This window comes from Gardnerella sp. Marseille-Q9691 (assembly GCF_046507715.1).
Taxonomy (GTDB): domain Bacteria; phylum Actinomycetota; class Actinomycetes; order Actinomycetales; family Bifidobacteriaceae; genus Bifidobacterium; species Bifidobacterium greenwoodii.
The window spans coordinates 57,672-173,014 of sequence record NZ_JBKFXI010000002.1 but is presented as its reverse complement, the minus strand read 5'-3'; the positions used below and the strand labels follow the sequence as shown (position 1 = coordinate 173,014).

Here is a 115,343-nt window from a genome sequence, read left to right as displayed (position 1 = left end):
GCGCGTTGAAACAAGCACGACTCACGGAACTGGGTGCGCGCTTTCTTCTGCGTTGGCCACGAAAATTGGGCTGGCTTTGCGCCAGGGTAAGAGTTTAAGCGATCACGATACTGTGATGCGCGCGCTTGAATGGTCGACTGCGTGGCTTCGAGAGGCGATTGCGGCCGGGGAAGAGCTGCACGTTGGGCGCGGAAGTGAGTGTGGCTATGTGCATGGGCATGTGTGCGGCCACGGGCCTGTAAATCACTCCGTGCGAATTATGCAGCAAACTGCGTGAGTGCAGAGAATATGTGAATGCAGCAAACTGCGTGAATACAGACAATGCGTGAGTGTGGGCAGTCTGCATTAAAAGCGCGCGATTCTTTCGCAATAAAGCAAACCTTAAAGAAACCTGAGAAAAGTATTAAAAAATTCTGGTTACGGCGTGTCTTGTAACTTTTACACAAAATCCATATCAAAGTCGTAAATATTTCGCCTATTTAACACAAAAACAGAAAATTTATCAAAAATTCGCAGCATTTGTGGGTATAAAACTTGAACACAGGTGTTGAGTTTTCTGAGAGTATGCTGTAAGTTATAACTCAGCTACCGGTGAAATCCCTAGTTCCACCGGTGCGCGCGGGAAACCGCAAATGGCAAATTTTTCTTCGTGTACCTAGCACGAAGGAGAAGAAGAAAGGAAAATATTATGTTGAATAAGAAGGCTATCGCCGCATTCGCTGCTGGCGCCACACTTCTTTCCGGTATGGCATTCGCCGTCCCAGCTTTCGCTGCTGAGACTCCTAAGTGCACTCCAGTTGCTGCTGACAAGCTCGCTGAGCTCAAGCAGGCTGTTACTGAAGCTAAGCGTAATGTTGCTAAGGCTGAGCGTCACCTCGCTGATGTAAAAGATAAGTACGAAGAAGACACCGAAGCTTACAACACTGCTAAGGGTCTTGTAGATGCTTTCAAGCAGGCTGTTAAGAACTACAAGGATGCAAAGGAAGCTGCTGATAAGGCTGATGCTAATGCTGACAACAAGGGTTCTTTGAATGACGCTGCTAAGAAAGCTGCTAAGAAGGTAAACGAGGCTGTTGCTGCGGCTAAGAAGAACGATAAGTTCAAGAATGTCGCATTTACCGATTTGGATACCTCTGCTGCTCTTCCAGCTGTTCCTGCTGACAACACATTCGATGCAACTCTTGGTGCAACTCCTACTAAGCACGATATTAGTGAAGCTAAGGTAGCTTTGGATGAAGCTAATGATGCTTTGCAGGATGCCAAGGCTGATCTTGCTAAGGGTGAATGCAAGGATGTTCCTGCTGATCCAGAGCATAAGGATCCAGAGCATAAGGATCCAACCCCAACTCCACAGGGCAAGGGTGTTCAGCACACTCTCATCGACCAGGTTCGTTTTGCTAAGATGATGCTTGACGACGCTGATGATGCTTTGGCTCACGCAAAGGCAACTCTTAAGGATAAGACTGCTGCTCTTGCTGCTGCTACTGCAGAACTTAAGGCTCGTGTCAACGATCTTGACAACGCTAAGTTGCGTCTTAACGCATTCTTGGCTTCTGGTGTAAACGATTCTGCTACCGAGACTCGTTTGCGTGACGCTGTGGCTCGCGCCGAAGCTCACGTAACTCGCGCAACCGCTGCTTTTGCTAAGGCTACTGCTGAGTATAATGATGCTTTGACCAAGGCTTTGGCTGCAGTTGACGCTTACAACAAGGCTTTGGCTGACTACAAGGCTGTTTACAACGAGGCTGTTGCCAACGGTGTAAACCCAGCTTTGCTTCCACCAGTTGTAACTTCTGACCCATTGTCCAAGAACTTCCCACAGGTTCCAGGTGCTAAGGCTCTCTACGACTCCGCTTTGAGCGGCAAGTTCGGCCAGGAAGTCAAGAAGATTCTTGAGGAAGCTTCTTCTAAGAAGAACGATGCTAAGAAGGCTGATGCTAAGAAGTCTGCTGCTCCATTGGCTAAGACCGGTGCTGCTGTAGCTTTGGCTGCTGTTGCTGCTTCCGTGCTTGCTGGTATGGGTGCTGCTCTTCGCAAGATCCGCCACTAAGCTGAGGCTAGTTCGGCACTGAATTAGTTGATTCGGCGTTGAACTAACTTAAGTAAACTTGCTGGAGGATAACTTCCTTCGGCAAGTATGCTAAGCTTTCGGGGACTGATTCGTCAGTCCCCGATTTTTTTGCTCCAAACGCGCGCAACTTATCTCGCGTTGGCGCGACGACTGCTTGAGCGCAGCACAGCGCGCGCGAAAGCAACTCGGAGCGGAAACTCGCTTAGGTTGGAAGTCCAGTGGACTTCCAACGCGAGTTTCGTAAGCGAGCGCTTATAGTGCGAGCTTTGGTGTGGTGTATTGCTCCAAATGTGGGGAATCTATCTCGCATTTGGAGGGTTTGGTTTGGCGTATCGCTCCAAACGTGCGCAACTTTTCCGGCGTTTGTTGTCGTTTCTGCATTGGTTGACCACATTTGCCGTGTATTTTTACTGGCGTTTGTGGTCGTTTCTGCATTGGTTGACCACATTTGCCGTGTATTTTATTTGTATAACCTATATAAATAATGCCGGGAGAAGTACTCTCGGCATTCTTTGTATAACAGTTATTGTATGTATTCCCAATTTATGAAGTTTTAATCCAAAAAAAGACGTGTGGCGTAAAACCAACGATTTCACACCACACGTCAAAGTATGTTATTAAACGGCGCAAATTAAAACAACTTACACCTTTTAACTTTTCAATTATTCATTAGTTACGCATTAATGGCGGAACTTGCGAAGAGCAACACCCAAGCCTGCAATAGCAGAAGCAGCAACGGCAAGCAAAGCTACGGCAGCACCGGTCTTAGGAAGCCTCTTGGTCTTAGTGCACTTAGGAGCTGGCTTGGCTGGAGTATCGAACTTGCCAGACAAAGCTTCGTCGTAAAGTGGGGTGGTTGCTGGCTCGTAAACTACAGTACCCAAATGATTCGTGTATGTGCGAGTCTTTGGATTTGCGACCAAAGCAGCTGGAGCATCAGGAAGCTGAGCTGGAGCTGGTGCAGGAGCTGGGGCTGGAGCTGGCTCTGCAAAAGCTTCAGAACTTGTAGCAGAATCGTAGCTCAATGGATCAGCAGTATTCAATGGCGAAGTAGCATCAGCCATTGCTGGGGTTGCAAGAGCAAAACCAGAAACTAAAGTGACGCCAGCAGCGAATGCGGCAATGGTCTTTTTAGTCAACATTTGTAGACCTTCAATCTCTTTTATCTGATTCCCACGCAAAAGTTAGGGCTAACGCGTAGAAGACAGATACCAATATTTAGAACCCAAAACTGGAATAGAACGGCCAAAAGCTCAGCCGAAGTAAACCTATTTCAGGCTACAAAAACTTAGCCTACACCAATTCTTTGCAAATCAAAAGTTTTTATAGAAAAAAATCACTAAATAAAAGATGTTTTGTAGCAATAAGACACTACTGACAGTGTAGGTAGGACCTGACGAAGAAAGGCATAAACTGCGCGCGGCTGACCACATTCTCCGTGTAATTCTCCGGCGTTTGTTGTCAATTTTGCCGAAGCTGACCACATTTGCCGGTAAATTCTACGGCGTTTGTTGTCGTTTTGGTCGCGGCTGTCTATTTGCTGCTCTTTCTGTAGTGTTTTGTAGAATAGTTGCATATGCGCTGATGAGTTCAAAAACTTGATGTCGAAAAATTCTACATCAAGTCGGGGTGGTCGCAGAAAGCTTCCATATGCTTTTACTGAGCAAGGCATCTATATGCTCATGACGGTGCAAAATTTCGACTATTACGCGGATAGAGTCTTTGAATTTGCGCTTGTATCATGCGATGTTTGATGAGTTGTTAAAGAATCCTTAGTTGGAGTTTTAGCATTTTTTGTGCGCGCGGATTAGCTGCGATTTTTGCGCGCTTGTGTATTCGCGTTATTTATCGTCGTAGTGGCCTCTGCAGGCGTAGATTATAATCGCTTCATCTGTAAATGAGTAAACGATTCTATCCTTATCGTTTACTCGTCTACTCCAATAACCGGAATAGTTTCCTTTAAGTGGCTCAGGCTTACCTTTTCCATCTATTGGATTTCGCATAATCTCTTTAATAATATTGTTAAGCTTTTTACGAGTTTTATTATCGCTTTCCCAATAGAGATAGTCGTTCCAGGCGTCTGGAGTCCAAGCAATTTTTCTCATTGTTTGAATCCTCAGGCTTAATCCATTATTAGATTGTGCTCTTCGAGCTTGATTGTGCCATTTTTCACGCCGTCAATCTGCGATTTCAAATATGCTTGATTTGACGGTTCATAAAACGGGTCTAGCGAAAAATCTAACGGTATCCTCTTTTCGCGACCGATTGTTTTAATAAACACGTTCAGCGCGGCGCTCATAGAGATTCCGAGCTCCTTGCAAACTCGTTCTGCGTTGAGTTTGTCTTCTTTCTTTGCTCGAAAGTTCACGTTTACTATATCTGTTGTTGCTGTAGCCATGCGTTATTCCTACTCTTATTCAAATTCTTATGGCGAATTCTGTACTTTTTGATTATCTGATTACATAATAATTATATACAATGTAACGTAAATGTAATTAATTATGCAAGCAATTGTTGATGATTTTATTGCGCGACGACCTGCTTGAGCGCTGCGATTTAGCGCGCGATGACTTGCTTTCTGCGCGAGTGTCTCATTCTGCCCATTTTGGGACACTGGTGCAGATGAGTTAATGCGTTATTGTCTCTGTTTGGTTGTTTTCGGACATTAGTGCAGATTGCGTACTGCGTTAGGGTCTCATTTTGCTTGTTTTGAGACACTGGTGCAGATGGCGCTCGTGCTGATTACGCTCGCGCGCGAAACTCGCGTTGGAAGTCCACTGGACTTCCAACTTAAGCGAGTTTCCGCTCCGAATTGCCTTCGCGCGCTAAATCGCAGCGCGAAAGCAGGTCGTCGCGCTGCACGCGTGTCTGAAGACCGGCGTAGCGAAACATTTGCCGTGTTTTTTATCCGGCGTTTGTTGTCGGTTTGGCTGATTTTGGAAACATTTGCCGTGTTTTTTCTACGGCGTTTGTGGTCGGTTTTGCGGATTTGGGAAACATTTGCCGTGTATTTTTCCGGCGTTTGTGGTCGTTTTGGCCTCGGCTTATGCCAGCGCACCCAAGTCCACAATCCACGTGCCGCACGCGCCAGCCGCGCGCAAAGCCGCGCTTACTCGCTCGGCCGCAGCCTCAGTATCCGCCAGCGCAATCACGCATCCGCCGCCACCGCCGCCAGTAAGCTTCGCGCCCAACGCACCGTGATCGCACGCAGTCTGCACCAACTCATCAAGCTGAGGCGTGCTCACGCCCAAATCAGCCAAAATCCTGTGCGCGCGCGTCATCCTCGCACCCATATCCGCAGCGCGCCCCAACGCCAAATCTTCCGCCGCCTGATTCGCAATCGCCCCCAACTCATCCAGCTGATTTTTAACCGCATCCGGCTTAGCATCCATTCGCGCACGCAAAGCATCAACCGTTACGCGCGTCATGCCTTTGCACCCAGAATCCGCCAAAATAAGCCACGCTCGCATGTTTATTTCCATGCGCGAAAACTCACCGCTGCTAAAATGCACAGGCCACGAAGCCGAAGTTGCAGTGGCATCCAAGCCCGAAGAGCGCCCGTGAGCCACGCGCTCAGCCGATTGCGTGAGCGCAAAAATCTCATCTTCACTTGCGCGAATTTTGTAGTAGTCAAGAATTGCGCGGATTACAGCTCCAGCTGAAGCGGCAGACGAGCCAAGGCCGCGCTCAGGCGGAAAATCAGACTCTGTTGCAACATGCAGCGAATCGCCGACGCGCCCAGAAAACTCGAGTGCCGCGTGAATTGCGGTGCGAACGCTGTTAAAACGCTGCGGAACTTCGGAAAGTTTGCCAGTAAAGTCTAGGCAGGAAAGCGTGATGAGCGAATCGAAATTTTGGGGGATAGTGGACTCGGCAGATTCGGGAATTTCTGAGCACGTTTCGCACGTTTCGCAAGTTGCAGTTTCGCCAGTTTCGCAGCCAGCATTTTCCTCACCCGCTAAATCGCAGCCAGTCACCGTGGCTCGCATGCGCAAGTTTTTCAGCGGCAGAGCAATCGCAGAATACCCATAAACCACGGAATGCTCGCCGAAAAGAATCACCTTTGCGCAAGTTTCGCCGTAACCCGTGCGCGCACAATTTCCCGACGCTTTAGCATAACTTGACGTCGTCTTAGCGTTGATATTAAGCGCTTTTGACGGTTCGCGTTGCGTTTGCGGCACGACTTCACATCTCCTTTGTGTTCTTGCGATTTAATTTGCGATTCTTGCGATTTAACAATTTTTCTAATTTAGTCGCGTCGACTGCAAAAAACTACGGTATGCGCCTTACGCTTACAACACATTCACATTTGCGGCAGATTTCTAGAGTTTTTTATAGTTTGCGCGTGTTTTAGTGTGTTTGCGTTCGCGCGCGTTTTCTTGCGCGTATGAGCTTTTGCGCCGGCAATTGCTAAAATAGATACTTAGTGCGCTGTGCACGCACCAACGCACCAGCCTCGCAAGCCGCGCCCACCAATTCGCAGCAAAGGAATCGCATGCAAAACGTTGAAATTCAGCCAAAAGTAACGTTTGACTCAAGCCTTGCTCCTAACTCAGCTGTAGCCAAAGCGAATGTGAATATTGCGCTGATTAAGTATTGGGGCAAGCGCGACGAACGGCTGATTTTGCCTTATACTTCCTCGCTTTCGCTCACTCTTTCGGATTTGTACGCAACTACTAGCGTGCATTTTGACGAAAGTCTTTCTGCCGATTTCGTTACTTTGGACGGATTTGCTCTGCCGACGGATGATTCCACGCGTCTTCGCGTAGTTGCAATGCTCGATTTGGTGCGCGAAAAGGCCGGAATTTCAACGAAAGCGAAAGTTGTTTCGCATAATCACGTACCGATTGCGGCCGGTCTTGCTTCTAGCGCGTCCGGATCTGCTGCTCTTGCAGCTGCCGCATCTTATGCCGCCGGATTGAATTTGACTCCGCGCGAACTTTCTAGACTTGCTCGCCGAGGTTCTGGTTCGGCGTGTCGCTCGATTTTTGGCGGATTCGTGCTTTGGAATAAGGGCGAGGATGACGAAACGTCTTATGCGGAGCCGATTGCGGATTTGCTCGCTGAGACTGCTGATAAGCCGCTTTCCGCTTCTATTTCCACTTCTCTTTCCGCTTCTCTTTCTTCTTCTCTTCCCGCCATAAAAAATTTGAATCCCGCAATGATTGTCGTCACGCTAGACCGCAGTAAAAAGCCGATTTCGAGCCGAACTGCCATGCGTCGAACTGTTGAAACTTCGCCCGCGTACATGCCTTGGGTTGAGCAGTCGAAGAATGATCTTGCGCGCGCTCTTGATGCGATTCGCGTTGGCAGCATTGAGCAGCTGGGCGAGGTTATGGAGCAAAATTCGTTGGGAATGCACGAAACTATGCGCAAAGCCGATCCGCCTGTAAATTATTTGACGGATAAAACTTACGCTGTGCTAGATGCTGTGCGCTCTATGCGTGAGTGCGGTTGGCCGGTTTGGGCCACGATGGATGCGGGGCCGAATGTGAAGGTGCTGACGGATGCGGGTTGTGCGGCGCGTGCGGCTGAGGAGTTGCGCGGGCGAGTGGCGGAATCCGCCAAATTTACGATTGCTTTGCCAGGCGACGGCGTAAGCGTAAGTGCGAGTTTGAAACAGGCGGCGAAATTATGACTCAGGTGCAGGCGAGTGCTCCCGGAAAGCTTTATATTGCGGGCGAGTATGCGGTTGTTGATGGTTCGGCGGCGATTGTGGCGGCGGTGAATCGTTATGTAACCGTTAAGGTTGATGATGAAAATTTGCCTACATTATCGCCGGAAAGCCGAAAATATTACGGCGTAATCGTATCTGAAAAAGAAAATTATAAGCCGATTTTCTGGACGCGCTCCTCTGACGGAAGTATCGAAATACTAGGCGACGAAAAATATGCTTATGTGCTCGCCGCAATGCGCGTAATTGACTCTTATGCAAGCGAGTGCTTCTCGCCAAATATGGACCGCAAAAGCTACAATTTGCACATTTCCAGCGAACTCGACGACGCAAAATCCGGGCGAAAATACGGTCTTGGATCTTCGGCTGCAATAACTGTTGCAACCGTGCGCGCGCTGTGCAAATGGTACGGATTGAAGCCGGATGTTCCAACGATTTGCAAACTTTCGCTGATTGCCTCTTCGATGGTAAAGAGGTCCGGCAGCGGCGGCGATGTGGCCGCGAGTTCCTGCGGCGGATGGATTTTGTACCGCGCGTACAATCGAGAGTGGCTTGAGTCGGAGCTTGGTTTGATAAAATCCGGCGAATCTGATTTTAGTAAATTATTGCGTAAAAAGTGGCCGCGACTGGAATTTAAACGAATAAATGTGTCGAAAACGCTAAAACTTTTGGTAGGCTGGACCGGTTCGCCAGCTTCTAGCGCGCAGTTGGTAAGTAGCGTAGAAAGCAGCGTTTCTTCCGAAATTGCGCACTCATTTACATACCAAGATTTTTGCGATCAAAGCGAAATTTGCGTGCAGAAATTGGCACAATCGCTAGAAAACTTCTCGCTGGAAGAATCTTCGTTGGAAGAATCTTCAATGCGAAAATCTTCGCTAGAAAAATCTTCTCTAAAAGAATCAGAATTAAATAATATTTCCGCTTGTTTTGCACAAAATCGCGAATTATTACAAAAATTAAGCGCGCTTACCGGAACGCTAATCGAAACTCCAAAGCTTACGAGTCTTATTGAAGACGCCATTTTTGCTGGGATTCCAGCGAAAACTAGCGGCGCTGGTGGGGGAGATTGCGCAATTGCGCTTACAACAATTTACGAAAAGAATCGGATTGAAAGTATGAAGTCAGCTTGGGAAAATCACGGAATTATGCCTTTAAATATTGAAGTTGCGCAAATTATTGATGACGGCGAAGATTCGGAAACTTGCGTCGCTAAAGTGACCGAAAATTCGGAAACTTGCGTCGCTAAAGCGTTGGAAAATCAGCCTTCTAAATCAATTCAGAATCGCAAGGACGCACATCTTGCCCTTGCGGACGCTCAGTATAATCCTCGCGCAAATTCCGGTTTTGACTCCGTGCGTTTTATGCCGAATGCTTTGCCGCAGGTGGCGTTGGACGAAGTTGACTCTAGCGTGCGCGTGTTTGTGCAAAAGGAAAGTGATGCCGACGGTACATCCGCCAGCGCCTGCAGTGCCTCTGCCAACCCAGCCTTCCTTTGGCGCTCGCCGCTGTATATTAACGCAATGACCGGCGGAAGCGCCAATGCGCAAAAAATAAACGCACAACTCGCGCGCGTTGCGGCAAAAACCGGCGTGGCAATCGCAAGTGGATCGCTAAGCGCCGCCCTTCAAAATGACGCGCTAACAGCCACTTTTAGCGTGATTCGAAGCGAAAATCCGCGCGGTTTTGTAATGGCGAACGTAAGTGCTGGCACGAGTCAAAGCGATGCTATGCGCGCCGTTGATATGCTGCAGGCAAACGCGCTGCAGGTGCATTTGAACGCGGCTCAGGAGCTTGTGATGCCGGAAGGCGACCGCGATTTTCGAAATTGGCTTAAAAATATTGAGCAGATTGTGCGCTCGTGTGAAAGGGTGAGCGTGCCGGTTGTTGTGAAGGAAACTGGCTGCGGTATGACGGCTCGAGATGTTTTGCGTCTGCGAGATGTTGGCGTGCGCGCGGTTGATGTTTCTGGGCGCGGCGGCACGAATTTTGTGACGATTGAAAACGCTCGTCGCTCGCACAGTGGATACGATTATTTGGCGGATTGGGGGCTTACAACCGTTGAGTCGCTGATTGATATTCGAAAGTGCGAGGCGCTTAAAGCTAATCCTGTGGAAATTTTTGCTAGCGGCGGAGTTAGAACACCGCTTGATGTTGTGCGCGCTCTTGCGTTAGGGGCTTCTGCTGTGGGGGTTGCCGGCGAGTTTTTGCACACGCTTATGCACGAGGGTGAGGACGCACTTGCTCAACAAATTTCAGATTGGCAGGAGCAAATTCGCGTTATTATGGCTCTTCTTGGGTGCAAGAGTGTTGCGGACTTGCGAGATAAGACGGAGTTTGTGCATTCGGATTGTCTTGGTAAGTGATATACTTGTGTAGTTGTGCGTTCGGCATGCTTATTTGTTTGGGCTGTTTGCGTAGGCTATTTGAATACGTAATTTGCGCGGGCAGTGGCATGGTTGAATGACGCAAGACTTGCAAGTCAAAGAAAATAGGGAGTCCATTATGGCAGCTCGTTGCGCAGTATGTGGCAAGGGACCGCAGACCGGTTTCATTGTTTCACATTCGCATATCCGCAATAAGCGCACCTTCCGCCCGAATCTTCAGCCGGTTCGCACCACTATTGATGGCGAAAATGTTCGTCTTCGCGTGTGCGTGAAATGCATTAAGGCTGGCAAGGTTCAGCGCGTTGAGGCGTGAATCGCGTATTGATTGCGTTTAAATTGTAAGGCCCTGAGCAGTGCTCGGGGCTTTTTTGTATTTGCAGATTTTTCGTCGCGCTCGCGTTGTGGCGCTCCAAACGTGCGCGACTTTCCTCGCGTTTGGAGTGTTATATGGCTTTAGACCCTCCAAATGTGAGTTAAGTTTCTCGTGTTTGGAGGGTTTGGTGTGGTGTGGCGCTCCAAATGTGAGTTCAGTTTCTCGTGTTTGGAGGGTTTGGTGTGGTGTGGCGCTCCAAATGCGAGTTAAGTTTCTCGCGTTTGGAGCGCGCTTAAGTAAATGCTTTGCGGATGATTTATAATCGAAATATGCTAAATATGCCCACGAACTCAGCCAAAACGCACGCTGCACTTTCCTCAATAATCAGCAACAAGCGCCGCGTTTCTGCTCTGAAGTCACTTGGCATCATCACAATCGAAGACGCTCTAACTTACTACCCGTTCAGGGTTACAAATCCGCTAAAAATTGCGCGTTTGCGTGATGTTCAAATTGGCGAAGAGATTGCGTTTTATGCTCAGATTCAGTCGATTAACCTTGTGCCAATGAACGCGCGCCGTGGGTTTAGGCTCGAAGTCAACGTTTTGCAAGATCAGCAATCAGCTGCGCAACTTATTTATTTTTCTAAAAATCGCGCTTACGCTAATTGGCTTTCGGCTAAGTTTCGTGTGGGTGAAAACGTTGTGATTGGCGGCGTGTCGAGCGCTTTTAATGGTCGACTTCAGTTTGCGCATCCGCAGATTTTAATAGTAGATTCTTCACAAAATCGCGATAGTTTTAATAAGTCTGCCGATACTGTTGGAAGTGTTGAGGAAGGTTTGGCTAGGCTTTGTGCCCCGCAGCCGGTTTATCACGCAAATTCTAGGATTTCCAGCGAGCATATTCACGAAACTGTGCTTTCTGTGATTTCTGCACTTTCCGCATCTAATCAACCTGCACTTGCGCAATCCTCATCCGCGCAATCCGAGCTTTCTGCATCTAATCAACCTGCTCAGCCCGCGCAACCGGCTCAACCCACACTTTCCGCCCAAATCCCCAATATTCTTCCGGAATCCGTGCTAAAAAAGCGCAATCTTTTGCCTCGCGCGGAAGCAATTTGCGCTATTCACAATCCTCAATCAACCGACGAATTTTACAAAGCTCTTGCCACGTTGCGTTACGAAGAAGCTTTTGTTTCGCAAGTGGCTGTGCTGCAATCTCGCGAAAATTCTAAAAATAATCAGGCAAAATCCTGTAATAATTCTCGTCTTCGCTGCAAATTTACGGAAAGTTTACCGTTTTTGCTTACGAGCGGCCAGCAAGAGGTTATTGACGAAATTATTGGCGATATGCATGAGCGCCGCCCAATGCGTCGACTTTTGCAAGGCGAGGTTGGTTCCGGAAAAACGGTTGTGGCTGTGAGCGCAATGTTGGAAGCAGTTGGATCTGGGTATCAGGCGGTTTTGGTTGCTCCAACTCAGGTTCTTGCGTCGCAACACGCCGAAAATTTGCGGCAGATGATTAAGCGGGCGAACCTAAATGTTCCTGTTATTTTGGTTACTGGCGGCATGAAGCTTGCCGAGCGTCGCCGTGCGCTCGCGAATGTTGCAAGCGGTGAGCCGGCGCTGATTGTGGCCACTCACGCAGCTTTTTCTGCGACTTTTAAGCCGACTAATTTGGCGCTGGTTATAATTGACGAGCAGCATCGTTTTGGGGTTGCGCAGCGAGATGTGCTAATGCGCAAAATGAGCGAAGATTCGCGTGCTGAAGTTTCTTCAATCACCCCGCATCTTTTGGTAATGACGGCAACTCCTATTCCGCGCTCTGCCGCAATGACATGGTTTGGCGATTTGGATGCTTCGTATTTGACGGAACTTCCGGGCGGCAGAAAACCGATTCGCACTTTTGTTGTGCAGGAAGCAGATGCTGGTACTATGGCGCGCATGTTTGCCCATATTCGCTCGCGAATTGACGCGGGGGAGCGTGCTTACGTGGTTTGCGCGCACATTGAGGACGATGATTTAGAAAGCGACGATGATTTAGCGCAGGGCAATTACGATTTATCGCGTAGAAATTCCGACTTATCTCGCGCCGCTTCCGACGATTCAGCAAACTTAACTCCTGCCCGTAAATTGCACACGGTTACCGGCATTTTAAGGCGACTTTCCGCACTTCCGCAGTTCAAAGGTATTAAGTTTGCTCAGCTTACCGGCCGCGACGATGACGCAACAAAGCGCGAAACTATGGAGCGTTTTGCGCGCGGAGACGTGCAAGTTTTGGTTGCAACTACTGTGATTGAGGTGGGCGTTGACGTGCCTCAGGCAAGCTGCATTGTGATTTTTGATGCGGATCGATTTGGTCTTGCGCAATTGCACCAGTTGCGTGGCCGAGTTGGGCGCGGTGGCACGAATTCCTGGGCGTTTTTGGTTGCGCAAACCGATGGTGACACGGTTGCTCAGGAGCGTTTGCAGGTTGTTGAAAATTCCCTTGATGGAGCGGTTATTGCGCAAAAAGATTTGGAATTGCGCAATGTTGGCGACGTTTTGGGCGATTCACAGTCTGGTGGAAGCTCGAGTTTGAAGCTTTTGCGCGTTGTTCAAGATGCGAAGATTATTGCGCAGGCGCGAGATGACGCTGCTGAAATTTTGCGCGACGACGTGCATCTTACGACTTTTACGAATCTTGCTGGCGCTGTTTTAGACTTTACTAGAGGTGGACGCGCGCAAATCGTAAGCAACTAAACTTGCGTAGTCAAGTCTGTCAAGTCTAATCAAATCTAGTCAAGTCTAGACAAATCTAATTAAATCTAATCAAATCTAATCAAATTTAATCAAATTTAATAAATAAAACTCCTAAAATTGTAGTTCCTAGCACAAAAATAAACAAAAATACATAAAATTTTATAAATTTACGTGCATATTATGAGATTTGTGAATATCCTAGAAAGTAAGCAAAGGTAAGGATCATTTGTAATAGCAATAGAGATGAGGCCTACAATGACAGAACGTGAACAGCAAATCTTGGCTTGGATTCAACAAAATCCAATGATTAGTCAACAGGAACTTGCAAATCTTGCAGGCATTACTCGTTCTGGTATTGCGGCTCACATCTCTAATCTCATTCGCAAAGGCTACTTGCGCGGCAAGGGCTATATTGTTACGCCTCCAAGCTACGTAACCGTTGTTGGCGGCATTAGCATGGACGTGCTGGGAATTGCTTGCGGCGATTTGATGGATTACACGTCTAACGCTTCGCGCGTTCGTTACATGCTCGGTGGAGTTGGGCGAAATATTGCAGTTGCTTTGGAGCGACTTAATGTGCGCACAAGCATGGTTTCTGTGTATGGCGGCGACCACAATGGCGAATTGTTCCGCATTGATGCTGCTGCAAACGGATTAGATATTGGTTACGCAAAGCAGCTTCCGGATTCTATGACCGCTTCTTACATGTATGTTGGCGACGCTTCCGGCCAGCGTTTGCTCGCTTTGGATGACATGAGTATTTACGACCACATGACTCCTGATTTTCTGCGCGAACGCATGTCGATTATTGAAAACGCAGATATTTTGGTGCTTGATACTAATATTCCACAGAAGTCGTTTGAGTGGTTGTGTGATAGGTATCGTCGTCCGATTATTGTGCGCGCGATTACGGATGCGAAGGCTCCGCGCGTGCTGTCTAGATTGTCTAGAATTGATACTCTTGTGCTAGATACTGCCGAGTCGCAGGCGCTTACTGGCATTAATGCGATTGACGAGCGTTCCGCGACGCGTTGCGCGGGTGCGTTGCTTAAGCGCGGCGTGAAGAATCTGTTTGTGAATGCTGGTCGCGCGGGTGTGGCTTATGGTGTGGCAGATGAGGGAGTGGCGTTTTACCCTGTGCCTGTAAAGCGTGTGCAGCGAATGATGCTTGCGCACGGTAATGGGAACATTGGCGTTGAAGCTGTTGGGAACGATAACGGTTCTAGCGATGCTGCGACGGCGGCGTTGATTTATGCGCGATATAACGAGTTTGATTCAGCTAAGACTGGTCGTTTTGCGGTTGCTGCGGCGGCTCTTAATACTGAGTCGATGCAGCCTGTGCACGAGTCGCTCAATCCGGAGCTGATTGCTAATCGCATGGTTGATATTCACGAGCGCGCGTAATCGCGACGACCTAAACTGCTCGTGTTGGCGCGACGACATGCTTGAGCGCTGCGATTTAGCGCGCGAAAGTAACTCGGAGCGGAAACTCGCTTAGGTTGGAAGTCCAGTGGACTTCCAACGCGAGTTTCGTAAGCGAGCGCTTATAGTGCGAGCGTTTTGGCTGTCTTGGCGCTCCAAACGTGGGGAACTTATCTCGCATTTGGAGAGTTTAGGAGGGCTTGGCGCTCCAAACGCGCGCAACTTTTCTCGCATTTGGAGAGTTTAGGAGGGCTTGGCGCTCCAAACGTGCGCAACTTTTCCGGCGTTTGTTGTCGTTTTGGCCGGATTCTCCGCTTCCGTCTTTCACTTTTATCTCTTAACTATGTCGTCGCGAGCGCGGGGTAGAATAGCTAAGTTATGTGCGGTTTTAACGCTGCAAGCTGCCTAATTAGCGACTTCTCAGTTAAAGACTAGCGAAATCAGCAAAATGCCGCGCATATTTGCAAACACACTCCTGCTGTGGAAAGTCCATAGCCGATAGTCCGAAGGAGGTGGGTGATGTCTGCACATAAGTATGAACTGATGTTCATTGCAAATCCTGAGCTGGATGAGCACGGTCTTAAGAAGTTGACCGAGCAGTATCTTGAGCTCGTCACCAACGAGGGCGGTTCTGTTGACGGTACCGATTACTGGGGTCGTCGCAAGTTCGCTTACGAAATTGAAGGCAAGACCGAAGGTAACTACGTTGTGGTTAACTACACTGCTGAGCCAGCCGTAAGCGACGAACTTGACCGTGTTTTGAACCTTAACGAGTCTGTAATCCGCACGAAGATTCTTCGCAAGGACGCTAAGTAAATAAGGTAATAAAGTAAATAATTGCAAGATTTAGTAAGATTTAGCTATATTTAGCAAGAATTTAGCAAGAATTTAGTTAGATTTAGCAAGAATTTAGTTAGATCTCAAAATCAAGCAAAAGCGAGAAAGAAAAGGCAAACTATGGCAGGCGAAACAATTATCACTGTTGTGGGAAATCTCACGGCAGATCCTGAATTAAGGTCGCTTTCTAATGGTGCTTCTGTTGCAAGCTTTACCATTGCGTCTACGCCTCGTACGTTCAATCGTAATACGAATCAGTTCGAGGATGGTCCTGCATTGTTTATGCGCTGCTCAGCTTGGCGAGACCTGGCAGAGCATTGCGCTAATAGTCTTTCTAAAGGTATGCGCGTTATTGCGCAGGGCCGATTGTCGCAGCGCTCGTATCAGGCGCAAGATGGTTCAAATCGCACGGTAGTAGAGCTTACTATCGATGAGATTGGTCCGTCTTTGCGTTACGCAACTGCTCAGGTTAATCGACAGACTTCCGCAGCTGGTTTTGCTGGCGGATCTCGTGCAGCTGGAGCTGGTAACGGTGCGAACGGTGCAAGTAATCCTAACTTCGCTCAGGGCGGTTATGCTGGCGGCGCGAATTACGCTGCAAGTCAAGCTGCTTCCAATGCGAATGCTGGAGCAGATCCGTGGAGTTCTGCACCAACGAACGACGGATTTACTACTTTCGGTGCCGGAGCTGATTTCGGCGGCGACGAGCAAGAGCCGGAATTTTAGGCTGTTTACTTAATATTGCTTAATATTATTTGCTTAATACTAATAATTTCATCATCAGTTAAATGTTATGCGAATAAATAGCATAACGGATTTGAGAGAGGACATCTTATGTCACGCAAGAGGCCGCAACCACCGGTCAAGCCTTTCAAGAAGAAGCCAAATCCTCTGAAGGCTGCCAAAATTACTGAAATTGATTATAAAGACGTTGCTTTGCTGCGCAAGTTCGTTTCTGACCGCGGCAAGATTCGTTCCCGTCGTATTACCGGCGTAACCGTGCAGGAACAGCGCAAGATCGCGAAGGCCGTGAAGAACGCTCGCGAAATGGCTTTGCTCCCATACGCCACTACCGGTCGCTGATTGAGAGGTTGTAACAATGGCTGAAACTAAGGTTATTCTTACCAAGACTGTTGCCAACCTCGGTCACTCTGGTGACGTTGTTGAAGTTAAGGCTGGCTATGCTCGTAACTACCTTATTCCACAAGGTTTAGCTTTTGCTTGGAATAAGGGTGCTGCTTCCCAGATTGAGGCAATGCGTCGCGCTCGTTTGGCTAAGGCTGTTGCTACTCGTGAAGAGGCTGTTGCAGCTAAGGCTCAGATTGAAGGCACCGTTGTTGAGCTCGCTGCTAAGGTTTCCGAGTCCGGCAAGCTCTTCGGTGGCATTTCTGCCGAGAAGATTGCTGCTGCTTTGGCTCCAAAGGCCGCTGTGGAAGCTCGCGCAATCAAGGTTGCTGCTATTAAGACCACTGGTGAGTTCCCAGCAACCGTAGCGTTGCATCCAGAAATCACCGCTTCCTTCACCGTGAAGGTTGTGGCTGAGTAGTAGATAGCTCTCGGTAGCAGTTTTGTAAATTTTACGAAATTGCTAGATTGTGAAATTTTACGAGATTTTACGAAACGCGTGTGGCAGGCAGATTGTTGTTTAGCTGTTTGCTTGTTTACTTGCGTTGATTGAACTTAAGCATTGGCTCTGCGCTGTGTTACTTGGGTTTTAAGACTCGCGTAACACCGGCGCAGAGCTTTTTATTATTTGTTTTATCGTTTATCTATTAGAATTGATGCAGGTTATGCGATTTAGCTTATGATTTGCTGCATGATAGAAGGTTTCGTATGTTTTGCATTAATTGTGGTAATCCTATCAATGGTACAGTCAAGTTTTGCACAAAATGCGGTGCAAGAGTAGAAGATGCAGCTTCTCAGCAGCCGCAGGATCAGCAATCACAACAATCGCAGCAGTCGCAGCAGCCGCAACAGACTTACGCGCCTCAGCAGACTCAGCAATACCAGCAATATCAGTCGTCTAATCAATATCAGTCGTCTAATCAATACCAGCCGTCTCAGCAATACCAGCAATCGCAACCGTCGGCTTATACACAGCAGCTTAATCCAGTCAAACCGAAGTTTTCCAAGTTCTTTGCAGCACTAAGTCAACCTAAGAATCTTATTATTGCCGTAATTTCCGCTGTTGTTGTAATTGTGCTAGTTGTATGCACTTGCGTATGGTATTTCCGCTCAAATAATAATTCTTCATCAACTCGCAGCGCAAATTCTAATCTGAATTCTGCAGGTAACAGTTTTAATAACGCAAGCGCATCTAAAGCTTTAACTCAAGACGATATTATCTCAAATGCCGGTAAAGCATACAAAAATTTGATTGATAGCGGATCTTATACTTCTACTAATTTCCCTCAGCATTACAGCTATTACTACGCATTGTGGGATATTGATAGCGACAATATTCCGGAAATGGTTGTTACTGCGTCTGAAAATTTCAATATTGGTGAAGATCAATATATTCACGTATTCTCGTACAAAAATGGGAAGATTGTTTCGTACCCGGACATTATAGATAAGCATGATATTTATGAAGAGCGTGGCACTATCTTCTTCGGTGGTAATCATGACGGTATTGTTGTTGCAAGATCGTATCAAACTCCTGAAAATGATGGTGTTGATGGTCTTCCTTGGCATGTGTATACATACAAAATTAATGGTAAGAGTTTTGATAAATCTACGGTTGACGTTGCTAAGCCTATAGAATTTAAGACCAAATTTACTACAGGCTCGTTGGCTGGTTTGCAAAATTTTGTGTATACAAAATTTGTGTCTGTTAACGACTTAACTGATATAAACAATCTGATTGATACCCCGAATTTAACTCCTGAGCAGAAGAAGATGAATAAAACTATTAATGAGTGGCTCGAAAAAGGGTATCAAGTTTTTTCTGGAACTGTTAAGAGGTTGAGCGCTGAAGAAGCGTACGATTATCCTGGTACTACTCCAAATGATCCAAATGCTAAGGATGAAGTTATGAAATCTCTTAACGAAGGAAACGGTACTTTTGACATTATTGCATTAGATCAGAAGCGTTCAGGTAACGGTTTTCGCACTGGAATGTATGGTGGTTTTATGCCAAGTCACATGATATTTGATCTTGTTTCTGTTCGATTTGATAATTCGGATAAAGATCAGGCTGCGTTTGTTGAAAAGTATGCGGGCAAAAAGATTATGGTTGCGGCTCACCCAGGTGGCTATGATGGTGGAAATTGGATGGAATTGCCGGCTCGTCAGCCTACTGTGGGTGAGATTCATTTGATAAAGGAGTATAGCGAGTAGGGCGGTGGTTAGGCTGAAACTGCGAGGGTGGAATTGCGCGCGGCATAAACTGCGCGCGGCTGAGTAGTTTTGGTCGCGTAATTTGTGGCTCGCTTTAGTTCGAGCGATAGTGACGCTCTTGCGATGATATGCCGTCTAGGAAGAAGTGCGTGCGCTCGCGGTGAGACGTATCGCTTACGAAATCTTCCGGAGCGTAAGGCGCAACGCTAGAAAACATCGCTTCGTAATCTGCAACGCTTAATCGCACTCTAGAATCGAGCATATCCGCGTGCTCTCGAGCAAACAGCGCGTCTTTAAATCCTGGAACAAGAGTTGCGCTAAAGAACTCGCCAACAGCGCCGGAACCGTAAGAAAATAGGCCGATTTTATCGCCGCTTTTAAGTGGAGGAAGCTCGCTATTTTCGCGAGAGCATCCGTCTAACTCAAGTCCGTCTAACTCAAGCAAAGACAACAATCCCAAATACAGGGAACCCGTATAAATATTGCCTACGCGACGACTGTACTTTGTGCTTGTTTCGTAGCGTGAAAGTAATCGATTGCACGACAACTCGCTTAGGTTGCTATTATCGCAAGAATCAGCGCAAGAATCCATCGCCGCTTTAAGCGCTTTCAAACCCATTTTCGTATACGGCAAATGGAAGCAAAGTCCTGCAAAATCGTTGAAATTACAATAGTTTTGCGCACAATACTTTTGCCACACGTCGCAGAAAAATTCTATATACTGCTCGGTCGAAAACTTGCCGCGAGCAAGCGCAGTGTCCTGGTAAACCGGTCTCCAAAAGTCCTGAATATCCGCGGATTTCACAACGCTATCGTCGTTAATTTTAAGCACGTGCGGATTCGCGCTCACAAGCATTGCCACAGCACCAGCACCTTGCGTTACTTCGCCAGGTGTAGCAAGACCGTAACGCGCAATATCGGACGCAATTACAAGCACTTGCGGATCTTTTTCGGCGTGCGCGCGCACGTAGTCGCATGCCATCATCAAAGCTGCAGTGCCGCCGTAACAAGCTTCTTTTACTTCAACGACACGCACCCACGGAGTGAGTTTTAGCAGATTTTGAACGTATAGCGCGCTTGATTTACTTGCGTCGACGCCGCTTTCTGTGCCGACGATTAGCATTTTGAGGCGATTGCTGTCGATGTGAGGTAGGAGCGGGAGGGCAGCTTGGGCGGCGAGGGTGACGATGTCTTGGTGATTTGGTGGCACGGATTGCTCGCTTTGACCGATTCCGATTGTGAATTTATTAGGGTCGATTCCGCGCGCGTTTGCAAGATCTGTGAGATTTAAGTAGTAGTGCGGGGTGGCGAAGGAGATGCGGTCGATGCCGACGGCAAGTGGGGTTGTGGTATTCATTTTTTCCTCAATTTTTACTTGGTTCGCGAAATGTTTTAAGTAATTGCGCAACTTTTTCCGTAGTTCTTTCTGCAGGGCTAAGTTGCAGAAGATTTTTCGCAATCGCCTCGATTTCTTCGCCTTTAGCACCGGCTGCGATTGCAAGATTTGAGGCCTGCAATGACATGTGACCGGCCTGAATGCCGGGGCCGGCCAACGCGCGCAGTGCCGCAAGATTTTGCACTAAGCCGAGGGCTGCAAGCGTGTTTCTAAAGTCGTTTGCGTTTTTGTATTTGCCGATTTTAAGAGCGAGTTTTGCCATTGGAAGAGATGAGATTGAGCCGCCAACAATGCCGATCTGTAGCGGAATTTCAATACGGCCATGGAGTATGGTTTGCTTGTTTAAGCTTTCGGTGTTCCACGTTGACAGTGGTAGGTAGCGACCGGAGCGCGCCGCCCACGCGTGTGCTGCCGCTTCTAGCGCTCGCGTATCATTTCCGGACGCGAGCGCGGCTCCTGCAATGCCGTTTAGGATTCCTTTGTTGTGCGTGGCGGCGCGCTCAGGGTCGCTGGCGGCTAGCGCGCTTAATGCCGCGATTCGGCGTGCGAGGCGCTTTCCTTCATCTTCGCGTTTAGCTTCTTCAAGCCGCCTGGAAGCGAGCGCTTCAACCGGTATTCGCACTTCTGCCGTGGTGGCAACGCGGCTTGTGTTGGTAAGAATCGCCACAAGCGCCTCAACGCCGAGCCAGCTTTCCAGCTGGGCTTTGACGGCTTCGCCCATAGTGTTCACTGTGTTTGCGCCCATTGCGTCGCATGTGTCTACGTCAACCTCGAGTTTGGCGAAGCCGTGCAAAGCTGAAACGCGGCATTTTCGCGCGCCGCCACCCCTTTTACTCATTGATGGGTGTGACTCGTTTGCAACGCGCAGCAGATCCTCAACCTTTGCACAATCCTCAACAATCTCGCTCAAACGCGCCGCCGCGCTCCCGTCCGCGTCTTCAAAAGCGATTTGTGCTGTAGTCACGTATTTCGGCGAGTGCGCAATAATTCCGTATTGTGGCGAGTTTGCAACAATTCCGCCTTCGATACCAGACTCCGCCGCAATCCTAGCCCCATTGCACGCGGCCGCAATTACGGACGGCTCCTCGGTTGCAACCAGCACGTCCCGATCCTCGCCGTTCACAATCAGCCCGCGCACAACTCCAACCGGCAGCGTGTACTTTCCAATCTGATGCTCAATCATATGATTTGCAACATCCGCGGGAATCGTAGTATCAGAACTTTCCGAAAGCTGCTTAAGCAAAAAAGTTGCTTCAGACTCGTTTATCGCGCCATCATTTTTTAAGGTTTTGATGCGATTTTCCACGCTTAATTCACGAAAAGCAGTCATCGAAATCACCTCATGATTTTACCGACTACGAATGCTACTGATTGCTTCGCATTCTAATTTAATTGCTTCGCATTCTAATCTGCATCGCAACGCCAATTCCGCCGCCAACGCAAAGAGCTGCCACTCCGTTTTTCTTATTGCTGTCTCGCAAAGCGTACATAAGCGTCGTCAAAATTCTCGCTCCGCTAGCACCCAGCGGATGACCGAGCGCAATCGCGCCGCCCCTCACATTTAGCTTCGACTCGTCAATATGAAGTTGCTCCGAAACTGCAATGCTCTGAGCAGCAAAAGCCTCATTAATCTCAAACAAATCAATGCTTTCAACGCTGCTTCCGGTTGCGCGTAGCATGCGTTCCATCACGTGTTTTGGAGCGTATCCCATTAAATCTGGGTCGATTCCGCCTTCTGCAAATCCCACAATTTGCGCAAGATATTCAATTCCGTGCTCTTGCGCGTAATCTTTGCTCATAAGTACGAGGGCTGCGGCTCCGTCGTTGATTCCGCTTGCGTTTCCGGCAGTTACGGTAGATTCGCGCTCGCTAACTTCGCGCTCCGCGCCTGAATTTTCGTCCGACGCCTTAAACAGCGTGCGCAATTTCGACAATTGCTCTAAAGACGTATCTTCGCGAGGATGTTCGTCGCGTGTTACAACAGTTCCGTCTGCAAGAGTTACTGGCACAATCTCAGAGTCAAAATCGCCTCGTTTAATAGCGGCAACAGCTTTTTGGTGAGATTTAAGCGCAAAAATATCTTGTGCTTCGCGAGTAATACCAAATTTTGCGGCAACATTTTCTGCAGTAACGCCCATTGCGTCGCCTGTAAAAGCGTCGTTTAAGCCGTCGCGCTGCAGGCCGTCAATAAGCAAAAAGTTTCCGTATTTGTGTCCGCTAAATCGCGAGTTAGTTGCATAAAATGGCACGTTGCTCATACTTTCGGTACCGCCTGCAACAACGACTTGCGCGTCTCCCATTACGATTGCAGATTGTGCTAATCGCACTGCTTTTAAGCCGGATCCGCACACTTCGTTAATAGTCATTGCGCAGCTGGAAGTGTCGAGTCCTGCGCGCAATGCGATTTGGCGAGCTACGTTCTGACCGCTGCCGGCTTGCAAAACGTTGCCAAAAATGGCCTGATCTACGTCGTGAGCGTTAAGACCTGCGCGTTCGATTGCGGCTTTTGCGGCAATCGTTCCTAAATCAACTGAGGAAAGCGAAGATAAGCTGCCGCCGAATTTGCCAATAGGCGTGCGTACAGCGCTCGCAATCACCACTTCAGTCATATGTTTAGCCACCTAATCAATTGTTTGTTGCATTTGAATTGCAACATACCAACCGGACTACTTTATCGTATTCCTGAGCAAAATCGAGAGTCTCAAAAAATTCTTCTCGGTTTTTTCACAATTAGACTTACTCCAGTGAGTTTGTGCGTCTAAATCCGCACACTATTTACTTACGGAACGAAATTGAGCCATCAACAGGATCCATTGCATCCACAATCGCCAGCGAATCCAAGTCGTATCCGGCTTCACGAAGCGCGTCACCACCGCCTTGGAATCCTTTTTCAATCGCAATACCAATTCCGGCAACTGTAGCTCCAGCGTGATCGCAAATATCAATTAAACCTTGCAAAGCCTTGCCGTTAGCCAAAAAATCATCCAAAATAAGCACGCGATCTTCCGCACTCAAGTACTTACGCGACACAATTACCGGAAATTCGCGCTGCTTTGTAAAAGAGAATACGGTGGATACGTATTGGTCGCCATCGAGATTAATTGACTGCGCTTTTTTCGCAAAAACCACTGGAATATTGCCAAAATGACGTGCAGCAACGCAAGCGATTCCAATTCCGGAAGCTTCAATCGTAAGAATCTTATTGATGCCAGCATTGCGGAAATGTTCAGCCCAAGCGGCTCCCATGTGGTCAAACAGCTCAACATCGCACTGATGGTTCAAAAAAGCGTCTACTTTCAAAACGTTTCCAGGTTTTACAATACCGTCTTTTAGGATGCGTTCTTCCAGTTCTTGCACGATGAGCCCCTTCTTGCGTAACTTACATTGCAATTACATTGCAGATTATATTGCAGATTGCATTTGCTTATTAAATTGCAGTACGCTCAAGCATACCCAAACGTGTGACACAAATCACGCAAAAACGACTGCAGTATGTGGTAAACATGTTTAAATGTGTGCGTAATTAAAAAATCTTTACTCGACGGATTAAATCCGCAGCAATCTAAAGCCGTTCAATACGACGGTCCGGCTCTTCTTATTGGAGCAGGCGCAGGCAGCGGTAAAACGCGAGTTCTTACGCGCAGAATCGCCTGGATTTTAAGCCAAAAAGGTGCGTGGCCTAGCCAAATTCTTGCCATCACTTTTACCAACAAAGCCGCTGCTGAAATGCGTGAACGTTTGAGCAATCTTATTGGCAGCGAAGCAAATACCATGTGGGTTTCGACTTTCCACTCCGCATGTGTGAAAATACTTCGCAAATCGGGTCAAAGTATTGGCTTAAAACCGGGATTTTCTATTTACGATACTGCTGATTGCGAGCGTTTAGTAAAAATTATTGCAACCGAGCTTAATGTTGATATTAAGCGTTTTACTCCGCGAAATATTTTGGCGAAGATTTCTGATTGTAAGAATAGTTTGATTGGTTGGCGAGAACAGCTAGACATGTATGCCAACGATTACAAGCCGGGCGTTTTGGGTCAGCAGATTGCGCACGCTGGAAATGCTGAAGCCGTGTATGCTTCGATTTATGCGGAATATCAGCATCGCTTGGCTCAGGCTAATGCTGTTGATTTTGACGATTTGATTATGCGAACCGTGCAGCTTATGCGAGAAGATCCGGAGGTTGCTAAATACTACCGTCACAAGTTCCGCTATATTTTGGTTGATGAGTATCAGGACACTAATCACGCGCAGTATGAGCTTGTTCGAGAGCTTGCGGGAGTGGATGTAAAGCAATCTCGTGCAAACGCAACACAATCTAACGCAAATGCGGTACAGCAGCAGCAAGCACAATCCGTTGATCCTCCTGCATCAATCACCGTCGTCGGCGACTCCGACCAGTCAATTTACGCTTTCCGCGGCGCAGATATTCGCAATATTCAAGACTTTGAAAAAGATTTCCCGAACGCAACGACTATTATGCTGGAGCAAAACTATCGCTCTACGCAAACAATTTTGGACGCTGCAAACGCTGTTATTTCGCATAATCAGGGCCGTAAGCCTAAAAAATTGTGGACAGCTTTAGGCCAGGGCGCTCCAATTTGCGGATATGCTGCAGACAACGCTCAGCAGGAAGCGGCTTGGATTGCTGGGGAAATAGCGCGATTAGCCGGTGAAGAGGGCGTTGCTTATTCGGATATGGCAATTATGTACCGTGCTAATGCGCAGTCGCGTTCGCTGGAAGATGCGCTTGTTAAGGCGGGTTTGCCGTATCAGCTGGTTGGCGGAACGAAGTTTTATGAGCGTCGCGAAGTAAAGGATGCTCTTGCATACTTGCAGTCTATGGCGAATCCGGACGACGACGTGAATATGCGCCGAATTTTGAACGTTCCAAAGCGCGGACTGGGGCCTCGCGCAGAATCTTTGCTAACTCTTTACGCTCAAACACAAGGAGTAAGCTTCTGGCAAGCTTTGGAGCATTTGGAATCAATCGAAGGCATGCCAACTCGCACTGCAGCGAAGCTTAAAGAGTTTCGAGATCTTATGCACAATTTAATGACGTGCATGCAAGATAACGATTCGAAGCCTTCAAAAGTTATTGACAGCATTTTGAAAGACAGCGGTTTGCTGGAAGATTTGCAGCGTTCGGAAGATCCGCAGGATGCTTCGCGCGTGGATAATTTGTCGCAATTGCAGTCGGTTGCGGCCGAGTATGAGCAGAATACGCCGGATGCTAGCGTGGCTGGTTTCCTTGAGACGACGGCTCTTGTGGCAGATTCGGATCAGTTGCCGGATGAAAACGAAGACACTGGCAAAGTTACGTTGATGACGCTTCACACGGCTAAGGGCTTGGAGTATCCGGTTGTGTTCTTAACTGGCATGGAGCAGGGTACTTTTCCGCATGCGCGCGCTTTGGAAGACGATGGCGAGCTTTGCGAGGAGCGCCGTCTTGCTTACGTTGGAATTACGCGTGCTAAGCAGCGTTTGTATGTTACGCGCGCTGCTGTGCGTGCGCAGTGGGGTCAGGCTCAAGATATGCTTCCAAGCCAGTTTTTGGATGAGATTCCAGATGATTTAATTGATTGGAAGCGCAAAGAGGCTGATGTTAATCGTTGGGGTGCATCGCGTGAGCGCAGAGGCAATTTTGGCGGCGATTTCAATAGTGATTTCGACAGCGATTTCGGTGGCTGGGATGACGATTACAGCGATGCTTTTAGCGAAAAAACAACTTACGGCGGAAGCGCTTACGGATCTAAATCTTATGGATCTAAATCTTATGGATCTAGGTCGTACGGATCTAGGTCGTATGGATCTAAATCTTACGGCTCCGGCAAATCTTACGGATCTTCTTACGGATCTTCTTACGGATCCAGCTCGTCTTATTCTAAATCGAATTGGTCTAAGTCAAGCTCTGTAAAAACGCGCAAAATCACAGCAAAATCCGCGTCGTCAACAAGCTCAACAAAACTTGGCTCATCTTCTTCAGTTGTAGACAAAGACAACAATCTCAATATTCAAGATTTCCAAGTTGGAGACAAAATTACGCACGACACTTACGGTTTGGGAACTGTTCTTGCAACTCAAGATAAGGGCAGAAACTCAATTATTACAGTTGATTTTGGTTCTGACGGCGTAAAGCGCTTAATGCTTCGAGTTGCACCAATCGAAAAATTGTAAAATTTCGTTTTATGCGGTTCAAGGTAAGATATTTTTTAGCAGGGACGTGGCGCTTGAAGGTGTGGGCGCCGAGAAGCGTGTTGCATTAAGGAAAATGCAGCACTAAAAGATAAATAATATACATTTAATGAGGTATCAATTATGAAAAACAAATTATTCGCATCAATTCCATCTATTATTTTGGGCATATTGATTGCTATTGCTCCGTTAACTTTCGCAAAAGTTTGCCAAACTGAAGGCGGAATGCATATGGCATGCTACTACACTGGTCGCGCTGCCCTTGGAATTGGCTTAGTTATTGCAGTTCTTGGAATTGTTGCGCTTTTTGTTAAAGAAAATGTTCGCATCGGTTTGAGCATTGCTGTAATCGTGAATTCTTTGCTTATGATTGCTGTTCCAACATTCCTTATTGGCGTTTGCAAGAGCCCAATGATGCATTGCGCATCGGTTACGCGCCCAACGCTGATTGTTCTTTCTGTGCTCTCATTGGTGTTCGCAGCTATTTCCGTGTATTTGGATAGCAAAGAAGACTAATAGCTAATAGCATAGCTTGTAAAACGGCTTAATAAAGCAAAAATTATGCGCACTATTACGCTAAAGCGTTTGCCGCTGGAAAATCTTAAACGAAAGCCGCTTAGAACTGCCGCATTGCTGGTAGCTGCAGCGTGCTTATCTGCCATATTTTTCGGCGGCTCGCTTATTTCTATGAATCTTGCGCAAGGCTTGAACAGTATGCGCGCACGCATGGGAGCCGACATTATGGTTATTCCAAACGGCACGCATACTAAAGCTGAGGCGCTACTTACTAACGGCGGATCAAGTACTTTTTACTTCACCAATAATATTGAGGATTTAGTTAGACGTTCGCCTGGCGTTCAAAAGGCGAGCGCTCAAACGTACATTTCCTCACTTTCTGCAGGATGCTGCGCGGAAAAGCTGCAGATTATTGGTTTTGATCCGGATTCCGATTTTGTTATAGGCCCTTGGATTTATTCGCAGCATAAAAAGACTTTGCACAAAGGCGAAATGATTGCTGGAGCAAACGTACTAGTTTCCTACAAGAATACTGTTCGGCTTTTTGGTCACCAATGGCCGGTTGTAGCTCAGCTCGCAAAGACTGGCACAAGCATTGATAATTCTGTGTTTGTGCGACGAGAAAGCGTGCCGCAAGTAGTTGAGTATTCTACAAAAGTGCATCATACCGCCATTCCAAAAGAGTACGCAAAAAAAGCAATTTCTGCAGTTTTAGTGAAGGTACGCAAAGGTTATAGTGCTAAACAAGTTGCGCAAAATATTAAAAAAACAACTGGGCTTTCTAGCATTGGCATAGTTTTCCCTGGAGGAATTACAGCAACAACTCAGGCTAATCTTGGCGTTTTTACGCGCTCGCTTACTTTTATAATTGCCGCATGTTGGATTGTTGGATTGCTTGTGCTGATTGTTGTTTTTGCAACTTCGCTAAATGAGCGCAAAAAAGAGTTTGCTTCTCTTCGCATACTTGGGTTTACGCGAAAAATGCTTTTGGGTGTTGCTACGCGCGAATCTGAAATACTTGGTTTTGCGGGTGGAGTTATTGGAGTTGCGTCTGCAAGTCTTATAATCTTCCCTTATAGTTCGCTTATTTCTTCACAATTGCAGCTTCCGTATTTGGAAGTTACGGCACTTCCTGTAATAGCTTTGATGGCTGTTAGCATAGTTCTTTCACTGCTTTCGGTTGTTGCGGCTTCGGCGCTTACAACATGGCGTATTGCAATGCGTGAAACGTATTTGACTCTTCGAGCAGGGGAGTGATTAGATGTGCGAAAAAACGGTATTAAATAGCGAAAAATCGCCTGTTTCAGTGCTGAATCTTACTCGCGTAACTAGAGAGTTTATGCGACGAAAGCACAGATTCTCTGCGGTAAATAACGTAAGTTTTTCGCTAAATAGTGGCGATTTTGTTGCAATTGTTGGAAAATCAGGCAACGGAAAATCTACTTTATTGAATTTGATTGCCGGATTGCTTAAGCCAACTCACGGAAGTGTAACGGTTTTAGGCAAGGAGATTTCCGCGCCTGAATTTAGCGATGGGGAAGTATCTAGATTGCGCGCGCAAAATATAGGTTTTGTTACGCAATCGCAAACGCTTTTGCCGAATCTTACTGTGTATGACAATATTCTTTTGCCTGTGCAGATTGCTAAAAGCGGCGGTCAAAAAAGTAGTGATCAAAAAAGTAGTGATCAAAAAAGCAAAAGTACAGACGTTGAAGATTACTACTCAAATCGCGCTCTTGATTTTTGCAAACGCTTGCATATTGAAGATTTGCTGTGGTGCTATCCAAAGGAGCTTTCCGGCGGCGAGATGCGTCGCGTAATGATTGTGCGCGCGCTAATAAACAATCCAAAGCTTCTGCTTTTGGACGAGCCTACTGGAGATTTAGACCCAGAGCACACTCTAATAGTGGTGGAAATGTTGCGCGAGGCTGCAAATCTTGGTGCGGCGGTTCTTATGGTAACGCACGATTCTGAAGCTGCTCGAAGCGCAGATTGCACCTACACAATGGATGCTGGCTCCCTTCACTAAAATTAGTTCTCGCGTTTGGATGGTTTGGTCTGGCGTATCGCTCCAAATGCGCGCAATTTTTCCCGCGTTTGGAGTGTTTTCGGGCTTTGAATGCTCCAAACGTGGGTAGTTTTTCTCGCGTTTGGAGGGTTTAGTGTGGGTTTGCGCTCCAAACGTGAGGAATTAAAATATCAACAATTATTCTTACTGGTGTGTAGAATTAGAAACGATGCCTATTTTGTGTAAGCATCATCTGGAGCCTTAGCCCATCAGTGGGTCGGCGCGCGGTAGTTATGGCGTTATTTCAACGTTTTAATACTTACGCGTTCGTGTGTTAGCACGAAGAAGCACTGGAGAGGCCGGCTCAGCGTGAGTAATTTTTAGGAGATTTTACGATTGACTAAAAGTTTGGCTCGCGTTCCGTTCAGATAACGACAGAATTAAAGGATTAGTTATGACTAATATTCAGCGTTCTCGCCGTCAGGTGCGTCTTTCTCGCGCCCTCGGCATCGCTTTGACCCCAAAGGCTCAGCGTATCTTCGAGAAGCGCCCATATGCTCCAGGTGAGCACGGCCGCACTCGTCGTCGCACCGAGTCCGATTACGCAGTACGTCTTCGCGAGAAGCAGCGTCTTCGCGCTCAGTACGGCATCTCCGAAAAGCAGCTTCGCGCTGCTTACGAGAAGGGTACGCACACTGCAGGCCAGACCGGTGACGCAATGCTCACCGATTTGGAAACTCGTCTTGATGCTTTGGTTTTGCGCGCAGGCTTTGCTCGCACCACTGCCCAGGCTCGTCAGTTTGTTGTACATCGTCATATTTTGGTTGATGGCAATCTTGTTGATCGCCCATCTTACCGTGTCAAGCCAGGCCAGACCATTCAGGTTCGTGCCAAGAGCCAGACCATGGTTCCATTCCAGATGGCTGCAGAAGGCGTTCATCGCGACGTTTTGCCAGCAGTTCCTGGTTATCTCGATGTGAATCTTGCCTCTTTGAAGGCTACTTTGACTCGTAAGCCGGAAGTCGATCAGATTCCAGTTGAAGTCAACATTCAGTACGTCGTCGAATACTACGCTCGTTAATTCGCCGATTTAATTCTTAAGGACATACCGCTTGACCCCTGTTGCGCATTCGCGTGGCAGGGGTCAATGCGTTTCGCTCTGTGGACGCTGATTTCTGTTGTTTAGAGAACACTAACATCCGTGCTGCTGACACACCGCGCCAAGCACTCTTCCTACCACACCAAAAAACACTAGCGGTTTTACTAATAGTGGGAGATAGGAATTGCTTGGTCGAGCAATATAAAAGCGGAGCGATAGTAATATCTTTTTGATAAATAAATATTTTTGAAAGAAAGTAAGTAAAAAACTAAACTTAACTATGCAACTTTTAAGTCTAAATAAGGTATAAGAGCGTAGCGCTGTCCTCACGGCTAATCGCCGTTCGGCTGAGCTTGCACGGAAAGTCCACTGGACTTTCCGTCTGAGCAAGCTCACGCTCCGAGTTGTTTTCGCGCGCGCAATGCTTCGCTCAAGCAGGTCGTCGCGCTAGTAATTCCTATCTCACACAGCCGCACAAGAAACCTGCCAGCCAAACACCAGCCAAAACTCGCGCCACAATAAACAAAATCGCAACTAAAACATATGTACCGCGTAGTGCAATAATGGAGCTATGTTGCTGCATCTTTATTTAGTGCGTCACGGTCAGACGCTATTTAATCGTTACAATCGTCTGCAAGGCTGGTCAAATTCTCCGCTTACCGAAAAAGGTTTGAAGGATGCGGACAAGGCTGCAAAAAAGCTAGAAAATATTACTTTTGCTGCAGCTTACTGTTCGGATACTACGCGTGCGCAAATCACGGCTCAGCGTATTCTCGACGCAAACGAGGCTGCCGGTAACGCGCGTCCAAAGCTTGTAAGCGATATGCATTTTCGCGAGCAATGCTACGGCTATTTTGAAGGCCAAGATATGCAAATGGCTTGGTGGGCTGCGGGTGCTCCTAACGGAGCTAAGACTTATAACGAAATCGTTGAAAAGTTTGGGCTTGCAGCCACGCGCGACATGCTTAAAGAGGCTGATCCTTTCCACGATGCAGAGTCGGATATTGAGTATTGGACTCGCGTAGAAGACGGTTTTAAGCTTATCGCCTCAAATTCTTCGCTTAAAGATGGCGATAACGTGTTGCAGATTTCGCACGGAAATACGCTTTTAAGTCTTATGCACCGTTTTGCACCTGCTGGTTACGATTTAAGCGAGCGTCCGGAAAATGGAAGCGTAACCAGGCTCGATTTTGACACTACTAAACCTATTGATAACGCTATTACTATTCAAGGCTACAACGAGTAGATTTTTGCTGCAGCTTTCTTAACGTATGCGTCGTTACCGTTCGTTAGTCTTAAGTCATTGCGAATGGTTTTAACTGTAGTCTGATTTGCTGTTGTATTAGCTTTCAGCGCTGTGAAGTCTTAAGCAAAAATGGTACAGAAAGAGGTTACGATGAGCGTTGGAGACATAGCTGCTCTTATTGCCGCGATTGCGTTTACTGTGCTTTCGGTTTTTTTGATTTATCCGCTAATTAGATTGGGCAAGCTGTTCGATCAGATTGCGAAAACTGTCAAAGAGTCTGGTGAGCATGCGATGCCCGCAATTGATGAGTCTGTGACGACGATTAAGCAAGTTAATAAGACTCTTGACGATGTGAACGCTGTTTCAGGTGCTACGCGCACGACTGTTACAAATATTGGTGCTCTTACTGATTTGTATGGTGCTTTCCTTGGAAAACCTATTGTTAAGGTTGCGGCTGCCGGCTACGCGCTAAAAGACACGGTTGCTTCTTTCTTTAATAAGCCTACTGTTCCGACCGATTCTCATTCTACTGGCCGTCATGCTGCAAAAGAATCTTCTAATAGCTCTGCAAGCAATAGCTCTGCAAGCAATAGCTCTGCAAGCAAGGGGGAGTAATGTTCAAGCGCCTATTTTGGATGTGTGTTGGCATTGTAATTGGTGTGCTTGCTGTAACAAAAGCGCGTGCCTACTTAAAAGCCAAAATGCCTGATTCTGCTCGCAAATTTGTGTTTAGTAAAGAGCCGGAAAATATTACTTTAAGCACAATATTGGGATTGTTTAAAGATTTTAATGAAAGTCGTAAAAAGCATGAGGATGAGCTTAATTCTCGTTATGCTCACAGTCGTCATGAGGATTTTTAACTAATCTTTTGCTGCTTAGACTTGCGTTTTTACTAAAATGCTAGTTGAAAAAGTTTGTTTAAGTTAAGTGTTGAAGTACTATATTGAATGTTTGCATGACAAGATCTTGCTAAAAATTACACAAGGAGTTCGTACGTATGCGCACAGCAGAAATTGCAAAGCGTTATCTTGACTATTTTGCTAAAAATGGTCATATGGTCGTTCCTTCGGCATCCCTAATTTCGCCGAACCCAACGACGCTTTTTACTATTGCCGGCATGGTGCCGTTTATTCCTTATTTGCTTGGTGAGCAGACGCCTCCTTCTCGACGTATGGCTTCGAACCAAAAGTGCGTGCGCACTCTTGATATTGACGAAGTTGGTAAGACTACTCGTCACGGAACCTTCTTCCAAATGGTTGGTAACTTCTCCTTCGGTGATTATTTTAAGGAAGAAGCAATCCACTACGCTTGGGAGCTTTTAACTAGTCCGCAAGATAAGGGCGGCTACGGTTTCGATCCTGAAAAGCTTTGGGTTACTACTTACACTGATGACGACGAGGCTCGCGCAATTTGGAAGAACGAGGGCTTTGATCCAGAACACATGCAAGTTTTCGGCATGGAAGATAACTTCTGGACTACCGGCGGCCCTGGTCCTGGCGGCCCATGCTCCGAAATTTACGTTGATCGTGGCCCTAAGTATGGTCGCGACGGCGGTCCTGCTGCCGACGAATCTCGTTTTATTGAGATTTGGGATTTGGTTTTTGAAAACTACCAGGTAGATAACGTCAAGTCTAAGACTGATTTGCATATTGCTGGCGAGCTCGATCAGAAGAATATTGATACCGGCGCTGGTTTGGAGCGCTTGGCTTACCTTATGCAAGGTAAGGAAAATATTTACGAAACTGACGAAGTTTACCCAGTTATTGAAGCTGCAGAAAAGCTTAGTGGCGTAAAGTACGGCGATAATAACGATGCTGACGTGCGTTTCCGCGTTGTAGCAGATCACGTGCGTTCCGCTTTGATGATTATGAGCGATGGCGTGCGCCCAAGTAATGTTGGCCGCGGCTACGTGCTTCGTCGTCTTCTTCGTAGAACTGTTCGCGCAATGCGTATGCTTGGCGTGCATGATCCAGTTTTGCCAACGCTTTTCCCAGTTTCTAAGGGAGCTATGGAGCCAAGCTATCCAGAGCTTAACGATACTTTCCACGAGGTTAGTGAAGCTGCCTACGGTGAGGAAGATGCTTTCCGTCGCACTCTTGAAAAGGGCACAACTATTCTCGACTTGGCTGTTGAAAAAGCTAAGAAAGAGAAAAAGGACGACCCTATGGTTGGCGGCTCAGACGCGTTTACTTTGCACGATACTTACGGCTTCCCAATTGAGCTTACTCTTGAGATGGCAGCCGAGCAGGGTGTTAAGGTTGACGAGGCTAAGTTCCGCGAGCTTATGAGCGAGCAGAAAGGTCGCGCTCGCGCTGACGCTTTGAAGAAGCGTCACAACGTGGACGTTAGCGTTTACGACGATATTAAGAAGGCTCTTGAAAAGCCAATCGACTTCCTCGGTTACACAGACTTCTCAAGCCGTTCTAACGTTTTGGCAATTGTTGAAGCAGGCAAGGGCTCTGTTAAAAGCGTTACCGCTCCTGCAAACGTTGAGATTATTCTCGACCGCACGCCATTCTATGCTGAGCGCGGCGGCCAGATTGCTGATCAGGGCGAGATTATTTCCGACGACGGCGCAATTTTGGAAGTTGACGACGTTCAGCGTCCAATCAAGGATTTGATTGTTCACAGCTGCCGTTTGACTGAAGGAACGCTTAGCGTTGGCGCTCCTGTAAACACGAATATTGACCAGGTTCGCAGGGCTGCTTTGGCACGTTCTCACACTGCTACCCACACTCTTCACAAGGCTTTGCGTGAAGAGCTTGGTCCGCAGGCAACTCAGCGCGGTTCTGTGGTTGATCCAGATCGTTTGCGCTTCGACTTCCAGTGGCCAAAGGCTGTTGAAAAGGATGCGCTTTCCCGCGTTGAAGCTCGCGTAAACGAGCGTATTCGCGACGATTTGCAGGTTGTTCCTAAGGAAATGCCAATCGACGACGCTTTTAAGCTTGGAGCAATGCACTTGTTCGGCGAAAAGTACGGTGACGTTGTGCGCGTGGTTGAAATAGGCGACGGTTGGAGCCGCGAGCTTTGCGGCGGTACTCACGCTAAGAGCACCGGAAAGATTGGTATGGTAACTATTCTTTCCGAGTCTTCTATTGGCTCTGGCGTTCGCCGTATTGACGCTCTTTGCGGCGAGGCAGCATACGAGTATGGCGCTCGCGAGCACACTTTGGTGGCTCAACTTGCAGACATGGTTAATGCTCGCCCAGATGAGTTGGCTGAACGTTTGGAATCTTTGCTTAGCAAGATGAAGGATTCTGATCGTAAGCTTGCAGCCGTTTACGAGTCTCAGCTTGCAGATTCTGTTCCAGCTTTGATTGAGTCCGCTAAAGCTAGTGCCGGAAGCGTTAAGTTGGCTGTTAAGAACGTTGGAAACTTCGGATCGTTTGAAACTCTTCGTAAGACTGTTCTTGACGTTCGCTCTCGCCTAGGTGAGGACCTTCCTGCAGTAGTAGTTTTGAGCGGCGTAAACGAGGATGATAAGCCAATGGTTGCAGTTGCAACTAACGAGGCTGCTCGTGGCCTTGGTGCTAAGGCTGGTGACTTGGTTCGCACTGCTTCCAAGGTTCTTGGCGGCGGTGGCGGCGGCAAGCCAGACTTCGCTCAGGGCGGCGGCACAGACGCTTCTAAGATCGACGAAGCGTTGGAAGCTGTAAAAGCGCAAGTTGCTGAGCTCGCCTGAGTCTCGTAACTTCCTGCTTAAAATTTAAAATCTTTACCGAAAGCAACACGAATCATGGTGTGGTTAGGTATTGATTTAGGTGATGCCAGGGTCGGGCTTGCACTTTCCGACCCTGAGCTTACTTTTGCGCATCCAATCGGAAACGTGCAAGTTTTTGGAGATTCTTTTAGAGCTATTGACGAAGTCATGAATCTAATAGAAGAAAATCAAGTTAAACGTGTTGTAATTGGCTTGCCTCTTCAATTAGACGGTTCTGAAGGAAAATCTGCGAAAAAAGCGCGTCGGTGGGGCAAAAATTTAGCTAAACGCATTGAATTAGCGAAAAATGTTGGAGATTGGACGCTTTCTTACATACCTGATATTGTTTGGAAGGATGAGCGTTTAACAACAGTTAGTGCTCACCGGCAGTTGCTACAAGCTGATTTTTCTACTCGCAAGCATCGCCCTATGGTAGATCAGCAGTCGGCAGTATTAATTTTGCAGTCTGCGCTTGACGCAAATAATGCAGAGTAGTTTTGAAAATCGTGTAAAAAGTAGAAATAGCGAAGAGGAGCATAGCGTGTCTGACAATTTTGACGAATTTTTTGACAAACATGCAAAGTGGACTGAGCATGATGGCGAGCCGTCGTCAAAATCATCTAATTCTAAAGACGAATCTTCGACTGTTAGCTCCAGAAAACGTGCTAAAGCTCGTCTTGCAGCGAAAAAACGTAGGCGTAGAGCAAAAGTAGTTTTAGCTATTCTGCTCGTATTCGTATTAGCTGTTGTTGGATATTTTGGATACAGCGCGGTTCGCGCGTGGAAATTATCTCAAAATAGCGAGTCGGTTGCAGACTGGCCAGGCCCAGGCTTTGGAACGGTTGAGTTTACTATTGACGCCGGCGAGGGTGCTATTAGCGTTGCCAACAAATTAGTTAAAGCAAATGTTGTTAAATCTCAATCAGCTTTTACTTCCGCAGTTGCTGCAAATAATAAAATCTTGTACCCGGGAGTTTACTCGCTTAAAAAGCATATGGCTGCTATTGACGTGGTTAATATTCTTTCCGATCAAACAAAAGCCGGCGGATTCCTTGACGTTCGTGCAGGAGACCACGCTACTGAAGTTTTGCAGCGCGCTTCAAGCTTATCTGGAATAAGCATGGATAAGTTTAAAGCAGCTTTAGCAGATGGGGGAGCTGGAATTTTGCCTCCAGAAGCTAAAGGAAGCATCGAAGGCTGGCTAGAGCCTGGAGTTTATAACGTAAAATCTATGAAAAGTGCGGAAGATATTCTTTCCGCAATGGTAAAAAAGCGTATTGCTAAGCTCGACTCTCTTGGTATTCCTAAAGGCGAAGATCGCGAAAAAGCTTTAATTATGGCCTCAATTGCCGAAGCTGAAGTGAATAATCGCGAATATTACGGCAAAGTTGTGCGCGTAATACTAAACCGTTTGGCAAAAGATATGCCTCTTGGAATGGACTCTACAATTGGTTACGGAGCGGGAGTAAAGCCTATAAAGCTTACGCAATCAATGCTAGATAATCCAAATAATCCTTACAATACTCGCATTCACAAGGGCTTGACTCCTACGCCTATTGGTATTGCTGGAGACAACGCTCTTCTTGCCACTATTAAGCCTCAAGATGGTCCGTGGATTTACTTCGTTACCACGAATTTGAAGACTGGTGAGACGAAGTTTGCGGATAACAAAGACGACTTTTTGAAATTCCGCGACGAGTACAAGCGCAACAATCCTGAAGGCAACTAAAAATTTAGCTTTTAACCACATATATGTGTTTAGGTTGCAAAAGTTTTATAAGTTTTCGTAATCTGCTTTAATGAAGCAACTAATTATTACGATAATATCGGCGCTGCCAACGCTTGCGTGCTTAATTTCAGTTTGCGCAACTGACATAAAAAGTCGCGTAGTGCCAAGACTTTGGGTTGTTATTGCGCTAATTTTTCAATCTTTTGCGAATCTTATATATTCGATTATTTTGTTTGAGAATATTAGCGTTCTGATTTTCGGCTTGCTTTCTTGCGTAATTATTTTTGCAATTTACTGGATTATGCGAAAAATTTCCGCAAAAAATGCTATCGGATTCGGAGATATTACAAGCGCGGCAATGATTGCACAAGCCTTAGTATTATTCGGATTCGACTCTTTAATTTACTGGTTTGCTTTAGTTGGAGTAGTTGGCTTACTTTGGCTTTTAGCATGGAAAATTTACTGCAAAATTCGCGTGCCAAATAACGCATCAATACCATTCGTGCCAGTAGAAGCAATATCTGCAATACTTGCAGCATTGCTGTCAATAACAACCCACTCAATACTTGGTGGTTAGTAGAGTAAGTATTTAGACGCGTAAATTAGTTAAGAATGGAGAATGGCATGCTTAGATGGCAAACGGCAGGGGAGTCGCATGGTGAAGCGTTAGTTGCCATGATTGAAGGTTTGCCGGCGGGCGTGCGCATTACTAGCGGAGATGTGGTTTCGGCACTTGCTCGCCGTCGTCTTGGGTACGGCCGCGGCGCTCGCATGAAGTTCGAACAAGACAAAGTGCGTCTTTTAACCGGCGTTCGTCACGGAGTAACTCTTGGCTCTCCGATTGCTGTAGAAATCGCGAATACAGAGTGGCCAAAGTGGACGGAAGTAATGAGCGCGGATCCTTTGGATCATGAGATTGAGAAAGTTGGTCGAAACGCGCCGCTTTCTAGGCCGCGCCCGGGTCATGCGGATTTAACTGGCATGCGCAAGTATGGTTTTAATGATGCTCGCGAAGTTTTGGAGCGTTCGAGCGCTAGGGAAACAGCTTCTCGCGTTGCTTTGGGCGCTATTGCTGATGCGTTTTTACAGCAGGCTTTGGGTGTGCGCACTGTTGCGCATGTTGTTGGAATCGGAGGCGTTTATGCTAACAAAAGTTTAGCTTTACCAACACCTGACGATGTTGCGGCTTTGGATGCTTCTCCAGTACGCACTCTCGACAAAGACGCTGAATCTCGCATGATGGCTCGCATTGACGAAGCAAAAGCGAATGCAGATACTTTAGGCGGAGTAGTAGAAGTACTCGCATACGGTATGCCTGCTGGAGTTGGCACATACGTGGAGTCAGATCGCCGCTTAGATGCGGCTTTAGCGGCTGCGCTTATGGGAATTCAGGCGATTAAAGGCGTGGAAATTGGCGACGGTTTTGCAGAGGCGGATCGCCCAGGCTCGGCCGCGCACGACGAAATCGTAACAGACGAAAATGGCAAAATCACCCGCCTAACTAATCGTGCGGGGGGTATTGAAGGCGGTATGTCAAACGGCGAAATTATTTGCGTGCGTGCTGCAATGAAGCCAATTCCTTCTATTCCGCGCGCTTTGCGCACTGTAGACGTGCTAACTGGAGAGCCGGCTCAAGCTATTAACCAGCGCTCCGATTTTACTGCTGTTCCAGCGGCTTCCGTAGTTGCAGAAGCAATGGTAAGGCTTACTTTGGCAAAGTACGCTTTGGAAAAATTTGGTGGAGATTCTTTGCAAGAAACGCGCCGGAATATAGAGTCTTACCTAACTTCCTGGCCGGAGAATATGAAATGAGCAATACTAAAATTCCGCTAGTCGTCATAATCGGCATGCCTGCCGCCGGAAAAACGCGCGTTGGTCGCGAAGTTGCGCATCTTATGAATCTGCCTTTTTGCGATACAGACGACATGATTGAGCGCGAAATTAATATGCCAATTACTCAATATTTTGAGCAGTTTGGTCAGGAATCCTTCCGAGATATAGAAGCAAGAATAGTTAGAAACGTAATTTTAGAAAATCAGACTGATTCCGGCATTATTTCTCTTGGCGGCGGCGCTCCTGTTCGCAAAGAAACGCAGGAAGTGCTAAAAGAATACGTGAATCTTGGCGGTCGCGTAGTGTATTTGCAAACCAGCGCAGACGATGCTATTGAGCGCGCAGGCTGGAGCAATAATCGCCCTATGCTAATCGGCCAAGACGCTAAAAAGCGTTGGATGGAATTATTTGAGCAGCGAGACCCAATTTTTAGGGCAGTATCAAATATTCACATGCCAACAAAAGGTTCAAATCCGTATATGGCTGCAGAAAAGTTAAGGAGCATGATTATGCAACGCATAGTGCATGTTACAGGCGAAGCGATTGAGCCGTACGATGTGCGAATTGGCGACGGAGCCATGCAACTTTTGCCGCAAATGCTTGGAACTAAGCCGGTTAAAGTGGCGTTAGTTCACACGCAGCCGGTTCAGCGCCACAGTGACAGAGCTCGCGCAATTTTGCGCCAAGCAGGCTACGAAGTTTTAGACATACTTGTGCCGGATGCTGAAGCTGGAAAAACTATTCAAGTTGCGAGCGGAATTTGGGCGCGCTTAGGTGAAGCTGGTTTTACGCGTTCCGACGCGATTGTTGGCTTAGGAGGCGGCGCTGCTACGGATGTTGCCGGCTTTGTTGCTGCAACTTGGATGCGTGGAATTCGTTACGTAAACTGCCCAACTTCGCTTCTTGCAATGGTTGACGCTTCAACAGGCGGAAAAACTGGTATCAATACGGATGCTGGCAAGAATCTGGTTGGAAGTTTTTACACTCCAGCTGGCGTTTTGGCAGATACTTCTACGCTTTCAACTCTTCCAAACGATATTCTTATTGAAGGCTTGGGTGAGGTTGCAAAATCTGGTTTTATTCTAGACGGCGAAATTTTGAAGATTCTTAGCGACTCGAATAATGCTAAGCTTTTGCGTGAATTTAATGGGGATCAGATTGAAAATAATAGCGAACTTCACGAGCTTATTGTGAATCTTATTGAACGCACTGTTAGAGTAAAAGCGTATCACGTTTCGAGTGACTTAAAAGAGCAGGGTTTGCGCGAGTTTTTGAACTACGGGCATACTTTAGGTCATGCGATTGAGCAGATTGAACACTTCCGTTGGCGTCACGGAAACGCTGTTGCTGTTGGCATGGTTTTTGCGGCCGAGCTTGCGCAAATTTTAGGATATTTGGATGCTGGAGACGTTTCATACCATCGTTCGCTTTTAGATTCGCTTGGATTACCAACTTCGTGGCAGAGTAGAGAAGATGCTGATTCTGCTTTTGAGTGCGTGCTTAATCTTATGCATCGTGACAAAAAAGCGCGCGGCAACATGCTACGTTTCGTAATTTTGGATGGTATTTCTAATCCTATTCATTTAGACAATCCGCCTATTGAAGCAGTTAAAGAAGCTTTTAAGCGCGTGTATAAAAAATAATTAATCTTGCGAGGCAATAATGGAAAATCAGCAACCGAAAAAAGTTCTTGTTGTAAACGGCCCGAACTTAGGTCGTCTCGGCGTTCGTCAGCCAGACGTTTATGGCAGCCAAGATTTTGAAACTCTGTGCGCGCTTTGCGAAAAGTGGGGAGCGGAGCTTGGTCTAAAAGTAGAAGTTCGCCAAAGTGATGATGAAGAGCAAATGGTTCATTGGATGCACGAAGCTGCCGACACGCATACTCCTGTTGTTATGAATCCTGCCGCTTTTACGCACTACAGTTATGCGCTGGCGGATGCGGCTCACATGGTTTTAGACGCTGGAGTGCCGCTGATGGAAGTGCATATTTCTAATCCTTCCGCACGCGATTCTTTCCGCAAAATAAGCGTGATTAGTCCTGTTGCAACCGGCACTATTACTGGCATGGGATTGTACGGTTACAAGCTTGCGATTGAGGCTGTTGCGCACTTAATATAACTTTTTAAGTCGCTTTTAATACAACACCCGAGTCGAGGCTCGAAGATACTATGGAGTTCCATGGTTAGAAGAAAACATGGTAACTCTCAGGAGCATATTACAAAGCATATTTTTGTCACTGGTGGCGTTGTTTCGTCCCTCGGAAAAGGTCTTACTGCATCGTCTTTGGGACGACTTTTGCGAAGCCGCGGCCTTCACGTTTTGCAACAAAAACTCGATCCTTATATCAATGTTGACCCGGGTACAATGAACCCATTCCAACATGGTGAGGTTTATGTTACAGAAGATGGCGCAGAAACAGATCTTGATATTGGCCACTACGAGCGATTCCTTGATGTTTTCTTAAGTCAAAAAGCGAATGTAACTACAGGCCAGATTTATCAGTCTGTGCTTCGTAAGGAGCGCGCTGGCGAATATTTGGGTCAGTGCGTGCAGGTTATTCCGCATATTACCGGCGAAATTAAGTCGCGTATGCGTGCGCAAGCTTCCGACGATGTAGACGTTATTATTACGGAAATCGGCGGCACAGTTGGCGATATTGAATCCCAGCCATTCTTGGAAGCTGCTCGCGAAGTTCGTCGCGATTTAGGTCCAGAAAACTGCATGTTTGTGCACGTTTCTTTGGTGCCTTATATTGCAGCCGCGCACGAGTTGAAAACTAAGCCAACTCAGCATTCTGTAATGATGCTGCGTCAGCTTGGTATTTCTCCAGACGCGCTTGTTTTGCGCTCCGATCGTCCGCTTAATCAGGCTATTAAAGACAAGATTTCGCTTATGTGCGACGTTGATGCCGAAGGCGTTGTAAACTGCGTGGATGCTCCAAGCATTTACGACGTTCCTAAGATTTTGTTCAACGAAGGCTTGGACGCTTACGTTGTGCGCGAACTTGAGCTTCCATTCCACGATGTTGATTGGAACGAGTGGGAAGATTTGCTTGAGCGCGTGCACCATCCAAAGCATGAGCTAAACATTGCAATCGTTGGCAAGTATATTGATTTGCCAGATGCATATCTTTCCGTTACCGAAGCTATTAAGGCCGGCGGTTTTGCAAACTGGGCTAAGGTGAACGTGCGTTGGGTTGCTGCCGACAAGTGCGAAACTCAAGAAGGCGCTGCTGCAGCTCTTGACCAAATGGACGGCATGGTTATTCCAGGCGGCTTCGGCATTCGCGGTATTGAAGGTAAGATTGGCGCTTTGCGTTACGCTCGCGAGCACGGTCTGCCAACGCTTGGTCTTTGCCTTGGCTTGCAATCTATGGTTATTGAGTACGCTCGTCACGTTCTCGGTCTTGAGGATGCTAATTCCACTGAGTTCGAAAAGGATTGTGGCGATCCAGTAATCGCAACTATGGAAGAGCAGAAAGATATTGTGGAAGGTAAGGGAGATATGGGTCACACAATGCGACTTGGTTCTTACCCTGCAACTCTTGAAGAAGGCTCTATTGTTGCTGAGCTTTACGGCTCTACGCATGTTACTGAGCGTCACCGCCACCGTTACGAAGTGAACGTGGCTTATAAAGATCGCCTGCGCGAAGCCGGTTTGCGCATTAGCGGCCAAAGCCCAGACGGTAATCTGACTGAGTTTGTGGAGCTTCCAAAGGAAGTTCACCCATTCTACGTGGCAACGCAGGCTCATCCAGAGTTTAAGTCTCGCCCAACTAAGCCTCATCCTCTGTTTGCTGGATTAGTTGCAGCGGCGCTGGAACATCAGTCTGCTGCACAAAATAGCAAGGCAGATAAGTAGTCTTAAGCTAAGTAAAAAAGGCGGTAAAACTTAGGATTCTTAAGTTTTACCGCTTTTGTTTTATTAGATTGTGATAAACATTACGTTTTGTTTATAACACGGCTATACCAAGAAATCGCATTACGCGGTAACCTTGAATAGGTAGGAAATAGACTAGACAGAATGCAAAAGTAGCGTTGGGGAATAGCTTTTGCGATTGCGCTCGAAGGTAAGAGCGTAGCAATGCGTTATGCATGGAGGTGCTATAAGCGTATGAGCGATACTAGCAATATTAGTCATACAAGCGTTGCAGCAAGTGATGGCAATAATTCAGCAAAAAATAAAGCTGCAGACGTTGAAATGAGCCAGTATGTGGCAGATCGCGCTCGCGTAAACGAAGAGAAAATCCGTAAAGACGAGCAGATTGTCGCTGAATTTGGCGATTACAATTACGGTTGGCATGATTCGGATGCTGCAGGCGAGGCTGCGAAGAAGGGTATTGACGAGTCGGTTGTTCGTGCAATTTCCGCTGATAAGCACGAGCCGGAATGGATGCTAAATCTTCGTTTGCAAGGTTACCGCGCATTTTTGCAAAAGCCGATGCCGGATTGGGGCGTGGATTTAAGCGGTTTTGACGCGGATGATTTTAAATACTACGTGCGTCCGGTTCACGATCAAGCGAAAACTTGGGACGATTTGCCAGAAGATATTCGCAAAACTTACGACAGGCTCGGCATTCCGGAAGCTGAGAAAAAGCGCTTAGTTTCAGGCGTTGCAGCACAGTATGAGTCGGAAGTTATTTACAATTCGATTCGCGAAGACTTGGCTGCGCAAGGGGTAATTTTTGTTGATACGGATACAGCAGTGCAAAAGTATCCGGAGCTTGTAAAAAAGTATTTTGCAACTGTGATTCCAGTTGACGACAACAAGTTTGCGGCTCTTAACACAGCGGCTTGGAGTGGTGGCTCGTTCGTGTACGTTCCAAAAGGCGTGCACGTGGATATTCCGCTTCAGGCTTACTTCCGCATTAATACGCCGAACATGGGTCAGTTTGAGCGCACGTTGATTATTGCAGACGAAGGCTCTTACGTGCATTATGTTGAGGGTTGCACGGCTCCAATTTATTCCACGGATTCTCTTCACGCTGCAAACGTTGAAATTGTTGTGGAAAAGCATGCGCGCGTGCGATACACAACCGTTCAAAACTGGTCAAATAACGTGTATAACTTGGTAACTCAGCGAGCTTACGTGCGCGAAGGCGGCACAATGGAGTGGGTTGACGGCAACATCGGCTCCAAAGCTACTATGAAGTATCCTGCTTGCATTCTTGCTGAGCCGTACGCAAAAGCAGAAACTATGTCTTTGAGCTTTGCTGGACGCGGTCAGTATCAAGATACGGGTGCAAAAATGATTCATTTGGCTCCGCACACGAGTTCAACGATTGTTGCTAAGTCGATTTCGCGCGGCGGCGGACGTTCAGCTTACCGCGGTCTTGTGAAGATTATTAAGGGCGCGAAGGGCTCTAGTTCGTCTGTTGTGTGCGATGCTTTGCTTGTTGACGATTTTTCGAGGTCGGATACTTATCCGCATGTTGACGTGCGTGAAGACGACGTTTCAATGGCTCACGAGGCCACTGTTTCCAAGGTTTCGGAGGATCAGCTTTTCTACTTGATGAGTCGAGGGCTTGAAGAAAAAGAGGCTATGGGCATGATTGTTCGCGGCTTCGTAGAGCCGATTAGCCGCGAACTTCCAATGGAGTACGCGCTTGAGTTGAATCGCTTAGTTGAGTTGCAAATGGAAGGATCCGTGGGCTGATGAGCGAAGATTTAAAAGAGAATTTAGGCAATAAAATGACGGAAAAAGAAATTACTATTCCTGTAGCAGATCCTAATGATCCGTATGCGGTTCCTGCGGCAATGCCTTCTAGCGCAGACAAATCCGTGCGCTCGTTCAACGTGGAAGATTTTGCGATTCCAACGCGTAAGCAGGAAGATTGGCGATACACTCCAGTTGAGCGAATTTCCGAGTTTTTCGAGCGTTTTGAACCATCTAATAGCATTCAAGTAACGCTTGAAGGCGTTGGTGGAGCTGCTTTGGATGATTCTTATGTTGGAAGCGACGGTTCCGTAAGTTTGCAAGTAAAGCCGCAAAACGAGGCTCCTCACACCGAAATGAAGCCTTCTGATCGCGCGGCTGCAGTTGCGTGGAATGCAACGAAACAAGCGCGCGTGCTTCACGTATCTGGCGAAATTAAAAAGCCAATCGTGCTGAAAATTCAGGGTAATAATGTTAATGCGCTTGACGCACTGCACTTAGTAATCGAAGCGGATTCTCGCTCGAATGCTGACATTATTATCGAACATACCGGCTGCGCGAAACTTGCAGAAGGTGTGGAAATTATCCTCGGAAAACACGCGCACGTTTCTACTACATTTATTCAAGAGTGGGATTCGGGCAGCAAGCACGTTGGAAACCAGCGTATTCACGTTGGGGAGGGAGCTTCGCTTCGCCACACGATGGTCACTCTTGGCGGAGATGTTGTGCGCATTCGCATGGATCAGGATTTTGGCGGCGAGCAGGGCGATTTGAACATGCTCGGCATGTATTTTGTGGATCCGGGCGAGCATGTTGAGCATCGCACGATGGTTGTGCACAATTATCCGGAATGCAAGTCGCGAGTAGTGTACAAGGGTGCTTTGGAAGGAAAGGGCGCGCATTCAACTTGGGTTGGAAACGCGCTTATTAAGCCGGAAGCTCCTGGCACAGATTCGTATGAGTTGAATCGTAATTTGGTGCTCACTCCTGGAGCAATCGCTGATTCTGAGCCGAATTTGGAAATTGAAAACGGAAATATTATTGGTGCCGGTCACGCAAGTTCAGTCGGTAGATTTGACGACGAAGAGCTTTTCTACTTGCAATCGCGCGGAGTTAGTGAGATTGAAGCCAGAAAGCTTGTTGTGCGTGGATTCTTTAACGAGCTGATTGAAGAAATTGGCGTTCCGGAAATTGTTGATCACTTAATGAAGGCAATTGAGCGCCGTCTTGCAAGAACGGAAGAGCCTGCGAAAAAAGAGCCTGCACAAGACTCACCTGCACAAAACTAACTTGCAAGAACGGAAGAATAGGAGAAAAACATGTCAACTTTGGAAATTAAGGATTTGTACGCTTCTGTAGAAACAAAAGAAGGTCGCAAGCAAATCTTAAAAGGCGTGAATCTTACAGTTAATTCTGGCGAAACGCACGCAATTATGGGTCCTAACGGATCTGGAAAGTCTACTCTTGCATACACTTTGGCAGGGCACCCAAAGTATGAAGTTGATTCGGGTCAAGTTCTTCTCGACGGCGAAGATATTTTGAAAATGACTCCTGACGAGCGCGCAAAAGCCGGACTGTTCCTTGCAATGCAGTACCCGGTAGAGGTACCGGGCGTATCTATGACAAACTTCCTTCGCACTGCAAAAACTGAAGTCGAAGGCAAAGCTCCATCTTTAAGAAGCTGGGTGAAAGAACTTAGCGAGGCTATGAAAAAGCTTCGAATGGATCCAAAATTTGCGTCGCGTTCTGTAAACGAAGGCTTTTCCGGCGGTGAAAAGAAGCGTGCGGAAGTTTTGCAACTAGAGCTTTTGAAGCCAAAGTTTGCGATTTTGGATGAAACTGATTCTGGTTTGGACGTTGACGCGCTTCGAATTGTGTCTGAAGGCGTGAATCGCGCCAAAGAAAACACCGGTTTGGGCATTATGATGGTCACGCATTACACGCGAATCCTCAAGTATATTAAGCCGGATATTGTGCACGTTTTTGCGCAAGGTCACTTTGTAAAGACTGCAGGACCGGAGCTTGCGGACGAGCTGGAAGAAGAAGGCTACGACAAGTATTTGCCGGAAGGTACAACTGAGTCGGCACTGGCTTAAGCGCGGTTCAAGTACAGTTTAATCTATCTGTATATTCGTAAGAATAGCGTCAAAATAGCGGTTTAATATGACTACAGTGACTACAGAAAATATTATGCGAGAATTTAGCGATTTGCGCTCGCAGTTTCCGATTTTAAGTCGCACAGTTCACGGCACTTCGCTTCACGATACTGTGCACGGAAAACCTTTGATTTACTTGGATTCTGCAGCTACTTCGCAAAAGCCGCAAGTTGTAATCGACGCCGAAAAAGAGTTTTACGAAACAATTAACGCTGGTGTGCACAGGGGAGCGCACGAGTTGGCTGCACTTTCGACGGTTGCGTTTGAACAAGCGCGCGCGAAAGTTGCGTTGCTTGTTGGAGCGTGCGCAGATGCTGGCAGCGAGGAAATTGTTGTTACTTCGGGAGCTACAGGCGCGCTTAATCTTCTCGCAACTGCTATTAGTAACGCTAGTGCGAAGGCAAAAATCTGCAAAAAAGACAGTAGTGATCTGGCTGATTCTAAAAGTGATTTCCGCAAAAATTTTGCGCTTCAAGAAGGCGACGTAATAGTCGTATCTCGCGCGGATCACCATTCTGTTTTGCTTCCATTCCAAGAGCTGGCTCTTCGCACGGGGGCTGAGCTTCGCTGGATTGATGTAACAGAAGACGGTCGCGTGCGCACGGATGCAGATTATTTGCGAACAATTATTGACGAGCGCACGAAAATCGTTGCAGTTACGCATATTAGCAACGTTACTGGCGCTATTACGGACGTTTCGTCGATTTGCAAGCGCGCTCACGAAGTCGGCGCGATTTTTGTGCTTGACGCATGCCAGTCAGTTCCGCATATTCCAGTTGATTTTCACGCATTAGACGTTGATTTTGCGGCATTTAGTGCGCATAAAATGTATGGTCCTACGGGAGTTGGATTCTTGTATGGTCGTCGCGAGCTTTTGAACGCGCTTCCGCCTGCGAATTTTGGCGGCTCAATGGTGGAGCTTGCTTGGCTTAACAAGCCGGCGCAATACATGGATGTGCCTTACCGCTTTGAGGCTGGAACTCAGCCTGTTGCGCAAATGGTTGCGGCAGGAGTTGCAGCGGATTGGCTGCGCTCGTTGGACATGAACCGAGTTGCAGAGCATGAGCAGGAAATTGCTGCAGAATTGCTAAAATTACGGGATGTTCCAGGAGTTCGCGTTTTGGGTCCGACTGATTTAGAGAATCGAATTGGCACAGTTGCTTTTGAAGTTGAAGGCGTGCATCCGCACGATGTTGGACAGTTTTTGGACGCGCAGGGCATTGCGATTCGCGTCGGGCATCATTGTGCTCAGCCGATTCACCGTCATTTTGGCGTGTACGCTTCGAATCGTGCTTCTGTTGGCGTTTACAATACGATTGATGAGGCTCGTGCGCTTGTTGAAGCAGTCTCACACGTTCGCGCCTACTTTGGCGCATAATATTGTTAGCGAGCGAATCGGCGAGTCAGCGAGTTAGTCAAGCGAATTGGCGAGTCAACGAGTTAGCGAGTAGGTAAGGAGAGCGTATGTTTGATATGGGTTTTGGTGCTGGTTTTGATGCAGATGCTGGTTTTGCAGATGCGGCTGGTGACGGCTTAGAAAGCATGTACCAAGAAGTAATTTTGGATGCTGCGCGAAATCCGCATGGCAAAACTCATTTCGAAACTACGGACGCGCTCGCACAAGCGGAATTGCAGGAAGAATCTCAAGAATCTGCAGGAAATACAAAATCTGCCGAAATTACCTTAAATAATGCTCACGAAAGTTGCGCTGTTGCATCTGGAGAAAACTCTGCTTTAGGTCAATCGCACCAATTCAATCCAACTTGCGGCGACGAAGTTACAATGCGCGTGGAGCTTTCGCGCAGCGCAAATAATGATGAAACCCCAATAGTATCAAGTATTAAGTGGGATGGTCATGGCTGCTCGATTTCGCAGGCAAGTCTTTCAATGATGGTTGATCTAGTCGAAGGAAAATCGGTTGACGAAGCCTTGCGATTAGACGCGCTTTTCCACAAACTTATGGAATCTCGCGGCGCAGGTTTTGAAAATGAAGAGGACGAAGATGCGCTGGAAGATGCAATGGTTTTGCAAGGCGTATCGCGCTACCCAATGCGAATTAAGTGCGCGCTTTTGGCGTGGGAAGGCTTAAAAGACAGCATTGCAAAAGCCTCGCAAAACTTAAATCCGCAAATTCTTGGCAACTTGTAAAATCGAACTTTGGTACAAGCAAAGCAAGGAATATTATGGCAGAAAATCAATTGGCATCTGAGGTGACGCATGAAACGCATCCTGCGAATTTAAGCGCAAATGACATTGGCCGAGTTACAGAAGATGATATTTTAGACGCTTTACACGATGTTGTGGATCCTGAGCTTGGCATTGATGTGGTTGATTTAGGCTTGGTTTATGGCATTGAAATTGACGAGCTTGGGCGCGCAATTATTACTATGACGCTTACTACTCCTGCATGTCCGTTAACTGAATTGATTGAGGATGAGTGTGCGAATGCGCTCGCAGGCTTGGTCGAAGAGTTCCGCATTGACTGGACGTGGAAGCCGCGTTGGAGCGTTGAAAACATTAATGAGGACGGTCGCGCGCAGCTTGAGGCGCTTGGCTACAATCTCAACAGTTTGCAAGCGAGTTTTGCTGCAGGAATGTACGGTTCTGGCGTAGTTGGCGATGCGTCGATGAGTGCCGGTATTCCGCCAACTGTGTGAGTATTTGGTTGGTGTGCTGTTTTGTTTTGTTGTTTCTGTTTTGAAAGCAACGTATTGCACAAGTGGGAATTATGGGCGCTGAAATAAAAGCAGTTAGTGCAAGCGGTATCTGTGATATTCGCGAAATAAGTGATGTGCGCAAAAATAGTATCAGCGAGTATGCTTCGCGCGGAATGACTGACGTTGTTTTCGACTTGCAATTGCTTGTAGATTGGGATGTGCGCCGCACTCTGGATGCAGATTATCCGGATTTTATTGGGGAAGTGCTCTTTAGTTTCGAGCCGGAATGGGGTTTTGAGTTTCACGAGTCATTGCGCGAGGCTGGGTGGAGCAGAAAGCAAGCGATGGATTCGTTTGATGAGCATCACGGACCGGCAGTTACGTGGCTATATCGCTTGTATTTTGAGCGTTTCGAGCGTGGTTTTGCTGGCGAGCGCGCGGATGCTTCGGCTGTGGCACGCGAGTTGATTGCGAGCGGCGTGCGCGTGTGGGCACTTGGTAACGCTTCTTGCGATTGGTTAAACTGCGCGCGCAAAACTTGCCCAATACTCGGTGAGTTAAACGGTGTTTGTGCATCTTACGAATCGCATTCGCGCAAACCTGACGTAATGCTTTACCGCGCGTTTTTGCAACACGCCGGTCTTTCTGCTGCTTCCACGCTTTTTCTCGAAAGTGATTCTCGCGCCGCTTCTGCAGCGTCGTTGCTTTATTCTTAAGCTGCGCGCGTGCGCGACGACCTGCTTGAGCGCTGCGATTTAGCGCACGAAAGCAATTCGGAGCGCCGAGCTTGCTCAGGGTTGAAAGCACAGTCTGCTTTCAACGCAAGCGAGGTCTGCCTTCGTCTCGATTGACGAAGGCAGGGCAGGTTCGCGTGGCGGTGCTTTAGAAACTAGGTTGTGATTGGCGTGCGTAACGAATGAATCCGGCGCTCAAGCACTTTATTGCGCGCGCTCGGCCGCTTCGAGCGAATCGTAGCCATACATGCGCACAGTATTCGCAATTATCATTTGCGTAAGATTTAGATTTTCCGTGCGCAAATTATTTACAAAACGCTGGTATTTTGCGAAAGTTGCGTCAGAATATGTGCTTAATTCGCCTCGCAAATACGTTTCAAAAGACGTATTTTCTGCCGTATCCTCGCTAGTTTTAAGCACGCGCATCGCAAGACCTAAATGCGGGTAGCGATTGCGAAAATCCGCAGCCCACTCGACTTGCGTTAAAATAATCTGCTCCTGCGCGCTTTTTCTAGGCTCCAAAATCGGCTTAATATAAGGCTTAATCGTGCGCTCAAAAATTTCCGGCGCAGTCGACTCCATCATTCGCGCATACTTTTCCGTAATCAAATTGCGTCCATCGCTATTCGCGCGCTCAAGATCCTGTTTATAAGACTCCTGCAAATCAAGCGGCCACGCCAAAAATTGACTCATGCGCATAATGCGAAAAGTTGGCCAGTTTCCTTGGCAATTCGCGCGTCCGCCTTCGTTTTCTGTAAGCTGGAACTGATCCCACTCGAGTTTAGTGATTTCTTCCGCAAGATTTTCTGTTTTCGGATTTTGCGCTTTCAGCTTTTCTTCTTTCGTATTCTGCGCTTTCGTATTTACTGATAAATCGCACATCATAAGCTCCTCAAACACGCCGCACGCGAATTAATATGCGCTTCAACATACGGCCGTTGCCATTCCAAAAAAGTTTCGTCGCAATCGCTTAAGCCCTCGTATTGCAGTTCGCGCACAATATCCTCGCAAATGCTGTCAATTATTTGCGAAACTTGCTTTTGCGCAATTCCGGCTCCCTTGCCGCCTTCGCCAAAACCGTCTCCGCCGGAGCCGTCTCCGCCAAAGCAAGAAGCGGAAGAAAGTCGCATTATTGACTCAAGTTTGCTGCACACTTCCGGAAGCCTAGAAGCCATGCGATTGCTGAGCTTGCGCAATGCTGCAAACTGCCACTTGTAGTACGGCAAGTAGCCTGCAGTTACGGGATTGTTGAGCAAAAACACGAGTGAAGCGGTTGCGCGCACGAATTCGTTGATAGAAAGCCACGCTGCGGAAGCGTCTTTGCGTGCTAGCATTCGTGGAACATTGTATTGACCTGCTTGAGCCATCATGCCAAGTCTGCGCGAGATTAGTGAGATTCGCACGTCGTCCGGCATGAGCTTGAAGTTTTGGCGCGCCTTTGAGAACTCTCCAAGAGGATCCGCGAAAATTTTGCCATTCGTTGCTGCTGCAAGCGTTGACTCGCTTAGCGATAGCCATAAGTGTGGCTCGTTTTGGCTTGGAGCGGTGGGGAAGCCGGTTAGATTTTCGAAAAATTCGCTTATGCTGAACACTCCGACGCGCTTGCTGCTTTCGCATGATTTAGCGCGCGGTGTTTCGTTGCGAGAGCCAAAACCGGCGTATTTTCGCGGAAGTGCGTCGTAAGCAGTCTGCAAATCCGCGCCGATTTCCGCGTAATCTTCGTCGGTAAGCCATAAGCAGAATCCTGGTCCAAAATCGTGATCGCGCGAAATCTCGTCGTCAAAACCGTAACATTCCGATCCATGACCAACTAATCCTGCAGCTATGCGGTTTTTGTATTTCGCAAATTTTGGCTGATCAAGTAACGGTTTTCCGTAAGTTTGCCAATATGATTGCGCTAATTGCATGCCAGTTTTTATATTATGGTTTGCTGCGTTCTGGTTTGCTGCGTGTGAGTTCGTTGAGTGTTGTTCTGTTATATCTTGGTTTGCTGATTCTTGAATTTCTGTAGATTCTTTCGTAACTTTTTCTGCCAACTCGCGCGCCTGCCGCAAATTTTCTGCCGTAATCGCGTAAGATTCGCTATCTTTTCCGTAGCATCTCGCAATCAAATCAAGTGCCTTACTGTAACTTTCCTCAGCCTGAGCGTACTCGCCGCGCGCGCACTGTACTTGCGCAAAACCTGCCAATGCAGAAGCGTAGTGCGGCTGATTTTCGTTATTCCCCGCGACGTACATGCGAACGCTGGTCGAAGCGTGTTCAAAAGCGGAGTCAAGAGTTGCGGATTTGCTGTTTGTGCTGGTGTTAGGGTGCGAGCACTCCTGTGAGCACTCCTGCAACATTGCAAGCGCAAGATTCGTGTGCGTGGCGGCAATATCGATGTCGCGCTCAGGATCCGTGCTCGTATTTTGCAAAATTTCAAGCGCATGATTGAGCTCCTCAATTGCATCATGAGTGCGACCGGTTTCGCTGTAAAGCATCGAAAGATTGTTGTGAAGCGCGGCAAGCTTGCGGTTTTTAGCGCCGAGCGTTTCGGTGGATTCGTTAAGAGCTTGAGTGTAAATTTTTTCGGCGCGATCGTAGCTGCCTGCCGCGCGAAGGCTTGTGGCGGCGTTAATTAGCGTAGTTGTGCCGGCTTCGGTGCCTGCTAAATCCATCTTTTTTGCCAAATCTAGCGCCTTATCAATGATTGGCTTGTTTTTTGCGTGCTCTCCGCGCGATCTATAAAATCCCATGAGTTCGTTGAGAACTGAAAGCTGCAGGGGATTGGCTTCGGCAAGTTTTCGCAAAAGATACGTCTCGATCGCGTCAGCGCCCGCGTGATTCGCAAACATTTCGTCAAGCTCGTTATAAAATTGCGCAGCGTTCTCCATCAAAGCCCCCTTGCTATTGCGCTTGTTCACAATCAATCGACTTCAACTTTACAGTCATGTAAAGAAACTGCCGCTTTACAGCCGAGACCCGACCAAAACTGCTCGTCTGTTAGTGGTTTATGTCGCGCTCGCTTCTGCGCTAGTGTCCGAAAACTAATGAAATGAGACACTGGTGCAGTATGCAATCTGCGCGCGCTAACTTATTTTTGCGCTGCTCTTCCGTTTTTTTTTTACTGGCTAGCATAGATATTAGGAGTATGCATTTTCGCTGATTGAACAGGAAGATAAATGAGCAAGAAGAGCGTGAAGAATAAAAGCGGGATTTATAAAATTGTGGCCATCTGCGCGTCTGTGATTGCGTCAGTAACAATGACGTTGCCAACAATCACAAGCGCAGTCGGTATGATTGGCACATCGCGCACTTCTTCCGCGATTTCCGGCGCGTCTGCTACCAAAGCCTCAAAAAGTGCCGCTCGTTCGGCTGGTGCGGGTTCGGGTAGGGCTTCGGCTTCAAGTACTTCTAGTAGTTCAACTCGGTCTGCTGATGATGCAGATGACAAAGAATGGATTAAACTACCTGGTCGTAATCTTAAGTGGCTTATTATTGCTGGTACGTGGGATACGATACATCTGAAACCTATTGATCCAAAGAAGCCTGTTTATGGTGGGAATACTGGATATGGTACGGGTTCGGGTAAGTTCGATAGTATTTTCGGAACTTCGGATGGAAATTATAGTGGACCTGGCTTTGATGCTCTTAAGGATCAAATAAAGACTATTATCATAGATGAAGATATGACATTAGATTGCGCAGAAAGTATGTTCCAAGGATACGCTGGTCTCCAAAAAGTAGTTGGTTTGGATCATATAAAATTTGCGGATGATATCAAAGACAACTCATTACAATCAATGTTCGCAGAATGCACAAACCTTGAAACTGTTGATGGAATTACGAATTGGGATATGAGCAGCATTACTAATACCAGTTTTATGTTTGCGAATGATAAAAAACTTAAAAACATTGATTTAAGTGGTTGGAAAAACGTTAAGATTAAAAATGCTTGGGCGATGTTCTATGAGTGCAATAGTTTAACTAGTGCCAAGTTGTTTAAAGCAAATTCTGGTACTTTAGCAGATATCAGTCAATTATTCCAAAACGATATTAACCTCACTAGTGTAACAGGTTTAGATAACTGGGATACTAAAAGCGTTAGAGATATGTCTTTAGTGTTTGCAAACAATCAAAGTTTGGAAGCTGTTGCGGGTGTTGAAAAATGGAATACTAGCAGCGTTAAGACTATGTACGGCATGTTTTACAATACTCAAAGTTTGAAAACTATTGCGGGCATTGACAACTGGAACACAAGTAGCGTTATAGATATGTCTGCAATGTTTTTGAGAAGCGGAGTTAAGTCTTTAGATTTAAGTAAGTGGAAGTTCCCACAAGGGTCAGTTAAACATGGAAAGGAAGATCCTTGTTCTGCAACTTCCGACATGTTTAAAAATTCTGGACTAAGAGATCTTACGTTGCCTACGGATGCTAATAATAAAAATACTTCCATTTTTCCTGATGGCATATGGCGTAAATCCAAGGGTAAATCTGCTGTTAAACCTGGGGAAAATATTGATTTGGTAGCTAATGATTATGAGTCGAAGACTGGCTACATTCGTTGGGTTCGCGATTATATTAAAGTTACGTTTAACAGCAAAGTTGGGGATTCTAAAGATGCTAATAATACGATTACTTGCATAGCTGACGCATTGCAAGGTGAAAGTCATACGTTAGGTGAAAGTCATACGTTAGATAAGAATCATACGTTAAGTAAGAATACAGAGTTTGTGAATTGCACGCATAAATACACTCCTAGTAAAGATCTTCAACTAAGCGGTAAACCTGCTGACAAAGATGCTGATAAAGAAAAACTAGCCTTGCAGGCGGAAGATCTTGGTTTAACTTACACTGCTAAACTTATTCGCGAATCTAAGAATAGTAAGATTGATGCGTTGAAAAATCTTCTTAAAGAAGCTGATAATTCTCGCTATAAATCAGTCATGACTTTTGATGAGATTAAGAAATCTCTTGGCATTGTTGATGGGGACACTGTTAAGTGGCAACAACTCTTAACGCCAATATTTGACGATGTTAATTTTGTAAATAAAAAACGAATTTTCATTAAGAATGCAGGATTTAATGGAAATGTAAAGGTAAACGTAAGTAATGATGTGCTTAAAGGTCGTGCAAATCCTTCGAGTATCCAAGATAAAGATATTAAAGATGCGGTTATACATTCGCTTTTTGACATCACTTTTACGGCTGATGTGAAGCACAAGCCAAAGCCAAAGCCGCCTGTTCCGCCAACTCCGCCAACTCCGCCAACGCCGGAGCCGCAGCCGCAGCCGGAGCCGCAGCCACAGCCTCAGCCGCAGCCGCAACCGGGTCCGCAGCCTGGCCCGCAGCCTTCTCCGACCCCGACGCCGAATCCAGATTTGAATATTAACCCGGATTTGACTCCGGATTCGAACCCGGATTCAAATCCATTTAATCCGCTTGATAACGCGCCTCAAAACGCGCCACAGAATCCGCTTCAATCAATTCAAAACGATGATGCAGAAAATAACGCGCTTCGTCGTGGGGTGGCCAATCGTAATCGTAATAATCTCACTAATCGCACTAATAACGCCAATTCCGGCGCGCAAAAGCAGTTAAATGGCAGCGACGGAACTTGCAAATGCGTGTGCCCAACTTCGCCATCTGACGCAAATTCGCGCAAATCCAATAAATCGACAAGAAAATCAGAAAATAAAGCTACGCCTTGTAAAAGTGGTAACTATTCCTGGTTGTGGAATGGTGGCTTAATTGCTGGATTGATTATTTCGTGGCTGATTATGCTGCTTATCGGCTTTATTGTTGGATATAAGATGAGGAAGAAGCGCGACGAGAAGCAGCTTGTTGAAGAGTAGCAGATTGTCGGCGAGAAGCAGATGAGCAGCTCGCTTAGAGTGCGTCTACGCGCGCGATTACTACCAAAATGACTCAGTCGCGAGTAGTTTATGTCGCCTATGCGCGCTCCTGCGTGCTAGCTTTACGTATTTTTCACACGTTGTAAACAGTCTTCCATGTCTTATGACTAATTGCGTTAATGCTTGCAGATTAATCAGTATGCAAAATTTGCATACTGTCTGATACGATAAGAAATGAAGGGTAATAAGAAAAAAGAGGATGATTACAATGACTAGAGCGATAGATGTAGCCAAGTATATACTTGAGCACCGCGAAGCACGTAATCATATGACGACGACTTTCGCGCTGCAAAAGCTTTTATATTATGTTCAAGCATGGATGCTTGTAGCTCAAGATAGACCACTTTTTGATGACCCAATTATAGCTTGGAAGCATGGGCCAGTAGTAAAAGATATTTTTACAACATATTGCAAGGGACGCCGCTATATTTTCCCTAGGGAAATACCTGATGGCGAAAGTAGAAAAGTGTCTCGAGAAGATCGTTCTGTTATTGATCGCGTTCTCAGCTTGTATGACAATAAAGATGATGAGCATTTAGGTGACATGCTTGAGCAGATGAGCCATGAAGAAGAACCATGGTCAAAAGCTAACTTGAACGATACTATTACCACTGATAGTATGCTTGAGTTTTACTCGATGGTTCAAGCAAATGAAATTAAGTCTGCAGCGCCTGTGCCTAATCTTGCAGATGTGTCAAAGCGAACATTTATCAGTAGCGAAGATGCAAAATTCCTCGAGAATCTGATTGCAGGAAAATAATGCCAGTGAAACTGTGGACTCATATAATCAATCTTGACTATTCGATAGATTTAGATTCGTTTCATTGTGACGAACCTGAACTCGACATGTGGGTGCATCGTGACGCGCTTGAACAGCAAGAAGAAAGTAGCTGCGCTGTGCATGTTGCATTAGACGATAATGATACAATAATCGGCATTTTTACTTTATCGTCGTACTATTTACAGCATTGTGTAATACCTCAGCAAACAAAGAATGATACTAACTTATCTGGCAATATCCCATGCGTGCTTTTGGGAAGATTAGCAGTAAATAAGGAATATCAAGGACAAGCACAAGGAAGTTTGCTTGTTAAAGAGGCAATACAAAGAGCGCGCGAGCATTCTGTTAACATTGGTTGCAGGTTTTTGTATACGCAAGCGCTAAATGATGATCTTATAGAATGGTATAAAAAACTTGGTTTTGTATCTTTGCCTAAAAATCCAAGAAATATGCTTTTTGATTTGAAATATCAGAAGTAATTTACTCATAAGTAGAATAGAATTTTTGAATTGAACTATAGACTAAATATTCGCATTCTTTCGGAATATTGGTCATAGGCCCCTATATTTGCCTGCAAATTTCCGGCTAATTTCCGGCAGATGTTTCAAAAATCAAAAGTCGGGCTGGCGGGATTTGAACCCGCGGCCTCTTCGTCCCGAACGAAGCGCGCTACCAAACTGCGCTACAGCCCGATGTCGATTGTGCTGATTAAGAAACAGCTTTGCGATTACTTGCGCCGCACACGTCTCGTATTTTCGTACGTCACGCACTTCGCGCTTCACGCACGTTTCGCAACACTTCGACAACTTGGTTATACTAGCGTAAACTTTCTACAAATCGGCAATGTGTGTCGCTTCAAAGCATCTCTCTCGGTTTTTCGAAAAATTTTATAAAAAATTTTTATAAAAATTCGCTTGTGTCATTTTGCGGCTGCATTCACTATGCATTCGCCCTGCGCACGCAACGAGCACACCGCAATATTTGCAAAATTATCCTACTTTTCGTAAATAATTTTGTATATCTTAATAAAATAATAAAAATTTTTACTAAAAAAGCATTTTTCTTTCGAAAACAGAAAAATATAAATATTTCTACAAAAACGCGCGTTTTCTGCAAAAATGGTCGGTCGAATCAAGATAATAGCACAATAAAACCTACTCAAAACGCTTACATCTGTATTACCTACTGGCTACAATAAGCGTTTATGACTGACACCAATACTGCAATGTCTGCCGCGCAAAACGCCGCAGAAAACGAAGCAACAGATACCACCACAGATATCGCCAACGAAATCGACACCGTTGAGCACGCCGAAATGCTGCTCGCGCAAGACGAGGCAATCGCCAAGCGCGTAAACGAAGGCGCAACTCTGGACGAAGCAATCGACCCAAGCAATAAAGAGTTTGGCCCGCTTGCGCACCCGGAGCAGGTGCAGATGCGCGTTGCTAAGCGTGCGATGCTTCTTAAGGAAGGCGTGCAGCCTTACCCGGTGCATCTTAACGTTACGGATACTATCGAGCAGGTTCGTAAGCAGTTCGACGGCAAACTTGAAGCCGGCGAAGAAACCGATACCGAGGTTGGTATTGCAGGTCGCGTGCTTTTCTTGCGTAACGCTGGCGGCTTGTGCTTCGTTAAGCTTTCTGCCGGTGACGGCACTACGATTCAGGCCATGGTTTCCAAGAAGGAAATTGGTGAGGAGTCCATTAAAAGCTTTAAGCAGATGGTTGATTTGGGCGACCACCTTTACGTTCGCGGTCGCGTGATTTCGTCTAAGACCGGTGAGCTTTCTGTATTTGCAACCGAGTGGGCGATTGCAGCTAAGGCTTTGCAGCCGCTTCCGGCTTTGCACAAGGAATTAAGCGACGATACTCGCACGCGCAAGCCTTATATTGGCATGATTGCGGACGAGAAGATTCGCGATATGGTTCGCAGGCGTTCTCACGCTGTGGCTTCTCTTCGCCGCACTTTTGACGCTCACGACTTCTTGGAAGTTGAAACCCCAATGTTGCAGACGGTTCACGGCGGCGCTGCTGCTCGTCCGTTCACAACTCATATGAACGCTTTTGACATTGATCTTTATTTGCGTATTGCTCCAGAACTTTTCTTGAAGCGCTGCTTGGTTGGTGGCATTGACCGCGTGTTTGAAATCAACCGCGACTTTAGAAACGAAGGCGTGGACGCAACTCACGCCCCAGAGTTTACAATGCTCGAAGCCTACCAGGCTTACGGCACTTATGATACGATTGGCGCTCTTACTAAGGAGCTGATTCAGAAGGCTGCTATCGACGCTTTCGGCTCTACCAAGGTGACTTTGCTTAACGGCGAAGAGTACGATTTTGGCGGAGAGTGGAAGCAGATTACAATGTACGGCTCGCTTTCCGAAGCTTTGGGCGAGGAGATTACGCCGGAAACTTCCGTTGAGCATTTGGGTGCGATTGCAGACAAGCTTGGCGTTGAGCGCGACGACGTGGAGAATCACGGCAAGTTGGTTGAGCACTTGTGGGAGCACTTCTACGAGGATAAGCTTTACGAGCCAACCTTTGTGCGCGACTTCCCGGTTGAGACCAGCCCGCTTGTTAAGGGTCACCGCACGAAGCCTGGCATGGTTGAAAAGTGGGATTTGTACGTGCGCGGCTTTGAGCTTGCAACCGGCTATTCCGAGCTTAACGATCCTGTTGTGCAGCGCGAGCGTTTTGTGGCTCAGGCTAAGGATGCTTTGGCTGGCGATGTTGAGGCTATGGATATTGACGAGGACTTCATTGAGGCTCTAGGCGTTGGTATGCCTCCTGCTGGCGGCATGGGCATGGGTATTGATCGCTTGCTGATTGCTCTTACGGGCGCTACTATTCGCGAGACGATTACATTCCCACTTGTGAAGCCTCTTCGCTAGTTGGTAAATTTTAAGGGATATAAAGCCGTTGGATGTTGTTTAGCATTCGGCGGCTTTTTTGTATGCGATGAGGTTGCTGCGTAGTGCTCCAAACATGAGAGCATCGTCTCGCGTTTGGAGGGTTTGGTGTGGTGTATCGCTCCAAACGCGCGCGACTTTTCTCACATTTGGAGCGTTTAGGTCTGTCGTCGTAAGGCGTGAATAAACTAGGCAATTATGACATACAAATTAGTATTGCTCCGACATGGTCAGAGCGCATGGAATAAGACCAATCAGTTCACTGGTTGGGTTGATGTACCGCTGACTGAGCAGGGTGTTGAGGAAGCTAAGCATGGTGGCGAGCTTCTTAAGGAGAAGAACGTTCTTCCAGACATCGTGTTCACTTCTTTGCTTCGTCGCGCTATCAACACCGCGAATTACGCGCTTGATGCCGCCGACCGCCTTTGGATTCCAGTTCGCCGCAGCTGGCGTTTGAACGAGCGTCACTATGGCGCTTTGCAAGGCAAGAACAAGTCTGAGATTCGTCAGGAATATGGCGATGAAAAGTTCATGATTTGGCGTCGTTCTTACGCAACTCCACCTCCTGAGATCGATCCAAACGACGAGTATTCTCAGACTAACGATCCTCGTTACGCAGGCGATCCAGTTCCAGAAACTGAGGCTTTGGCAAACGTTGTAACTCGCGTAACTCCTTACTGGGAGTCGGATATTATTCCTGAGCTTAAGTCTGGCAAGACTGTAATGATTGCAGCTCACGGCAACAGCTTGCGCGCAATCGTTAAGATGCTCGACGGTTTGAGCGAGGAAGAGATTTCCAAGGTGAATATTCCAACCGCTATTCCGCTGCTTTACGAATTGGATGAAAACTTCAAGCCAATCAAGCCTCGCGGTGAGTATTTGGATCCAGAAGCTGCTGCTGCCGGCGCTGCCGCTGTGGCTGCTCAGGGCCAGAAGTGAGCTTAAGTCGAGCTTAAGTCGAGCTTAGTTAAGACTTAGGAAGGCTTAGTTAATACTTAGCGAAAAATTAAAAAGAAAATTTAAGAAAATATTATAAAAGTACTTGCGTAATATTAAATGGCATCGTATACTTATAAATATCTTCTTTCTAATTTCTCTATCGGGTGAATTTGTTGCGTATTGCAAATTCACCCGTTTCTTTTTTATTTACGATTGAGCGTATCCGCAATATTCTAGGAATTTTTATACGCCCCCCCCCCCTAATAAGTATTGAATGAATAATAATTTAGTTTTTAGATATAGGGGATTGGGGCTGCTACTAAATATAGTGGTATTGCATTGTATAAATATTAATCTTGCATAGTTAATATACGCTGCTTATATTCACAGCTTAATCCGCGCCACTCAACGCACGCTCAACTCGTCACTTAACGCACAACTTAACGCACGCTCAACGCGCCAAAATCAGCACTACGCAATCACAGTGTCTTTATCTGGCTCAGGCTTCTTTGTTGGATCAAATCCCGAAACAATAAACACAATCTGCCTTGCAACAGCAACGCTGTGGTCGCCAATGCGCTCAATAAAGCGGCTCAGCAGCACAACGTCAATCAGCTGCCTGCGCGTGCCGTGCCAATTTTCACCTTCAACAAGCGCAAAAATCTCCTCATGCAGCTTGTCTAACGCGTCATCTCCAGCAATAATGGTTTCCGCCATTTTTACGTCGCGATTAGCAACCATGGTAGTTAATCGCCCTGAAAGCTCGTGCAAAAAGTCAATCATCGCAATAATTGTTTCGCGCGCTTCTTGCGGAATAGCGGACTCTGGCCAAGTTCGCCTAGTGATTTGCGCAATATGACTAGTTAAATCGCCCATGCGCTCGAAAGTTGCCGCCAAACGCATAGTAGCCACAACTTCGCGCAAGTCCGTTGCAACAGGGTTTTGGCGCGCGAGCAAAGTTAAGCACTGATCAATAGTGCTGGCTTCCAAAGCGTCCAAATCCGCGTCTTTGTCAATAACTGTTTGCGCAGATTCCAAATCCGCATTCACAAGCGCGCTTCCCGCGTCGTTCATAGCTTTCGACACAAGTTCCGCCATGCGTTCGAGGTTTGCAGATACGGCCTTCATTTCTTCGTTGAAAATCACTCGCATGGTGCATCCTTTCGTTGTTGCAATAAGCTTTATGTGTGCATCCTTTCTAATTATAGACGACGCTAGTAACGAAGCGACCAAAACTCTACAGCGCTGTAAAGTTTATGCTGCTTTTTATTTGCGGAAGTTACCAAAGTGCGCAAAATATGAGATTATAATAGTATGCCTGATTCTTCAGCCGTAGTGTTTATTGCGTTTGGCGTGCTCTCGCTTTGCGTTGTGCTTGCGTTATGCGTTTTTGCGCTGGATTGGTTCTCGCCGTTGTGGCGTTTTTTGGTGCGCGCGTTTAAAAGATTTAATATTGCGCGCGGCTTAACTTCTGCTCCTGCTTACGATTCTTTCGATTCAGATTTCGATTCCGATTTAGATTCAAATCTCAACTCAAATCTCAACTCAGGCCGCGAATCCGAAAATCTTGCCGATTTAGACGACTTAAGTTCGGACGCGTCTCAAGTTTTAGCAATGCTGAACATGCCGACTGTTGTAATCGACTCCGAAAATGACGTTATTCGCGCAAGTTCCGAAGCTTATTTGCTGGGCGTTGTTATTGACGATTCACTCTGCCAGCCGCGCGTGCTTCAAGCGGTTAATTCCGTTCGCGCTTCCGGTGGATTTGAGCGTCTTTCTTTGGTTACTTCAACTCCGGAGCGTTATAAAATTGCGGATAATTCCGAAGAATCTACTACGATTTCGCGCCCAAACTGGCTAAATATTACGGTAGGTAGCGTTGGCGGCGGTATGGTTGTGTTGATTATTGAGGACACGAGTGCGGCTCATCGTTTTGCGCAAACTCGAGACGACTTTATTGCAAACGTTTCTGATCAGCTAATAAATTCCACGCGCAGCTTAACTCAACTTACTAAAGTTTTGCAGGAAGATAACGTTTCTACGCAAAAAGTTAAGGAAATAGCGAAAATCGCAAATAAATCTTCCACAAAACTAGAGCACATGCTTGAAGATTTACTGTGGCTTGTTCGTGCGCAAAATCCTATTGACGTAAATGCGTCTAAATTGCTGTCGGTTGCAGATTTGCTTGAGTCGGTTAAAAATCAGACTGACTCTTTTGCTCAGAATTGCGGCGTTTTGCTTAAGATAAAGGCCGATTCTTCTTTGCGCGTGCGCGGTGACGGAGATCAGATTAAAGCCGCGATTTGTAAGTTGATTGAAAACGCGATTACGTATTCGCCGGAAAATGCTACGGTTTCAATATCTGCCGCGCCTTCTTCGGATGGTCGTTACGCTGTAATTCGCGTGGTTGATAGGGGCGTTGGCATTGATTTAGAAGATCAGTCGCGCATTTTTGAGCGTTTTTACCGCGCGCAAAATCAGAATAATAAAAGTCAGGATGGCGTTGGCTTGGGGCTTGCAATTGCTAAGCATGTGGCACTTACGCATCACGGAAATATTACATTGTGGAGCAGGCCGGGGCAGGGGACTACAGTTAGTTTTGCTGTGCCGATTGCGAATAATTAAGTTTCGTTGATAATTAAATTTGCGAATAATTAAGTCCAGCGAATAATTAAGTCCAGTGAATATAAGCTATTTTCCGAGCCGGCGATAATCCCAGCGGTCAAAATGCTCCCAAATTAAAAGCAGAATGCCAATAATCATTCCGCTTGCGCAAACTAGCGCAGGAAACCAAGTAGTGATATGCAAAAGCGCAATAATAAACGTAACTACTGTTGCAATAATCCACGCTATCGTGCCTATAGAAAAAACCTTGCGTAAATCGACGCGAAGTGGCTTTGGCGCGGGCTTTCTGGCGTCTGGATTAACTATAGGTGCTAATTTCATACTCTAACCATACAACTGAGTCGAGTCTAAAAAATTATGCAGCGCGATTGCGCTTGTGATTACGCACGCGATTGCGCACGCGATTCCAATAAGTGTTTCTTACATCCGCGCCACGTTGTAACCTTAAATAGATGTGTCGGTGGAAGGCGTGCGTTGGGTGTCGCTAAATCCACAATGTTCACATCATTTACAGGCAAAGTTTACGTAAGAAAGTGATTCGTATGAAGCGTGCTGCACATGGTGCTCCGAAAGCAAAGGGGCGTAGCTATTCGCCGCTTTCGCTTTTTGTAGCACAGCATGGTGAGCATGGTGCGCATGGTTCGCACAGTGAGCATACTTCTTCGCATGATTCTTCGTATACTTCTTCGAATAGCCCTCGCACTTCGCGCGGCGCTCACGGCCTTCATGGCGCGCGTTCTTACCAAACTAATCGCAATAGTGAGCGTTTGACTGCGCTCGCAGCAAGCAATGGTGCTGTTGTTGAGGTTTCGGATGCTGTTGCCGAGCGTTTGCAAGAGATTATGCCGCAAAGCCGTCGCGAAATCAGGTTGTCTAGGCTTGCTAATGAGCGTCGTCGTCGCTTGCTTATTTCAACTTCTATGCTTGCTATGATTGGCGCTGTTGCGGCAACAATGTCGCTTACAAAAATTAATACTTTTGATTCTCGCGCAGCCGAGCTTGAGCATGGCATAACTAGCGTGGACGATTCTTCGGCTTTGAACGTGTCTCGCTCTAGCCAGCGCACTTCGCTTGATTCGCCAGATTCTATGGATGCAATCAATAACGCTGTTGACGCTATTGAAAACGCTAGTGGCTCAGACTCCGGCGATGCTTCACATGCAGCTCATGCTGCACACGCTGCACACGCTGATTATTCTGCAAATACTAATAATTCCGGCGCTTATGCTTCTTCGGGAATTTCCGGCGTTTTGGGTATTTCAACTGCAAGAAACGCAGCAAATTCGCATCCTGGAACCGCTTCTGTAACGTCTTCTAAGTCGGATTCTTGGAAGCTGGGCGCGGATTCGGGCTTTAATATTGCGGAAATGTCTCGTTCTGCTGCAGATAATCCGCAAGTCGCTTTGCTTATGGATAAAGACTTTGACGTATTGCCAAAGGGCTTTAATCCAAATCATGCAACTGGAGATACCGGTAACGCGTATGAGTTCAGCCAGTGCACTTGGTGGGTGTATGTGCGTCGTCATCAGCTTGGTTTGCCTGTTGGCTCGCATTTTGGCAACGGAAATATGTGGGCTGATTCCGCGCGCGGACTCGGTTATTGGGTTGATCGCACACCTCGCCACGTTGGAGATGTTATGGTTTTCCGCGCTGGTCAGGCTGGTTCGGATCCGTTCTACGGGCATGTTGCAATTGTTGAGAAGATTAATCCAGACGGTTCGATTGAAACCTCGGAATCTGGCGCTTCTTTGCACGGAAAAACATTCTCTCGTAAGTTTGATGCAAAGCAGCTTTCTCAGTATCAATTCATTCACTACTAAAGTATTGATTGCCAATCTTTGCTGCCAATCTTTATTATTTATCTATTGCTAATCGCTTATAAAAAGCGCGGAATTATGCGCCAAACTCGCATGTAACAGCGTAGTGTTAGACTTCTAAAAGTATGTTAAATCACAGTAAGATTTTTTCAGTTATTGCATCAGCAGTCACTGCAGCTTCAATGCTTGCTGTTATGGCTCCAATGGCCATGGCAGAGTCTTCGCATGTGTCAGAGCAGGCGGCTGTTACTTCAACGCGCTCATTCCCAAAGATGTCGAGCGTGCGCCGAGATCTTTTGACTGAATCTACCTCTACTGATGTAGATTCCAACTCCCATTGGGGTGGAATTGAAAGCTTAAACGTTCCTCAAACTAAAACTCCTAGCGAACTTGCCGCCGCTGCCGCGCGAAACGCTTATGAAGCTGCAGCAAGCCGTTCTGAGTACCGTGGTGGCGTTCAGCCTGTTCAGCAGGCTAATATTGTGCCGCCAAATGGTAAGTCTGTTGAGGCTTTGCTTAATTTCGCTACGCAATTCTTAGGTAAGGTTCCGTATCGCAGTGGCGGTACAACTCCTGCTGGTTGGGATTGCTCCGGCTTTGTGCAGTACGTTTTTGCGGCTGTTGGCGTTTCTTTGCCTCGTACTTCTGGTGCGCAGGCAACTGTTGGAACTCCAATCCCAAGCCTTGATCAAGCTCAGCCGGGCGATATTATTGCCAACGGTCAGCATGCTTCTATTTATGTTGGTAACGGAATGGTAATTAATTCCCAGCTTGCCGGCACTAAGTACGACCCAATCCGCTACGTTTTCCCTGCTGGATACTCTATTCGTCGCGTCTTGTAGTTATATATCTCGTTTTGTAGTTATATATCTCGTCTTGTAATTGTATTGCGTTTTGCGAGTATATAGCGTTTTGTGAGTGTATATCGCAAAACTTGCGAGCAATCAATCTAAAATTACGCTACAATAGTAAATACGTTTGCGCACGAGTGACGCTGCTGCCACAAGTGCCCGTATGAGGAGGTTGGTGATGATTCCCGAAAAAGCTGTTCTGGTTGGAGTTGATGGCTCTCACGCGAGTTATAAGGCAGTTTGGTGGGCGGCAAACTACGCAAAACATGCAGGCTTGCAGTTGCAAATTGTTTGCGCGTATTCTTTGCCGAGCTATGCGGCGGTTTCGTTTGATGCTACTTATACTGCGATTGGTGACGATAACGCGGCTCATCACGATGCGCAAGAAATTCTTTCAAAAGCCAAGGCTGTGGCGCTCGAGCAGGGCGTTGACGCAACTACTCTGATTGTTACTGGAGACCCTTCGTCGGTTTTCGTGGAGCTTTCGCGAAATTATCAGCTTATTGTGATTGGTAACCGCGGTAAAGGCGGCTTGGCGGAGCGTCTGCTTGGAACGACTAGCTCTTCGCTGCCGGCGTACGCGTACTGCCCGATTGTGGTTGTGCCTTACACGGACGACGATGGTCAGCGAATCCACTTAAATAACACGATTTCGCGCGTGGCTGTTGGTTCGGACGAATCGAAGTGGGGTCTTAAAGCGCTGGAAATTGCCGCTAATTTGGCAGATAGCTGGAATGCTGAGCTGGATGTTATTTCCGCGGTTCCAAGCGTGCAGGGCGCTGAGGGAGACACTGCAGTTATGGGATCTTATATGGAAGATCTTGAGGAGCGCGTGAAGCCTATTTTGCAAGGTTTGCCTGATTTGAAGATTCACCGCACTGTTGTGCCTGGTTCTGCTGTTGATGCGCTAACTCAGGCGAGCTTGAATCATGATCTTGTGGTTGTTGGTTCGCGCGGACGCGGCGGTTTTACTGGACTTTTGCTTGGTTCGATTAGCCAGGGCTTGCTGCAGCATTCTTCGAGGCCTGTGTACGTTGTGCCTAGAAAGTATGTGGAATTTAGCGCGGCTCAGGTTGCCGAGGCTCAAAAGCAGAGCGAGAATGCGTCTATTGACGATATTTCTGGCGTGCATGAGGTTGATGTTCCAAAGGCTGGGGCAGAAGCGGCCAAGGAGATTGAGCAGACGATCGATCCGCTGCGTTAATACAACGACCTGCTTGAGCGATGAATTACTAGCGTTGACTTGCTTTCTGCGCGAGTGTCTCATTTTGCCCATTTTGTGACACTGGTGCAGATGAGTTACTGCGTTATTGTCTCTGTTTGGTTGTTTTCGGACATTCGTGCAGATTGCGTACTGCGTTAGGGTCTCATTTTGCTTATTTTGGGACATTCGTGCAGTACTATTACTGCGCGCGTGTCTGAAGACCGGCGTAGTGAAACATTTGCCGTGTATTTTTACTGGCGTTTGTTGTCGGTTTTGCTGAAGCTGACCACATTTGCCGGGGATTTTACCCCACATTTGGAGGGTTTGGGGCTGTGTGACGCTCCAAACGCGGGGAATCCATCTCGCATTTGGAGGGTGCGAGTTGTCTAGTCTTGCGGCTCTTGCGGCTCTTTAGACTCCGCCTCAGTATTTTCGCGCTTTTTTAGCATAAAACGTGCGCGCCTTGCGTCTCGCTTCGCCTTCTTTTCGGCGAGCTCCTTTTTATTCATCTCAATTGCGCGCTCGTAAATCTTAAGCAGCTCAAGCGCTTGGCTCTTAAAATCGTTATTCTTCGAATACTCGAGCACGTTTGCCTTAAGCTGAGCCTGCTCAGCCTCGCTCATATTCAAAACCTTGCTAAAAACTGCCTTAAAATCTTCGCGAGTATCCCACTGATACCCGTTTTGGCCGCTAATAATCTGATTTTCGTTCGGCACATCGTGCTTCACAAGCGCAAACAGTCCGGAAGCCATTGCTTCGAGCATAGAAAGCGAGTGCATTTCGGAAAGCGAGGCGGTTGTGTAGTAGTCCATCGCGTGCAAATACTTAGGAATTTCCGTGTGCGAAATAGGTCCGAGAAGGCAGATTCTATCGTCAAAACCGTTAGAAGCTACGCGCTCGCGCAACGATTCCAAATCCGGGCCGCCGCCAATCACAAATAATCGCGCTTTTTCGCGAGGAAAATCGCAATACATAAAGTTGTCAATAAGCTCGGAAATATTTTTCTCAGCACCAATTCTGCCGACGAAAACGAAAAGCTTAGTCGAGTCCGAAACGCCGTATTTTTCGCGGAAAGATTTGCGGAAGGCGAGTCGTTCAGGAGTCGGCAAAAACTGCTTGTATTCCACGGCATTGTTTAGCACAACAACTTTTTTATCTACCTTCTGTCGGTCAATATAAGCCTGCGCTTTAGCCGACATACTCGTAATAATTGTGGCATTTTTCGAGAATCGCATAAAATATTTCGCCGAAAGGTTGCGCGAAAACTCAGTAAAATGCTTCAAACCAATATAAAACAGGAATTTATCGTATTCCGTGTGAAGCGTGTAAATAACAGGAATATGCTCTTTTTTCGCAACTTCCAAGCCTATTTCGCCAATTCCGAACTCGTTTTGAATATGAATAACGTCCGGCTTAAATTTAAGCGGCAACTGCTTTCGCATGTGACCAATCGGAAGCGCCACGCGGTATTTGTAAAGCTTTTTTAGCAAGATTCCAGGAACATAGACGACGCCGTCTTCAAGCTTGGTTTTGCGCTGTTTTTCGGAGCCGACCGTGACCACAAGCACCTCGTGACCAAGCTCTTCGTACATTTTTTTGAGCATGTAGGACTGTGTTGCAACGCCATTTATGTACGGTGGATACGTTTCGGTAAAAATAGCGATTTTCAAAGTTTCCTCCGGTTGCATACATGCATGCGTAGCGTCAATATTGCGCAAGTATCTTGTGTACTCAATTCGCGTACTCAATTGGTGTATTCAATTGTGCCACATGTGGTGAATTTTAGGGTGATTTTAGGGTGATTTTAGCGCGATTTTAGCGTGATGTTAGCGTGATTTTTCGCGATTTTTGGCTTATTTTATCGGCGAACTGTAACGTTTACGCTTACTTTAGCCCCATTTTCGAGCGTATGTTTAACCGTGCAACCCCTAGTAATATGACGTTCCATGCGCTCTTTAAGTGCGGCCGCGTCTTCCTCGCTTAGCGCAGGTTTTGCCGAAGTTGTATCGAGCGTAACGTCTTCTTGAAAACGCAAGTACGCTCCTTCTTCCGCATCATACGTGCCGTTTACCACGACTCGCGCTCCAGCACCCTCGCCAACCGCCTGCTCAGCCGCATACTGGCTGCTAAGAGCGGTGCAACCGGCCAAAGCAATCTGCATCAGCTCAACAGGGTTGAACATGCCTTCGCCGCGACCAAACTTAAGGCTTGTGCCGTCCTCGCTTTTTGCTTCCCAAGTGCCGTCTTCGTTGCGCTCTACCCATAATCTTCTAGACATTTTTGCTCCTTTGCTACTGTTTGTTCTAACTATTTTACGCTAGATTGTTACCGCCACGACAGCACGATTCTTACCGTGCAATTGTTACCATTGAATCATGGCTTTAACAGAAGAAGAACTCGCCGCAATTCGCGCGCGCATCCCACAAAAACCGATTTCCAGCATCCCAACTCCTTACGAGGATTTAGTGCGAAAAATCCTTACGGAAGGCACTCTAAAATCAGATCGCACCGGCACTGGCACAATCTCACTTTTTGGCCAGCAAATCCGCTTTGATATTAGTAAATACTTCCCGCTTATCACCACAAAAACCGTGTTTTTCAAAGGACTTGCGTACGAGTTGCTTTGGTTCCTTAAAGGTTCGAGTAACGTGCGCTGGTTGCAAGAAAATGGCGTTCATATTTGGGACGAGTGGGCGGATGAAAACGGCGATTTAGGCCCGGTTTACGGCGTTCAGTGGAGGAGTTGGCCGGCTCCTACTGCGGAAAATCCAAATCGCACGATTGACCAAATCGCGAATGTGCTGGATCTTATGAAAAATCACCCGGATTCTCGCCGAATGATTGTTAGCGCTTGGAATCCTGCGGAAGTTGAGCATATGGCGTTGCCACCTTGCCACTCGCTTTTCCAATTCTATGTTGCCGACGGCAAGCTTTCGTGCCAGCTTTACCAGCGCTCGTGCGACATGTTCCTCGGCGTGCCGTTTAACATTGCGTCTTACTCGCTTTTGACGATGATGATGGCTCAGCAGGCAGGTTTGGAGCCTGGCGAGTTTGTGTGGACGGGCGGCGATTGCCATATTTACGACAATCACGTTGAGCAGGTGCTTGAGCAGCTTTCGCGTGAGCCATACCCGTATCCGCAGCTTGAAATTCGTAAAGCGGATTCGATTTTTGACTACGATTACAGCGATTTTAAGGTTGTTGATTACCAGCATCATCCGACGATTAAAGCGCCGGTTGCGGTGTGATAATTGCGAATTATTTTGCTTGATTGAGCTTGATTCGGCTTGATTTAGTTTTTAGGGGGCGAAAATGAAAAATAGCGTAAGTGCGCTGAATAATTTTCCGGTGCGACTTATTTGGGGCGAGGCTTTCGGTTTGGACGGCAGGCCAGGAGCTATGGGCGTGAACGGCGGTATGCCGTGGCGACTTTCCCCGGATTTGCGCTATTTTAAGGCGATGACAATCGGCTGCCCTGTGATTATGGGCCGCGGTACGTGGGATGCAATGCCTCCGAAATTCCGTCCGTTGCCGGGCCGCGAAAATATTGTGGTTACGCATAATCCGGATTTTGTGGCAGATGGAGCGTGTAGTTTTACTAGCATTGATGCGGCTTTGGATTATGCGCGAGAATGGCTGGAAAATAAGGAAGCGCTTGAAAATAAGGAAAGCGAATCTCAAGACGTATCTCAGGACTCGCCTCAAGATTCCCCTCAAGACGGCCCCGCAATCTGGGTTATTGGCGGCGCTGCGATTTTGCGCGAAATGCTTGCGAATTATCACGCGGACGCAGCTTACGTTACGCAAATCGAAGCGAAAGTTGCGGCAGACACCTTTGCTCCGAATATCCATGAGCTAGTTGATGCAGGAAAATGGCGTGTTGCGCGCGAAGGCGAGTTTGAGGAAGCGCCGCTTAAAGTTGGTAGCGAAAGCAATCCTGCACGATACCGGTTTATGGTATATGCGCCTTTGCAGTAAACGAAATTGCAAAATAAAAAATCGCAAAATAAACGAAAAACCCAAAAATAAACGAGACAGCAAAATAAACGAGGAAGCATGACTGAAGAATCAAGCAAAATCAAGGTCGACGCGCGTCACCCATACACTGTTATGACGGTTTGCACTGGCAATATTTGCCGCTCGCCAATGGCAGAAATCGTATTGCGCAACGAGTTTCAGTTGAGGGGATTGGGCGACGTTGTTGCAGTGCGTTCCAGCGGAGTTAGCGACGAAGAGTACGGAAATCCGATTGACCGTCGCGCACAGCGTGAGCTTACGAAACGTGGGTATAGGATTCCGGCGTCGCATTTTGCGCATCGAATTGATGCGGATGAGATTGCGGAAACGAACCTGTTTTTGCCGATGACGGCTTCGCATATGCACTCACTTTTGCGGCTGATTCCTGCGCAAAAGCGCGAGTTGGTGCATATGTATCGCACGTTTGATCCGTCGCTTCCGAAGCCGCAGCCTGGTCGCGAGATGCTGCTTGATTTGGCAGATCCGTGGTACGGCGGTCCGCACGAGTTTGAGGTTGCGATGGATCAGGTTGAACAGTGCGCGCCTTACATAGTCGATTGGGTTGAAAGTAGAATCGCGCGCGCTTAGCATATGATTTGCGAATATAGTTTATAAGTATAATTTAGATATAGTTTTGTAAGTATAAATTACTGCTCTGCTACTTTTATTTGGGAGGATTTATGGCAGGTTTGGCTGTTGAAGACGTGCGCGCTCGCGTGCAAGACGTTTGGAATGACGTAGTTTCCGTGTTGAATAAGAAGATTTCGCTTGCGGCTGTGTCTGCTAAGGGCATTGCCGGCGAGCATATGCAAAAGTCCGCGCAATACGTGGCTGGGGTATTGCGTGAGGTTGGTATTGACGCGCGCGTCGAGCAGTCCACGAATCCGGACGGCACTCCTGGAGCTTTCGAAGTTGTGGGCTCTCGCATCGTAAACCCAAGCGCGCCAACGGTTTTGCTGTACGCTCATCACGATGTGCAGCCTGTTCCAGACCCATCCGAGTGGGAAACCAACCCATTTGAAGGCACAGAGCGCGACGGTCGTCTCTACGGCCGTGGATCTGCCGACGACGGCGGCGGAATCGCAATCCACTACGGAGCTTTGTGCGCACTAAGCGACGATTTGCGCGTAAATATTAAAGTTTTCATCGAAGGCGAAGAAGAAATGGGCTCGCCAAGCTTCATTCCTTTCATCGAGTCGCATAAAGCCGAATTTGAATCCGACGTAATCATCGTGGCCGACTCCGGCAACTGGTCAGCCGAAATCCCAAGTCTTACAACGAGTTTGCGCGGAAATACCGACGTAGACGTAAAAGTTAAAGTGCTTGGCCATCAAGTGCATTCCGGCCAGTTCGGCGGCCCAATTTTGGACGCTTACACGCTCGCTTCCATGCTTGTTGCTTCGCTTTATAACAAGGATGGCGACTTGGCAGTTCCTGGAATTGAAGCCCAGGAGCCGGTTGGCGGTTTGCAGCGCGATTTGGACGAAGCGCAGGTGCGTGCCGACGCTTCCGTGGTCGATTCTTACAAGCTTGCCGGCACCGGTTCTTTGGCAGCGCGCATGTGGACTAAGCCAAGCCTTACGGTAATCGGCATGGACGCGCACCCAGTTGAGGGCAGTTTTAATGTGATCGCGCACGAAACTAAGCTGCGTCTTTCGCTTCGTACCGCGCCTTCGCAGCGTCCGGAAGAAGCGCAAAAAGCTTTGTGTGACTTTTTGGTATCTCACGCGCCTTTTGGTGCGGAAGTTACTGTAGAGCCGATTGATAACGGCATGGGCTGGGCAATGGATCCGGATGCTGTTGCAACGAAGGATGCGCTCGCTTCCATGCGCGACGCTTTCGGCGTGGAGCCGGTAAATAAGGGCGAGGGCGGCTCGATTCCGTTTATTCCGGAACTTCAGCGCATCTTCCCGAAGGCGCAAGTGCTTGTGACTGGTCCGGAAGACCCTAAGTCTAATGCGCACAGCCCGAACGAGTCGATTTCGCTTTCTGGATTGCGCGGCAATATTGTGACCGAAGCTCTGCTTTTGGATCGATTGGCCGAGTAATTTCGTTTCTTCGCATCGTTCATGCGTCTAGTCTGTTGAGTAATCTGCAAACATGACATGGAATCCATTTGCAAAGAAAACCGCTGCTAACGAAGCTAAAGTCGGTGAGTCGGCTCAGCAAAAATCAGCCGAGAAATCAGCCGAGAAATCAGCCGAGAAAGCAGCTGTGAAATCCCGCGAAAAAAACGCGCCAACTCCTAAGCGCAACGCGGCTCAAGCGCAAAATCTTCGTCCGCTTGTTCCAGCTGATCGCAAGGCCAGCGCAAAGCAGGCTCGCGCTCGAATTAGGCAGCGCGAAAATATTCAGTACGAGGCAATGCGCACGGGTGATTTGGCGCATATGCCAAAGGTTGAGCAGCTTCCGTGGCGCGTGTATATTCGCGATTACGTGGACGCGCGCTTTAGCCTCGGCGAGTTTTTCGTGCCGTTTGCAATTGTGATTATGGTATGCCTGTTTGTGCTTTCGCGGTTTGTGATTGTGTACATTGCGCTCGCTGTGCTGCTGTACACGTATCTTTTTGCTTCCGTGATTGACATGTTTATTATGTGGCGCAAGTTGCGTAAGGAGCTTGTGCGTCGCTACGGCGATGTTGCGGTGTCGAAGCAGTCGCGTTCCGGCATGTATGCTTTCAGCCGCGCGATGCAGATGCGTCGCTGGCGTTTGCCGAAACCAAGTTCGCCAAAGCGCGGAAATTGGCCGAAGTAAGCTGAAGTTTAAGCAATATTGTTAGCGAAAGTAAGCGAAAGCAAGCAATATAGTAATCGCAAATTTATTAATATTTGCACAACCTACTATTATTATTTTGAATACTCAAAATAACGCGAATATCATGGGGTAAACGCATGGCACAAGGTAAATCACAAGACAAATCGCATAGCACGAATCAGTCGGGAAATAAATCCGCAAATAAGTCCGGAAATAAGATGGGCATGCAGGGCATGTTTTCGCAGATTATCCGCATTTATAAGTACACGCATCCTGACGATAAGCAGCTTCCACTGTGGCTGTCTGTGGCTTTTGCAGCGCCAATAGTTGTGGCTATTGTGCTTGGTTTGCTGCTGCGCTGGTCGATTTTTGCGTGGATTATGATGATTGTTACAGCGGTGATGGTTGGTTTGCTGCTGTTTACGGTTGTGCTTACGAAGCGCGCAGATAAGGTTGGTTACGCGAAGTTGGAAGGTCGCCCTGGGGCGGCGGCTGGAATTGTTTCGGCTATTAACAAGGGCGGATTTACCTTCCCGCAGCAGCCGGTGTGGGTGGATCCTCGTACGAAGGACGCGATTTGGCGCGGCACCGGTTTTAACGGAATCTTCCTTATTGGCGAGGGCAATTACGAGCGCTTGATGCACGCGATGGATCGCCAGGAGCACGCTATTAGAAGCGTTACGGCGGGATCTAATATACCTGTATACCGTATGGCTGTTGGTAATGGCGAAAACCAGGTGAAGCTTAAGGAGTTGCGCGGAAAAGTGTTGCGCGCCAAGACTTTGCAGCCGTCGAATCACAAGTTTGCGCTGCTTAATAAGATTCATCCAAACCGCCGATTCTTCCTTACTAAGACGGAGCTGGCGATTTTGAACGAGCGTTTGCGCACGTTGCAAAGCAAGAGCGGATTTGGAATTCCGAAGGGGATTGATCCGACGCGTCCGCAGCGCATAAGCCGTCGTGCGATGCGCGGTAAGTAAATTAAGTAAGTTAAGTAAGTTAAGTAAGTTAAGTAAGTTTTGGTGTTTTAGCCTTATTGTTGCGTGCGTCGACGCGGTGCCGTACAATCGTCAATCGACACGGGTGCTTTGCGCCGACGCGTTACTCGCGCCGCCAAAGCTGAGAGAAAACCGCTTGAACGTGAATCCGGGTAATACCGGCGCACGGAGGTCTGTTTTTCCCGTGCCTGAGAGCTGTTGCAAGGTTTCGTTGTAACGCAAAATATTGCATTGCGCACAATGTAACGCATTGCAACACAAAATAAGAAAGGCACATTTTTATGTCAGAAGAAAATTATCAGATTAACATGCAGTGGCGTGTTGCAGACATCGCAGTTGCTTCCGTAATTGGCGTTGTTTCTGCTTTTATTTACTGGATTGTTGCCATTTTTAGTGAGGTTCCATGGACTGCACTAAACAGCATTCTTCCAGGTTTTGCAGGTATTATTAACGGTCTTTGGCTCTTCGCTGCTCCTTTGGCAGCAGTAATCGTTCGCAAGCCAGGCGCTGCTATTTACGCTGAAGTCGTCGCTGGTGTGCTCGAAGCTTTGATGGGCAATCAGTGGGGTGGCGCTGCAACCTTCGGTATTGCAGTCTTCCAGGGCTTGTTCGCTGAAATTGCTTTCATTATTTTCGCTTACAAGAAGTGGAATTTGAGCACCATGGTTCTTTCCGGCGCTTTGACCGGCATCGGCTGCTGGGCTTACACCTTCCTCGATAAGTTGCAGGCTGTTAGCGTATTCGGCAAGTACGGTCTTCCATACTTCGTTAGCACCGTGGTTTCCGGCATTGTAATCGCAGGTGTTTTGATGTGGTTCTTGTATGTGGGAATCGCTAAGACCGGCGCGTTGGATCAGTTTGCGTCCGGTCGCGAAATCCGCGAAAAGTAACGAATAAAGTATTCGCAAAAATTAAAAATCTATCATTGCCATAAAGGATTTACTATGCCTGATGCTGTTAAATCGCAAGAATCTGAAACTTTCCTTCCATCAGCTTCAAGCGATTGCAATAGTGACAGCAGCGCTAATAGCGCTATCAGTAATGCAAGTGATAGCGCTAATAAAGCTAATAACGCTGAACTTCGTTTTGAGCATTGGGGTTATCGTCATGCTTCTCGTCGCGCTTTTGCTGTGCGCGGGTTGGACCTCACGATTAAGGCCGGAGAGCGCGTGTTGCTGCTGGGTGCGTCAGGCATTGGTAAATCCACGATTTTAAGCGGTGCGGCTGGTCTTATTGGCAATGATTTTGTGACGAAAAATAGCGCGAAAAATAGCGCAGATAGCGCAAAAAATAGCGCGAAATCTCAGCAAACCACTCTCGTCGAAGATGCCGATGGTGGTGTGAGCGAGGGTCGTGTTTTGGTTGACGGCGTGCCTGTTCGCCGCGCGCGAGGCAAGGTTGGGCTTGTTTTGCAGGATCCTGATGCGCAGGCGATTTTCCAGCGTTTGGGCGATAACGTTGCTTTTGGTCCGGAAAATATGAACGTTCCGCGCGAAGAGATTTGGGATCGTGTGCGCGAAAGTCTTAAAAAAGTTGGGTTGGATGGCTTGCAGTTGCATCGTTCAACTTCGCATCTAAGCGGCGGTCAGATGCAGCGTTTGGCGCTTGCTGGCGCGCTTGCTATGCAGCCGAGCGTTCTGCTTTTGGACGAGCCGACCGCGAATTTGGATCCGGACGGCACGCAGCAGATTGTGGGCGCTGTTCGCGCGGTTTTGGATTCTACGCGCGCCACGATGGTGCTTGTGGAGCATCACGCTGAGCCGTGGATTGAAATGATTGATCGCGTGGTGGTGCTTGGGCTTGAGAATGATGAGGATGCGAACGGAAATGCGAACGGAAAAGATGCGAACAGCGAAACCGTTCACAGCGAAACCGTTCACGACGACGATATTGCGCGCGCGGCTTCATCTCGCACGGTAATTGTGGCGGATGGCACGCCGGACGAGGTGTTTAATCGCACCGATTTGGACTTTGAAGATCTGGGTATTTGGCTTCCTGAGCGCTACAAGAAAAACGTAAAATCTTCCGAAAGTAAATCTTCCGAAACCTGCAATCCGTCAGAAGGCTACGGAGAAGTCCTGCTTTCTACGAAGGATCTCGCAATCAGCCACAGCAGCGAGCCGATTGCGCGTCACATCAATCTTGAGTTTAGAGCCGGGCAGATTACGGCTTTGGTCGGCGCGAACGGCACTGGAAAATCAACGCTTTCGCTAACTTTGGCGGGTCTTTTGCCGGCTGTAAGCGGCGAGGTTGTGGCGAGCGAGGCTCTTGCTAAAGGCGCGAACGGCGCGAATCCAATGAAGTGGAAGTCGCCGGATTTGGCGAAGCGAATTTCGTATGTTTTCCAAAATCCGGAGCATCAGTTTGCGTGCGGTTCGGTGCTGGACGAGGTTATGCTGGGTCCGCTTCGCACGGGAGTTCCGGCGGATGAGGCGCGCGCGAAGGCTCAGGAGCTGCTGAAGCGATTCCGTTTGGCGCGCTATGCGAACGCGAATCCGTACACGCTTTCGGGCGGCGAAAAGCGGCGATTGACTGTGGCGGCGTCGCTTGCTGCGGCTCCGCGCGTGCTGATTTTGGACGAGCCGACTTTCGGGCAGGATCGCAAAACTTGGCTGCAAATTATTCGCTTGATTGCAAGTTTGCGCGGCGAGGGCGTGAGCATTATTGTGGTGACTCACGACCGCGAGCTGGTTGAGGCGTTGGATGCGCGCTTAGTTGAGCTTGTGCCGGATGCGAAAACTGAAGGTGCTGAAGGTGCTGAATCTGAAGTGAGTACTGAAGGTGAAGTGAGTGCTGGAGCTGAAGTGAGTACTGAAGGTGAAGTGAGTGCTGGAGCTGCAGAATCTTCTGAATCTAGCGAATCTCCTGAGTCTTCCGAAGCTCTTTCCGCAACCACCGGCGCAACCGACATTTCGCAAATCAAAGTGAGCGCCGTCAATAATCGCAGCGAAAAGCCGAAACTTTCCAGCAGATCGCCGCTGATTGCGTCGATGAATCCGGTATTTCGTATTTTTGGAGCGTTCGCGGCTTCGATTCCGCTGATTTTTACGCTTGATTGCGTGTCGGCTTCGGTGGCGCTGGTGCTGGAATTTGCGATTTTCGCGTGCATCAAACTTACTCCGTGGCGCGTGATTTATCTTTCCTGGCCTGTGTGGGTGGGTGCGCCGACTTCCGCGCTAACCGTGCTGCTATACGGCAAAAGTGGCGGAAATACTTGGTTCCAGTGGTGGCTTATGCATGCCACGGACCGATCGGCGATGCTGGCCGTTGCTACCGCGCTTAGGATTTTGGCGATTGGTATTCCGTCGATTGTGATGGTGATTGGCATGGACGCCACAGATTTGGCGGATGCTTTTAGCCAGGTGTTGCATTTGCCGGATCGCTTCGTGTACGGCGGTTTGGCGGGAATTAGGCTTTTTGGAGTGCTGCAGGATGATTGGGCGGCACTGACGGCGTCGAGGCGTTCGCGCGGTTTGGGCGATGAGCATCGCGTGAGGGCGTTCTTCCCACAGTCGTTTGCGCTGCTTGTGCTTTCGATTCGACGTTCGACGACGCTTGCCACGGCTATGGAAGCGCGCGGTTTTGGGGGAGTTGGGGCGCGTTCGCACGCTCGCGTGAGCAGTGTGCATGCGCACGATTGGTGGATTTTTGCGGTTTGCCTGATTGTGCCGCTAATTGCGGTTGCGTCGGCGCTTTACTTCGGAACTTTCGCATTCCTCGGCGGCGCGTGATACCAGCGCTCCAAATGCGCGCGACTTTTCCCGCGTTGCATCCCCACTGGCGTGTATACTTTCTCGAGTCGCGGGCCTGTAGCTCAGTGGATAGAGCGTCTGCCTCCGGAGCAGAAGGTCGTGGGTTCGAATCCCATTAGGCCCACTTTTGATTTTCTACTTATCGTCGTAGTGGCCTCTGGGATTGTGTTCTTCGAGCTTGATGGTGCCATTTCTCACGCCGTCAATCTGCGATTTCAAATATGCTTGATTTGACGGTTCATAAAACGGGTCTAGCGAAAAATCTAGCGGTATCCTCTTTTCGCGACCGATCGTTTTAATAAACACGTTCAGAGCGGCGCTCATAGAGATTCCGAGCTCCTTGCAAACTCGTTCTGCGTTGAGTTTGTCTTCTTTCTTTGCTCGAAAGTTCACGTTTACTATATCTGTTGTTGCTGTAGTCATGCGTTATTCCTACTCTTATTCAAATTCTTATGGCGAATTCTGTACTTTTTGATTATCTGATTACATAATAATTATATACAATGTAACGTAAATGTAATTAATTATGCAAGCAATTGTTTATGATTTTCTTGCGCGACGACTGCTTGAGCGCTGCGATTTAGCGCGCGATGACTTGCTTTCTGCGCGAGTGTCTCATTTTGCTTGTTTTGAGACACTAGTGCAGATGAGTTACTGCGTTATTGTCTCTGTTTGGTTGTTTTCGGACATTCGTGCAGATTGCGTACTGCGTTAGGGTCTCATTTTGCTTGTTTTGAGACATTCGTGCAGTACTATTACTGCGCGAATGTCTGAAGACCGGCGTAGTGAAACATTTGCCGTGTTTTTTCTTTGGCATTTGTTGCTGGTTTTGGTCGGATTTGTGCGCGTAGGCGGCATAAACTGCTCACGCGCTTGCTGTTTTGGTCGCGCCTGTCTATTCCATGCTCTTTCTGTAGTGTTTTGTAGAATAGTTGCATATGCGCTGGTGCATTTAAGACGATGCGTTTATATGTGATTTGCGTGATTTAGTAATCGTGATTTGTTTCTGTGATTTGTTTCTGTAATTTTGGGGATTGTTAGAAGTTACGTTTTTGTTGCGCGGCGCTAGGTTCTACTTACATTTTTAGGAGGGGTTTTATGGTAGAGCAGAATAAAAATTTAATTATCGCGGATGCTAGAAGCGTGCCAGCTAAAGTGAGCGGATTCGCTAAAGCAAGCGTGCCATCTAAAGCGCTTATAGACGCTAAAACGATAAAAGAAAAGATATATAACATTCGCAATCAAAAAGTCATGCTTGATTTTGAGCTTGCTGAAATCTATGGGTATGAAACGAAAAATTTCAATAGACAGATTAAGAATAATATTGAGAAGTTTGAGGGCGAAGATTTTATGTTTCGGCTAACTGCTGACGAGTTCAAAAACTTGAGGTGCAAAAATTTCACCTCAAGTTGGGGTGGTTCTCGATATTTGCCTTATGCTTTTACGGAGCAGGGTATTTATATGCTCATGACTGTGTTAAGAGGTGATCTTGCTGTTAAACAGAGTAGGGCATTAGTTAGAACCTTTAAGCAAATGAAGGATTATATTGTTGAAAATAAGGATTTTATTGGCGCGAACGAGTTAGCTAAGCTGGCGATTCAAACAAACCAGAATACTAAAGATATAGCGGAAATAAAATCTCAAATGGCAACGAAGGAAGATTTTAATAAGGTAATGGATAATTTTATTAATCCAGATTCGTATAAGCATTTTCTTCTTATGGACGGCAATAAAATAGAAGCGGATCTTGCGTATTGCAAAATATATAAGTCAGCTAAGAAAAGCATTTACGTTGTTGATAATTATATTGGTCTTAAAACTTTGGAACTATTGCGATTTGCTGGTGAAGGGGTGGGAATCGTAGTTTTTAGTGATAATGCTAGGAATAAGAATATGCTTACGGAAAGTATGTTGAGTGATTTTGTAAGTGATTATCCTGGTGTTGATTTGAAGTTTAAGACTGCTGGTAGGAAGTATCACGATAGGTATGTGGTTATAGATTATGGGATGGATGATGAGGCTGTTTACGTTTGTGGTGCTTCGTCGAAAGATGCTGGCGGCAAAATTTCGACTATTACGCGGATAGAGTCTTTGAGTTTGGGCTTGTATCATGCGATGTTTGATGAGTTGTTAAAGAATCCTGAGTTGGAGTTTTAGCATTTTTGTGCGCGCGTAGGCGGCATAAACTACTCACGTTGGCGCGACGACTGCTTGAGCGCAGCACAGCGCGCGATGACTTGCTTTCTGCGTGAGTGTCTCATTTTGCCCATTTTGGGACACTGGTGCAGATGAGTTATTGCGCGCGTGTCTGACGACCAGTGTAGTGAAACATTTGCCGTGTATTTTTACTGGCGTTTGTGGTCGGTTTTGCGGATTTGGGAAACATTTGCCAGAGTATTCTACGGCGTTTGTTGTCGTTTTTGCCGAAGTTGACCACATTTGCCGTGTTTTTTCTACGGCGTTTGGAGGGTTGTGGCTGGTCTGGCGCTCCAAATGCGGGGAACTCTTCTCGCGTTTGGAGTGTTTGGAGGGTTTTGGGTGGCGTATTGCTCCAAACGCGCGCAACTTTTCTCGCATTTGTTGTCGGTTTAGGTTGGAATCTCGCCCGCCCGCTCTACCACAGCATATAGCACCACGCCGCGCGCAGCATACCTACATGTAGTATTTTGGCCCGGGGAAGCGGCCGGCTTTAGACACGCCGAAGACGCAATTTCCTCGTTTTGGCGTCGGAAATTATTCATTCTAAATGCATTTTTCAGTAGATTTTTTAGCGATACTAGTAGATTGTAGGAATTTTTTCATATGTGCGATTATATGCCATATTATATGCCCTTTTTGCTTGAAATCCTTCATGGGGGGGGGGTATAACTACTAGAGGCTTTTCAATAAAAATGCTCGCATATAGGGTATACGTGTATGATATACTCTCTACCTGTGGTTGGCTCTGTTGGGTGGCATTTGCAGTAGTGAGTGCACAAGGTTTTTGTGTGCCGAGCACTGGCATTGTATGCAGGCTGAGTGTTTGAAGTTTAACACTTAGAGAGTTGGAATTTGGGTATACTGCGGCTTTTGCGGCAGTGAAGGATTAGGAAGGCGAGAGAATGTTACCAGCAAAGTTCCGTGGATTCGCATCACGAGTGGGTCGTCTTGCGTCGCGCGCTTTGGCTTGGCGTAAGACCAGCGAGCGCGACGGAGCTGCCGCTCTCACTTCCAGCACTGCAGCTACTTCCGGCAACATCACCATTGCTCGCACAGCTCGCACTTCTCGCACTCTACTCCGCGCGCTTTTTGCAATGATCCTCGCCGCCGCCACACTTCTTGCAATGCTCGTCTTGCAACCGGTGAATAGAGCTAATGCTGCGGGTAAGGCTAATGTTTTTTGGGATTATATAGGTACAGGCTATATTTCTCCTTCTTCTGTTGATAATCATGACATATGGCGTGATATTGATTTTAAAAATCCAGTTATTAAAACAGAAAACGTTAATGGACGTAAAAAAACTACTATTACTTGGGAAGTCTTATACAATAAAGAGGCTTGCAGAATTAAAGCAATGGAAAACCCACTTCTGAAGTGTGATCCTAAGGATGGTTCACATTCTTATGATGGTCAACCTGAATTTTATGCTGTTCTTCCTTCAGGTGTTAAAGATGAAACTGTTAGAATTACGCGTTATAGGACTGAGTTCGATAAAACCGGATCTTATCAAGGTCATTTTGGTGTAAAATTTTATAGTTGGCATCTTAGAGGTAATGAAAATGAAGAGCCAGGAAAGTTTAACTCGGGCACTAATGTGACTAGAATTCCAGGTGATTCCGAGTATGATGAGCTATGGAATCAACATATTGCAACATGTGGCATATTTTCAAATGAAGCATGCGAAGCTTGGAATTGGAAACAACAAGGTAAATTCGGTAGATTATTTAAAACATGGGAACAGAACAATAGCGTAAGTGGTATTCGTTGGATTATCTCCGCTGAAGTTAAAGATAATCAAGATCCTTACAATTTGCCTTTCATGGCAGGGTTTGTTTCTTACAGAAATGGATCAGATAAGAATAAGTTTATTATTTGGGGTCCGTATGATCATGATGGTGATGGCATACCTGATTCTAAAGAATGGCATTATGGTTTTAATCCAACGAGCAATGATGATGTTCAATTTCCAAAAAAATCTAAAAAAGATGCCGTATATGGTGAAATTACTGATGTAGATCCATATTTTAAAACTGGCCATTGGGATGGCACGGCTGAACAGGGTAAATGGATATACGATAATACAGAGAAACCATTTGAACAAACTGATACAGGTATAACATTTTCTTTCAAAAAGAGTGGAGGGAAAGAGTTATTACCAAATGGTGTTACAAAGGCTAATAATCCTAACAGCATGCAACCTGGTCAAGCTTATATTGACCCTATAACAGGTAAAATTAAGTATAATCCAAAGAAAACCGATAGAGGTCATACTATACATTTTGACGTTCAAATCACTTACCCTAATCCAAGTGCGAATAGTTGTAAATATAAGCAACAAGTTGAGCAAGTCAAAGGCGTTGATATACACATTGTCTCTCAAGCATCCGTGTACAACCCGCATTACGACGAAACGGTTGTTAACTACGATACGAATAATAATAGGTTTAATCCTACTGATAGCAAAGAGCCTAAGAGTGTAAAAGATAGCCAAAAGCCGTGGGTTAGGGAAGGCGCGTTGCCTAGTGGTTCTACCTTTAAGTTAGAGAAGTACACTCAATACACTTCTCCTGTGCTTGATTGGTCTAAGATTGATTCAAAAAATACAGGAAACGGTAAAGTGACGTTTAGCCCGTCTAAAACAGAAGCTGGTACAAGTGATAAGACCCCTGTACTTGTTACGTATCCGGATGGTTCTACGTCTAAAGATAGTGACGCAGGTAATTATGACAAGGTTGTATATGCTCCTGTTAAAGTGCAAGAGTTGCCTGTTACAGACGGCGATTTGCATCTTAACCTTTACGACGGTACGCAAATAAATAACGGTCAGTTTGGTGGCTGGAGCTTTGGAGATGCGAATAAGCCTAAAGAGCTTTCTAAGGGCACGAAAATAGGTGCGCCAAAAGACAACAAGAATAACGGCATTGTGCTTGATTCGTGGGCTAATAACGCCAAAGGTCCTATTACCTTCCGCGCCGTGTGCCATAAGAAGAATGACACTAAGTATAAGCTGCTTAAGCCTGCCGAGGGCAATAGTAAGGCTAGTGGGGACATTAATGGCTTGCAGTTTGAAGAATTCCGCCAGTGGAAGAGGGGTAATGATAAGAATTGCAAGGATAAGAATACTTGTGATTTAAATACATACCTTCACAATAGCGAATACAACAAAGACACTATGGAGCGTTCGCGCGCGCTGATTGGCGGCAAGCCTAAGGAAGGCGGCGAGTACGAGTGTAAGGTGTTCGCGTTCCACCAGGCTCACGATGGTAAAGGTACGCAGCATAACGGTGCGCTCACAAAGTTTGATAAGTTAGCTAAAGACAACGGCGCAGGTTTTGTCTTTGCTTTTGATACTGGTGCTTTTGCATCCGTCAAGGGCAAAGAGTGGGTTTCTGGCAACTTCTACTTTAAAATCAAGCTCAAAGACAGCCAAAAGTATAATCCGACTTATAAGACGATTCCAACGATTCAAGCTGGTACGTTTGCTAATAAGGAGACTAATAGCTCCGGTCAGCCAAAGAGCCACACGAAGATTATGGTGGACGGCCAGAAGGTAAACGCTAACGGTGTTCCAGATGAAGACTTGGGCGGCGTTGAAGATGGCAAAGCTCTTCCACCAGGCACGTGGTTTGAGATTAAGAAGCTTGTTAAGAAGGTTGATAAAACGCAACCTGACAAGTTCCCATCCGAGAAGGAACTTTGGTCTAACTTTGAGGGTGGCGAAGACAACGTTAAACGCGATGAGCACGGCAAGCCTGTTATGGAAAAAGGCAAAGTCGTTCCTTTAAATGGAACTGGTCGCGAATACGGCTCCGTCACATTCCGTCCAGATAAGTGGAAAGACGCTGGGCAATACTGGGCCGAGGTTGTTGTGCACTACCCAGACGGCTCTGCTTCAAGCGATGACGACTCTATTAACTACAAGCACCCTGTGTACGCAAAGGTGAATGTTACGCGCGACGACGCTCATAATCAGTTCGGTCTTGCATTGTATAAGGATTACCCTAATAAGTCTATGGGCAACGGTTACGACCTTAAAGTAGGCGAGTCGCCTTCTCCTGATGCAACCTTCGACTCGTGGCTGACTAAGTCTGTTGGTCCTATTCATTTGCATATGATTTGCTCGAAGAAAGCTAAGGATGGCAACAGCGGCACGAAGACTAAGCAAACCGAGTATACGTATAACCGTCTGCCTGGTCACACTGAGTCTGAAGGCTTAAGACTTAAGGATCAAAAGATTTGGGGACACGCTACTTTCGATCAGCAGAAGTCGTGCATTAAAGATAGGAAAGCCTGCACGCCTGATACCTTGCTGTATGACGATTGGGTTCCTGGCGGCAATAGTAATAACACTTCTGAGCGCACTCGCGGCTTCTTTGGCGGCAAGGCGCAGAAGACTGGCGATTACGAGTGCAAGGTTTACGCTATAAAGGGCGATCAGAAGAAGTCTGATGCGTTTAAGAAGGCTGTTGAGGATAATATAAAGAAGAATAAAAAGGATAAGAAAGACGTCGACCCAGTTCCAAGCGTGCTGAATGCTAAGGGCAATCCTTACGGCACAGAAGGTGTGGGCTATAAGATTGACTCTTTCGATATTCGTATTCATAACGACAACCAGCTGTACAACCCTACCTACACCACGATTCCAGAGATTGAGGCTGGTAGCACTTATAACGCTAAGAAGGCAGCTATAAGCTCGGGTGCGCCGCAAAGCAAGAAGAAGGTCACCGAGGGCAGCGCAGAGGTTAACGCTAACGGTGTTTCTGATTTCGACTTGCAAAACGTTAAGGAAGGTCCGCTGCCTAAGGGCACTTGGTACGAGATTAAGCGCTTTGTTAAATCTGGCGATATTAGCAAAACGAGTGCCAAGAATTTGCCTTGGGCTAACTTTGAAGACGGCGAAGACAACAAAGCTGACGGTAAGCAAGAAGCAAAAGATGAGAACGCCACCGGCAAAGGCTCCGTTACCTTCCGCCCAGATAAGTGGCAGGATGCTGACGACTACTGGGCCGAGATTAGGGTTCATTACCCAGACGGCACCACTTCGGACGGCGAAGGCTCTATTAACAAGGATCACCCTATTTACGCAAAGGTGAAGGTTACTAGACCAGCTATTGACAGCGGCGATTTGCATCTTAACGTTTACAAGCAGTATGAAAATGGCAAGTTTACTGGGTATGTAGACGACGTGAATGGCATTACTGTTATGAAAGGCGTTGGCTTGCTGAAGGATATGGGCATTGACTCGTGGTCTACAGCAAAGCCTGAAGGTATTACGCTTAGAGCTTTGTGTAGAGATGACAGTGATGAAGCTAAAAAGAGTACAACTCATATCTGGAGTGAGAATCTCGATAATCTGTTCTTCAAGCTTAATTGGCAGAAGTCTTGGGATCATGCGGACTTCCAGAAGCAGGAAACTTGCCGTAAGAGTGGCAAGAAAGGTGATGGCTGCAATCCTGAAGGTAAGTATCTTTTGTTCGATAGCACTGGCGGAACTATGGAGCGTGCTAGCGGAACTATCACCAGCGACAAAGCTCCTACGAAGTCTGGCAAATATTATTGCGTTGTGCTTGCGATGAAGCTTACTGATTTGGGTAAGTATAAGAAAGCTATTAAGAATAGCAAGATTAGCGTTACTAATAATAACTTTGCTAAGGCTATGGGCTTTACCGATACTGAGGGCATTGACTGGACTGCAAAGTACTTCCCAGTAACTGTGGTCGAGAAATTCGCGCTGCCAAAGACCGGCGGCGAGGGGATGAGCATGGCGCTGCTGGTGGTGGCAATGATCGGCATGTGCGTTATGTGCGGCGCGTTCTTCGTTGATCAGACGAAGTGGGGTCATGCGATGCTCGTCGGCGCGGCTGGTGCGGCTGTTAGAGCGGCTGTTAGCGCGGCGGCTGGCATGATGCGCGGTTTGCGATTCGCTACGCAAAATAGCAACAGCAACCGTAACAGTAAGATTTCCGAAATTTGGCGCAGTTTAGTCAAAAAAGTCAAGGATATTAGGCGATTTGACGATTATTCTGCGTCCGTAAAAGATTTTGTCCGCAAAGCCACCGGATGGTTGCGCGCCGCATTGAGGCGCGTCGGAAGGTGGGCTGCCGAAAGGTGGCGATGCTGATGAAAAAATTTGCACGCAAACCTGCACGTCGGCTGGTCTAAAGACGCAACTGGCTCGCAAGCTTGCAGTGCGATTCGCGCTAAAACTTGTTGCGCACCAAAAGCGCCCGCGAAACGTGGCTTGATCACGAACGAGGCTTGACCACAACCGTGGATCGTACGCACATCGTGGCTCGCTCACAAAACGTGGCTCGCTAAGCGCAACACAAAATTAAAAACAATCGTATTTTCCTCAAAACCTGCCCGAAAGGGCACTGAACAAAGGAGAAGAAAGTGAATAAATTCACTAAACAATGCGTGGCCGCGGTGGCCTCGCTCGCAATGGCTGGCACGCTGTGCGTCGCCGGCGCCGTGGTGGCTGGCAGCTCTGCTTGGGCTAATCCAAGTGTTGATACCACTGGAACTAAAGGTAATACCACCTTAGATAAAGATTCCGGTACACCTGACTACGGCAATGCTCCATGGAATCTTGGTGATCAAGCTACCACCAAGACCGGCTCCATCACCATCTACAAGTGGAAGTCTGAAACCGCAAACGGTAAGCAGAAGAAGGAAACTCCTGTTGAAAACGCTGGCTTCACCATCAAGAAGATTAGTAAGATTGGTGATACTGACATCAATCTGAACAACTACTCTGCTTGGATGAAGATTACTGAGAGCGTTGACAAGCTCAATGCAGATTCTGTTACTGATAATGCTAGTGATACTTCTGGTAAGCTCAAAGTCACATATGACAACACCTTCACTCTTGGCGAAGGCAAAACAAACGCTAACGGTGTTGTGAAGTTTAAGGATCTTCCACTCGGCTTGTATAGGGTCTGGGAATCCACAGTTCCTAAGGGCTATTCTGCTGCTGAGGGTGGTAAGGCATTCTACATGACTTTGCCAATGATTGAGAAAGTGACTAAGCAAGGCGGAACCACGACCGAAACCAAGTACAACTACGCTCCATTCGTTGATCCTAAGAACGTTGATTTGAGCGGCGCTGTTACTAAGACACAAGATCTCACTCATACGGTTGGTGCTAGCGATAACATTGAGTACACCATTAAGGCGAAGCTCGATAAGTCAAAGGCTACGAACGATACTTCTGCGAATGTTAAGGCAGATGAGTTTAAGGGCTACACCGTTTACGATCTTGCGCCTGCTGGATACTTTGATAAGTATGACAGTAGTGTAGTTACGGAAGTTAAGGTCGGCGATACTTACTTGAAGCCTGCGGATGGCAAAACTTATTACAATGTTGGCAATCCAACAGATATTGCTGCTCCTGCAGACGGTTCTGATGTAGCACGCAAGAAGATCTCTATTACCTTTACTGACGATGGCAACGCAAAGCTTGCTGAAGAAGTGAATAAGGCAGATAATGTTGGCAAGTTTGTTTATGTAAGCGTAAAGTTTACGTTCAAGCTTAAGGATTCTGCAGCTCTTGGTACTAATAAAGTGACCAACAAGGCTAGTATCCTTCCGTCTCATAAGCCTGGATCGACTGTTCCAGATGAGATTCCTGCTGATAATCCTCCAAGCACCGATTTTGCTACATTCAAGATTAAGAAGGTTTCCTCTAAGGATGATTCTGCCTTGGGTGGCGCAAAGTTTAGGTTGTTTGCTGTTAAGACTGACGCAGAAGGCTGCACCAATGCTATTAAGGCAGGCACAACTGGCGAAGATCTTGACAAGGTTTGCAAGAATAAGTCTTCCGCTGGCTTTGGTGAGAAAGAAACTTCATCAGACAACGACACTAGCAAGAAGGGTCTTACCGACGGTTACTCCGTTAAGCGCGGTGAAGCATTCTACGTTGTTGAGACCGTTGCACCAACTGGCTACATTCGTAACCCTGATGTTCATGAGTTTACTCTTGATAAAAATAAAACCGAAGATACTCTCACCGTCAAGAACATTCCTGACAGTGGCAACGGTGGTAAGGGCTGGCTCTTCAACCTTCCAAAGACCGGTGCTGCTGGCGTTGTGATCTTCGCATTGGCTGGCGTGTGCTTGGTGTGCTTCGGCATCTTCGTCTTCATGCGTAACCGCAAGAAGGATGAAGAGCAGCAGGCTGCATGATTCTTCGCAATTCTTCAGAATTGCAATCAGCTAGGCGATTAAAGCTGTAAACGCGCTTCGCGCGAGATTTTAATCGCCTGGCTATAATTAAATACTCAGCAGGCTGCACTGTGTTCGCGCTTTGCGCGAGCATCCCTCTTCTTCGCACAGTGCAGTCTGCTGTCTTATTTTTCTTTCCGTTCGGAAAGAAAAATAATCAATAACAACAATTAATCATTTATTAAACAAGAAGTTAATATGTTTGAACATGCATTAGATGAGTATAAGAATGATTTAGGTGAAATCAAACACGACGAAAAAGCGTTAAAAGAAAAACTTTCGAGAGTAAGGTTTAATTACAATTTTTGTCATTGCTTTTCTTCTGGATTTATTCTTTCATTTTTTGTAGGAGTATTCATTGCGTACGTACTTAAAATGGAAATGAATGATTATTCTTTTGTGAGCATTATGTCTATTTGCATGATTGCATTGTTTGTGCAGTGGATTATCGTTTATGCGGAATGTATTTGTTATGAGGAAATGAAGCTTGCTGAAGATGAACTTAAGAAAATAAATAACCCGGCTCAATCAAATCCTAAGAAAATAAGTATACGTATTCGCAACTGTAACTTAGTTCGTCGTAGTAATTTCGGTAGGTAGTGTTGCGCTAAGCTGATCACCTGCAGACTATGCTAATGTAGCTTTGCACCAGTGCTCTGCTGATGCTGATTCCTGTTGATCAGCGAACACTAACATTCGTGCTGCTGCACACGCCACTCCAAACCCACTCTCAACCACCAACCCATCCGAAGCTTAATTGTGTGACTTTAGTTGCACTTAGTAAACCACGCACTTTTCGTAACAAACTTAACGAGTCTATGAGTTTTGTGTTATAGGTTAATATGTTGAGAGGCTGGAAAAATTGTGTTCAGCAATAAAAGAGGACTGAGGAAGCAACATTGTTAAAAGATAGGCGAACACACCAAACTCTTTTCACAGTTAAAGCGACGAAGGACGGGACTTGCGCAAACACAAATTTTCCAGCCTCGTCAAAACCGAAAAACTAAATCAGTTACAAAACTCATAGACGATATTAAAAACCTATAAATTTAAGATAAGTAAAATCACACGAAACGGAGGAAGCATGAAATTAAACAGCGCCGTTACGAAAGTATATGCTTTCCTCAACAAAATCTCCCAAAACAAGCTTTTCAAAAACCAAACCAACGCAACTCAAACTAACGCAACCAACTTAACCGAAACCAACCCAACCGCAACCACCGAAACCGAAAATAACGCAACTACCGCACCAAACCAACCGAAACCCCACGCCTCCCACAAATCCCAGCAAAAATCTATGCTCCGTAAAATCGTTGAGCCAATAGCCTTCGTGCTCGCGGGATTGTTGTGTTTTGCGTATCCGGTGTGTTCTACGCTTTGGAATAATCGCGTTTCTAAGGAAATTTCTTCCGAGTACGATAAGTATAATCACGATCAGGCTGGTGATGTGCGTCGTGCTCATCTGCGCGCGGCTCGCCGCTATAATGCGCGTCATAAGGCGATTATTACGTCTGATCCTTACGATGGTACGACGGATTACATGAATAAGCCGGAGTATAAGGAGTACGCCAAGCAGCTTGATGAGCCTATGGGCATTATGGGTATTGTGAAGATTCCGAAGATTGGCGTGAAGCTGCCGATTTACCACGGTAGTTCGCAGGAGGTTTTGGCGCATGGTGCGGGCCACTTGTATGGCACGGATTTGCCGGTGGGTGGTAAGAATCGTCATGCGGTGGTGACGGCGCATACGGGTTTGCCGGATGCCACGATGTTCGATGATTTGGTGAATTTGAAGAAGGGCGACTATTTTTACTTTGATGTGCAGGGGGAGACGCTGCGTTACAAGGTGTTTCGCATTAGCGTGGTCGATCCGCACGACATAAGCTTGCTGCAGCGCGAGAAGGGGCGCGACCTTGCGACGCTGCTTACGTGTACCCCGTATGGCGTTAACTCGCACAGACTGTTGGTGACGGGCTACCGCGTGCTGCCGGATCCGGTGAAGGCGCCGGAGGACCGTGTGCAGTGGCCGCTTTGGATGACGCTGTTTGTGCTCGCTATGATTCTGACGTTTGCGGTGTTGGCGACGATGGTTGCGACTTTGTGGCGTAAGAAGCGCGATGAGATTTATGTGCGCGGACGGCATTTGCTGGCGGTGTCGCGCAGTGTGCTGCGTAAGTTGCGGCGCGGGTAGCGCAAATCGTCGCGCGCGTTTGGAGCGCTACACGGCCTCAAACCCTCCAAATGTGGGGTGAGTTTCTCGCATTTGGAGGGTTTTGGGTTGTGTTTTGACAAATGTGGGGTAACGCTCTCACCGTGTAAAGTTTCTGCCGTTTGTATCTATCGTCGGTTGGCTGAAAAATTTACGGTTTATATTGCGCAACGCACTAACATTTGTTGGTAATTAGCTCTAAATTTCTTAAAAAATAGTAACATTATGTATTTTTTCTCAAGTTTCATGTAAATTATATGTTAATACAGAATTTTTTCTATGTTGACATCGCAGAAAATATTTGTGTAAAAAGGGCTAAATTAAGCCATTTTTTATATAAAATGTGATTTTCTTCATATTTTTGTTTGTGAAAACGCAATTTATTTGGAATTGTTTCTGTCTCAAACAGTGCTAAAGTTTGTGAAAAATATTTTTGTTGCATCTGCTGAAAAGTGGCATTATTTGTTGATTTATATGGGTGGGGGGTATATCTTCCCATTTGATATTTAGCGGAAATGCTTTAAATGAGCGTAACAAAAATATTTACACCTATAGATGAAATTGTGCTGGAAATTTTGCATATATTGCATAAGGTTTCCAAGGAAATTTCACTTGCAGAATTTGGGATCATTCCCAACATTTTCTTGTGAATTATCTATGAGCACTTTTCATTGGGTAGTTAACCACTATTTTGAAGGAGAGTATGTTTATGAAGTTCAAACGAACGTCATATCTGACTCGTTTAGCGGCATTAAGCGTAGCAGCCGCTACGCTTATGGTGCCACTTGCTACAGCAAATGCTAAAGACAATAGTGCTGAGAACAATAATCTCGCACAAGTTGTAAATCAAAAGAATAAGAATAATAAAACAACCAAGTATCTTGATTCTAAGATTGTTAGCAGAATAGTTAATAATCCATTTAATAGGACTGGTTCTTCTAATAAGCCTGTAACTGTTATTGTTACTTTGAAGAAACAGCCAAAACTTCCTTCGAAACAATCTGAAAACAGTAATAAAGCTGACCAGAATCGTCTTATTGGAAAATGGTCTTCAAAATATGGCATGACAGTACGTCGCCAATTTGGTTACCTGATGAATGGTTTTGAAGCAACATTACCAGCTAACAAAGTTGCGGCTTTACGCCACGAACACGAGGTAGCTTCCGTTGCAAAAGAACGTTTGTATTACCCTCTTGAAAATTATGCTCGCGGCTTGCAGGGTGTAAACGAAGAATTTAAGAAGCGTGGACTTGATGGAACTGGAATGCTTGTGTCTATCATCGACACTGGTATTGATCCAAGTCACCATGATATGAAGCTTGATTTCAAAGCTGAAAAAGCTCGTAAGATTCAGAAGACATTCCCGTCTAATGGTGTAAAGTTCACTAATAAAGTTCCTGCTGGATTCAACTATGCTGATGAAAACTACACTATTACAGATAGTGGTGCAGAACAGCATGGCATGCACGTAGCTGGTATTGTGGCAGCTAATGGTGATGATGAGAATAAGCCAGCTGATAAAAACGGTCATATTAACGGCATTGCTCCAAATGCTCAGCTACTTGCAATGAAAGTATTTTCAAATAAGCCGGGAGCGCACGGAGCTCGTGATGCTGATATAGTTGCTGCAATTGAGGATTCTGTAAAGCTTCATGCGGACGTTATCAACATGTCTCTCGGCTCAGATAACGGTTTTGGTGGAACTTCTAACGCTACATCTCTCGCTTTAAAGAAGGCTCGCGAAGCTGGTGTGCTTCCAGTTATTTCTGCAGGAAACTCCGGTTTAAGCTTCTCTACATCTGGAGGAACTAATGATGCATTAGGAAAGTGGGATGATGCAACTCTTGGTTCACCATCTTCTTATCCTTCTGCTTTCAGCGTTGCTTCTGTAGAAAATTCTTATATTATTCAAACCGCTGGTTCATATACGGATAAAGCTAATAAGACAACTGAGATTCCTTACTCTATAGCCTCAGGAAAAGCTGATGGTAAAGAACATGAGATTGTGAACATCGGTCTTGGCAAAAAAGATGAAGTTAAGGATTTGGATCTTCATGGAAAGTACGCTTTAGTTGAACGTGGCGCAATAGCATTTAGTGAAAAATTCCAGAATGCTATTGATAAGGGTGCTGATGGTGTAATCGTTTATAACAAAGCTGGCGATTCGGCACAGTTCCTTGGCATGGCTGGAGTTGATAAGTTCACATGCTTTGGAGCATCAATTCGTCGTGAAGATGCTTTAAAGATTGTTGATGCACTCAAAGCTAATGCAAGTGGTACAGTTAAGGTTTCCTTCTCTGATAAGACAATGGGCATTGCAAATCCTGATAAGTTGCATCCTTCTAGCTTTACTTCTTGGGGTCCAACGCCAGAACTTGATTTTAAGCCTCATATTGCTGGCATCGGCGGTAACGTGTGGTCTACTCAGAACAACAACAAGTACACTAATATGTCTGGTACTTCCATGGCTGCTCCAAACGTTTCCGGTCTTTCAGCTTTGGTGATGGAAAGCTATAAGAAGCGCTTCTCTGAGCTTTCTGCTAAAGATCGTGCTACTCGTGTTGAACAAGCCTTGATGAATACGGCTGAGATTCTCAATAATTCCAGCAATGTACCATTTGCTCCTCGTCAAATCGGTGCTGGTTTAGCTCAGGTTGATAAAGCTGTTGCTACTAACGTGATTGCAACAGTCGATGGCAATGCGTATGTGGCTCTACGCCAGGTTAATGGAGATCGTAAGTTCACTGTTAAACTGCATAATTATGGAGATAAGGCTGTAACTTATGAAGTTCCTAAACAAAATGTTGTTAATGAATCTAATAATGCTAATGCAGAAACTACTACCTCTATTAGCTCAGAAACATTAGCTTCTTCGACTAATACGGTTACAGTAGATCCTAAGTCAGAAAAGGAAGTAGAGTTTACATTAACTCCAGACGTGACTCGCGACCATTATGTTGAAGGTTGGGCGCGTTTTACTTCAAAGACTTCTGGGGAACCAGATTTGGCTGTTCCATATCTTGGCTTTGTTGGCAATTGGGATAAGGAACCAATTCTTGTAAAGCCTGGTGAAGAGTATCTTCAAAATGCAATTAATATGACTACTTCGCTGATTGCTGAAAGTTATTTTGGTGATGTGCAAGTTAATGATGAAGCTCCTGATCATTTAGAATTTTCTCCAAATGGTGATGAGTTATTTGATAAGATACGACCATCATTAGCATTATTCCGTAATGCAAGTTTAATACAGTATTCTGTTTTGGATAATTCTGGTAAGACTGTTGCAGAAGTAGGAGAGGAACATGACGTTTCTCGTTCTAATTTCTCAGAATTATTACGCGATCCAAGAGCATTAAATAGTTCTGTTGAATTTGATGGAACTATTTATGATAAGACATCTACTGATATCGCGCATTGGAATAAGAAGCTTCCTGATGGCAAATATATTTATCGAGTAAAAGCTTGCTTGACTAAGGATATGTGCCAGACGACTGATATGCATTTTAACCTTGATACTAAAGCTCCAACAGTTACAATTAGCGAACCTGATAAAGATGGTGAAATTACCATTACAGCTCATGATGAGTTAAGTGAAACGTTGAGTGAGCCAGGTGTAAGAGTTAATGGTAACAGTGATTATGTCAAGGTTGATGAGAAGTACTGCAGTGAAACTCATGACGCAAATGGCTATACTCGCACTTGCAAAGTTAATGTAGGTAAGGATGCTTATTATGTCAATGTCAGTTTGCATGATGGCGGTTTCAATGAAACCAATACTTCCAAAGTGTTTAAGGGATTTGCTAATAAAAAGATTCTCATAAATAATGAGGTTAATCTTAAGAATATTGGCATTAAGGATGTCACTGCTAAAAAAGATAACGGTGTTGATAAATACAGCATCGAAATCTCTGGACGTATTGCTGATGGTTGCAAGGATGTGAAAGCTTATGTTCAATCAGGAACTGAAGCAGAAGAAGAATTAGCTGTTAAGACAGATGATTCTGAATTTAGCTTTACTGCTCCTATTAAATCAGGTGCTAATACAATAAAAGTTAAGGCAAAAGGTTCTGATAATAAAGAAGTGGTTGAAACTCTTGTAACTAATTTCGACGAAAATGCACCAACAATTAAACTAACTAATGCAGATAGTAATGGGAATATAACAATTGACCAAAATGGTGCAGTAGAGGTTAAAGGTGAAGTTAAGGACGATACTACTCCAAAGCAGAAGCTCACGCTTACTGTTAAGTATAGTAAGGATGAGGTTGTTGGCGGTGAAGTCCAGACTGAACAAGTGGAAGAGCCTGTAAATGTTGCTACTGATGGCTCATTTACTGTAAAAGTTACTCCATCTGCTAGTACATATTCAGTTACCTTGGTTGCTAGTGATGGAGTTAACACAGCTACTCAGAATGTAGGTTTTGCTAATCGCGTTATACCAACAAAGCCAAAGCTTTATAATATTTCACTGAGTAATGCTAACAGCTTAGAATCATACAACTGGATTGTTCCTGGAAATAGTGGTACTTCGCTCAATTCATTTACTGCAAAAGGCAAAGTAAGTAACAAAGCTACAGAAATGCTATTTACAAAAGCTAATCGAGTTAAAGATGATGGTTCGGGGTATGAGGATTTTGATCCTATAGCTGCAACAATCACTAAGTCCACTAATGCAAATGCTGATTCTACATTCACGGTAACTCTGCCAATGCATCCTGGAATAAATGACTTTAGGATGATTGTCAAAGAGGGAAGTGATGTGGTATTAGACACTCCAGTTGCTTTCTACTTCGACAGACAGGCTCCAGAAGTAATGTTTAGTACTCCAAAGTTGTATGGTGGCAGAATATTTACTAATAATGACACTGTGAAATTCAAGGGTGTTATTAGTGATGATTTTGCTGGCTATACTCTTAAGATTAATAATCTTATTGCTTCAGACAACTTCAGTACTGATTCTAAAGGCAAAGAAACTAATGCTCAGAGCTTCGATAGAGATGTTGAAGTTAAAAATGGAGAGTTTGTATTAATCCAAGCCATCGATCAGATGTCTAGCGCACTGTATGGTCGTGCTCCTGTTGTTGTTGATAAGGATGCTCCTTCTGTGACACTTGGAATAAAGGACAATGATCATGTTGAAGCAAATCGTAAGATTTCTGTAACAGCTAAAGATGATCATTTGAAGTTATTGCGAGTGAAGATTGATGGTAAAGAAGTAAATCATGCAAGTAATGGTCTTAAAGAAACGGATATTAAGCTGAGTAAGAATAATCCTTACGATGCTACTTTTGCCGATCTGAAAGATCTGAAGGATCCGCTGAAGGTAGATGTTGATTTCAATTCACTTTCTGCCGGAAAGCACTTAATCACAGTTGAAGCTGTTGATTATGCGGGTAACGTTGCAACGAAGAATACTTCCGCAGAATTCGTCGTTGAAAAAAAGTCGAATGATGGTCATGGAAACGATCATGGTTCCTCCTCTGTAACTGTCAATCCTCCTTCCGCTTTAACTCCAGCACCTAAAGCTCCTGAGTCTACCGCAAAGCTAGATCAGTCGCTTAAGGTAAGCCTTGTTGCTGGTGAACATATGAATAATGTTGTTCGTGCTGGTAAGAGCAACCCTGTGAAGTTGTATTTCGCTGGCATGGATGCTCCTGCTAAGGGTGATGCTGGCTCTAAGTCTCACAAGACTAAGGCCTCTTCTGCCACGAGCGAGTTCATCAAGGAACTTAAGAAAAACAAGGTTGCTTACGCTTATGCTTACATGTATTCTTCGCCTGTGTTATTGAAGGGCGCAGATGGATCTAAGTATGTGAAGGTAACTTTGGATAAGAATGGTCAACCTCAGTTTAATATTGTGATTCCAGCTGGCTACTTCGGTAAGCATACGATTGTTTTGCTTAACGATAAAGGTGAGCAGCTTGCTTGGGCTAACGTGTGGGTTGTTCCTGAGAATGCTACAGCGTTCGATGAAACAGTTGCAGAGATTAACCTGAAGTATTCGGAGCTTCATTCTGGTACTGGATTCAGCAACGGGCTTGGTACTGGATTCGGTAACGGGTTAGGTGCTGGTTCTGGATTTGGCACATTTACTGGCACTACTTACGTTGGTACAGACGGAAATGCCTCCAACGGAAGTGCCAACGCAGGTGCTGCATCCGGCAACGCAGGCGCTGCGAATGGCAACGCTGCTGCAAAGCAGAAGGCTGCTGAAAAGGAGCAGGCTGCCGCTAAGTCTGCCGCCAAGAAGATGACTTCTGACTTGGCGATGACTGGTAGCAGTGTGATTGGCATGGTTGTGACGTTTATGGTGTTGCTTGCAAGCGGTGCTGTAACGTTTAAAACTCGCCGCCATCATACGCACGCAAGCAAGTAAATAAACAAAAATAAATAAACAAAGAGCACTTTCATCCTTTAGTAAGGCGGGAGTGCTCTTTGCTCCTTGTTTATTTATTGGAGGAATTATGAAGTTGGCTGATTTTGCAGAGTCTGCTCGCGCGCTAAATCGCAGCGCTCAAGCAGGTCGTCGCGCGCGTTTGGAGCGCTACGCTTGAGCGACAAGCTAGTCAATTGTATTTGTGTTTTATTGGATTATTGGCCGTCAGATTACGCTTTATTAAGAAATAAAGAAAGCGTAATCGTGTGCGCGCTTGCGTGGAAAGTCCACTGGACTTTCCACATTGAGCAAGCGCTACCGCATTAGTGTATCGAGAAGTGCGCTTCTTTGCTCGTCAGATTGTGCTTTCTTAAGAATATAAAGAAAGCACAATCGTTTGCGCTCCGACACTGAAAGCACACTGTGCTTTCGGCATTGAGTCGTCGCTACCGCATTGAGCTTGCTTGAAGCGCACAATGCAGCTTCAAGCAAGAGCAATGCGACACGCCGGCTTGCGCTCAAGCTCATTCTGAGTATAGTAGTTACTCGGTTCGCAAAGCGGGCCAAGATAACCAACGCCCCTTTAGCTCAGTTGGTTAGAGCAGCTGACTCTTAATCAGCGTGTCCAGGGTTCGAATCCCTGAGGGGGCACAAACAAAACCCAAGCTTCGTGCTTGGGTTTTTTCGTATCAATCTCCACACGCAACGAAGCCCTCTTGTCCCTCTTAGCAGTCAATCTTGAATTATGACCTCGTCGAATATGATGCCGCAATTATTCCAGGATGATGCGCCGCTTGAGCAGCCGCCACAAAATCTTGCGCCGCTTGAGCGGCCGCAGCAAACGTTTGCCCAGCTGCAGCAAACGTTCGCCCAGACGCAGCCTCACCCGCGCCCCCTCCCTCTTAAAGCCGCCGACACAACCGCCGAAAACCCGTGGCCCGTCGCCATCTTAAGCCAAAAGTTCCACAGCGCCGTCGAACGCTGGCCAGCCGCGTGGATCGAGGGTCAAATCGTCGAAATCAACATGCGCCGCGCCTCTTCCGGCTACATCACCCTTCGCGACAGCAACGAAGAAGTCTCGATTTCCGTAATGGGCTTTAGTAATTTTGTGCAGCAGGCGCGCGATCTTCGCCAGGGCGACCGCGTAGTCGTTCACGGCAAGGCCGATATTTGGGTAAAAGCCACGCGTTTGAGCTTCGTTGCGGATGAAATCCGTCGCGTTGGTGCCGGCGATTTAAAAGCGCAAATCGACGAGTTGCGCAAAAAACTTAAGGGCGAAGGCCTATTTGACGCGGAAAATAAGTTTCCGCTGCCGGAGTTTCCTAAGTGTATCGGCCTCGTGTGTGCTCCTCAAGCTCGCGCTGAGGGCGATGTTATTACGAACGTGAATTTGCGTTGGCCTGTTACGCGCTTCAAGGTTGTTCACGCGCACGTGCAGGGCGTGCAGTGCCCAGCGGACGTTATTGCCGCGATTAAGCAGCTCGACGCGGACCCGGAGGTTGACGTTATTATCGTTGCTCGCGGCGGCGGCAGCTTTGAGGATTTGATTGGTTTTTCGGACGAGGGCGTGGTACGCGCTACGGCCGCGTGCGTAACTCCGATTGTGTCTGCAATCGGCCACGAGGACGATTGGACGCTTATTGATTTGGCGGCGGATTTGCGCGCTTCGACCCCTACGGATGCTGCAAAGCGCGTGGTTCCGGACGTTCGCGAGCAGTGGCAGCTTATTGATAACGCGCTGCAAACTATGCGCATGCGAATTTCTGCGCGCGTCGACAATGAGATTCGTCTCGTTGAAGGTTACGCGAACCGCCCGAGCCTTACGCGCCCGAGCACTATGCTTGAGCCGCACGAGCGCTTGGTTGAGCAGGCTGTTGAGCGAATGCGTCACGGTTTGGTGCGACTTCTTGACGACGCGAGCTTGACTGTTGAGAAGGCTCACGCGAGCTTGACTGCGTTAAGTCCGCAATCGACTTTGAATCGCGGATACGCTGTTGTGCAGCTTGGCGGTGGGCGAGTGCTTGACGACGCGGCATGCGCAAAAGTTGGCGACGATATGACGGTTACGCTTAAAAGCGGCGTGGTTCTTGGCAAGGTGACTGGCACGAAGGTTGCTGGTACGAAAGTTGCTGGCACGAAGGTTGCTGGTGCAAAAGTAGCTGCCGTAAAGTCAAGTAAAAAGTCAAGTAATTAAATTTTTAGATATTTTATATATTTTAGATACAACGAAAGGTTAGATATGAGCGAGAAAGCAACGAAGAAAGCAGAAGAAGTAGCGGAAGAATCAGCAAATAGCGCAGAAAGCACAGAATTCGCAAGCACTCTTACTAAAGAAGAGCGCGCTGCGATTGAGGCAATGCCGTACGAAGAGGCTCGCGAAAAGCTTGTTCAGGCGGTTCAGGCGCTGGAAGCTGGCGGTTTGACGCTGGATCAGTCCATGCGTCAGTGGGAGATTGGCGAGGCGCTGGCAAAGCGTGCGCAGGGTTTGCTTGCCACGGTTCGCGCCAAGTTGGACGCGGCTCAAGCGGAGCAGTCGGCAACGGCGGCTACAGCCGGCACGCAGTCTAATCTTGAGGATTAAGCGCGCCGCAGAGACACGCCTTAGTGTATAATTGCCATTTGTTGCTTTGCAAGATGCGTGCGCGTGTTTCGTTTTGCGTTTTGCGTCTGCGCGCTGCAATCAACTACACTGCCTCGGTAGCTCAGTGGATAGAGCACCACTCTCCTAAAGTGGGTGTCGTCAGTTCGATTCTGATCCGGGGCACTTTTATTACTTATTTGCTTTGTTCAATATAAACTATGAAAATTATTCGCGAGTCGCGAAATTATTCCTAATGTTAGGGGATAGTGTTAGATTATTTCTAACTTAAGCGATGATCCGTTATCGGCGGGGAGTTTTCGGAAGAACGGCGAGGATTCGTAAGGTTTTCGCTTATTAGAACCGACGGGGTTGGCCCGCACAGCCAAACACGAGAGGCTATGAGAATAGTTCGATTGCGTTGCATATTTGTGTTACGCACTTGCGTTATGCATTGCGCTACACGTTACGTAATCATCTTGTAGCAAGCGAGGTGGTACCGCGGCGTAACTGTCGTCCTCGCAGGGAAATATTCACCCTGTTGAGCGAGGAGAGCACAGTGAGCGAATCCACTAATCCAGCAGCAAACGCGTCCGAAAAGTCGTCCGCAAACGCGTCCGCAAATAACGTATACCCAAAGGTAAGTGTTGCGGCATCTGCACAAGAAACCGCCGGCGCGCAAGTTGCCCCAAATCCTTCCTTCCCAAAGCTTGAAGAGTCCGTTCTTCAATACTGGGATGCAAACAACACTTTCCGCAAGTCAATCGAATACCGCCCGTCCGGCAAGGGTAGCCAAAACGAGTTCGTGTTCTTCGATGGCCCTCCATTCGCAAACGGTCTTCCTCACTACGGCCACCTGCTCACAGGCTACGCAAAAGACGTTGTTCCGCGCTATCAGACTATGCGCGGCCGCAAAGTAAACCGCGTTTTTGGTTGGGATACTCACGGTCTTCCTGCAGAGTTGGAAGCGCAGAAGGAGCTCGGCATCGAGTCGGTTGAGCAAATCGAAAAAATGGGAATCGCAAAGTTCAACGATGCTTGCCGTGCCAGCGTTTTAAAGTACACCAACGAGTGGCAAAACTACGTGCATCGTCAGGCGCGCTGGGTTGATTTTGAGCGCGGCTACAAAACGCTGAACATTCCATACATGGAATCCGTTATGTGGGCCTTTAAGCAGCTTTACAGCAAGGGCTTGGCTTATAAGGGCTACCGCGTGCTTCCATACTGCCCGAAGGATCAAACTCCGCTCAGTGCCCACGAGCTTCGTATGGATGCAGACGTTTACCAGAATCGTCAAGACACCACCGTTTCCGTGGCTGTTAAGCTTCGCGACGAAGCCGACGCTTACGCAGTCTTCTGGACCACTACTCCTTGGACTGTGCCAACAAACTTCGCAATCGTAGTCGGCGCAGACATCGACTACGTGGAAGTTCGCCCAACCGAAGGCAAGTTTGCTGGCAAAAAGTTCTATATCGGCAAGCCTTTGCTCGGCTCCTACACTAAGGAACTTGGCGAAAATTACGAGGTTGTGCGCGAACTTAAGGGCGCGGATATGGCCGGCTGGCGCTACTATCCAGTATTCCCGTACTTTGCAAGCGATTCTGCGCTCGCACAAGGCGGCACTCCTGGTCCTAACGCTTTTACAATTTTCACTGCAGATTATGTTGACACCGCTGAAGGTACTGGCCTCGTTCACCAGGCTCCTTACGGCGAGGACGATATGAACACGCTTAACGCGCACGAAATTCGCAGCGTTGACGTGCTCGACGCAGGCTGCAAGTTTACAAGCGACTGCCCAGATTACGAAGGCTTGTACGTTTTCGACGCCAACTTGCCTATTTTGCGCAACTTGCGTGCGGGAGACGGCCCGCTTGCTCAAATGCCGGAAGATCAGCGCGCGCTGCTATTCCAAGAAAAAAGCTACGTGCACAGCTATCCTCACTGCTGGCGTTGTGCAACTCCGCTTATTTATAAGCCTGTTTCCAGCTGGTTTGTGTCTGTTACGAAGATTAAGAAGCGTTTGCTTGAGCTTAATCAGGAGATTAATTGGATTCCTGGAAACGTTAAGGACGGCCAGTTTGGTAAGTGGCTTTCTAACGCTCGCGACTGGTCGATTAGCCGTAACCGCTTCTGGGGTTCGCCAATTCCAGTTTGGGTTAGCGACGATCCAAAGTATCCTCGCGTAGACGTTTACGGTTCGCTCGAAGAGCTTAAGGCTGATTTTGGCGATTATCCTCGCGACGACGACGGCAATGTGAATATGCACCGCCCGTATATCGATCGCCTTACTCGTCCAAATCCGGACGATCCTACCGGAAAGTCGCAAATGCACCGTATTACGGACGTTCTCGACTGCTGGTTTGAGTCCGGTTCTATGCCTTTTGCACAGTTCCATTATCCGTTTGAAAATAAGGACTTCTTCGAAGAGCACTTCCCATGCGATTACATCGTTGAATACATTGGTCAGACTCGCGGCTGGTTCTACACGCTTCACATTATGGCTACGGCGCTTTTTGACCGCCCAGCTTTTAAGAACGTGATTTGCCACGGTATTGTGCTTGGTTCAGACGGCCAGAAGATGAGTAAGCATTTGCGCAATTACCCGGATGTTAATGGCGTTTTCAACGAGTACGGTTCGGACGCTATGCGCTGGTTCCTTATGTCTTCGCCAATTTTGCGCGGTGGCAATTTGATTGTTACTGCAGACGGCATTAGGGATACGGTTCGCCAGGTTATGCTTCCGGTTTGGAGCTCGTACTACTTCTTCACGCTGTATGCGAACGCTGCAAACGGTGGCAAGGGTTACGATGCTCGCAGGCTTCGTGCGGATGAGGTTGCAGGTCTTTGCAATATGGACCGCTACTTGCTTGCTCGTACGCGTCTGCTTGTTGAGAGCGTTGAAAAGTGCTTGAATGACTTTGCGATTAGCGACGCTTGCGCGGCAGTTAGCGATTTTATTGACGTTCTTACTAACTGGTATATTCGCGGCAGCCGTGACCGCTTCTGGAATGAGGATGAAGCTGCTTTCAACACGCTTTACACGGTTTTGGAAGCGTTTATGCGTGTGATTGCTCCTCTTGCTCCTATGGAAGCGGAGGCTGTGTGGCGCGGTCTTACGGGCGGCGAATCCGTGCATTTGGCTGATTGGCCTTATTTGGTTGAGCCTGAGACTCTTTCGGATGGCGAGAAGAATCCTAAGGCCGGCGAAGTAACCGAGCTTGGTGCTGTTCTTGCGCACGACGATGCTTTGGTTGCTGCTATGGATAAGGTTCGCGAGGTTGTGTCTTCTACGCTTTCGCTTCGTAAAGCTGAGCAGTTGCGCGTGCGTCAGCCTCTTGCAAACTTGACGGTTGTTGCAGAAAATACTGCTGCTGTTGAGCCTTACGAGCAGGTGCTTGAGCGCGAGCTTAACGTGAAGAATGTTACATTCTGCACTTTGGAAGACGCAAGCAACCACGGTTTGAAGATTGTTCACGAGCTTAAGGTGAATGCTCGCGCTGCTGGCCCTCGTTTGGGCAAGCAAGTGCAGTTTGCTATTAAGTCTTCTAAGAGTGGCGATTGGCATGTTGACGAGTCTGGCGCTCCTGTTGTTCAGACTCCAAACGGCGAAGTTGCGCTTGTTGAAGGCGAGTATGAGCTTGTAAATCGCGTTGAGTCTTCGGATGCTCAAGCGGCTGAAAATACTGCTTCTGCTGCAATGCCAACTGGCGGCTTCGTTATGCTTGACACTGCTTTGACGGACGATTTGCTTGCTGAAGGTTATGCTCGCGATGCTATTCGCGCTGTTCAGGATGCTCGTAAGGAGAACGGTTTGGATATTAGCGACCGAATCTCTTTGACTTTGAGCGTGCCAGTTTCGGACGTTGCTAAAGTTAATCAGTTCCGCGATTTGATCGCGGAGGAGACTTTGGCTACGAGCTTCGAGGTTGTTGAGGCTGATTCTAGCGCAACTGAGCTTAGTGTAAGCCTTAAGCGTGCGTAAAACACAACTAACAGCTAACTAAACATATATCTAACTAAACAAAAACGTGCCGGTGTATCTTTCAATACGTCGGCACGTTTTGTTTTATCTCTAGTTTTGCTTCTTTATTTGACTACAGTGTTGTAGCTACTCTAAAGAATTTCATTATTCTCAATATCCATTCAGGCATAATAAAAGTGACGTGCTTTTGTTCGTTAGAGTGGTTCTCTATAATTGGATGCTCCAAATCAAAGTATTCAAGTACGTCTTCGCCGTTATCGAATTTTCTATCAATTTCTTCTCCGCTTATTTCTCTACTTTTTGTGGTGTTCTTCATAATATTGTTCCTCCTTCTTTCGTGATCTTCTTACAGAAATAATACGAATTCGATTATTCCTTTTTGTTATTACTGCAGTCCAATATTTACTGTCTATCTTTCCAAAAACTAAGTAGCGAGAGTTGTCATTGCCCGAATTTTTGGATTTTATTTCAGCTGTTTCATTGTTCCACAGTATTTGGGCTCTTTTGAAACTGATACCGTGTTTAGCTAAATTTTTTAAGCTTTTTGCAGGATCGTACTCAAAATTCATACTCACCTTCTACCGTCTATTCTAATGTAAAATAGCATCAATTGAAACTATTTTTAATGATTGTTGTTTTGCATTAAGTATCGTAAATGCTTTAAGTCGGCTTTCCTAGATTTTTTACGCATTGTGGTTAAAGGCTATTTATAGAAGCAAGCTCAATGCGACACTCCGCTTTACATACTTCCATGGGTTCCTATAGTGTCGATAAGACAACAATACAAATTTTTACTCGATTTGTATTTTGCGTTAATTTATATTGCATGATATTCAAAAAGAAAGTGCAGGTGACGAAATGAGTAAAGATGAGAAGGGGCGGTGTATTTCGTTCACGCTATAAGCGTGATTCATCTGGCGTCACCGTTCTTACAAGAACTAATACAGGCATTGTTGCTGGAACTGTAATTATTGCTATTTTTGCGATTTTGGCTATTTTTGCCGACGTTTTTACAACAATTACTGGCAATAATCCTTACTCTGAGCATCCGGAAATATTAGATTCCAACTCAGTTCCAGTAGGCCAGGGGGGTATTAGTTTCCAACATTGGTTCGGTGTAACTCCGCTTCGTGGTCTTGATATTTTCGCGATTATTTCGCATGGAGCGCGCGTTTCTCTTGGGATTGGCATAGCTTCTACTGTAATTTCGCTATTCCTCGGCATTCTAATCGGCATGATTGCAGGGTACTTCGGTGGTTTCGCAGACACTTTGCTTTCGCGCACGATGGATGTGTTCTTCGGTTTTCCATTCCTGATTTTTGCAATTGCGCTGTCTGCAGTTGTGCCGCAAAATTTCCCGCGGCCGATTCTGCTAACGCTTGTTTTAGGCTTTTTTGGCTGGCCAAGCATCGCTCGTTTGGTTAGAGCACAAACGCTTTCGCTAAAATCTCGCAATTTCACTGTGGCTTCTTACGTAATGGGTGCGAACACATGGCATATTTTGCGTGAGCAGATAATGCCGAATATGTTGCCTCTTCTTTTGGTGAATGTGACTTTTCTTATTCCTGGTCGTATTGGAGCGGAGGCTGCGTTGTCATTCCTTGGTGTGGGCATGAATCCGCCTTCGCCTTCGTGGGGACGCGCTATTGCGGATGCAGTTCAGTGGGTTTTGGTTGATCCTTGGTATCTTCTTTTCCCTGGAATTGCGCTGTTCTTGCTTACTTTCGGCTTTAATCTTGTTGGCGACGGTTTGGCTAGTGCTCGTCAGCCGCGAGCTTCCAAAAAGGCGGTGACGGAATGAGTAACAAGCAAAATACTCAAAATACTCAAAATACTCAAAATACGCAGAATGCGCAGAATGCGCAACAAAATATAATCAATACGCAGAAAATGAGCAGTAATCAATCTGCTGCCAATTTGCGAATAATCGGCAAGATTTCCGATTTTCTTGTTTTTATTGGCAAGCGTGCAGCAAGCGCAATACTTGTTTTAACGCTGATTGTAGTCGTGTTATTCCTTATTTTCTTTATGCTTCCTGCCAATCCTGCGCAACTTGCTTGCGGAAAGCCTTGCACTCCTGAACGTTTGGCGCGAGTTTCCGCATTCATGGGAACTGATGCGCCTTGGTATGAGCAGCTTGGAAACTATATTCGTGGCATATTCTTCGGGCGCGAGTTCACAGATAGTTCTGGAGCTACTATCGTGTGCGCTGGTCCATGCTTAGGATGGTCGTTTACGCTAAACGAGCCTGTAACTAATCTTATTATGAGTCGTTTCGTGGTAACTGCTTCGTTGGCAACTGGTGCTGCAGTTCTTTGGCTTACTGTAGGCGTTGCAACTGGAGTTATTTCTGCTGCAAAAGAAGGATCTTTTATTGACCGTGCGCTTCGAGCGCTTTCGTCTGTAGGGATTTCATCTCCAGCGTATTTAATTGGCATGCTTGCAATACTTGCTTTTGCAGTTTATTTTCCGATTTTTCCTACGGGTGGTTACGTAAGTTTTGCGGAAAGTCCTTTAGATTGGCTTCAACATTTGCTTCTTCCGTGGCTTGTTTTGGCTCTTCTTAATGCGGCATACTATACGCGACTTACTCGCGCTCACATGCTTGACGAGTTGCAGCAGGATTATATGCGTACTGCTTTGGCTAAGGGCATGCCGCGTTCGAAGGCTGTAACGCGTCACGCTATGCCTAATGCGATGCTTCCTGTGCTGACTATGTTTGGCTTGGATTTGGGCGGTTTACTTGGTGGTGCTGTAATAACTGAGCGCGTTTTCTCTATGCAAGGTTTGGGTTCTCTGCTTCTTGATTCTGTGAAAAATCTTGATTTGCAGGTGCTTGTTGGTGTGACGCTGTTTGCGGCTGCGCTTGTGATTGTTGCGAATCTTGTGGTTGACGTCTGTTATCGCTTCGTCAATCCTCGCGCTGCAGTCTGTTAGTGGATTCGCGCGCTCATAAATTAACATAACTCTTCAAAATCTTCATAAGCAACATTTCCTTTACTGCTGTGTAAAGAAAATAACGAAATATCGCTAAAAAACGATTTTTTCTGTACATGCACGTAAAGAAAAAATCGGAATTAGGTCGATAGTCCACATTTTGAAGAGTCAAATTACAAATTTAAAAAAATACTAATAAATATAAGGGGATTATTATGTTCACTTTTAAAAATAAAAATATAAATAAAAGTAAAAATGCAAGTACAAACAAAGATTCAGGTGTAACTGCAGACGTAACTTCAGGCGTAACTGCAATTTCGAAGAAGTTTGTTGCGTCACTTGCAGCTTTTTCGTTGCTTCCGATTTCGCTACTTTCGTTACTTTCACTTTCTGCTTGCGGAAGTGCCAGCTCTACAAAATCCAGCGTTACTAACGCTTCCGCGCTAAATTCCAATCCGCAAAAAGGTGGCAGTCTTACGGTATTTACGTCGAATACCAATATGAATTTCGATCCAGCTCGTAGTCAAGGTTTGCCGATTACATCAAATAATTTCATATTCCGCGCGCTTACAACTTGGAAAGTAAGTCCAAATTCAGGCAACGAAACGAGCGTTGTTCCAGATTTAGCAACGGATACCGGCACCACAAGCGACGGTGGCAAAACTTGGAAGTACACGCTTAAGAAGGGTGTCAAGTACGAAGATGGAAGTGAGATTACTTCGCGCGATATCAAATTCGGCATTGAGCGCTCGTTTGCTGATTCTTTAAGCGGCGGTTTTAGCTACCATAAGACTCTTCTTGTTGGTGGAGAAAATTATGACGGTCCTTTTAGTGGAAAGTCGCTTGATTCCATTGAAACTCCAGACGATCAAACTATTATTTTCCACTTAAAAGCTCCGTTTGCAGATTGGCCTTGGGTTGCGTCTTTGGCAGCATTTGTGCCAGTTCCAGCGAATTCTGGCGACGCGCAAACGTATTCAAAGCATCCTAAAGCTTCCGGACCATACCGAATTGTGCAAAACGAAGTCGGCAAAAAAGTTGTTATGCAGCGTAATAAGTATTGGGATTCAAAGCTTGACAGTATTCGCACAGCTGGTCCTAATGAGATTGTTTGGAAGCTTGGTTCGGATGCTACTGTTGCGGCTCAGTCGATGATTCAAGGAAATTCGGATACAAAATCCGCATTTTTGGCTGATTTTGTGCCGCCTGCTCAGCTTGCGCAGGCTCAGGCAAACCCTAAGTCACGAAGCTTGCTCACTACAAGTAGTGACGGTGCTCTTGAATATTTGGCTATGAATACGCGCAGAATGACGGACGTCAATGTTCGCAAGGCAGTTCAGTATGCGGTTGATAAGCAGTCGTACCGCACGGCGAAGGGCGGCTCAATTGCCGGCGGTTTTGCAACAACGCTTATTACGCCTGGTATTTCTGGCAGGAAGCAGTTTAATTTGTATGCTACAGATCCACGCGGAGACGTTGCGAAAGCTAAACAACTGTTGAAAAAATCGGGTCAAACTGGTATTAAGTTGAGCCTTATTGCGCGTCCGGATCAAACGCAAGTAGCTTCTTCTGTGCAATCCAGCTTGCAGCGCGTCGGCATAAAAGTAACTATTAAAACCGTTGACGCAGTAAACTTTACGGACGCAATCACATCAAATTCAGGCGACTACGATTTGGCTTTGGCTTCTTGGCAACCTGATTTTCCTTCTGCTTTTGCGAATTTGGGCCCACTTTTTGATTCTTCGCAAATTGGCGGCGGAAACTGGAATATTTCTCGCTACGAAAATCCTAAAGTAGATGCCCTGCTTCGAAAAGCAATACAAACTGTCGATTCGCACGAAGCGGAAAAATTGTGGCAGCAAGCAGACCGCACTATTATGGCTGATTCGCCGGTTGTGCCGCTTATTTACTCGCATAATACGTTTATTCACGGAAGTGGCGTGGAGAATTTCTACATCGGCAGTTTCCCTGCGTACCCGAATTACGCCGCTGTATCTTTGAAGAGGTGATTGGTTGTGACTGATCTGAAAGAAAAAGTTGTTATAAGTGTCGATGGCATGTCGATTTCGATTGGCGGTCGTCAAATTACGCGAGATATATCGTTGCGCATGAGTGCGGGCGAAGTTTCGGCTTTAGTGGGTGAGTCCGGCTCCGGAAAGTCGCTTACTGCTCTGGCTCTTATGGGTTTGCTTTCAGATTCTGCCAAAGTTGAAGGAAGAGCGCTTCTTAACGCTACTTATGCCAACGAATCTGCCATAGATTTACTAAGCGAAAATGCGCCTTACGAGCGGATTCGCGGTGGAATGATTGGCATGATTTTTCAGGAGCCGTCCAGTGCATTTAATCCTGTGAAAACAATTGGCAAGCAAATAGAAGAAGCGCTAATATATCATCCTGAAAAAGCAGGAAAGCTTAGCCAAAGAGAGCGTAAGAAGCGTGTGATTTCGCAGCTTCTCGAGGTTGAGTTGAGTGATGCTGAGCGCGTGTATCGTTCGTACGCGCATGAGCTTTCTGGAGGTCAACTTCAGCGTGCGATGATTGCGATGGCGTTAATAAATCGTCCGCAAGTTTTGATTGCGGACGAGCCTACTACTGCGCTAGATATCACTACGCAGCGAGATATTTTACGGCTTATTCGCGAATTGTCGGAAAAATTACAGCTTGCTGTGCTGATTATTACGCACGATATGAGCGTTGTTCGTGCGCTGGCTAGTGACGTGTACGTAATGCAAGGTGGAAATATTGTGGAATCTGGTAAGGTTCAACATATTTTTGCAAATCCTCAGCATGAATATACGCGCACTTTGCTGGAATCGGTTCCAAAATTTGATATGCAATATGCGCAAAACGGCGATGCTTACGAGAGTATGGAAGAAGCAGCAAAAGCAATTGCTAAGAATATTGCTAAGAATATTGCTAAAAATATTTCTGAATATCCAGGATCTGAATCTACAGTAGTTGAAGTTCAAGGCGTAAGTGTGAAGTATTCTCATGCTCGTTTTAGCAAATCAGCTAATAAATTCGCATTAAACAACGCGAACCTGCGCATTAGCGCCGGTTCGACGCTCGCTTTAGTAGGCGAGTCCGGAGCTGGAAAAACCACAATTGCGAAAGTGATTTCTGGCCAAATAAAGCCAAACTCTGGCGCAGTTTTGCTAAATGGCGTGGATATTAACAGACTTCACGGAAAAAGTCGTCGAAGTACAATGCGAAGCATTGGCTACGTTTTTCAGGATTCCGGATCTGCGCTTAATCCGCGTAAAACCGTTGGCTGGAGTATTGCTGAACCGCTGCTTTTGCACACGCAACTTGATGCTAGTGAGCGTGAGGAGCGCGTGAAGAAGATGCTGGAACAAGTGCAGGTGCCGACCGATCTTGCAAAGCGTTTTCCGCACGAGCTTTCGGGCGGGCAGAGGCAGCGCGTCGGTATTGCTCGCGCGCTTATTTTGCAACCATCTTTGCTTATTGCAGATGAGCCGACTTCTGCGTTGGACGTTACAGTGCAGAGGCGTGTGTTGAATTTGTTGCGCGATTTGCAACAAAAGTACAATTACGCGTGCTTGTTTATTACGCACGATTTGGGAGTTGTGCAGGAGATTGCTGACGAAGTTGCGCTAATTCGTGATGGCAGCGTGCGGTATGTCGAGTAGTATGTTGAGGCTCGCCATTACCATAGTAAGCGTTTTTAGGAGGTAGTTTATGGCATCGTCGGCAGCAATTGGCGTTTTTGATTCGGGGCTTGGGGGAATTTCCGTAGCTCGTCAGTTGCATGCTGCTCTTCCGCACGAGCGAATCATTTATTTTGGCGACTCTGCTAACGCTCCATACGGTATTAAAACGCCTGAGGAAGTTAAAAAGCTAAGTTTCGCAATTGTTGAGCGATTCGTTAGTCTAAATGTAAAAGCCATCGTAATTGCCTGCAATACCGCCACTTCCGCAGCTGTGAATGATTTGCGCGCGAACTACAGCATACCTATCGTAGGTATGGAGCCGGCGCTTAAATTAGCTTGCGATTTAGGCAAAGGCAAGTCTCAGCGCGTAATTGTGGCCGCAACTGAGCTTACTTTGCGCGAGCACAAGTTTGCGGATTTATTGCAGCGTTTTTCTAAAAATCATACGATTTTTTCTCGAGCTTGCCCCGATTTAGTGCGCATTGTTGAAGAGGGTAATCTTAATGATTGCAATATAGTTTTTGCAGCTCTTCATAAGTATTTTGACGAGTATGATTTAGACAGTATTGATTCGGTTGTGCTTGGCTGTACGCATTTTGTGTTTTATCGCGATTATTTCCGCGAGTTTTTGCCTGCGCGCACGAATATTGTTGACGGCAACGAAGGCACGATTAACCATCTTCGCAAAATATTGGAAGAACGCAGCCAGCTTGCGGATAATTCTCAAGAAGGCTCAATTACGCTCACTAATTCCAACACAAGCGAGCGCATGCAGCAACTTGCAAAAAGCTTGTGTAAGTAGTCTTATATTCAATCGTAGCTTTTTACTTTAAACTTAGCTAAAAATTACTTTCGCATACTGGCTTAAAATCAGCGTAACTAACGCCGCAATCCACAGAACGTCAACAAGTAGGTCGTATCTTAAACGATAATAGCTTTCAACCCACGTAAAACGCTTAACAAGTAGCTTTTGCGAGCTTACGCTTGCGTGCGTCAACGACATAAATTGCAAGGTTGTGGAAAGCATAAGAACAATGCACCACGGGCATAGAGCGTGAATCACAAACATTGATTGCGAAAACAGCCAGTAAGCGTAGGCGAGCGCGCATAATCCGCCAATCCAAGTGCAGATTGCGAACCAGCGTGGCACGCAAACGCGAATCATACCAATAACAGCAAGTGTTACGAACACGCTTTCTGCAGCAATTCCAAAGAATGCGTTTGGGAAGCTTAATTCGCCAAATTTCACCATTTCTGCCTGCCAAGTTTGTGCAACTCTAGAGCAGGACACAACGCTGTTAAAATCGCAGCTGAGCAGTTTTTTAGGTGCGCGCGCCAAAGCAAGCGTTTCTGCGGAAAGAATAAGCGATGTTATAAGCGCCACTGCAGAGAAGAACAGCATTACGCCGTAAGTCCACAAAGAGGAGTGTCTCCATCCGCGCAGTGTTGTTTCGTATTCTTCTTGCGCTTTGCTGGTCTGCTCCATTTCCGCTCCTAAAATTTACCGATAACAAACTATTAACAATGGGAATAATATCAAATAATAGCGAATGATTATGAGTGCGTATTTATTTCTCTTTACATAGCACAGTTTACGATGATTATATGACCGAAAATAGCAACGAAAAACGCGACGCATTTGATTATGCGAATGCTAGTAGCACGCATCTTACGCGTCTTGCGAGCGAACGCTGGGATTTGCACTGTCACACCGTTTATTCTGACGGCACTGCCATTCCAGAAGATTTGATTATGCAAGCTAAGCTCGCTGGTTTGTATGGAGTTGCTATTACCGATCATGACACTACTGCAGGATGGGATGATTTTCGCGCTGCTGCTAAGGTTTCAAATATGCCCGTGCTGTTTGGTTCGGAAATTACTGCTCAAGATGCTGGAGTTTATGTGCACATGCTCGCATACCAGTACAATCCTAAAAACGAGCAGATTGTAAGCATGTTTGAGCGTACTCGTAAGTATCGTTTCGAGCGCACAAAGCACATGGTTGAGCAAATTTCTAACGATTTTCCGATTACTTGGGATGATGTTTTAGCTCAAGCTAAGCTTGGTGATTTAACAACAATCGGCAGACCGCATATTGCGGATGCTTTAGTTAAAGCCGGCGTTTTTCGAACGCGCTCCGAGGCTTTTTCAGGCCCCGTTTCTCCGCAAAGCAAATACTATATTCCAACGCCTTCGCCGAATGTTCGTGAGGTTATTGAGGCTGTTAAAGATGCTGGGGGAGTTGTTGTGATTGCGCATCCTGCTGATCCTGCGCGTAATCGTGTGCTTCTTTCAGACGATCAGATTACATCGTTTGCTGCTTCTGGTCTTGACGGTTTAGAAGTGTATCATCGCGGAAATTCTAAAAATCAGCGCCAGCGTTTGCTTGATTTGGCGCAAAAGTGCGATTTGCTTGTAACAGGCGGGTCGGATTGGCATGGTTCCGGCAAGCCAAACCGTTTGGGCGAAGAAACAACAAGCCGCGAAGTAGTGTCCGAAATATTTTCTCGCGGCTATACACTTTAAAACTATTTATTTTCGTTATTCTTGGCTTTCGTCTATGAGTTTTGTAACTGATTTTGTTCTTTGATTTTGACGAGGCTAGAAAATTTGTGTTTGCGTGCGTCCCGTCCTTCGGGCGCTCTGGCTGCTAAAAGAGTTTAGTGTGTTCGCCTATATTTAAAGAATGTAGCTTCTCAGTCCTCTTTTAGCACTGAACACAATTTTTCCAGCCTCTCAACACACTAATCAACAACACAAAACTCATAGACTCGTGCAGAAAGTTACGCAAAGTGCGTGGTTTGCTAAGTGCAACTAAAGCCGCTCAAAATGCTGTGTTATGTGCGTTATAGATACATCCGGAGTAGCATACGCGGTAGCACGGATGCTAGTGTTCGCTAAGCAATAAGTAATTAGCTTCTGCAGAGCAATACTGCAAAGCTTCATAAGGTTTGGCTAGAGTTTTGTTATATTAATTGAGGGCGCCGAAGCCTACTGAATGCTTTGGAGTGTCGCCAATTAGCGCGTAAGACAACGACGACGCAGACACCATAATCGTGCGACCGTTTACGTCCGTAAACTCAAGCATATCTTTTGAGTCGCTAATAATTGCGCGCACTTCATCTGCGCTCTGGTTTGTTTCAAAATCGATTGAATCGGAAACGTTCTTTACTCCCAGCACTACTCGCATGCTGTCCTCCTATAAGTACTATAAATTAATGTCTTCTTCAGCGTCGCGCTTTGCTCGCTCTTCGCGCTCGTGAAGAGGAATAATAACCGTTTCCGGCTTATCATCTTCTTCCTTAGCGGAAGTTTCTTCAGCGTTTGCCACTTCTTCAGCGTCTGCCTTTGCTTCAGTGTTAGCATCTGGCTCAGCAACTTCCTCTGGCTCAGTTTCTGCTGATTTAACGTCTGCTACTTCAGCTTCAGCTTCTGGCTCGGCTTCCGCAACTTCAGCTTCCGCAACGTCATCATTTGCAACTTCACCATTCTGATTTGAAGACTTAGCTTCAACATGCGTAATTACTTGAGTTGCCGTATCGTCTGCAATATACGCAGCCTTTTCAGCTTCCTCGTTGCTAGAAGAATTAGTTACAGCGTACTGAACTGTGCGCTCGTGAGTATCGTCGTTTTCTGCAGTTTCGCGCGCGACTTTTGTGTTCTGATCGCTATCTTTAGAAACGTTTCCTTCAACCGTAATATCGCGCTCGTTGGTTTCGTCTCCATTTGCGGAATTTGCGGAATCAGCATTTGAAGCATTTGCAGAAGAATTATTTTGCAAAATTTGGCGACTTTTTGTGTTGTCGTTTTCAAGAAGCGTGCCAACTGTAATAGTAGAAGCCGGGCTTCCAGCAGAGTGAGTTTTAGCGGCTTGAGCGTTGCTAATACGGCTAAGCTCGTGCGCTAAACGTTCAACCTGCGCCTTAAAACGCATAATACTTGTGGTGTCTGCACGCTGCAAAGCCTGAATAAAATCTCCAACTTGCTCCATTTGCAGCCACAAGTTTGCGCGAAGCATAATCAAACTGTCAAGCCTAGAACCCATCATTCTGCCGTATGCAGAAAGCACTGCGTTTCGACGCTGTTCGTTGAGTTTTGCAAAAATCCAAGACAAGTCGCGAGCAGGATCGTTAATTTGCATGCCCTGCCAATTCGTTACAGCAGTAATAGTAGATCCTGAAAACAGAATATCTCCGTCAACAAAACCGCCGTGTACTGGGCATGTTTCAAAAGACCACAATCCTTCAGTTTCCAACACTCTGGACCAGCTGTCCGTAATTTCTGTTGGAATGTGACCTGCTTGACGAAGCCTTTTAATCCAGCCTGTTAATTGCGCACGAATTTGGCCAGTAGTAAAAGCAGGATATTTTCCGCGAGTTACGAAGCTAGGGCGAAGTCGGTGTATTGCTCCGATTGCAGTTCCAACATTTGCGCAATCATCCGTTGTAAGAAGACGCAAGTCGCGCGCACTTCCTTCAAGATGCTCGCAAATAAGCACAGTGTCATCGTCATTTTCGTCTGAAATAATGCTAGACATGTTTCGCATAGTCTGCTTAAGATTCGCGCTATTCGCAGCATTTTCAGCATTCGCGGCTGCAGTATTGTTTTCTTCGCCTTCGCGTTTTCCTGGAATAAACGTAAGCATAGTGTCGTACGCAAATCCCAAAGCTGCTAAATCTTTGCTGTGCTCAAGCGTCCATGCTGCACGAGCTCGGTCGCGCAAACGCTTGCGACCCTTGTTGTCTGCGCTAATAAAAACGTCATAAAGCTTACCTGAAATATCTTGCACAACGGCGTGAGAAATTCCAGCCGCGGTATCAGTGGCATTAACTTGCTCACTTTGGCGCGTTCCTGCAAACTGTACTTCGGGCATGGCTGCAGATGCCAGTGCTGCCAACTTGAATCTACTGAGTTGTGTCACACTC

88 protein-coding genes, 4 tRNA genes, 1 pseudogene and 1 riboswitch (1 of these 94 only partly in view) are annotated in these 115,343 nt (G+C 46.7%); of the genes and pseudogenes, 71 read left to right on the top strand and 22 right to left on the bottom strand.

Going from position 1 to position 115,343, the window contains the following annotated elements; all coding sequences use genetic code 11:
• Positions 1-277 carry the 3' portion of a bifunctional hydroxymethylpyrimidine kinase/phosphomethylpyrimidine kinase gene (gene thiD, locus ACLD6A_RS04280; protein ID WP_410313695.1) on the top strand. 656 nt of this gene lie to the left of the window's left edge, so 277 of the gene's 933 nt are visible here — the last part of the coding sequence; its start codon lies beyond the left edge, outside the window; its stop codon occupies positions 275-277.
• Positions 278-688: 411 nt separating this feature from the next.
• Positions 689-2,050 (top strand): hypothetical protein, encoded by a 1,362-nt coding sequence (locus ACLD6A_RS04275; RefSeq protein ID WP_410313694.1) that lies wholly within the window; start codon positions 689-691, stop codon positions 2,048-2,050.
• A 701-nt stretch (positions 2,051-2,751) separates the two neighbouring features.
• Here the strand turns inward: ACLD6A_RS04275 and ACLD6A_RS04270 are convergent.
• The gene (locus ACLD6A_RS04270; protein WP_004134400.1) at positions 2,752-3,213 is read right to left on the bottom strand and encodes a hypothetical protein; all 462 of its coding nucleotides are present in this window, start codon (positions 3,211-3,213) and stop codon (positions 2,752-2,754) included.
• A 441-nt stretch (positions 3,214-3,654) separates the two neighbouring features.
• On the opposite strand from ACLD6A_RS04270, the pseudogene ACLD6A_RS04265 reads away from it, so the two are divergent.
• Positions 3,655-3,762: pseudogene (locus ACLD6A_RS04265) on the top strand (ORF6N domain-containing protein); the annotation flags it as partial.
• Positions 3,763-3,912: 150 nt separating this feature from the next.
• Here the strand turns inward: ACLD6A_RS04265 and ACLD6A_RS04260 are convergent.
• From ACLD6A_RS04260 to mvk, 3 genes are all read right to left on the bottom strand, one after another.
• Positions 3,913-4,176, bottom strand: coding sequence for a Txe/YoeB family addiction module toxin (locus ACLD6A_RS04260; protein ID WP_004134401.1), 264 nt, complete (start codon positions 4,174-4,176; stop codon positions 3,913-3,915).
• 17 nt (positions 4,177-4,193) lie between these two features.
• Positions 4,194-4,469, bottom strand: a complete 276-nt coding sequence (locus ACLD6A_RS04255) for a type II toxin-antitoxin system RelB/DinJ family antitoxin (protein WP_004134403.1) — start codon at positions 4,467-4,469, stop codon at positions 4,194-4,196.
• 646 nt (positions 4,470-5,115) lie between these two features.
• Complete coding sequence (mvk, locus tag ACLD6A_RS04250; RefSeq protein ID WP_004134409.1) at positions 5,116-6,252, bottom strand: mevalonate kinase; 1,137 nt, start codon at positions 6,250-6,252, stop codon at positions 5,116-5,118.
• 314 nt (positions 6,253-6,566) lie between these two features.
• On the opposite strand from mvk, the gene mvaD reads away from it, so the two are divergent.
• From mvaD to ACLD6A_RS04200, 10 genes are all read left to right on the top strand, one after another.
• Positions 6,567-7,709, top strand: coding sequence for a diphosphomevalonate decarboxylase (gene mvaD / locus ACLD6A_RS04245; RefSeq protein ID WP_410313693.1), 1,143 nt, complete (start codon positions 6,567-6,569; stop codon positions 7,707-7,709).
• A complete protein-coding gene (gene fni, locus ACLD6A_RS04240; protein WP_410313692.1) occupies positions 7,706-10,108 on the top strand; it encodes a type 2 isopentenyl-diphosphate Delta-isomerase in 2,403 nt (800 codons plus the stop codon). Before mvaD ends, fni begins: the two co-directional genes overlap by 4 nt.
• Before the next feature lie 139 nt (positions 10,109-10,247).
• Entirely contained in the window at positions 10,248-10,442 is a 195-nt protein-coding gene (rpmB, locus tag ACLD6A_RS04235) for a 50S ribosomal protein L28 (protein WP_410313691.1), read from the top strand.
• Between the two features lie 311 nt (positions 10,443-10,753).
• Positions 10,754-13,180 (top strand): ATP-dependent DNA helicase RecG, encoded by a 2,427-nt coding sequence (locus ACLD6A_RS04230; RefSeq protein ID WP_410313690.1) that lies wholly within the window; start codon positions 10,754-10,756, stop codon positions 13,178-13,180.
• A 255-nt stretch (positions 13,181-13,435) separates the two neighbouring features.
• Positions 13,436-14,584, top strand: coding sequence for a PfkB family carbohydrate kinase (locus tag ACLD6A_RS04225; RefSeq protein WP_410313689.1), 1,149 nt, complete (start codon positions 13,436-13,438; stop codon positions 14,582-14,584).
• 537 nt (positions 14,585-15,121) lie between these two features.
• Positions 15,122-15,418 (top strand): 30S ribosomal protein S6, encoded by a 297-nt coding sequence (rpsF, locus tag ACLD6A_RS04220; RefSeq protein ID WP_004128903.1) that lies wholly within the window; start codon positions 15,122-15,124, stop codon positions 15,416-15,418.
• A 141-nt stretch (positions 15,419-15,559) separates the two neighbouring features.
• Complete coding sequence (locus ACLD6A_RS04215) at positions 15,560-16,165, top strand: single-stranded DNA-binding protein (RefSeq protein WP_004128901.1); 606 nt, start codon at positions 15,560-15,562, stop codon at positions 16,163-16,165.
• A 108-nt stretch (positions 16,166-16,273) separates the two neighbouring features.
• Positions 16,274-16,522 carry a 30S ribosomal protein S18 gene (gene rpsR / locus ACLD6A_RS04210; protein ID WP_004105399.1) on the top strand — a complete coding sequence of 83 codons (249 nt, stop codon included), beginning with the start codon at positions 16,274-16,276 and terminating at the stop codon, positions 16,520-16,522.
• A 16-nt stretch (positions 16,523-16,538) separates the two neighbouring features.
• Positions 16,539-16,985: a 50S ribosomal protein L9 gene (gene rplI, locus ACLD6A_RS04205; protein ID WP_004128899.1), complete on the top strand. Its 447-nt coding sequence runs from the start codon at positions 16,539-16,541 to the stop codon at positions 16,983-16,985.
• A gap of 287 nt (positions 16,986-17,272) precedes the next feature.
• On the top strand, positions 17,273-18,778 hold the full coding sequence (locus tag ACLD6A_RS04200) for a zinc ribbon domain-containing protein (protein WP_410313688.1): 1,506 nt from the start codon (positions 17,273-17,275) through the stop codon (positions 18,776-18,778).
• Positions 18,779-18,872: 94 nt separating this feature from the next.
• On the opposite strand, the gene ACLD6A_RS04195 is transcribed toward ACLD6A_RS04200, so the two are convergent.
• The 4 genes from ACLD6A_RS04195 to ACLD6A_RS04180 form a co-directional block, all read right to left on the bottom strand.
• Positions 18,873-20,135 (bottom strand): hydroxymethylglutaryl-CoA synthase, encoded by a 1,263-nt coding sequence (locus ACLD6A_RS04195; protein ID WP_410313687.1) that lies wholly within the window; start codon positions 20,133-20,135, stop codon positions 18,873-18,875.
• A 7-nt stretch (positions 20,136-20,142) separates the two neighbouring features.
• Complete coding sequence (locus ACLD6A_RS04190; RefSeq protein ID WP_410313686.1) at positions 20,143-21,504, bottom strand: hydroxymethylglutaryl-CoA reductase, degradative; 1,362 nt, start codon at positions 21,502-21,504, stop codon at positions 20,143-20,145.
• Positions 21,505-21,562: 58 nt separating this feature from the next.
• Complete coding sequence (locus ACLD6A_RS04185; RefSeq protein WP_410313685.1) at positions 21,563-22,783, bottom strand: acetyl-CoA C-acyltransferase; 1,221 nt, start codon at positions 22,781-22,783, stop codon at positions 21,563-21,565.
• A 166-nt stretch (positions 22,784-22,949) separates the two neighbouring features.
• Positions 22,950-23,531 carry a xanthine phosphoribosyltransferase gene (locus ACLD6A_RS04180; RefSeq protein ID WP_004136969.1) on the bottom strand — a complete coding sequence of 194 codons (582 nt, stop codon included), beginning with the start codon at positions 23,529-23,531 and terminating at the stop codon, positions 22,950-22,952.
• 156 nt (positions 23,532-23,687) lie between these two features.
• Here ACLD6A_RS04180 and ACLD6A_RS04175 point away from each other — a divergent pair, with 156 nt between their 5' ends.
• The 23 genes from ACLD6A_RS04175 to ACLD6A_RS04065 all read left to right on the top strand — a co-directional run bounded on the left by ACLD6A_RS04175 (position 23,688) and on the right by ACLD6A_RS04065 (position 49,684).
• A complete protein-coding gene (locus ACLD6A_RS04175; protein WP_410313684.1) occupies positions 23,688-26,351 on the top strand; it encodes an ATP-dependent helicase in 2,664 nt (887 codons plus the stop codon).
• A 141-nt stretch (positions 26,352-26,492) separates the two neighbouring features.
• Positions 26,493-26,885 (top strand): DUF4418 family protein, encoded by a 393-nt coding sequence (locus ACLD6A_RS04170; RefSeq protein WP_410313683.1) that lies wholly within the window; start codon positions 26,493-26,495, stop codon positions 26,883-26,885.
• 45 nt (positions 26,886-26,930) lie between these two features.
• The gene (locus ACLD6A_RS04165; RefSeq protein WP_410313682.1) at positions 26,931-28,142 is read left to right on the top strand and encodes an ABC transporter permease; all 1,212 of its coding nucleotides are present in this window, start codon (positions 26,931-26,933) and stop codon (positions 28,140-28,142) included.
• Between the two features lie 4 nt (positions 28,143-28,146).
• On the top strand, positions 28,147-28,914 hold the full coding sequence (locus ACLD6A_RS04160) for an ABC transporter ATP-binding protein (RefSeq protein ID WP_410313681.1): 768 nt from the start codon (positions 28,147-28,149) through the stop codon (positions 28,912-28,914).
• Positions 28,915-29,347: 433 nt separating this feature from the next.
• Positions 29,348-29,974: a 30S ribosomal protein S4 gene (rpsD, locus tag ACLD6A_RS04155; RefSeq protein WP_004105277.1), complete on the top strand. Its 627-nt coding sequence runs from the start codon at positions 29,348-29,350 to the stop codon at positions 29,972-29,974.
• Positions 29,975-30,563: 589 nt separating this feature from the next.
• A complete protein-coding gene (locus ACLD6A_RS04150) occupies positions 30,564-31,238 on the top strand; it encodes a histidine phosphatase family protein (protein ID WP_410313680.1) in 675 nt (224 codons plus the stop codon).
• Between the two features lie 150 nt (positions 31,239-31,388).
• The gene (locus ACLD6A_RS04145) at positions 31,389-31,853 is read left to right on the top strand and encodes a DUF948 domain-containing protein (RefSeq protein ID WP_410313795.1); all 465 of its coding nucleotides are present in this window, start codon (positions 31,389-31,391) and stop codon (positions 31,851-31,853) included.
• A complete protein-coding gene (locus tag ACLD6A_RS04140) occupies positions 31,853-32,098 on the top strand; it encodes a hypothetical protein (protein ID WP_004128853.1) in 246 nt (81 codons plus the stop codon). The genes ACLD6A_RS04145 and ACLD6A_RS04140 overlap by 1 nt, the downstream gene beginning before the upstream one ends.
• A 137-nt stretch (positions 32,099-32,235) precedes the next feature.
• A complete protein-coding gene (gene alaS, locus ACLD6A_RS04135; RefSeq protein WP_410313679.1) occupies positions 32,236-34,920 on the top strand; it encodes an alanine--tRNA ligase in 2,685 nt (894 codons plus the stop codon).
• A 54-nt stretch (positions 34,921-34,974) separates the two neighbouring features.
• Positions 34,975-35,433 (top strand): Holliday junction resolvase RuvX, encoded by a 459-nt coding sequence (gene ruvX, locus ACLD6A_RS04130; RefSeq protein ID WP_004128848.1) that lies wholly within the window; start codon positions 34,975-34,977, stop codon positions 35,431-35,433.
• A 46-nt stretch (positions 35,434-35,479) separates the two neighbouring features.
• Positions 35,480-36,667 carry an endolytic transglycosylase MltG gene (gene mltG / locus ACLD6A_RS04125; protein WP_410313678.1) on the top strand — a complete coding sequence of 396 codons (1,188 nt, stop codon included), beginning with the start codon at positions 35,480-35,482 and terminating at the stop codon, positions 36,665-36,667.
• A 70-nt stretch (positions 36,668-36,737) separates the two neighbouring features.
• On the top strand, positions 36,738-37,244 hold the full coding sequence (locus ACLD6A_RS04120; RefSeq protein WP_410313677.1) for a prepilin peptidase: 507 nt from the start codon (positions 36,738-36,740) through the stop codon (positions 37,242-37,244).
• Positions 37,245-37,291: 47 nt separating this feature from the next.
• Positions 37,292-38,479: a chorismate synthase gene (aroC, locus tag ACLD6A_RS04115; protein WP_410313676.1), complete on the top strand. Its 1,188-nt coding sequence runs from the start codon at positions 37,292-37,294 to the stop codon at positions 38,477-38,479.
• Complete coding sequence (locus ACLD6A_RS04110) at positions 38,476-40,143, top strand: bifunctional shikimate kinase/3-dehydroquinate synthase (protein WP_410313675.1); 1,668 nt, start codon at positions 38,476-38,478, stop codon at positions 40,141-40,143. Before aroC ends, ACLD6A_RS04110 begins: the two co-directional genes overlap by 4 nt.
• 19 nt (positions 40,144-40,162) lie before the next feature.
• Complete coding sequence (locus tag ACLD6A_RS04105) at positions 40,163-40,618, top strand: type II 3-dehydroquinate dehydratase (RefSeq protein ID WP_410313674.1); 456 nt, start codon at positions 40,163-40,165, stop codon at positions 40,616-40,618.
• Positions 40,619-40,678: 60 nt separating this feature from the next.
• Positions 40,679-42,361: a CTP synthase gene (locus ACLD6A_RS04100; RefSeq protein ID WP_410313673.1), complete on the top strand. Its 1,683-nt coding sequence runs from the start codon at positions 40,679-40,681 to the stop codon at positions 42,359-42,361.
• A 252-nt stretch (positions 42,362-42,613) separates the two neighbouring features.
• Positions 42,614-44,155 carry a Fe-S cluster assembly protein SufB gene (sufB, locus tag ACLD6A_RS04095; RefSeq protein ID WP_410313672.1) on the top strand — a complete coding sequence of 514 codons (1,542 nt, stop codon included), beginning with the start codon at positions 42,614-42,616 and terminating at the stop codon, positions 44,153-44,155.
• Complete coding sequence (gene sufD / locus ACLD6A_RS04090) at positions 44,155-45,444, top strand: Fe-S cluster assembly protein SufD (RefSeq protein ID WP_004119251.1); 1,290 nt, start codon at positions 44,155-44,157, stop codon at positions 45,442-45,444. Before sufB ends, sufD begins: the two co-directional genes overlap by 1 nt.
• Before the next feature lie 30 nt (positions 45,445-45,474).
• Positions 45,475-46,251 (top strand): Fe-S cluster assembly ATPase SufC, encoded by a 777-nt coding sequence (gene sufC, locus ACLD6A_RS04085; protein WP_004105229.1) that lies wholly within the window; start codon positions 45,475-45,477, stop codon positions 46,249-46,251.
• A 94-nt stretch (positions 46,252-46,345) separates the two neighbouring features.
• Entirely contained in the window at positions 46,346-47,689 is a 1,344-nt protein-coding gene (locus tag ACLD6A_RS04080) for a SufS family cysteine desulfurase (protein WP_410294724.1), read from the top strand.
• Positions 47,690-47,775: 86 nt separating this feature from the next.
• A complete protein-coding gene (gene sufU / locus ACLD6A_RS04075) occupies positions 47,776-48,459 on the top strand; it encodes a Fe-S cluster assembly sulfur transfer protein SufU (protein ID WP_410313671.1) in 684 nt (227 codons plus the stop codon).
• A 35-nt stretch (positions 48,460-48,494) separates the two neighbouring features.
• Positions 48,495-48,968 carry a metal-sulfur cluster assembly factor gene (locus ACLD6A_RS04070; RefSeq protein WP_116971342.1) on the top strand — a complete coding sequence of 158 codons (474 nt, stop codon included), beginning with the start codon at positions 48,495-48,497 and terminating at the stop codon, positions 48,966-48,968.
• Positions 48,969-49,039: 71 nt separating this feature from the next.
• Complete coding sequence (locus tag ACLD6A_RS04065) at positions 49,040-49,684, top strand: HAD family hydrolase (RefSeq protein ID WP_180947422.1); 645 nt, start codon at positions 49,040-49,042, stop codon at positions 49,682-49,684.
• A gap of 222 nt (positions 49,685-49,906) precedes the next feature.
• Here the strand turns inward: ACLD6A_RS04065 and ACLD6A_RS04060 are convergent, their stop codons facing one another.
• Positions 49,907-50,584, bottom strand: a complete 678-nt coding sequence (locus ACLD6A_RS04060; protein ID WP_064340459.1) for a DUF4125 family protein — start codon at positions 50,582-50,584, stop codon at positions 49,907-49,909.
• Positions 50,584-52,575, bottom strand: coding sequence for a DUF4037 domain-containing protein (locus ACLD6A_RS04055; protein ID WP_410297436.1), 1,992 nt, complete (start codon positions 52,573-52,575; stop codon positions 50,584-50,586). Before ACLD6A_RS04055 ends, ACLD6A_RS04060 begins: the two co-directional genes overlap by 1 nt.
• A 288-nt stretch (positions 52,576-52,863) precedes the next feature.
• Between ACLD6A_RS04055 and ACLD6A_RS04050 the strand changes: the two genes are divergently transcribed.
• The 3 genes from ACLD6A_RS04050 (at position 52,864) to ACLD6A_RS04040 (ending at position 56,856) form a co-directional block, all read left to right on the top strand.
• Positions 52,864-55,536, top strand: coding sequence for a BspA family leucine-rich repeat surface protein (locus ACLD6A_RS04050; RefSeq protein ID WP_410313670.1), 2,673 nt, complete (start codon positions 52,864-52,866; stop codon positions 55,534-55,536).
• Between the two features lie 268 nt (positions 55,537-55,804).
• Entirely contained in the window at positions 55,805-56,356 is a 552-nt protein-coding gene (locus ACLD6A_RS04045; RefSeq protein ID WP_180964331.1) for a Panacea domain-containing protein, read from the top strand.
• Positions 56,356-56,856, top strand: a complete 501-nt coding sequence (locus tag ACLD6A_RS04040; RefSeq protein ID WP_410313669.1) for a GNAT family N-acetyltransferase — start codon at positions 56,356-56,358, stop codon at positions 56,854-56,856. Before ACLD6A_RS04045 ends, ACLD6A_RS04040 begins: the two co-directional genes overlap by 1 nt.
• Positions 56,857-56,995: 139 nt before the next feature.
• Here ACLD6A_RS04040 and ACLD6A_RS04035 read toward each other — a convergent pair.
• Positions 56,996-57,069: transfer RNA gene (locus ACLD6A_RS04035), tRNA-Pro, on the bottom strand.
• 512 nt (positions 57,070-57,581) lie between these two features.
• Here ACLD6A_RS04035 and lysS point away from each other — a divergent pair.
• Positions 57,582-59,267: a lysine--tRNA ligase gene (gene lysS, locus ACLD6A_RS04030; protein ID WP_410313668.1), complete on the top strand. Its 1,686-nt coding sequence runs from the start codon at positions 57,582-57,584 to the stop codon at positions 59,265-59,267.
• Positions 59,268-59,483: 216 nt separating this feature from the next.
• Complete coding sequence (locus ACLD6A_RS04025; RefSeq protein WP_004128801.1) at positions 59,484-60,224, top strand: phosphoglyceromutase; 741 nt, start codon at positions 59,484-59,486, stop codon at positions 60,222-60,224.
• A 471-nt stretch (positions 60,225-60,695) separates the two neighbouring features.
• On the opposite strand, the gene phoU is transcribed toward ACLD6A_RS04025, so the two are convergent.
• The gene (gene phoU, locus ACLD6A_RS04020) at positions 60,696-61,376 is read right to left on the bottom strand and encodes a phosphate signaling complex protein PhoU (RefSeq protein WP_410313667.1); all 681 of its coding nucleotides are present in this window, start codon (positions 61,374-61,376) and stop codon (positions 60,696-60,698) included.
• Between the two features lie 162 nt (positions 61,377-61,538).
• Here phoU and ACLD6A_RS04015 point away from each other — a divergent pair, with 162 nt between their 5' ends.
• Entirely contained in the window at positions 61,539-62,849 is a 1,311-nt protein-coding gene (locus ACLD6A_RS04015; protein ID WP_410313666.1) for a sensor histidine kinase, read from the top strand.
• 66 nt (positions 62,850-62,915) lie between these two features.
• Here ACLD6A_RS04015 and ACLD6A_RS04010 read toward each other — a convergent pair whose 3' ends face one another.
• Positions 62,916-63,170, bottom strand: a complete 255-nt coding sequence (locus tag ACLD6A_RS04010; RefSeq protein ID WP_019260793.1) for a DUF2530 domain-containing protein — start codon at positions 63,168-63,170, stop codon at positions 62,916-62,918.
• 221 nt (positions 63,171-63,391) lie between these two features.
• Between ACLD6A_RS04010 and ACLD6A_RS04005 the strand changes: the two genes are divergently transcribed.
• From ACLD6A_RS04005 to ACLD6A_RS03995, 3 genes are all read left to right on the top strand, one after another.
• A complete protein-coding gene (locus ACLD6A_RS04005) occupies positions 63,392-64,669 on the top strand; it encodes a CHAP domain-containing protein (RefSeq protein ID WP_019260794.1) in 1,278 nt (425 codons plus the stop codon).
• A gap of 122 nt (positions 64,670-64,791) precedes the next feature.
• The gene (locus ACLD6A_RS04000; protein WP_004134487.1) at positions 64,792-65,508 is read left to right on the top strand and encodes a C40 family peptidase; all 717 of its coding nucleotides are present in this window, start codon (positions 64,792-64,794) and stop codon (positions 65,506-65,508) included.
• Between the two features lie 187 nt (positions 65,509-65,695).
• Positions 65,696-66,721, top strand: a complete 1,026-nt coding sequence (locus ACLD6A_RS03995; protein WP_004128790.1) for a universal stress protein — start codon at positions 65,696-65,698, stop codon at positions 66,719-66,721.
• A 386-nt stretch (positions 66,722-67,107) separates the two neighbouring features.
• Here the strand turns inward: ACLD6A_RS03995 and ACLD6A_RS03990 are convergent, their stop codons facing one another.
• Both ACLD6A_RS03990 and ACLD6A_RS03985 read right to left on the bottom strand, forming a co-directional pair.
• Entirely contained in the window at positions 67,108-68,409 is a 1,302-nt protein-coding gene (locus ACLD6A_RS03990; RefSeq protein ID WP_410313665.1) for a glycosyltransferase, read from the bottom strand.
• A gap of 170 nt (positions 68,410-68,579) precedes the next feature.
• Entirely contained in the window at positions 68,580-68,999 is a 420-nt protein-coding gene (locus ACLD6A_RS03985; protein WP_375169039.1) for an OsmC family protein, read from the bottom strand.
• A 97-nt stretch (positions 69,000-69,096) separates the two neighbouring features.
• Between ACLD6A_RS03985 and ACLD6A_RS03980 the strand changes: the two genes are divergently transcribed.
• From ACLD6A_RS03980 to ACLD6A_RS03940, 9 genes are all read left to right on the top strand, one after another.
• The gene (locus ACLD6A_RS03980; RefSeq protein WP_116793839.1) at positions 69,097-69,969 is read left to right on the top strand and encodes a thymidylate synthase; all 873 of its coding nucleotides are present in this window, start codon (positions 69,097-69,099) and stop codon (positions 69,967-69,969) included.
• Between the two features lie 64 nt (positions 69,970-70,033).
• Complete coding sequence (locus ACLD6A_RS03975; protein WP_410313664.1) at positions 70,034-70,699, top strand: dihydrofolate reductase; 666 nt, start codon at positions 70,034-70,036, stop codon at positions 70,697-70,699.
• A 78-nt stretch (positions 70,700-70,777) separates the two neighbouring features.
• The gene (locus ACLD6A_RS03970) at positions 70,778-71,326 is read left to right on the top strand and encodes a low molecular weight protein-tyrosine-phosphatase (protein WP_410313663.1); all 549 of its coding nucleotides are present in this window, start codon (positions 70,778-70,780) and stop codon (positions 71,324-71,326) included.
• 92 nt (positions 71,327-71,418) lie between these two features.
• Positions 71,419-72,786 (top strand): dipeptidase, encoded by a 1,368-nt coding sequence (locus ACLD6A_RS03965; protein WP_410313662.1) that lies wholly within the window; start codon positions 71,419-71,421, stop codon positions 72,784-72,786.
• 52 nt (positions 72,787-72,838) lie between these two features.
• Positions 72,839-73,492: a DUF3043 domain-containing protein gene (locus ACLD6A_RS03960; RefSeq protein WP_004134501.1), complete on the top strand. Its 654-nt coding sequence runs from the start codon at positions 72,839-72,841 to the stop codon at positions 73,490-73,492.
• Between the two features lie 137 nt (positions 73,493-73,629).
• Positions 73,630-74,472: a DUF4191 domain-containing protein gene (locus ACLD6A_RS03955; RefSeq protein WP_410313661.1), complete on the top strand. Its 843-nt coding sequence runs from the start codon at positions 73,630-73,632 to the stop codon at positions 74,470-74,472.
• Positions 74,473-74,561: 89 nt separating this feature from the next.
• A riboswitch (TPP riboswitch) is annotated at positions 74,562-74,678 on the top strand.
• A 93-nt stretch (positions 74,679-74,771) separates the two neighbouring features.
• The gene (locus ACLD6A_RS03950) at positions 74,772-75,380 is read left to right on the top strand and encodes an ECF transporter S component (RefSeq protein WP_004134507.1); all 609 of its coding nucleotides are present in this window, start codon (positions 74,772-74,774) and stop codon (positions 75,378-75,380) included.
• Positions 75,381-75,434: 54 nt separating this feature from the next.
• The gene (locus ACLD6A_RS03945; protein WP_410313660.1) at positions 75,435-78,221 is read left to right on the top strand and encodes an ATP-binding cassette domain-containing protein; all 2,787 of its coding nucleotides are present in this window, start codon (positions 75,435-75,437) and stop codon (positions 78,219-78,221) included.
• A 72-nt stretch (positions 78,222-78,293) separates the two neighbouring features.
• A tRNA-Arg gene (locus ACLD6A_RS03940) sits at positions 78,294-78,366 on the top strand.
• An 11-nt stretch (positions 78,367-78,377) separates the two neighbouring features.
• Here the strand turns inward: ACLD6A_RS03940 and ACLD6A_RS03935 are convergent.
• Positions 78,378-78,665, bottom strand: a complete 288-nt coding sequence (locus ACLD6A_RS03935) for a type II toxin-antitoxin system RelB/DinJ family antitoxin (protein ID WP_410313659.1) — start codon at positions 78,663-78,665, stop codon at positions 78,378-78,380.
• A gap of 675 nt (positions 78,666-79,340) precedes the next feature.
• On the opposite strand from ACLD6A_RS03935, the gene ACLD6A_RS03930 reads away from it, so the two are divergent.
• The 5 genes from ACLD6A_RS03930 to ACLD6A_RS03910 all read left to right on the top strand — a co-directional run bounded on the left by ACLD6A_RS03930 (position 79,341) and on the right by ACLD6A_RS03910 (position 90,856).
• Positions 79,341-80,399, top strand: coding sequence for an ORF6N domain-containing protein (locus tag ACLD6A_RS03930; RefSeq protein WP_246904369.1), 1,059 nt, complete (start codon positions 79,341-79,343; stop codon positions 80,397-80,399).
• A 944-nt stretch (positions 80,400-81,343) separates the two neighbouring features.
• Positions 81,344-86,563 (top strand): Rib/alpha-like domain-containing protein, encoded by a 5,220-nt coding sequence (locus ACLD6A_RS03925; protein ID WP_410313658.1) that lies wholly within the window; start codon positions 81,344-81,346, stop codon positions 86,561-86,563.
• Between the two features lie 272 nt (positions 86,564-86,835).
• Entirely contained in the window at positions 86,836-88,626 is a 1,791-nt protein-coding gene (locus tag ACLD6A_RS03920; RefSeq protein ID WP_410313657.1) for a SpaH/EbpB family LPXTG-anchored major pilin, read from the top strand.
• Between the two features lie 237 nt (positions 88,627-88,863).
• Positions 88,864-89,265, top strand: coding sequence for a hypothetical protein (locus ACLD6A_RS03915; RefSeq protein WP_410313656.1), 402 nt, complete (start codon positions 88,864-88,866; stop codon positions 89,263-89,265).
• Between the two features lie 484 nt (positions 89,266-89,749).
• Positions 89,750-90,856, top strand: coding sequence for a class C sortase (locus ACLD6A_RS03910; protein ID WP_410313655.1), 1,107 nt, complete (start codon positions 89,750-89,752; stop codon positions 90,854-90,856).
• 295 nt (positions 90,857-91,151) lie between these two features.
• Here ACLD6A_RS03910 and ACLD6A_RS03905 read toward each other — a convergent pair whose 3' ends face one another.
• Positions 91,152-91,373, bottom strand: a complete 222-nt coding sequence (locus ACLD6A_RS03905) for a hypothetical protein (protein WP_019260807.1) — start codon at positions 91,371-91,373, stop codon at positions 91,152-91,154.
• A gap of 210 nt (positions 91,374-91,583) precedes the next feature.
• Between ACLD6A_RS03905 and ACLD6A_RS03900 the strand changes: the two genes are divergently transcribed.
• From ACLD6A_RS03900 to ileS, 6 genes are all read left to right on the top strand, one after another.
• A complete protein-coding gene (locus ACLD6A_RS03900; RefSeq protein WP_410313654.1) occupies positions 91,584-97,250 on the top strand; it encodes a S8 family serine peptidase in 5,667 nt (1,888 codons plus the stop codon).
• 577 nt (positions 97,251-97,827) lie between these two features.
• A tRNA-Lys gene (locus tag ACLD6A_RS03895) sits at positions 97,828-97,901 on the top strand.
• A gap of 109 nt (positions 97,902-98,010) precedes the next feature.
• Complete coding sequence (xseA, locus tag ACLD6A_RS03890) at positions 98,011-99,444, top strand: exodeoxyribonuclease VII large subunit (protein WP_410313794.1); 1,434 nt, start codon at positions 98,011-98,013, stop codon at positions 99,442-99,444.
• Positions 99,445-99,489: 45 nt separating this feature from the next.
• Positions 99,490-99,831: an exodeoxyribonuclease VII small subunit gene (locus ACLD6A_RS03885; RefSeq protein ID WP_410313653.1), complete on the top strand. Its 342-nt coding sequence runs from the start codon at positions 99,490-99,492 to the stop codon at positions 99,829-99,831.
• Positions 99,832-99,941: 110 nt separating this feature from the next.
• A tRNA-Arg gene (locus ACLD6A_RS03880) sits at positions 99,942-100,014 on the top strand.
• A gap of 373 nt (positions 100,015-100,387) precedes the next feature.
• Positions 100,388-103,810 (top strand): mupirocin-resistant isoleucine--tRNA ligase, encoded by a 3,423-nt coding sequence (gene ileS / locus ACLD6A_RS03875; protein WP_410313652.1) that lies wholly within the window; start codon positions 100,388-100,390, stop codon positions 103,808-103,810.
• Between the two features lie 112 nt (positions 103,811-103,922).
• Here the strand turns inward: ileS and ACLD6A_RS03870 are convergent, their stop codons facing one another.
• Both ACLD6A_RS03870 and ACLD6A_RS03865 read right to left on the bottom strand, forming a co-directional pair.
• Entirely contained in the window at positions 103,923-104,126 is a 204-nt protein-coding gene (locus tag ACLD6A_RS03870; protein WP_004134528.1) for a hypothetical protein, read from the bottom strand.
• Positions 104,104-104,379 (bottom strand): BrnT family toxin, encoded by a 276-nt coding sequence (locus tag ACLD6A_RS03865; protein WP_410313793.1) that lies wholly within the window; start codon positions 104,377-104,379, stop codon positions 104,104-104,106. The genes ACLD6A_RS03870 and ACLD6A_RS03865 overlap by 23 nt, the downstream gene beginning before the upstream one ends.
• 299 nt (positions 104,380-104,678) lie before the next feature.
• Here ACLD6A_RS03865 and ACLD6A_RS03860 point away from each other — a divergent pair, with 299 nt between their 5' ends.
• The 5 genes from ACLD6A_RS03860 to murI all read left to right on the top strand — a co-directional run bounded on the left by ACLD6A_RS03860 (position 104,679) and on the right by murI (position 111,220).
• Positions 104,679-105,611, top strand: a complete 933-nt coding sequence (locus ACLD6A_RS03860) for an ABC transporter permease (RefSeq protein WP_004134533.1) — start codon at positions 104,679-104,681, stop codon at positions 105,609-105,611.
• Positions 105,612-105,700: 89 nt separating this feature from the next.
• Positions 105,701-106,747: an ABC transporter permease gene (locus ACLD6A_RS03855; protein ID WP_410313792.1), complete on the top strand. Its 1,047-nt coding sequence runs from the start codon at positions 105,701-105,703 to the stop codon at positions 106,745-106,747.
• A gap of 215 nt (positions 106,748-106,962) precedes the next feature.
• Complete coding sequence (locus tag ACLD6A_RS03850; protein ID WP_410313651.1) at positions 106,963-108,756, top strand: ABC transporter substrate-binding protein; 1,794 nt, start codon at positions 106,963-106,965, stop codon at positions 108,754-108,756.
• 6 nt (positions 108,757-108,762) lie between these two features.
• Complete coding sequence (nikE, locus tag ACLD6A_RS03845; RefSeq protein WP_410313650.1) at positions 108,763-110,397, top strand: nickel ABC transporter ATP-binding protein NikE; 1,635 nt, start codon at positions 108,763-108,765, stop codon at positions 110,395-110,397.
• Positions 110,398-110,446: 49 nt separating this feature from the next.
• A complete protein-coding gene (gene murI, locus ACLD6A_RS03840; protein WP_410313649.1) occupies positions 110,447-111,220 on the top strand; it encodes a glutamate racemase in 774 nt (257 codons plus the stop codon).
• A gap of 33 nt (positions 111,221-111,253) precedes the next feature.
• Here murI and ACLD6A_RS03835 read toward each other — a convergent pair whose 3' ends face one another.
• Positions 111,254-111,904 carry a vitamin K epoxide reductase family protein gene (locus tag ACLD6A_RS03835; protein WP_019260817.1) on the bottom strand — a complete coding sequence of 217 codons (651 nt, stop codon included), beginning with the start codon at positions 111,902-111,904 and terminating at the stop codon, positions 111,254-111,256.
• A 119-nt stretch (positions 111,905-112,023) separates the two neighbouring features.
• On the opposite strand from ACLD6A_RS03835, the gene ACLD6A_RS03830 reads away from it, so the two are divergent.
• Complete coding sequence (locus ACLD6A_RS03830) at positions 112,024-112,944, top strand: PHP domain-containing protein (RefSeq protein ID WP_410313648.1); 921 nt, start codon at positions 112,024-112,026, stop codon at positions 112,942-112,944.
• A 445-nt stretch (positions 112,945-113,389) separates the two neighbouring features.
• Here ACLD6A_RS03830 and ACLD6A_RS03825 read toward each other — a convergent pair whose 3' ends face one another.
• Both ACLD6A_RS03825 and ACLD6A_RS03820 read right to left on the bottom strand, forming a co-directional pair.
• On the bottom strand, positions 113,390-113,608 hold the full coding sequence (locus ACLD6A_RS03825) for a DUF3107 domain-containing protein (RefSeq protein ID WP_410313647.1): 219 nt from the start codon (positions 113,606-113,608) through the stop codon (positions 113,390-113,392).
• An 18-nt stretch (positions 113,609-113,626) separates the two neighbouring features.
• Entirely contained in the window at positions 113,627-115,291 is a 1,665-nt protein-coding gene (locus ACLD6A_RS03820; protein ID WP_410313791.1) for a phosphotransferase, read from the bottom strand.
• Positions 115,292-115,343 lie beyond the last annotated feature (52 nt).

Bases quoted from the DNA above. Each gene is read 5' to 3' on its own strand.
- rpsF (WP_004128903.1), top strand. From the start codon at position 15,122: ATGTCTGCACATAAGTATGAACTGATGTTCATTGCAAATCCTGAGCTG.
- ACLD6A_RS03935 (WP_410313659.1), bottom strand. From the start codon at position 78,665: ATGACTACAGCAACAACAGATATAGTAAACGTGAACTTTCGAGCAAAG.
- ACLD6A_RS04070 (WP_116971342.1), top strand. From the start codon at position 48,495: ATGGCAGAAAATCAATTGGCATCTGAGGTGACGCATGAAACGCATCCT.
- sufB (WP_410313672.1), top strand. From the start codon at position 42,614: ATGAGCGATACTAGCAATATTAGTCATACAAGCGTTGCAGCAAGTGAT.
- ACLD6A_RS03835 (WP_019260817.1), bottom strand. From the start codon at position 111,904: ATGGAGCAGACCAGCAAAGCGCAAGAAGAATACGAAACAACACTGCGC.
- ACLD6A_RS03965 (WP_410313662.1), top strand. From the start codon at position 71,419: ATGGCAGGTTTGGCTGTTGAAGACGTGCGCGCTCGCGTGCAAGACGTT.
- ACLD6A_RS04055 (WP_410297436.1), bottom strand. From the start codon at position 52,575: ATGGAGAACGCTGCGCAATTTTATAACGAGCTTGACGAAATGTTTGCG.
- ACLD6A_RS04190 (WP_410313686.1), bottom strand. From the start codon at position 21,504: ATGACTGCTTTTCGTGAATTAAGCGTGGAAAATCGCATCAAAACCTTA.
- alaS (WP_410313679.1), top strand. From the start codon at position 32,236: ATGCGCACAGCAGAAATTGCAAAGCGTTATCTTGACTATTTTGCTAAA.
- ACLD6A_RS03885 (WP_410313653.1), top strand. From the start codon at position 99,490: ATGAGCGAGAAAGCAACGAAGAAAGCAGAAGAAGTAGCGGAAGAATCA.
- ACLD6A_RS04275 (WP_410313694.1), top strand. From the start codon at position 689: ATGTTGAATAAGAAGGCTATCGCCGCATTCGCTGCTGGCGCCACACTT.
- rpsD (WP_004105277.1), top strand. From the start codon at position 29,348: ATGACTAATATTCAGCGTTCTCGCCGTCAGGTGCGTCTTTCTCGCGCC.
- ACLD6A_RS04260 (WP_004134401.1), bottom strand. From the start codon at position 4,176: ATGAGAAAAATTGCTTGGACTCCAGACGCCTGGAACGACTATCTCTAT.
- ACLD6A_RS03865 (WP_410313793.1), bottom strand. From the start codon at position 104,379: ATGAATTTTGAGTACGATCCTGCAAAAAGCTTAAAAAATTTAGCTAAA.
- ACLD6A_RS04060 (WP_064340459.1), bottom strand. From the start codon at position 50,584: ATGTGCGATTTATCAGTAAATACGAAAGCGCAGAATACGAAAGAAGAA.
- ACLD6A_RS03990 (WP_410313665.1), bottom strand. From the start codon at position 68,409: ATGCAACCGGAGGAAACTTTGAAAATCGCTATTTTTACCGAAACGTAT.
- ACLD6A_RS04100 (WP_410313673.1), top strand. From the start codon at position 40,679: ATGGTTAGAAGAAAACATGGTAACTCTCAGGAGCATATTACAAAGCAT.
- ACLD6A_RS04080 (WP_410294724.1), top strand. From the start codon at position 46,346: ATGCGAGAATTTAGCGATTTGCGCTCGCAGTTTCCGATTTTAAGTCGC.
- sufD (WP_004119251.1), top strand. From the start codon at position 44,155: ATGAGCGAAGATTTAAAAGAGAATTTAGGCAATAAAATGACGGAAAAA.
- ACLD6A_RS04050 (WP_410313670.1), top strand. From the start codon at position 52,864: ATGAGCAAGAAGAGCGTGAAGAATAAAAGCGGGATTTATAAAATTGTG.
- ACLD6A_RS04170 (WP_410313683.1), top strand. From the start codon at position 26,493: ATGAAAAACAAATTATTCGCATCAATTCCATCTATTATTTTGGGCATA.
- ACLD6A_RS03870 (WP_004134528.1), bottom strand. From the start codon at position 104,126: ATGAAGAACACCACAAAAAGTAGAGAAATAAGCGGAGAAGAAATTGAT.
- ACLD6A_RS04120 (WP_410313677.1), top strand. From the start codon at position 36,738: ATGAAGCAACTAATTATTACGATAATATCGGCGCTGCCAACGCTTGCG.
- rpsR (WP_004105399.1), top strand. From the start codon at position 16,274: ATGTCACGCAAGAGGCCGCAACCACCGGTCAAGCCTTTCAAGAAGAAG.
- ACLD6A_RS04145 (WP_410313795.1), top strand. From the start codon at position 31,389: ATGAGCGTTGGAGACATAGCTGCTCTTATTGCCGCGATTGCGTTTACT.
- ACLD6A_RS03950 (WP_004134507.1), top strand. From the start codon at position 74,772: ATGTCAGAAGAAAATTATCAGATTAACATGCAGTGGCGTGTTGCAGAC.
- ACLD6A_RS03850 (WP_410313651.1), top strand. From the start codon at position 106,963: ATGTTCACTTTTAAAAATAAAAATATAAATAAAAGTAAAAATGCAAGT.
- sufC (WP_004105229.1), top strand. From the start codon at position 45,475: ATGTCAACTTTGGAAATTAAGGATTTGTACGCTTCTGTAGAAACAAAA.
- ACLD6A_RS04065 (WP_180947422.1), top strand. From the start codon at position 49,040: ATGGGCGCTGAAATAAAAGCAGTTAGTGCAAGCGGTATCTGTGATATT.
- ACLD6A_RS04225 (WP_410313689.1), top strand. From the start codon at position 13,436: ATGACAGAACGTGAACAGCAAATCTTGGCTTGGATTCAACAAAATCCA.
- ruvX (WP_004128848.1), top strand. From the start codon at position 34,975: ATGGTGTGGTTAGGTATTGATTTAGGTGATGCCAGGGTCGGGCTTGCA.
- lysS (WP_410313668.1), top strand. From the start codon at position 57,582: ATGACTGACACCAATACTGCAATGTCTGCCGCGCAAAACGCCGCAGAA.
- rpmB (WP_410313691.1), top strand. From the start codon at position 10,248: ATGGCAGCTCGTTGCGCAGTATGTGGCAAGGGACCGCAGACCGGTTTC.
- ACLD6A_RS04215 (WP_004128901.1), top strand. From the start codon at position 15,560: ATGGCAGGCGAAACAATTATCACTGTTGTGGGAAATCTCACGGCAGAT.
- ACLD6A_RS03905 (WP_019260807.1), bottom strand. From the start codon at position 91,373: ATGGGAAGATATACCCCCCACCCATATAAATCAACAAATAATGCCACT.
- ACLD6A_RS03945 (WP_410313660.1), top strand. From the start codon at position 75,435: ATGCCTGATGCTGTTAAATCGCAAGAATCTGAAACTTTCCTTCCATCA.
- ACLD6A_RS03910 (WP_410313655.1), top strand. From the start codon at position 89,750: ATGAAATTAAACAGCGCCGTTACGAAAGTATATGCTTTCCTCAACAAA.
- ACLD6A_RS03900 (WP_410313654.1), top strand. From the start codon at position 91,584: ATGAAGTTCAAACGAACGTCATATCTGACTCGTTTAGCGGCATTAAGC.
- ACLD6A_RS03915 (WP_410313656.1), top strand. From the start codon at position 88,864: ATGTTTGAACATGCATTAGATGAGTATAAGAATGATTTAGGTGAAATC.
- phoU (WP_410313667.1), bottom strand. From the start codon at position 61,376: ATGCGAGTGATTTTCAACGAAGAAATGAAGGCCGTATCTGCAAACCTC.
- ACLD6A_RS03960 (WP_004134501.1), top strand. From the start codon at position 72,839: ATGACATGGAATCCATTTGCAAAGAAAACCGCTGCTAACGAAGCTAAA.
- rplI (WP_004128899.1), top strand. From the start codon at position 16,539: ATGGCTGAAACTAAGGTTATTCTTACCAAGACTGTTGCCAACCTCGGT.
- ACLD6A_RS03855 (WP_410313792.1), top strand. From the start codon at position 105,701: ATGAGCAGTAATCAATCTGCTGCCAATTTGCGAATAATCGGCAAGATT.
- ACLD6A_RS03825 (WP_410313647.1), bottom strand. From the start codon at position 113,608: ATGCGAGTAGTGCTGGGAGTAAAGAACGTTTCCGATTCAATCGATTTT.
- ACLD6A_RS04105 (WP_410313674.1), top strand. From the start codon at position 40,163: ATGGAAAATCAGCAACCGAAAAAAGTTCTTGTTGTAAACGGCCCGAAC.
- ACLD6A_RS04270 (WP_004134400.1), bottom strand. From the start codon at position 3,213: ATGTTGACTAAAAAGACCATTGCCGCATTCGCTGCTGGCGTCACTTTA.
- ACLD6A_RS03925 (WP_410313658.1), top strand. From the start codon at position 81,344: ATGTTACCAGCAAAGTTCCGTGGATTCGCATCACGAGTGGGTCGTCTT.
- ACLD6A_RS04110 (WP_410313675.1), top strand. From the start codon at position 38,476: ATGAGCAATACTAAAATTCCGCTAGTCGTCATAATCGGCATGCCTGCC.
- ACLD6A_RS03860 (WP_004134533.1), top strand. From the start codon at position 104,679: ATGAGAAGGGGCGGTGTATTTCGTTCACGCTATAAGCGTGATTCATCT.
- ACLD6A_RS04200 (WP_410313688.1), top strand. From the start codon at position 17,273: ATGTTTTGCATTAATTGTGGTAATCCTATCAATGGTACAGTCAAGTTT.
- ACLD6A_RS04185 (WP_410313685.1), bottom strand. From the start codon at position 22,783: ATGACTGAAGTGGTGATTGCGAGCGCTGTACGCACGCCTATTGGCAAA.
- ACLD6A_RS04045 (WP_180964331.1), top strand. From the start codon at position 55,805: ATGACTAGAGCGATAGATGTAGCCAAGTATATACTTGAGCACCGCGAA.
- ACLD6A_RS04025 (WP_004128801.1), top strand. From the start codon at position 59,484: ATGACATACAAATTAGTATTGCTCCGACATGGTCAGAGCGCATGGAAT.
- ACLD6A_RS03975 (WP_410313664.1), top strand. From the start codon at position 70,034: ATGAAAAATAGCGTAAGTGCGCTGAATAATTTTCCGGTGCGACTTATT.
- ACLD6A_RS04005 (WP_019260794.1), top strand. From the start codon at position 63,392: ATGAAGCGTGCTGCACATGGTGCTCCGAAAGCAAAGGGGCGTAGCTAT.
- ACLD6A_RS04195 (WP_410313687.1), bottom strand. From the start codon at position 20,135: ATGAATACCACAACCCCACTTGCCGTCGGCATCGACCGCATCTCCTTC.
- xseA (WP_410313794.1), top strand. From the start codon at position 98,011: ATGATGCCGCAATTATTCCAGGATGATGCGCCGCTTGAGCAGCCGCCA.
- ACLD6A_RS03995 (WP_004128790.1), top strand. From the start codon at position 65,696: ATGATTCCCGAAAAAGCTGTTCTGGTTGGAGTTGATGGCTCTCACGCG.
- ACLD6A_RS03985 (WP_375169039.1), bottom strand. From the start codon at position 68,999: ATGTCTAGAAGATTATGGGTAGAGCGCAACGAAGACGGCACTTGGGAA.
- ACLD6A_RS03930 (WP_246904369.1), top strand. From the start codon at position 79,341: ATGGTAGAGCAGAATAAAAATTTAATTATCGCGGATGCTAGAAGCGTG.
- ACLD6A_RS04165 (WP_410313682.1), top strand. From the start codon at position 26,931: ATGCGCACTATTACGCTAAAGCGTTTGCCGCTGGAAAATCTTAAACGA.
- fni (WP_410313692.1), top strand. From the start codon at position 7,706: ATGACTCAGGTGCAGGCGAGTGCTCCCGGAAAGCTTTATATTGCGGGC.
- ACLD6A_RS04040 (WP_410313669.1), top strand. From the start codon at position 56,356: ATGCCAGTGAAACTGTGGACTCATATAATCAATCTTGACTATTCGATA.
- ACLD6A_RS03970 (WP_410313663.1), top strand. From the start codon at position 70,778: ATGACTGAAGAATCAAGCAAAATCAAGGTCGACGCGCGTCACCCATAC.
- ACLD6A_RS04015 (WP_410313666.1), top strand. From the start codon at position 61,539: ATGCCTGATTCTTCAGCCGTAGTGTTTATTGCGTTTGGCGTGCTCTCG.
- sufU (WP_410313671.1), top strand. From the start codon at position 47,776: ATGTTTGATATGGGTTTTGGTGCTGGTTTTGATGCAGATGCTGGTTTT.
- mvaD (WP_410313693.1), top strand. From the start codon at position 6,567: ATGCAAAACGTTGAAATTCAGCCAAAAGTAACGTTTGACTCAAGCCTT.
- ACLD6A_RS03820 (WP_410313791.1), bottom strand. From the start codon at position 115,291: ATGCCCGAAGTACAGTTTGCAGGAACGCGCCAAAGTGAGCAAGTTAAT.
- ACLD6A_RS04000 (WP_004134487.1), top strand. From the start codon at position 64,792: ATGTTAAATCACAGTAAGATTTTTTCAGTTATTGCATCAGCAGTCACT.
- ACLD6A_RS03955 (WP_410313661.1), top strand. From the start codon at position 73,630: ATGGCACAAGGTAAATCACAAGACAAATCGCATAGCACGAATCAGTCG.
- ACLD6A_RS04010 (WP_019260793.1), bottom strand. From the start codon at position 63,170: ATGAAATTAGCACCTATAGTTAATCCAGACGCCAGAAAGCCCGCGCCA.
- ACLD6A_RS04140 (WP_004128853.1), top strand. From the start codon at position 31,853: ATGTTCAAGCGCCTATTTTGGATGTGTGTTGGCATTGTAATTGGTGTG.
- ACLD6A_RS03980 (WP_116793839.1), top strand. From the start codon at position 69,097: ATGGCTTTAACAGAAGAAGAACTCGCCGCAATTCGCGCGCGCATCCCA.
- aroC (WP_410313676.1), top strand. From the start codon at position 37,292: ATGCTTAGATGGCAAACGGCAGGGGAGTCGCATGGTGAAGCGTTAGTT.
- ACLD6A_RS03830 (WP_410313648.1), top strand. From the start codon at position 112,024: ATGACCGAAAATAGCAACGAAAAACGCGACGCATTTGATTATGCGAAT.
- ACLD6A_RS04230 (WP_410313690.1), top strand. From the start codon at position 10,754: ATGATTTATAATCGAAATATGCTAAATATGCCCACGAACTCAGCCAAA.
- murI (WP_410313649.1), top strand. From the start codon at position 110,447: ATGGCATCGTCGGCAGCAATTGGCGTTTTTGATTCGGGGCTTGGGGGA.
- ACLD6A_RS04160 (WP_410313681.1), top strand. From the start codon at position 28,147: ATGTGCGAAAAAACGGTATTAAATAGCGAAAAATCGCCTGTTTCAGTG.
- ACLD6A_RS04255 (WP_004134403.1), bottom strand. From the start codon at position 4,469: ATGGCTACAGCAACAACAGATATAGTAAACGTGAACTTTCGAGCAAAG.
- ACLD6A_RS04150 (WP_410313680.1), top strand. From the start codon at position 30,564: ATGTTGCTGCATCTTTATTTAGTGCGTCACGGTCAGACGCTATTTAAT.